The following is a 113342-nucleotide window of genomic DNA, read 5'->3' on the forward strand; positions in this document are numbered from 1 at the left end:
CACCGGGCGCCGCGCCCGCGATGGTGGCGACGTTGGGACCCTGTACGCCGAGCAGGATGTCGGCACCCGCGACGGTGGCGGTGCGATCGCCGACCTGCGCGCCGGCGGCGGCGTAATCGGCGTCGAAATAAGAGGCCCGGGCACCCGCCCCCGCCTCAACCGCGACCTCGGCCCCGAGCTGCGCGAACTTCTTCACCGTCTCCGGTGTCGCCGCCACGCGTCGCTCGCCGTCCGCCCCCTCTGCCAGGACAGCGATCTTCATCGCGTCAGGCGATCAGCCAGATGACGAAGAAAGCGATGATGGCGACCGCGACCGATCCCCACTTCATCATCGCGATCACGCGATCGTAGGTGGAGACGTGCGCCTTCAACTGCGATGGTTGGCCCTCCATGATGGTCCTCTCGTTTCGTCGTTTCGGGTGCGACCCTATGCACGCGTGGCCGCGCTGGCAACGGCCGATATGCGACGAACGGCATGTCCTTCGTTGGGACGGTTTAAGCTCGGCTTTACTCCATTACGCTATTTACAGGCCGGTGAATCGATGTGGGACGCCGGAATGACGCGCAACGGACAACGGTTGCTGATGCTGATCGACGAGGAACCGGCGCAGCGGCGGCTGGTGGCGGCGCTCGCCGCGCGCGGCGGGTGGCGCACGCTGTTCGCCAACGACGGCGAGATGGCGCTGGCGATGCTGGGCACGCACGAGGGGATGCAGCTAGACGCGATCCTGCTCGATCATTGGTCGGACCACGCCGCCGCGGCCAAGCTGATCGCCGAGCTGCGCGCCAATCGCCCGTCGCTGCCGATCCTGATGCTGACCGCGAACGGATCGGTCGCGCACGCGGTGTCGGCGATGCGCGCGGGCGCGACCGATTTCCTGGTCAAGCCGTTGGCACCCGAACGCTTGCTCCAGGCGCTGGAGGCGGCGGTGGCCGGCAGTGCGGCGGGCGAGTTGCGCCCGTTGACCGAGAAGATCCCGGCGCTGCTCGGCTTCGACGAGATCGTCGGCTCCGCGCCCGAGTTCCGCGCCGCGCTGGCGATCGCGGCCAAGGCCGCGCGCGCGCGCGTCTGCGTGCTGATCGAGGGCGAGCCGGGCGTCGGCAAGGAAGTGGTGGCGGAGGCGATCCACAATGCCTCCCCGCGCGCGCGCACGCAGATGGTGACGATCGACTGCGGCGCGCTGCCCGCCAACCAGATCGAGAGCGAGCTGTTCGGGCACGAGAAAGGCGCGTTCACCGGCGCGTTCGAGCGCAAGATCGGCCGCCTGGTCGAAGCAGACGGCGGCACCGTGTTCCTCGATCACGTCGATGCGATCCCGCTCGACGCGCAGGCGAAACTGCTGCGCGTGCTGGAAACCGGCGAGGTTCAGCCGATCGGCGCGCGCCACCCGCGCGACGTCGACGTGCGCGTCATCGCGGCGAGCGACAAGAATTTGGCCGAAGAGGTCGAAGGCGAACGGATGCGCGAGGACCTGTTCTACCGGTTGAACGCGGTGCAGGTGGCGATCCCGCCGTTGCGCGCGCGCGCCGGCGACATTCCGGCATTGTCGCGCCACCTGCTGGCGCGGATCGCGAGCCAGCCGGGATTGCGCGAACTGGGGATCACCGACGAGGCGCTGGCACTGCTGGTCGATTACAGCTGGCCGGGGAACGTCCGGCAGTTGCAGGACGCGTTGTTCCGCGCCGCGGTGCTGTGCGAGGGCGACGCGCTGACCCGCGCCGACTTCCCGCAGATCGCGCAGCAGCGCGGACGGCCGACGCGCGGCGCCGCGGCGCCGATGACGCAGTCGGGTGGGGTGACCTTGTTCCTGGCCGACGGCAATCTGCGCCCGTTGGAGCAGATCGAGGCCGACGTGATCCGGCTGGCGATCGGTCACTATCGCGGGCGAATGACCGAGGTCGCGCGGCGGTTGGGCATCGGGCGGTCGACCTTGTACCGCAAGCTGAGCGAATTGGGGATCGACAGCGCGGCTTGAGCCGCGGGCCGCGGCTGCTAGGCTGGCGGCATGGCGCGACATATCCTTATCACCGGCGCAGGCTCGGGCATCGGGCTCGCGTGCGCGCAGCATCTGGCGGTGCAGGGTGCGGAGCGGCTGGTGCTGGTCGACCGCGACGCCGATGCGCTGTCGCGGGTCGAACTGCCGGTCTCGGTCGACCGCGTGATCGGCGACGTGCGCGACGCGGCATTGTGGGACGATCTGGCACCGCTGCTCGCCGGGATCGACGCGGCGGTGGTGAATGCGGGCGTGGCAGGAGCGGGCGCGATCGCGGACATGTCGCTGTCCGAGTGGCAGCGTATCATCTCGATCAATCTCGACGGCGCGTTCCTGACCTTGCGCGCGGCGATGCGCGCGATGAAGGACACGGGCGGCGCGATCGTGGCGACGAGTTCGGCGGCGGGGATCAAGCCGGAGGTGGGCGTCGCCGCCTATGGAGCGTCAAAGGCGGCGCTGCTCCACCTGGTCAAGGTGGCGGCAAAGGAAGGCGCGGCGGATCGCATCCGCGTCAACGCGGTCGCGCCCGCAGGCGTCGAGACACCGGTGTGGGACACGGTGCCGATGTTCGCGAGCCGCGCCGCCGAGATCGGGCGCGATGCGGCGTTCGCGGAGCTGGCAGCGATGGCGACGCCGCTGGGGCGCTACGCCAAGCCGGAGGAGATTGCAGCGCAGGTGGCGTTCCTGCTGTCCGACGCCGCGGCGCTGATTACCGGCGCGACGTTGGTCTGCGACGGCGGCTACACGCTGTAGCCGCGGACACGTTCACCACAGCACGCCCTTGACCGGTTGCATCGGGTCGGGCGCCTTGTCGCCGATCGATTGCAGCAGGTCGATCTCGATCGTGCGGCACATGCCGGTCAGCGGCACGTCGTGGACGGTGTTGGCGAACGGATCGACCAGATCCTCACCGATCGCGAGCACCGCCAGGAACATGAGGCTGGCGACCGTGGAGCCGAGCGGGGTCGCGTAGCCGAGCGTTTCGACCAGGCCGATCGGCAACAGCACCGAGAATATATGCGTGAACAGCGTCGGCAGAAAGCGATATTGGTTGGGCAGCGGCGTGTTCTTGATCCGCTCCATGCCGCCCTGCGCGTTGGCGATGTCGACCAGCACCGCCTCCATCTGCGTCTGCTGGATGGTGTCGATCCAGCCGTTTCGGCGCGCAATCTCGATCCGGCGGCCGGTGCCGTCGAGCAGGCCGTTGGCGACGTTGGTGCGCTCCAGCGAGGGATGTGCTTCGTCGGCCGAGAGGTATTTCAGCACCTCGTCGTCGACCTTCTGCTTGCGGAGTTGGCAGCGCAGCGCGTTGACGTAGGCGATCTGGCGCAACACGATCGTGCGGACCATGTCGCGCGCTTCCGGCTCGGGCAGGAAGTTGCGCGCGGCGCGGGCGATGTTGCGCGACGCGTTGATCATTGCACCCCAGAGCGTCCGCGCTTCCCACCAGCGGTCGTAGGCCGAGTTGACGCGGAACCCGAGAAACAGCGCGAGCACCGAGCCGAACAGCGTCAACGGCAGCGACGGCGCGCGGAACGGAAAGCGCATGTAGATGATCGTGACGATCACGTCCCAGACGAACAGGACGGTGAGAGGCTTCCAGACCTCGAAGAAGATCTGCTTGGCGCGGGGTACGGAGGTGACGATCATGACGCGCCTGTAACCATCATCACGCCGAACGGATGCATGGTTCGTGCAACTTGGATCAAGCGGAAACGCATTGAAACGGCCTGAACGGCTCCGGTCAACGAAGCCGCAACGCCTGAGCCAAGTTCAGCCGACCAGTGCGCGGTCGCGCAGCCCGCGCCACACGCGCAGAGCCTGCACCGTCTCCACCACGTCGTGAACGCGCATTACTTGCACTCCCGCCTCGGCCCCCTTGAGCGCGAGCGCGACCGAGCCGCCGAGCCGTTCGGCGACCGGTGCCTCGTTCGACAGCGCGCCGATCAGCCGCTTGCGGCTGGCGCCGAGCATGATGGGACAGCCGAGGCCGTGGAAGATCGCGAGGTTGTTCAGGAGCGCGAGATTGTCGGTGAGCGATTTGCCGAAACCGATGCCGGGATCGACCATGATGCGCGCGCGGTCGACGCCGCCCGCAACCACCGCGTCGACGCGCGCTTCGAGCCAGTCGAACACCTCCGTCACGACGTTGGCATAGCCGGTGCCGCCGTGCGGGCCGCTCTTGGGATCAGGCGAGTGCATCAGGATGACGGGTGCGCCGCTACGTGCGACGACGGGCAGTGCGCGGTCGTCCCACAGCAGCGCGGCGACGTCGTTGACGATGCCTGCGCCGGCGGCGAGCGCGGCGTCCATGACGCCTGCCTTGCGCGTGTCGACCGAGACGAGAACGCCGGCGGCGAACAGGCGCTCGACCACCGGGGTTACGCGGCGGGCTTCGTCCTCTTCCCACACCAATGCAGCGCCGGGGCGGGTCGACTCGCCGCCGACATCGACCAGCGCGGCACCCGCGGCGGCCATGGCGACGCCGGCGGCGGCCGCCGCGGCTGGGTCGTCATGGGTCGCACGGCCGTCGGAGAAGCTGTCGGGCGTGACGTTGAGGATGCCGGCGACCTGGGGCTGATCGAAACGCAGCGTGCGGGGCCCGAGCTGCCACGCAGGGCGGGGTGCGGTGATGCGCGCGTGGAGCGTCGCGGCACGCGCGCCCAAGCCGGTAACCTCGGTGACAGGCACGGTGTAGCGGCGCCCGACGTCCAGCACCTCATAGGCGGCGAACCATTGCATCCCGCCCGCGAGCCGCGCCGCCGCGCCGTCGACGTGCGCGGCGGGGGTGTCGACGAACTGGACCGGCCGTAGGTGCATGAGTGCCCTCTTACGGCTGTGTCGCGAGCAGATAGGTTTGGCGCACGGCGTCGATCGGGCGCAGCGCGCCCTCGACCTCCTGATGCCAGAAGGTCCAGCCGTTGCAGGCGGGTGCGTTCTGCAAGGCGGAGCCGAGCTTGTGGATCGATCCGCTGGCGCCGCACGCCGACAACAGGCTGCCGTCGGCGCGGACGGTGGCGGTGAAGCGACGCTTCGCGTCGAAGAGCATTGTGCCGGGGGTGAGAAAGCCGTTCTCGACCAGCACGCCGAACGCGACCTTGGGTGCGCTGCGCGGGCTCTGCATCGTCGCGAGCGCGGATTCGTCGAGCGGCAGCGCGGCGGCGATCCGCTCCATCGCGGCATCGACGTAGCCGAGCTCGCGCTCGATCCCGATCCAGCGGCGGCCGAGCCGTTTCGCGACCGCGCCCGTCGTGCCGGTGCCGAAGAACGGGTCGAGCACGACGTCGCCGGGCTTCGTGCTGGCGAGCAGGATGCGGTAGAGCAATGCCTCGGGCTTCTGTGTTGGGTGGACCTTGACCCCGCCCTTCTTCAACCGTTCCTGCCCGCCGCAGATCGGGAACTCCCAGTCGGAGCGCATCTGGAGCTCGTCGTTCAGGGTCTTCATGCTGCGGTAGTTGAAGGTGTATTTCGCCTTCTCACCCTTCGACGCCCAGATCAGCGTCTCGTGCGCGTTGGTGAAGCGCGTGCCGCGGAAGTTGGGCATCGGATTGGCCTTGCGCCAGACGATGTCGTTGAGGATCCAATAGCCGAGATCCTGCACCGCCGCGCCGACGCGGAAGATGTTGTGGTAGCTGCCGATCACCCAGAGCGTGCCGTCGTCCTTGAGGATGCGGCGTGCCTCGGCCAGCCAGGCGCGGGTGAAGGCGTCGTAGGAGGCGAAGCTGTCGAACTTGTCCCACTCGTCGGTGACCGCGTCGACGTGGCTGCCGTCGGGACGGTTGAGGTCGCCGCCGAGCTGGAGGTTATAGGGCGGATCGGCGAAGATCATGTCGACCGATTTGGCGGGCAGCGCGCGCATCGCGGCGACGCAATCGCCCATCACGATCTGGCCGAGCGGGAGCGGCGACTCCTCCGTGGCGACCGCGCGCTTGGCCCGCGCGACCTTCGTTAACACACCCATCGAACAGCCCCCTTGAACGACCCCTACCGTGCGGGAAAGCGCGAGTCCGTCAAGCGTCGTTCGTCCACGATGCCGTGAGCCGAGTCCGCGCGGCGGCGGATCGAGCGGCACGCGCGGGCAGATGTTGAGTCAAGCCGGCGGCAGCGGACTCAACGCATTGTGGTGTGGCACGGAAGACTCACCCGAGGCGGCAAATGCGAACGGCAGCTCGGCCTGCGCGACGGGAGCGAAGCTGCGGCGGTGAATCGGCGCAGGGCCGTGTTCGCGCAGGGCACGCAAATGCTCGGGCGCGCCATAGCCCTTGTTCGCGTGCCAGCCATAATGCGGGTACGCTTCGGCATGCGCGATCATGATGCGGTCGCGGGTGTGCTTGGCAACGATCGAGGCGGCGGCGATCGAGCGGCTGACCGCGTCGCCGCCCACGATCGGGGTCGCGGCATAGACCCAGCGCGGCAGGCGGTTGCCGTCGACCAGCACGTGGCCGGGCGCGTGGCCGAGTTGTGCGGCGAGCCGGTCGACCGCGAGCGTCATCGCCTTCATGGTGGCCCAGTAGATGTTCAACCGGTCGATCTCGTCCGCCTCGACGATCCCGATGCCGACCACCGCGCAGGCGAGCAGGCGATCGTGGAGGCGCTGGCGCTCACACGCCGACAGTTTCTTTGAATCGTCGATGCCGCGCGGGCACCCCTTGGCTGGAAGGATAACCGCGGCGGCGACGACGGGTCCGGCGAGCGGTCCCCTGCCCGCCTCGTCGACGCCCGCGACCGGCGGCAGGCACAGCTTTTCGTGGCGGAGAGCGGGCTTGGCGCGGGGCATCAGAGCCGCCACGGCGGAAAGCGGCGCTGCTCGCCCGTGGTGTAGAGGCGCAGCGCGTTGCCGGCGGGATCGGTGAGCGCGGCCTCGCGCCAACCCCACGGCTGGTCGAGCGCGTCAGCGACCGCGATCCCGGCGGCGCGCGCGGCGGTGACCGCGGCGTTGACATCGGCGACCTCGAGATAGACGATTGCGCGGCCGTCGATCTCGCCCGCTGCCTCGACCGACAAGGTGGTGCCGCCGGCGGTTTCGAAGCGGGCGTAGCGGCCACCGCTGTCGACGATCGGCGTGAGGCCGAGCGCGCGGTAGAAGGCAACGCTCGCGGCATGGTCGGTCGCGGGCAGCGTCACCTGGTTGAGCGTCGCGCGGGCGCCCGGCACGTCGCGGACCTGCGCGTGCCCCATCGGTCCGTGGCCTGCGCCCAGCCCCGGCGCTTCGCGCAGGGCGAGGCGGACGAACAGGCGCGCGCGCTGGATCGCGTCGACCAGCGACAGCCCGCGACCCAGCCCCTCGGCAATCGCGCTCGCCAGCGTGCAGCCGGTGCCGTGGGAATGGGCCGTGTCGATGCGCGGCGCGGACCAGCGGGTGACCTGGCCGTCGGGGGCGATCAGGCGATCGACCACGATGTCGCCGGCGGCGTGGCCGCCCTTGACCAGCAAATGCGTGCCCGCTTGCGCGGCATAGTCGATCGCCGCAGCCTCGACCGCGTCGTCGGACAGGTCGAGCCGACCGCACAGCACGCGGAACTCGGGCAGGTTGGGCGTCACCAAGGTGGCGAGGCGAGCGAGACGCTGCATCGCCAGGATCGTGGCGTCGTCAGCCAGCACCGCGCCGCTGGTCGCGACCATGACGGGGTCCAGCACGATGCGGTCGCCGTAGCGGCCCGAGGCGAGTTCGTCGGTGACCGCGTGCGCGACCGCTGCACCGCCGAGCATCCCGATCTTGACCGCGTCGACACCGATGTCAGCGGCGACGCACGTCATCTGCTGCACCACGAAGGCGGGCGGAACGGGGTGGACGCCCTGTACCCCCAGCGTGTTCTGCGCGGTGAGCGCGGTGACGGCGGTCATCGCGTGGCCGCCGAGCATCGTCACCGTCTTAATGTCGGCCTGGATGCCCGCACCCCCACCGGAGTCAGAGCCGGCGACGATGAGAATGCGTGGGATGATCTGTGTCATTCTGGGACGAAGTGGAGGAAGTGGAGGTTCAAACGCATGTTTTCCACTTGAGCACGGGTCGGCGTAGCGCGGGCGCGCGTAGGGGCGAGAGGGGTCATCGCGGCATCATGCCAGCGTGGGCGTGGGTAGGACAGTCGTCGCAGGCATGAGCGGGCCGGTAGCAAGGCGGGGGCGAAGCAGCAGCTCCCGCCATCAATGCGGACGGTGGTGGCGGGTGGTCGAGGCAGGGTGCCGCGCCAGCGCATCGTCGACGCGCGCGGGGCGATCGAGCAGCTCGCCGCCGCAATCGGAGCAGCGCTCATCGAGCGCGTCGGCGCAATCGGCGCAGAAGGTGTTCTCCAGCGAACAGATAAACGCGCCGCCCTCGTCGGCGGGCAGATCAACGCCGCAGCGTTCGCAATCGGGGCGCATCTCGAGCATGGCGACGAGATAGCGACGCGGGGGTGCGGGGGGAAGTGGCGAGTGAGGCAACCCCTCGATCGTTGAGGCCAATGTCGCATTGTGGTGGAAAGCGGACGTGCGGACCGACGCGTTGTAGTAAGAGCAATCATTCCATTGAGCGTAGAGGCCCGTAGATGCGCTCCCATGCTCTCTGTTCACCACATCTGCCCTCCTGACACATCTGTGTTTTATCCAATATCCTGCGAACAGCCTCAAGCGGTTGGCATGGAGCCTGCGGGTTATGGCTCAAGATGATCGGCGGGGCAGGAATTAGTGATTCGTTGATCTGAACATACTTCTTCAAATCGGCCTGGCTGACGATTGCCTTATTGAAGCTGATAAGACCATCTTGAGTAACAAGGATGTTCGTCTGCACCGGGTCGATCCCTCTTGTGAGATATGAGCCGAGCGGCCAAGCTCGCTCCTTGCTCACGCATGCTGTCTTGTTTGAGACGCTGCAGGCGGACAGCAGAATAGCAACGGAGGCGATTGATAGGAGCGATTGTAGCATCACTCGAACATAGCCGACCGCTGAATGTCGGCAATTGGGCGAAAGCAGACATTGCTATTGCACGTTGGTGTCGGCCACGTCGATGCGCCCTTACCCCGCGCGCCTGACCGCGTCGCAGATCGCGTCGACGATCTGTTCGACCTGCGCGCGGTCGTCGGCTTCGGCCATCACCCGGATCACAGGTTCGGTGCCCGAGGGGCGGATGACGAGGCGGCCGGTGCCGTTCAGGGCGGCTTCGGCGCGGGCGATCTCGGCTTGGACGGCCTCGGTCTCCAAGGGCTTGCCGCCGGCGAAGCGGACGTTCTTCAAGAGTTGCGGGACGGCGTCGAAGCGGTGGAGCACCTGGCTGGCGGGCTGGCCGGCGCGCTTGACCTCGGCCAAGACTTGCAGCGCGGCGACGAGGCCGTCGCCGGTGGTGGCATAGTCGGACAGGATGATGTGCCCAGACTGCTCGCCGCCGACGTTGTAGCCGGCGCTGCGCATCTTCTCGAGCACGTGGCGGTCGCCGACCTTGGTGCGCACCAGGCCGAGGCCTTGCGCGGCGAGGTGGCGCTCTAAGCCAAGGTTCGACATGACGGTGGCGACGAGGCCGCCGCCCTTCAGCCGGCCGGCGCGTGCCCAGCCCTCCGCGATCGTTGCCATCAGCTGGTCGCCGTCGACCACGCGACCGCGCTCGTCGACCACGATCAGCCGGTCGGCGTCGCCGTCGAGCGCGATGCCGATGTCGGCGCGGGTTTCGAGCACCTTGGCCGAGAGCGGCTGGGGGTGGGTCGAGCCGATCTTGTCGTTGATGTTGAGGCCGTTCGGCGCATCGCCGATCGCGATCACCTCTGCGCCCAGCTCCCACAATGCCTCGGGCGCGACGTTGTAGGCCGCACCGTTGGCGCAATCGATCACCACGCGCATCCCGTCGAGGCGCAGATCGGCGGGAAAGGTCGTCTTGGCGAAGTGGATGTAGCGGCCGCGCGCGTCCTCGATCCGCTTGGCGCGGCCGATCTGCGCCGCGGGGGCGAGCGGCACGTCGTCACCGTCGATCAGCGCCTCGATCGCTTCCTCGTCCTCGTCGGACAGCTTGAACCCGTCGGGGCCGAACAGCTTAATGCCGTTGTCGGCGAAGGGGTTGTGGCTGGCGGAGATCATCACGCCCATGTCGGCGCGCATCGACGCGGTGAGCATCGCGACCGCGGGGGTGGGCATCGGGCCCACCAGGGTGACGTCCATGCCGACGCTGGTGAAGCCCGCCTGCAGCGCGCTCTCGATCATATAGCCCGACAGGCGCGTGTCCTTGCCGATCACGACGCGGTGACGGTGGTCGCCGCGCGCGAAGTGGCGGCCCGCCGCCATGCCGACGCGCATCGCCATCTGCGCGGTCATCGCGCCCGCGTTGGTAAGCCCGCGTATACCGTCGGTGCCGAAATACTTTCTTGCCATGACGCCTTCCATCCGCTTCGCGCTTTACGGCTCATAACCAGGTGCGGTGAAAAGGGCGATAATGTCGCAGGCGACCCGAATATTACTCTCGCTCGTCGTTGGGCTGTCGGCCGGGATCGCGCTGGCGGCCTATGCGCCGGGCGCGGTGCCGCAGGTGGCGAGCGTGGCGGAGCCGATCGGTTCGGCCTGGCTGCACGGGTTGCAGATGACGATCGTGCCGCTGGTCGTGTCGCTGCTGGTGACGGGCGTGGCGGCAACCGCGGAGGCCGCCAAGGCGGGGCGGCTGGCGGCGCGCGCGATTGCGCTCTACGTCGGCTTGCTGTTCTGTTCGGCGGCGGCGGCGGCGCTGCTGACGCCATTGTTCCTCCAACTGGTGCCATTGCCGGCGGAGTCGGCGGCGGCGCTGCGCGGGGCGCTGTCGGGCGCGCAGGCGATCCCGGAGGTGCCGCCGCTGGGCGAGTTCCTGGCAGGCGTGGTGCCGTCGAACGTCGTCAAGGCGGCGGGCGACAATGCGTTTCTGTCGCTGATCATCTTCACGTTGGTGTTCGCGTTCGCGCTGGGGCGGATCGAGCCCGAGTTGCGGGTACTGCTGACCAAGTTCTTCACCGCGCTGCGCGACACGATGCTGGTGGTGATCGACTGGGTGCTGTGGATCGCGCCGGTGGGCGTGTTCGCGCTCGCTTTGGTGGTCGGCGCGCGCGCTGGCACGGGCGCGTTCGGCGCGCTGGTGCATTACGTGCTGACGGTGATCGCGGTCGGGCTGGTGGTGTCGTCGTTCGCTTATCCGCTGGCGCTGCTGGGCGCGCGCTTGTCGCTTGGGCGCTTCGTCAAGGCCGCGTTGCCGGCGCAGGTGGTGGCGATCAGCACGCAATCCTCGCTCGCCTCGCTGCCGGCGATGCTGGAGGGGACGCGCGCGCTGGGCGTGCCGGTGCGCGTCGGCGGGGTGACGCTGCCGCTGGCGGTGGCGGTGTTCCGCGCGACGGGGCCGGCGATGAACCTGGCGGTGGCCATCTATGTCGCGCGCTGGTTCGGGGTCGAGTTGACCGCGGGCACGCTCGCGACCGCGACGGTGGTGGCGACGCTGACGTCGCTCGGATCGGTCAGCCTGCCGGGCACGGTCAGCTACGTCAGCGCGATCGCGCCGGTGGCGGCGACCCTGGGTGCGCCGGTCGCGCCGCTGGGATTGCTAGTGGCGGTCGAGACGATCCCCGACATCATCCGCACCGTGGGCAACGTGACGATGGACGTCGCCACCACCGCGCTCTTGGGACGCGGGGCGGAACCGGAGGTGGAGGACGACGGGCTGGTTGAGCTGCCCGCCTGATGGCGGGCGCCGGGGTGCCAATATGGAAGCGCCCCGACCGCCCGCTTAGCCGAGCAGTTGTTCGGCGAGCTTGGTGTGTTGCTCGTCGGCCTGTTTCGCCTCGTCGGCGGACGATTTCATGTCCTGCGCCACGTCGTCGAGCCCGAGCGTGCGGGTGTAGCTCGCCATCGTGCCGAACGCGGCGATCCAGTAATGCAGCGCGAGCTGTCCGCTGGCGATGATACCCAGGTCGCGCGACTGCTCGTCTGTCGCCTGCTGCCGTCTACGGCGGCTGACCGCGTAATGCGCTTCCAGGATCGGATTGTCCTGCTGGTCGCCGCCGGCCTGTTGCAGCGCGCGGTCGATCCGGTCGGCCCACTCTCTGGACGTGCGATTGCCCTCGTCCAGCGCAGCCTTCAGATCGGGGTGCGTCGCGTCCTGGGCGATCTCGTCGGTGGCGCGCGCGGCAACGTCACTGCCCGCCTTCATCGCCGCTAGTCCTTGCGACACGAGCGCCTTGAGATTGTCAGCCATGATCGATGCTCCATGCGGGCGGAGTGGCCCGGTGCACGTGGCGGGTAGCTCGCCGGCGGCGGGCTGGTTCCCAGGCGCAGGCGAACGGTGCGACGAAGCGGGCGCGGTGGCGGTTGTTGCGCGCGTGTCGCTGATCTCGGTCAGGTCGGTGGGGCAGTGAGAGCGCCCGCTTGACCGATTGCCTGCGACTCCTTACTGACAATCGTGTCAGTAAGGAGTCGATCACGTGGCTATCCTTCCTCCCTTTCCGGGCACCGACGGCAAGCGCGACTGGCGCACCGCGCTCGACGCGATTAAGAAGTTGATGAACAACGGCGACGACACGCAGCAGGTGTTCCGCATCATGCGCGCGCTGAACGTCGGCAACGCGCCGCAGAATTACGCGCGGCTGATCGCGACCGAGCGCGGCGGGCGGATTGCGCAGGACCATGTCGAACTGGCCGAGCGTTTCACCGATCCGGCGTTCGTCGCCAGCTTCGCACCCGGCACGGTCGGTGCCGCGTACCGGCATTTCCTGGAGACCACGGGCTATTCGGCCGACGGGCTGGTCGCGGTGAGCAAGCTCGCGCCCGACGAGGACGACATGGTTCACCCTTATGCGTGGATGGGGCGGCGCATCCGCGACACGCACGACATCTGGCACGTGCTGACCGGTTATCAGGCGGACGAGAGTTTGGGCGAGGCGGCGCTGGTCGCGTTCAGTTTCGCGCAGGTCGGCGGGCTCGGCTGGGCGTTCATCGCAGGCGCGGCATCGCTCAAGAGCCTGAGCGTGACCAAGGGTACCGCGTTCGCCAAAGCCGTGATCGAGGGTTATCGCCACGGCCGTGCGGCGAAGTGGATCTCGGGCGAGGATTACCTGGAGCTGCTGCACGAGCCGATCGACGAAGCGCGGCGGCGGCTGAACATCAAGGAACCGGTGGCGTACCGCCGCGCGCAACGCGAACTGGGGCCGGCGATGGCGTCGTACCTGAGCGCGCAAAAGGAGCGCGCGGGCGCGGCGGAGCCGGAGCGGCTGGCGGCGTAACGCTGGGTTGCGGAGGGGTGGCACGCCGGGCGGCGCTCGCGCTCGATTGTCGCGGGAGGCCGTACCCTTCCAAGGACAACGGTCGGTCGCGCGCGCGACGGCGTCACGCCGTGCGTGCGTGCGGCGCGGCTTTGCGGCGATGTGGGTAGCCCGATTGCGGCCATCCGATCGCGGCGGTTTAGCTTATTGCTCCGGCCTGCATGACTTCCGCAGCTTCGTCCGCGCGATGCCGTCGGACACTGTCGCGTGACCTGAGAAGCGGACCTCAGCCGACGGCCACGCCCTTCCAGAAGGCGACGCGACCGCGGATCGCCTCCGCTTCCTTCTTGGGGTCGGAATAATACCAGGCCGCGTCGGTGTTGACCGCGCCGTCGACGTGCAGGCTGTAATAATGCGCCGTGCCCTTCCACGGACAGACGCTGGTCGTATCGCTTGGACGGAGCAGCGATGCGTCGACGCTCTCGAGCGGGAAGTAGTGATTACCCTCGACCACCACCGTGTCGTCGCTGCTGGCGATGCGCGAACCGTTCCATTTTGCCTCAACCATCATGCACCTCTCTGAATGACGGGCAGGTCGGCATCCGCATTACGTGCGTCAAGTTCATCACCGCTCGCCCGACGTTCGTTTCCCGATCCCGCTTCGCGCGACACTGGATGGACGCTGGTCTGATCGAGTGCGACACGAATGGTCGTCCCCCTCGCCCGGCAACTCGGCTGCTGCATCGGCGCGCGGGCGCGTCGCCGCCGACCTAGCCGGAAGAGGCGGTTGTCGGGTGGCGGCAAAGCGCGCTATCGCCGGGCGCGATGCTGTCGCGGCTGGTGCTCACCGACTTTCGCAATCATGCGGACTTGGCACTGGCGCCTGACCAAGGCTTCGTGGTGCTCACCGGGCACAATGGCGCGGGCAAGACCAACGTGTTGGAAGCGGTGTCGCTGTTGGCGCCGGGGCGCGGGCTTCGCCGCGCGAGCCTGTCGCAGATGGCGCGCCATGATGGACCGGGCGGGTTCGGGGTCGCGGCGACGCTGGACGACGGGGTCGAGGTTGCGACGGGCACGCTGGCGGCTGCGCCCGAGCGGCGCGTGGTGCGCGTCAGCGGTGCGAACGCGAGCGCGGGCGCGCTGGCGGAGCGATTGTCGATCCTGTGGCTGACCCCGGCGATGGACCGGCTGTTCGTCGAGCCGGCAGGCGAGCGGCGGCGCTTTCTCGACCGGTTGACGCTGGCGCTGCTGCCCGGCCACGCGAGCGAGACGCAGCGCTACGAACGCGCGATGCGCGACCGCAACCGGTTGCTGGCCGAGGAGGCGGCGGAGCCGGTGTGGCTGGACGCGTTGGAAGCGCAGATGGTGCGCCACGGTGTCGCATTGGACGCCGCGCGGCGGACCACGGTCGCGGCGCTGGAAGAACGGTTGGCGGGTGCGAGCGCGGTCGATTTCCCGCGCGCGTCGATTGCGCTGGACGGGTGGTCCGACGAGCCGGCATCCTTCGCCGCGGCCTTGCGCCAGGGCCGCGCGCGCGACGCCGCTGCGGGCCGCGCGCTGGTCGGCCCGCACCGCGTCGATCTGGTCGTCACGCACGTCGACAAGGGCGCGCCGGCCGCGCTCGCCTCGACCGGCGAGCAGAAGGCGTTGCTGCTCGGCATGGTGCTGGCACACGGCGAGCTGGTCGCGGAGCGGCGCGGCAGCCCGCCGGTGCTGCTGCTCGACGAAGTGGCGGCGCACCTCGACCCTGCGCGGCGCGGCGCGCTGTTCGCGCGGCTGGCGGGACGCGGGCAGGTGTGGATGACGGGGACCGAGCGCGCGCTGTTCGACGCGGCGGATGGGGCGATGCACGTCGAGTTGTGAGGTGCGCTACGCGGCTGCCGGACGGGTTGGGGTGCGTGTGGCATGGCTGAGCGGTTTGGTGCGAGGAGGCAAGTAAGTGTTCGTGCCGGCCTGTCCGCCTCGCCTCACCGATTTAGAAATAGGCCGCGACGCACGACGGCTTAGTCTCAAGAACGCGGTTCAGCGTTGGTGCGAGCGCTGCACGAACCCTCTACCCACTCCCAGCCCCTCCCTTGCAGGGAGGGGAGCAGGTTGGTCGTCGCGGAAGTAATGGGCAGCAAGAATGCCGTTGCGATGGATGGTTGGGCTTCAAGCTTTCGGGAGGCGTCCACCGCATCGTTCGACGAGCGTGCGGTTCGCCCTGTCGGAGCCCGGCGGCGGATGCGCGGGACGGAACGGTTGCGGGGACGGCCGGTTAGGCGTTGACGAGGGCGGTGGCGGGTCTAGCCTCGCCGGGATGATCGAGGACAAGCGCGCATGAACGACAGGACGCTTCGCCCGCTCGGCGCGGTCATCGCGCGTTCGCGGCCGATAGCGGGACCGGCTCGTCATCGGCGCTGACCTGCCCCGTGCCCCGCGTGATGCATCCGGCGCCGGCTCCGAGTGGCGCGGCGGGTGGCGGGTGGTCGTCGCCGCGATCCTGGGCGCGGGGTTCGGGCCGGGATTGTACCAGAATCTGTCGAGCCTGTTCACGCCGGGGCTGGAAGCAGAGTTCGGTTGGACGCGCGGGCAGATCTCGACCGCCGCCGGCCTCGCGCTGATCGGCGCACTGATCGCGCCGCTGGTCGGGCGCGTTGCGGACCGCGTGGGCGTGCGGCCGGTGATCGTCGCGTCGTCGGCGGTGCTGGCGGCAGGCTATCTGCTGCTGGCGAACGTCGGCGGCGCGATCTGGCATTATCAGGCGTGCGTGCTGCTGCTGGTGCTGGCGGTGCCGGGGACGAGCAGCCTGGTGTACGGCAAGATGATCGCGCTGCGGTTTCGCCAGCATCGCGGCACCGCGCTGGCGATCGCGACCTCGGGATTGGCGGTGGCGACGATCGTGGTGGCGCCGGCGCTCGGCTGGGTGATCCAGCATGGGGGATGGCGGCGCGGCTTCGTTGCCCTCGCGCTGGCGAGCGCGGCGGCGCTGCCGTTCATTCTGCTGGTGATCCGGCCGAGTTCGACGCTGGCCAAGCCGACGATCGCCGACGACGGCACGCCGCCTGATCCCACCGTGCGCGGGCAATCGCCGTCGGTTGTCGAGGGCATGACCGCGGCGGAGGCACGGCGCGATCCGCGTTTCTGGCGCGTGGTGGCGGCGGCGATGCTGGTCAATCTGGCGACCACCGGTCTGGTCACGCAGATCGTGCCGCTGGGGCTCGAACTGGGGCTGGATAGCGCGGAAGCGGCGGTGCTGTTGACGAGTTTCGGGGTCAGCGCGATCGCGGGACGGTTGCTGATCGGGGCGCTGATCGACCGGTACCGGCCGCAACCCGCGGCGGCGGCATTCGCGCTCGTCTCCGCGCTGGCCTTCCTGGGGCTCGCCTGGGGATCGTCGCACGTCGCGGCCGTGCTGGCGCTGGTGTTCCTGGCGGGATTGATGAACGGGGCGGAGAACGACCTGTTGCCTTATCTGGCCGCGCGGTTGTTCGGGTTACGCGCTTACGGCGAGATCTATGGCAGCGCGATGCCGCTGACGCTGGTCGGCACCGCGATCGGGATCATCGGGTTCGGTCGGCTGCACGACATGTTCGGTGATTATGACGCGGCGTTGATCGCGGGCGCGGTGGCGCTGCTGGGCGCGGGCGGGTGCTTCCTGTCGCTGCGTGACCGCGATGGCGCGAACGGCATGAACGGCGACTGACGATCGCGTCCAACGCAGGTTAAACCAAGCGCCGACATACGCGTTCGCCTGCGGGGGTTTGCAGGAGTGAACGCGTGAAACATTGGACCATCTTAGCCGCCGGCCTCGCGACGCTGACCACCACCGCGTCGCCGGCGTTGGCGCAGGGACGCTGGGACTATCGCCCGGGCGACTATCGCCTGATCGGCGCGGGCGTCCGTTTGCTGGTGCCCGAGTTGCGCCGCAGCCCGCGCGGGCAGGCGTTCGTGATGCGGAACTTCGACCTCAATCGCGACGGGCGCGTCCAGCCGCGCGAGGCGCAGGCGGCGAACGAGGCGTTTCTGCGCGTGGCGGGTCCGAACCGCGCGCGCTATGCCTGGCCCGCGGCCGAGCGGGTCACCGTGATCGAGGAGACGCGCGTGGTGCCCGGCGGCGGCTGGGACCGGCGCGCGATGCGCGATTACGGGTTCCGCCAAACGCCGCGCGGCGCGACGCTGACGTTGCAGGAGGACGTGCTGTTCGCGACCGACAGCGATCGTTTGCGCCCCGGCGCGGTGGACAAGCTGCGCGCGCTGGCCAGTTACCTGCGCGACAATCCGGGCGTGCGCGTGGCGATCGACGGCTTCACCGACTCGCGCGGCAGCGATGCGCACAACCAGGACCTGTCGGAGCGGCGTGCCGCCAGCGTGCGCGCGGCGTTCGACCAGATGGGGGTGACGCGCGCGCGCTTCTCGGTCGTCGGGCACGGTGAGCGTGATCCGGTGGCGAGCAACGCGACTGCGGCTGGGATGCGGCAGAACCGCCGCGTCGAGGTGACGCTGCTGGGCCGGCGCGCGAGCGAGTTCGCGCGCTACTGAGCCAAGGGTGTGGAACGGGTGGAGGCACGGAAACTGTGCCTCCACCATTCGGTTGGGTTCACGCGCTGGTATCACCCCGAACGACCTGCGTTGCGGTTGAACCACCCGCCCCTGCCACGCACTGAACCACGGTGGTCGACGCCCGCGCCACGGCTGGCGGGCGCAAGGCGCAACATACCCATTTCGCTTCCGTTTCGGGCGCGGAATCCCTACATGCTGACCATGGCAGATACCCCTGAATCCGCGAACGCGAACGAATATGGCGCCTCCTCGATCAAGGTGCTCAAGGGCCTGGACGCGGTGCGCAAGCGGCCGGGGATGTATATCGGCGACACCGACGACGGATCGGGTCTGCACCACATGGTGTTCGAGGTGTCGGACAATGCGATCGACGAGGCGCTGGCCGGGCATTGCGACCGCATCGACATCCAGCTGAACGCCGACGGATCGGTCAGCGTGACCGACAACGGTCGTGGCATCCCGACCGGCATCCACCCGGAGGAAGGCGTGTCGGCGGCCGAGGTCATCATGACCCAGCTGCACGCGGGCGGTAAGTTCGAGAACACCAGCGACACCAACGCGTACAAGGTGTCGGGCGGGCTGCACGGCGTCGGCGTGTCGGTGGTCAACGCATTGTCCGAGTTCCTCGACCTCACGATCTGGCGCGACGGCGAGGAGCATTACATGCGCTTCGCGCACGGCGATGCGGTCGCGCCGTTGAAGGTCGTCGGCCCGGCCGCCGAGGGGCAGAAGGGGACGCGCGTCACCTTCCTGCCCTCGCCGTCCACCTTCAAGATCACCGAGTTCGATTTCGAGAAGCTTGAGCATCGCTATCGCGAGCTGGCGTTCCTCAATTCGGGCGTGCGGCTGTTCATCACCGACGCGCGGCATGAAGAGCCCAAGTCGGTCGAGCTCTATTACGAGGGCGGGATCGCCGCGTTCGTGAAGTATCTCGACCGCAACAAGGCGGCGCTGATGCCCGAGCCGATCGCGATCAATGGCCACCGCGACGACGTCGGCATCGACGTCGCGCTGGAGTGGAACGACAGTTACTACGAGAACGTGCTGGCGTTTACCAACAACATCCCGCAGCGCGACGGCGGCACGCATATCGCCGCCTTCCGCGCCGCCCTCACGCGCACGCTCAACAATTACGCCGACAAGACCGGGCTTCTCAAGAAGGAGAAGGTCACGCTGACCGGCGACGACATGCGCGAAGGGCTGACCGCGATCGTCTCGGTCAAGCTGCCCGACCCGAAGTTCTCGTCGCAGACCAAGGACAAATTGGTGTCGTCCGAGGTGCGCCAGCCGCTGGAAAGCCTGATGGCGGACAAGCTCGCCGAGTGGCTGGAGGAGAATCCGGCGCACGGTCGCGCGATCATCGGCAAGGTGATTGATGCCGCGGCGGCACGCGAGGCCGCGAAGAAGGCGCGCGAACTCACCCGGCGCAAGGGCGTGATGGACATCGCCAGCCTGCCCGGCAAGCTGGCCGACTGCCAGGAGCGCGATCCCGCCAAGTCCGAGCTGTTCCTGGTCGAGGGTGACTCCGCGGGCGGATCGGCCAAGCAGGGGCGCGACCGGCATTTCCAGGCGATCCTGCCGCTCCGCGGCAAGATCCTGAACGTCGAGCGCGCGCGCTTCGACCGGATGCTCGCCAGCCGTGAGATCGGCACGCTGATCCAGGCGATGGGTACGGGGATCGGGCGCGACGACTTCAACCTCGCCAAGCTGCGCTACCACAAGATCGTCATCATGACCGACGCCGACGTCGACGGCGCGCACATCCGCACGCTGTTGCTGACGTTTTTCTACCGCCAAATGCCCGAGATCATCGAGGGCGGTCACCTCTACATCGCGCAGCCGCCGCTCTACAAAGCGACCAAGGCGCGCAGCGAAGTGTATCTGAAGGACGATGCCGCGCTGGACGAATATCTGGTCGAGGCGGGCGTGGGCGCGACGATGCTGGAGACGGCGGGGGGCACGCGCTTCGACGCCGACCTTCGGCTGCTGGTCGATCACGCGCGGCGGATGCGGACGCTGATGCGCTACGTGCCCCGGCGCTACGACCCGGCGATTATCGAGACGCTGGCGCTGGGCGGCGCGCTCGATCCCGAGGCGTCGCGCGAGGCGCGGGTGACCGCGGTGGCCGAGGTGACGCGGCGGTTGGACCAGGGCGACACTGAGGCGACCTGGACCGCGCAGGTCACCGAAGAAGGCGGCATCCATTTCCAGCGGCTGTGGCGCGGGGTGACCGACCACCACATCGTCGAGGCGGCGTTCATCGCGTCTGCCGAGGCACGCAAGCTCCACACGCTCGCCGCCGAACAGGCCGATGCCTATGCGCAGGCGGCCAAGCTGGTGCGCTCGTCGCGCAGCGCGGCCGACGTGGTGGTCGAGGCGCCGGTCGATGCGGAGCAGACCGACGAGAATGGCGAGGAGACGGTGACGATCGCGAAAGGCGAGACGCTGGTTGCGCGGCCGTCGCAGTTGCTCGACGCGATCCTGCTGTCGGGGCGGCGCGGGCTGTCGATCCAGCGCTACAAGGGGCTGGGCGAGATGAACGCCGAGCAATTGTGGGAAACCACGCTCGACCCGTCCAACCGCACGATGCTGCGCGTCGAGATCGCGGCGGCGGACGCGGCGGACGACATTTTCACGCGCCTGATGGGCGACGTGGTGGAGCCACGGCGCGAGTTCATCCAGGACAATGCGCTGTCGGTGGCGAACCTAGACGTGTGAGCGCGGCGGGGAGCGGGTGTTTCTGCTCCCTGTTCCGGCGAGTTGAGGACCAACCCGAATGACGGATCGCCGAATATGCGGCGGTTGAGCGCGTATCAAGCATTCGGCGCGGCCGGTTCGTCTCGGCCCCGCGTGCGAACCTATTCGTGACTCCATTGGGCGGTGCTCGCAATGTGGCGGCCCGCGCCTCGGCACGAGCGCACGGCGGGAGATATTCGCTGCCAAGTGCGACCGGATGGGACCTTGTCGACTAACAGACGTTAAGCCGCTCGATCGTGCAAGACCGCGCGAGGAGTCGAACCATGGCCAGCCTCGCCCACGCTCCTGTTGATCGATCGCGCGAACGCGGGCCTGCGTCGAGCAGGCGCACGCTGGACGCGATGAACTTCTTCCTCGCCGACGTGCGCGACGGGCTGGGGCCGTACCTGGCGATCTACCTGGTCGCGGTGCGCGGGCCGGCGCACGGGTGGAACGAGCAGACGGTCGGGCTGGTGCTGACGATCGCGGGCATTGTGGGATTGCTGTCGCAGACGCCCGCGGGCGGGTTGATCGACCGCAGCCGCAACAAGCCGCGCGTGGTGATGGTCGCAGCGCTGCTGGTGACGCTGAGCAGCCTGTCGCTGCCGGTGGTGAGCGGCTTCACCGTGGTGACGATCACGCAGTCGATCGCGGCGGCGGCGGGCGCGGTGTTCGCGCCGGCGATCTCGGCGATTTCGCTGGGGATCGTCGGACCGAAGCTGTTCGCGAAGCGCGTCGGGCGCAACGAAGCGTTCAACCACGGCGGCAACGCGGTGTCGGCGGCGCTGGCGGGTGCGTTGGCATGGAAGTTCGGTCCCGTTGTCGTGTTCTGGATGATGGCGGTGCTGACTGCGCTGAGCATCGCGGCGACCGCGCGGTTGAACAATCGCGACATCGACAATGCGGTCGCGCGCGGGCTCGACTGCGAGCCCGACGAGGAATGCGAGACGCAGAGCGCGTGGCGCACGCTGCTGGAGAACAAGCCGCTGCGCACCTTTGCCGCGATCGCCTTTGCATTTCACCTCGCCAATGCGGCGATGCTGACGTCGGTCAGCCAGCAGCTCGCGCGGACGGTGGGGAAGGATTTGGCGACGTCGCTGACCGCAGCGTGCATCGTCGCGGCGCAATTGGTGATGGTGCCGGTCGCGCTGATCGCGGGGCGCAAGGCGGACACATGGGGGACCAAGCCGATCTTCCTCGTCGGTTTCGCGTTCTTGACGCTGCGCGGTGTGCTCTACACGCTGTCGAGCGATCCGTGGTGGCTGGTGGGAGTCCAAGCGCTCGATGGTGTCGGTGCGGGCATCTTCGGCGCGCTATTTCCGATCGTGATCGCCGATCTGACCAAGGGCACCGGGCGATTCAACGTCAGCCAGGGGGCGGTGGCGACCGCGCAGGGGCTGGGCGCGGCACTGTCCGCGTCGCTGGCGGGCGCGATCATCGTGCGGGCGGGCTATTCGGTCAGTTTCCTGACGCTGGCGGCGATCGCGGGGGCGGGGTTGCTGTTGTACCTGTTCGCGATGCCGGAGACGAAGAAGGGAGCCGCGGGGGACGGGCACGCTGCTGCGTGAGCAGAAGAAGCGCGATCCCGGCTCAGGGCCGGGATGACGGGTGAGGCAGGCAGCGGTTCTTGTTGGGCCTACCCACCCCCGGCCCCTCCCTTCAGGGCGGGGAGAGGTACGTCACATCGCCTTTAGCAGCTCCGCGATATCGACAAAGGCGAAGCCGACCGAGCTGTCGGCGATGCCGTAGGGCATGAACAATTTGTCGCCGTGGCGCATCGCGCCGCAGGTGTAGACGACGTTCGGGACATAGCCTTCGCGGTCCTGGTCGGCGGCGGCGAGGATCGGTTGCTGGGTGCGGCCGATCACCTTGGATGGGTCATCCTTGTCGAGCAGCGCGGCGCCGATCGAATATTTGCGCATCGCGCCGACGCCGTGGGTCAGCAGCAGCCAGCCCTCGTCGATCTCGATCGGCGGGCCGCAATTGCCGATCTGCACGAACTCCCACGGATATTCGGGCTTGAGGATCAATTGCCCGTCGTCCCAGTGCGTCAGGTCGTCGGTCGAGAGCAGGTAAAGGTTCTCGCCGTCCTGCCGTCCGATCGACAGATAACGGCCGCCGACCTTGCGCGGGAACAAGGCGATGCCCTTGTTGCGCGCGGCGGTGCCCGTCATCGGCACGAGGTCGAACTGGCGGAAGTCGCGCGTGCGCAGCAGCTCCGACTGGATCGTCGCGCCGTTATAGGCGGTGTAGGTGCCGAGCCATTCGACCTGGCCGTCGTCGTGCGTGAAGTGGACGAGGCGCAAATCCTCCAGCCCCTTCGACTGCGCGTCGGTGATCGGGAAGATGACGGTGCCAGAGAGCGTGCTGTCGCGGTGGCGATAGACGGTGACGGGACCGACCGGCGCTTCCTCCTCGTCGCTGCCGACCGCGTCGGCGGCGGTGGCGAACGGCGGCTCGGGCGCGAGTTTGAGCTCGTTATCCTCGCCGATGATGCCTTCGCGGAAGGCAACGGAGGAGATGTGCCCCTCCCCCACCGAGCGCAAGGACATGAGGATGCGCTGCGAGCCCGGCGACATGCCCGACTGGTCGGGGTGCGGCACCGCGCTGGGATTCATCAGCGCGGCGGCGGCGTAGCTATATTCGTGACAGAAGTAGGCGCCGATCAGCTGGCGCTTCTCGTCGTCGATCCGGCTGCCGTCGAGCCCATGCGCGGCGGCGATCTCGTCGTAGCGCGTCATGAACACGCGCCGCGTCTGCCAGTGGCGCGCCTCGAAGTCCTTGAGCACGAGCTCGAGCTGGTCGCGCGCCTGCTGCGCGTCCATCTCGAGCACTTCGTTGATCAAGCGCTGCGACCGGCTGATCCCGCTGCCGTTGGCGAGCCAGCCGATATGGAACGGGCGCACCACGACGCGCGACGGATCGGCGTGAAGCCGCAGCCGATGATTGAACAGGTTCAAGGGAATTACGCCTCGCGAAATCGTCTGTGCGTTGCGCGACGCGTCCGGTTACGCGGCGGCGCGCGCCTTCCCTGCCACGGCTCCGGCCCGCTTTGAAAGCCCCGAAATCGCGCAACTCGCCAATTGCAGCGCCAGGATGCTCTCCGCGCCCTGGTTGCGGTTCAGCCCCGCAGGCATCAGCCCGTCGAAACAACCGCCGTCACGCGCGGTGGCGAGCGGGAGGTCGAGGTCGTTCGCGCCAAGGAACCAGTTGTACGCGCGCGTCGCTTCCGCCAGCCAGTGGCGGTCGCCGGTTGCCTCGAACGCAGCGGCGCATGCCTCGACGGTGCCCTGCGCTTCGAGCGGCTGCTGATCGTAGGGCAAGGGTTCGGCATATTCGCGGCCGAAACTCTCCGACCCGACTGCGCGGAAGTGGCCCTCTGGCGAGGTCTGCTTCGCCATGATCCAGCGCAGCGTCTCGATCCCGCAATCGATCAGATCCTGCCGCCCGAGCGCGGTGCCGGCGCGGATCAGCCCTTCGGGCAAGCGCGCATTGTCATAGGCGAGTACGATCTCGAACCAGCCCCATTCGGGGCGCCGCGCATCGTCCAGCAGCGCGAGGTGCTGCGCGGGGAAGCGCTCCAGGATTTCGAGCGCCAGCGGGTGGTTGGGCGAAGCCTCCAGCATCGCCGCGGCGCCGAGCATCGCGAAGGATTGCGCGCGCGGGCTGCCGAGATCGAAGGCGAGGCTCGCGGTCATGTCGAACATCGCGGTCGCCCAGTCGCGGTGCTTCGCCTCCGCCGCGTCGCGCGCGGTGACGCCGAGCGCCCAGAGCGTGCGACCGTTCGAATCCTCCGACCCGACGTCCTCGCACCAAGTGCGATCGAAGTTCATGAAGTTGCGGAAGCGGCGACGGTCCGGGTTCCAGGCGTATTGCACGAACGACGCGTAGATCGTCATCCACTTGTCGCGGGTGACCGCGTCGACATCGGCCATCTGCGTCATCAGGATCAGCGCGCGCGCATTGTCGTCGATGCAATAGCCGTGGCGGCGATCGGGGATCGAGAAGATCGAATGCTGGAGCATGCCCGTAGAGTCGCTCATCCGCTCGACAGCGGCGAGGTCGGCGGGCAGTGCCTTGAGCGACGCCGCCGATCCGGCGGCGAGCCGTTTAGGGTGCGTGGTAATGCTGCGTGCGATTTCGTTCATGGCCTTCTCCGCCACGGCGGGCCAGATCATGGTGCGCCCCCGTGCATAGGCGCGCTGCGACAGCCGGCCCAGGTTGCGCTCGCTGCCGAGCAGGTCGTTGATCTCGCGCGCGAAGGCGGCGACATCCTTGAAATCGACGAGAACGCCGTGGCCGTCGGCCAGGATCTCTGTCGCGTGAACGTAGGGCGTGGAAATCACCGCCTTGCCGACGCCGACCGCGTAGGAGAGCGTGCCGCTCGTGATCTGCGCGGGGTTCAGGTACGGCGTCGCGTAAATGTCGGCGGCCTGGAGGTAGTCGATCAAATCGTCGTGATCGACGAAGGCGTCGATGAAGGCGACATTGTGGTCGACGCCCAAGCTGGCGGCGAGCGCCTTCAAGCGGTCGCGGTACGCCTCGCCCTCGTGCGCGACGAGGCTGGGGTGCGTCGCGCCGAGCACGACATAGGCGGCGTCGGGGTGGCGCGCGACGACCGCGGGCATCGCCTCAATCACCGTCTCGATCCCCTTGCCGGGGCTCAAGAGGCCGAAGGTGAAGATGATGCGCTTGCCCTGCCAGCCGAAGCGCGCCTTGAACGCGTCGGGCGACACGAAGGGGCGATCGGGCACGCCGTGCGGGATCACCGCGATCGAGGCGGGGTTGGCGCCGTAGACGCGCTGCAGGATCTCGCGACCGCGTTCGGCCATCACGATGACCTTGGCGGCGCGGCGCAGCAGCCCTTCGAGCACCGCGCGCTCCTGCGTGCCCGGCTTCTCCAGCACGGTGTGGAGCGTGACGATCAGCGGCACGGTGGTGCGATCGAGCAGTTCGAGGATGTGCGCACCCGCGTCGCCGCCGAAGATGCCATATTCGTGCTGGAGCCACAGCGCCTGCGCGCCGCTCGCCTCGATCGCGCGCGCGGTCGAGATATAGGCGGCACGGTCATGCTGCGCGATCGCGCCGGTCACCGCCTCCGGGTAGTCGTAGCGGCCGGGGTGGTCGTCCATTGCGTAGACGTCGACGCGGGTATCGGGAAAACGCTTTCGCAGAGCCTCGTAAGTGTCGGTCGTGAACGTGGCGATGCCGCACTTACGCGGCAGGAAATTCCCGATCAGGGCGATGTGCTTGACCGCGCCCGGCTCGACCGACTGCTTCATCCTTCTACCTTTGCTGGCTTGGCAAGCAGTCGTGACGGACCGCCGCTTGCCTACCCAACGGGTAGATGAAGGTTTAGTTGCACGCGTTCTTGCCGCAGCGCAGCATGGCTAGAGGCGCAGGTATGAATCAACCACGCCCGCGATATCCGGGCACGCCCTGATCGGGCAGCCACAGCCCCTCGGGCGGGGCACCCGATTGCCAGAACACGTCGATCGGCATGCCGCCGCGCGGATACCAGTAACCGCCGATACGCAGCCACCGCGGGCCCATCTCGCGGAACAGCCGCTCGCCGATGCCGACGGTGCAATCCTCGTGGAATGCATTGTGGTTGCGGAAGGAGCCGAGGAACAGCTTCAAGGACTTCGACTCGACGATCGTCTCGGCAGGCACATAGTCGATCACCAGATGCGCGAAGTCTGGCTGGCTCGTCACCGGGCAGAGCGAGGTGAACTCGGGCTGGGTGAAGCGGATCAGGTAGGTCTGGTTCGGGCGGGGATTGGGGACGTAGTCGAGTACGGCTTCCTCGGGCGAGGTGGGAAGCGGCACCGACTGGCCGAGATGGGTGGGGGCAAGGGTCATGCGCGGCGAGATAGGAGCGGCGATCGCTCGCGTCACCTGCCGGTTTGTTTCGCGCGCGCCCACGCGCTAAGGCGCCGAGCAATCATGGCCGACCAAACCGACACCAAGCGCGACTGGCGCGACACCGTCTTCCTGCCGAAGACCGACTTTCCGATGAAGGCGGGCCTCGCGCAGAAGGAGCCCGCGATCCTGGCGCGGTGGCAGCAGATGGGGCTGTACGACCGGCTGCGCGAGGCACGCGCGGGGCGGACACGCTGGATCCTGCACGACGGCCCCCCCTACGCCAACGGCGACATCCACATGGGCCATGCGATGAACAAGGTGCTGAAGGACGTGATCGTCCGCAGCCGATCGCTGATGGGATACGACGCGCCCTACGTGCCGGGTTGGGACTGCCACGGTTTGCCGATCGAGTGGAAGGTCGAGGAAGCCTATCGCGCCAAGAAGCTCGACAAGGACCAGGTGCCGGTCGACCAGTTCCGCGCCGAATGCCGCGCCTATGCCGACAAATGGGTCGCGGTGCAGGCGGACGAGTTCCAGCGGCTGGGCGTGATGGGCGACTGGGCCGACCCGTACCTCACCATGAAGTACGCGGCCGAGGCGACGATCGCGGGCGAGCTGTTGAAGTTCGCGGAGAGCGGGCAGCTTTATCGTGGTGCCAAGCCGGTGATGTGGAGCCCGGTCGAGAAGACCGCACTCGCCGAGGCCGAGGTCGAATATGAGGACGTCGTGTCGACGCAGATCGACGTCGCGTTCGAGATCACCGACGCGCCGAACGCGCCCGAGCTGGTCGGCGCGCACGCGGTGATCTGGACCACGACGCCGTGGACGATCCCGGTGAACCAGGCGTTGGCCTATGGGGAGGACGTTGAGTACGTCCGCATTTGCCCCAACTTCGACAAAAACCTTTCCGAAGACGCTTGGGTCAACGACTTTCAAGGCAAGACGCTACTCATCGCGGAGCCGCTCATAGAGGCGGTTCAGAAGCGATTAGGCTTCACGAGCTACCAGTCACTCGGCCCGACGACGGGCAAGGAACTAGCCGGCGCGCTCGCGCGTCACCCGATGCATCACCTCGGCGGGTTCTTCGCCAATCCGCGGCCGTTGCTGCCGGGTGACTTCGTGACCACCGACGCCGGCACGGGCCTCGTCCACATGTCGCCCGACCACGGCGAGGACGACTTCTTGCTCTGCAAGCAGTACGGGATCGAGCCGGTGTTCGCCGTCGATGGCGCGGGCTTCTACCGCGCGGACTGGGCCTGGCTGGGTGGCCAGGGCAGCGTCATCAATAAGAAGTTCGTGTCGGCCGAGGGGCCGATCTGCGCCGATTTGCGCGAGGCGGGGGCGCTGATGGCAGCGTCGGACGACTTCAAGCACTCTTATCCGCACTCGTGGCGGTCGAAGGCGAAGGTGATCCAGCGCGCCACCCCGCAATGGTTCATCCCGATGGATGTGCCTGCGGGTCAGGCGCGCGCGGCGGGGATCGCTGATAAGCCCTCTCCCCTCTGGGGAGAGGGTTTGGGTGAGGGGCAGCCCAGCAATGCTGCGCTCGGTGAGACTTCGGCCCCTCACCCCAACCCTCTCCCCCACGGGGAGAGGGAGCAGGGGAACGCCCCCACGCTGCGCAACCTCGCACTCGATGCGATCGCGCGGACGCGGTGGGTGCCGGCGCGCGCCGAGAACCGGATCACTGCGATGGTGGAGGGGCGGCCCGACTGGGTGATCTCGCGCCAGCGCGCCTGGGGCGTGCCGATCGCGCTCTACGTCCAACGCGCGAGCGGCCAGTATCTCGCCGACCCCGCGGTCAACGCGCGCATCCTCGACGCGTTCAAGGCGGGCGGCGCCGACGCCTGGTTCACCGCTGACCATCAGCAGTTGCTCGGCGACCGATATGATCTGGCCGAGTACGAGCCGGTCAACGACATCCTCGACGTGTGGTTCGATTCAGGCTCGACCCACGCCTTCGTGGTCGAAGCGCGTTATGGCGAGGGCACGCGCGCGAACCTGTACGTTGAGGGGTCGGACCAGCATCGCGGCTGGTTCCAGTCGTCGTTGCTGGAAAGCTGCGGCACGCGCGGGCGTGCGCCGTACGACGCGGTGCTGACGCACGGCTTCGCGCTCGACGGCAAGGGGCGCAAGATGTCCAAGTCGCTCGGCAACGTCGTCGATCCGCTCAAGATCATCGGCGAGAGCGGCGCGGACATCCTGCGTTTGTGGGCGGTGTCGACCGACTATTTCGACGATATCCGGATTGGCAAGGAAGTGCTGGCGACCGCGTCGGATGCGTATCGCAAGCTGCGCAACACGTTCCGCTACCTGCTGGGCGCACTCGACGGGTTCGGCGAGGACGAGCGCGTTGCGGTTGAGGACATGCCCGAGTTGGAGCGTTACGTGCTCCACCTGCTGCACAAGCTCGACCTGGAACTGCGTAGCGCGGCGGAGGCGTTCGAGTTCAACCGCTACACCCGCGCGCTGACCGACTTCTGCAACGAGGATCTGTCGGCGTTCTTCTTCGACGTGCGCAAGGACTCGCTCTACTGCGACGCGGCGGGCGATCTGAAGCGCCGCGCGTACCGGACCGTGCTCGACACGTTGTTCCATGCGCTGGTGCGCTACGCCGCCCCGGTGCTGGTGTTCACCGCCGAGGAGGTGTGGCAGGCGCGCTTCCCCGACGCAGAGGCGTCGGTCCACCTGCTCGAATGGCCCGAGCTGCCCGAGCAGGCGGCGGAGGACATCGCGCAGCGCTGGCACAAGGTCCGTGCACTTCGCGAGCGCGTTACCGAGGCAATCGAGCCGCTGCGCCGAGAGAAGACGGTGCGATCGAGCCTGGAGGCCGAGGTGACGGTGCCCGAGGCGCCGCTGCCTGCCGATGCTTTGGCCGAGGTGTTCATCGTCGCGAAGGTGAGCGAGGCCGGCACGGTCGACGTCGCGCGGACCGATTACCACAAGTGCGGGCGTTGCTGGCGGCATCTGCCCGAGGTGCACGAGGATGGTGACCTGTGCGCGCGGTGCGACAATGTCGTCGCCGAGGTGGCGGCGTGACGCGCGTGACTCCGCGCGCCGGGCTGGCGCTCGCCGCGATCGTGCTGGTGATCGATCAGCTCGTGAAGTGGCTCGTCACCGGGCCGCTGGGCATCGACTTCCTCGGTGCGTCGCGCACCATCCTGCCGATCTTCGACCTGCGGTTCGTGCAGAACAACGGCGTGTCGCTCGGCATGTTGCGCGCAGAGACGGCGACGATGCGCTGGCTGCTGGTCGCGTTCACGGGCGCGATCGCGGTGGCGGTGGCGGTGTGGATGTGGCGCGAGCCCAAGCGCGGTGACCAACTGGCGCTCGGGCTGGTACTGGGCGGCGCGATCGGCAACATCCTCGATCGCGTGCGGCTGGGCTACGTGGTCGATTTCGCCGACCTGCACTTCGGCGAGTGGCGGCCGTTCCTCGTCTTCAACATCGCCGACGCGGCGATTACGATCGGCGTGCTGATTCTGCTGGTGCGCGCGCTTCTGATCCGCGACAAGCCGGACGAGATTTCGAAGAATTCCTCGGAGAACGTACATGCGTAAGTTGGTGGTCACGGGCGCGGCGCTCGCCGCGGTGGCGTCGCTGTCGGCGTGCGGCAAGAGCGGTTATGACCGCGCGCGGCCCGACGAGTTCGCGGTGGCGCGCCAGGCGCCGCTGGTGATCCCGCCCGACTTCTCGCTGGTCCCGCCGCAGCCGGGTGCCGCGCGGACGCAAGGCACGAACACGCAGGGCCAGACGCTGGAGGCGCTGTTCGGCACCCCCGCACCGCGCAGCCAGGCCGAGGCCGGTGTCGTCGACCAGGCCGGCGGCGACGTGGCGCAGCCCGGCATCCGCAGCGCGGTCGGCGATCCGCAGACCAACGTGATCGACAAGGGCCAGACGACGCGCGACATCATCGCAGCACCTCAGGGCGACGGTCAGGGCGCGCGCGCGGTCGCAGGTGGTGCGAATGCGGGCGCGACGCAGGCGACCGCTCCCTCGCCCGCCGCAACGCCGACGCCCGAGCCGCAGCCGTAAGCGAGGCGGCTCGCCTTTACCTTCGTCGATCGTCACCCCGGACTTGATCCGGGGTCCCGCTTCTCGGGCAAGCGGGTGAGAGGAAGCGGGAGCCCGGCTGGCAGCCGGGATGACGGAAAGCGCTGAGTGGGGGTCACGCGCCCTCGTGCGGCGTCGGTGACACGGCGGCTTCACCAGCAGCGGGAGGCGTGCTGCCGTAGCTGGCCTTACGCGCCGATGGCCCGGCTTACCCCTGCGTCGCGCGGAACACCGCGAGGCCGCGTTCGAGGTCGGCGATGAGGTCGGCCGGGTCCTCCAGCCCGATCTGCAGCCGCACCAGCGATCCAGCGAAGTCGGGCCTGGTCGCGGTGCGATAGCGCGCGGGGTCGATCGGGAGCGCGAGGCTCTCATAGCCGCCCCAGCTGTAGCCGATGCCGAAATGGTCGAGCGTGTCGATCAGCGCGGCGCGCGCGCGCTCGTCGCCGCCGTTCAGCGCGAACGAGAATAGCCCCGACGAGCCGAGGAAGTCGCGCGCGAAGATGCCGTGCCCTGGACAGGACGGCAGCGCAGGGTGGAGGACGCGCGATACTTCGGGGCGCGCATCGAGCCAGTGGGCAATCTCGAGCGCGCTCGCCTGGTGCTGGCGCAGGCGGACCGACATGGTGCGCAGACCCCGACTGCCGAGCCAGGCGTCGTCGGGGCTGGTGACCTGTCCGAGCTGGAAGCTGGTGTCGCGCAGGGCGGCGAAACGGCCCGGGCCGGCCGTGACCGAGCCGAGCATGACGTCCGAATGGCCGACGACATATTTGGTGCAGGCGAGGATCGAATAATCGACACACTTAGCGATCGCGGGGAAGAACAGCGGCGTCGCCCAAGTGTTGTCGAGAATCGTCGCGATCCCGCGCGCCTTGGCGACGGCGACGATCGCGGGCACGTCCTGCACCTCGAACGTCAGGCTGCCGGGCGATTCCATGAAGATCGCGCGCGTGGTGGGGCCGATCAACTCGGCAATGCCTGCGCCCACCAGCGGATCGTAGAAGCGCGCAGCGATGCCGAAGCGTTTGAGCAACCCGGTCGCCATCGAGCGCGTCGGGTCATAGGCGCTGTCCGGCACGAGCAGCTCGTCGCCGGGTGACAGCACCGCCATCAGGCAGGCGGCGATCGCCGCGACGCCCGAGGGGTAGAGGAAGGTACCTTCCGCACCAGGCTCCAGCGACGTCAGCGCGTCGGCGAGGCTCCACTGCGTCGGCGTGCCGCGGCGGCCGTAGAACGGGCGGTGATGCGTGTCGGCCGCGCCGCTCGCGCGCAGGTGCGCGACATCGTCGTAGAGGATGGTCGAGGCGCGCCACACCGGCGTGTTGACGACACCCGCGGTCCATTCGGGCCGGCGGCCGGCGGTGACAACGCGCGTGTCGGGGCGGAGATCTTCGTGGTCGCTCATGCTTCGCCCGTCGCTTTGGGGGTGGCGGGGTCGGCGCCCCATTCGGTCCAGCTGCCGTCGTAGACCGCGGCCTCTTGCCCCAGCAGATGCGCGGCAAAGGCGAGGATGCTGGCGGTGATGCCCGAACCGCAGGTCATCAGCATCGGGCGGTCAGGATCGACGCCGGCGGCGGCGAAGGCGGCGCGCAGGTCCTGCCCGCGCTTCCACGTGCCATCGGGGTTGAAGACCTGCTTATACGGTAGGTTGCGCGCGCCGGGGATGTGGCCGGGCGCGACGCCCGCGCGCGGGTCGGCCTCCGCGCCGGTGAAGCGCGCCGCGCCGCGGGCGTCGACGATCTGCGTGTCGCTATTCAGCGCAGCGCGTACCTGCGCCATGTCGGCGATGTTGCTGCCCTGCGCGCGCGGGGTCGCGTGGCGCGGACGGATGGTGTGCGCGCCGAGGTCGAGCGGTCGTTCTTCCGCGCGCCACTTGGTCAGACCGCCGTCGAGGATCGCGACATCGCTGAAGCCGAACGCGCGCAGCATCACCCAGGCGCGCGCGGCGGTGATGTGCGAGGCGTCGTCGTAGAGGACGATCCGCAACCCGTCGCCGAGCCCGAGCTTCGCCATTCGGCTGGCGAAACGCGCCGCGTTCGGCATGGTCGAGGGGAGCGGGCTGTCCGGGTCGGAGAAGCCGGCGAGGTCCATGAATACTGCGCCCGGCACGTGCCCGGCGGCGAACTCGGCCGCGGCGTCGCGCTTCGGCTCGCCGGGGAGATCGATGTGATAGGTCGCGTCGGCAACGCGTAGGTCACGGTCGCTCAGGTGATCGGCGAGCCACTGGGTGGAGACGAGCGGGTCCATGCCGGCAGCATAGCGGGGTGTGGAGATGGCGCCAGTGTGGGTTGGGCCGGGATCGGCTCTACCTCGTCACCCCGGACTTGATCCGGGGTCTCGCTTCTGCGGCGCTCGGGTGAAGGTAAGCGGGATCCCGGATCAAGTCCGGGATGACGGTGGAGTGCTGCACCGGTCGGACCTGATCTGAACGGCAATCATCAGGGTTCCATGCGCAACCTACCCACCCCCGACGCCTCACTTCCAGGGAGGGGAGTGCTGAACTCAGTAAGGCGGGCCGCTCGCGTCGAGTTGGTCGAGGAACGCCGCCGCCTGCGCGCGGGTCTCGCTGCGGGTCTCGGGCTTCATCCGGTCCCAGGTGCGGTAAGGCATCGCCATGCGGCGATTGGGGCGCAACTTGTCCTCGTTGCGCGCGAGGAAGTCCCAGTAGAGCGCGTTGAACGGGCAGGCGTCCTCGCCGACGCGCTTGGTCACGTCGTAGCGGCAGTGCGCACAATAATCGGACATGCGGTTGATGTACGCGCCCGAGCCCGCGTAGGGTTTCGAGCCGAGCAGCCCGCCGTCGCCGAACTGGCTCATGCCGAGCGTGTTGGGCAGCTCGACCCACTCGTAGGCGTCGATATAGACTTCGAGATACCAGAGGTGGACCTGCTTAGGGTCGGCCCCGATCAGCAGCGCGAAATTGCCGGTGACCATCAGCCGCTGGATATGGTGCGCGTGCGCGGTGGCGAGCGTCTGGCCGAGCGCTTCGCGGAGACAATGCATGTCGGTCTCGCCGGTCCAATACCAATCGGGCAGTGCGCGCGTGTTCCCGAAGTAATTGCGCTCGACATAGTCCGGCCCCTCGCGCCAGTAGATGCCGCGCATATACTCGCGCCAGCCGAGGATCTGGCGGACGTAGCCCTCGACCGAGTTGATCGGCGCCTTGCCCGCGCGGTACGCCGCCTCGGCACGGCGGCACAGGTCGAGCGGATCGAGCAGCCCGGCGTTGAGGTAAGGCGAGAGGATCGAGTGCCACAAATGGCGCTCGCCGGTCAGCATTGCGTCCTCGTAATCGCCGAACTTCTCCAGCGCGTGCGCGAAGAAGGTGTCGGCCTGACGCGCGGCATCCTCGGCGGTGACGGCATAGTCGAAGCCGTCGAGCGTGCCTGGATGATCGGCGAAGCGCGCGGCGACGAGGTCGAGCACGTCCTGCGTCACCGCGTCGGGCCGGAACGCGAGCGGTTGCGGCATGAACAGGTCCTTGTTCGCCGGCTTGCGATTCTCCTTGTCGAAGTTCCACTGCCCGCCGACCGGGTCCTTGCCGTCCATCAGCACGCCGGTGCGCTGACGCATCGCGCGATAGAAATATTCCATGGTCAGGATTTTGCGCGACGCGGCCCAGGCCTCGAAGTCGGCGTGGGTGACGATGAAGCGGTCGTCGGTCAGGATGTCGACGGGCACGCCGAACAACGTCTCCCACGCGTCGAGCATCGCGCGCACGCGCCACTCGCCCGCCTCGGTCACGATGATGCGATCGGGCGCGTGACGCGCGACCGCGCGCGCGACCTCGCCGGTGAAGCTGCCGCTGTTGTCTGGGTCGTCGAACCGGACGTAGTCGACCTGCCAGCCTGCGTCGCGCAGCGTCTGAGCATGATGGCGCATTGCAGACAGGATGAAGGCGATCTTCTGCTTGTGATGGCGGACGTAGGTCGTCTCGTCGGCGACCTCCATCATCTGCACGACCGTGTCCGCCTTATCCGCGGCGGCGAGCGACGATAGCGTCAAGGTGAGTTGATCGCCGAGGACGGGGACGAGCGTGGTCATGCGCGCCCAAACGCATGTTGGGGCGTCAGCGCTCCAGGATCGCGCGGGCGCGCGCGCAATCGGCGTCCATCTGCGCCATCAATGCGTCGAGACTGTCGAACTTCGCCTCAGGGCGGAGAAATTCGATCAGCTCGACCTCGATGCACTGGCCGTACAAATCGCCGGAGAAGTCGAAGAAAAAGGGTTCGAGCAATTCCTTCGGCGGCTCGAACTGGGGGCGGATGCCGAGATTGGCAGCGCCGTTCAGCACGCGCCCGTCCGGCAGGTGCCCACGCACCGCGTAGATCCCGTAGGCGGGTCGCAGATACTTGCCCATGTCGAGGTTGGCGGTCGGATAGCCGATGGTGCGGCCGACCTTGTCACCGTGCTGCACCACGCCCTCGATTGCAAAGGGTCGCGTGAGCAGCCGCGCCGCGCCCGCGGGGTCGCCGGCGCGCAGCAGCTCGCGGATGCGAGTGGAGGACACCGTCTCACCGTGGAGCGCGACCGCACCGACCGTCTCGGCGGTGAAGCCGAGTGCGTTGCCGAACGCCGCGAGACCCGCCGCATCGCCGACCTTGCCCTTGCCAAAGGTGAAATCCTCCCCGGTGACGACGCCCGCGACCTGCAGCCGATCGACCAGCCGCTCGACCACGAACTGCTCGGCGGTCAGCGCGGCAAAGGCGGCGTCGAAAGAGAAGACGACGGTCGCATCGGCGCCCGCGGCGGCGAATAACCGCTCGCGCTGGTCGAGCGTGGAGAGACGGAACGGCGCGGTGTCGGGGCGGAAGAAGCGCACCGGGTGGGGATCGAAGGTGGCGACGAGGGCGGGCCGCCCTTCGGCCCGCGCGCGCTCGACCGCGCGCGCGACGACCGCCTGGTGGCCGAGGTGAAATCCGTCGAAATTACCGAGCGCGACGACGCCGCCGGCGAGATGCGGCGGGACCGGGGCGCTGCCGTCGAGGCGCTCCATGCCGGGCGCTCTAGGGTGCGCGGTGGCGGGCGGCAAGTCCGCGGGCGCTCACCGCTCCAGCCGGACGAAGCTGTAGGCGGGGCGCGTGCCCTCCGCCGGGTGATCAACGCGCGATACCTCGCGCCAGCCGGTGAACGCGGGCACGATCGCGTCGCCCTCGGGTGTCGCGTGAACCTCGGTCAGCTCGATCGCGTCGGCGCGGGGCAGATAGAGCGCGAAGATCTCCGCGCCGCCGATCACCGCGACGTGTGCGCCCGCGATGCGGAGCGCGGCGGCGGAATCGTGGACCACCTCCGCGCCCGGTGCCTTCCAGCTACGGTCGCGCGTCAGCACGACGTGGCGGCGGCCGGGCAGCGGGGCCGGAAAGCTCTCGAACGTCTTGCGTCCCATCACCATCGCGCGGCCGGTAGTCAGCGCCTTGAAATGGCGCAAGTCGGCGGGGAGGTGCCACGGCAGCTTGCCATCAACGCCGATCACGCCGTTCTTCGCGCGAGCGAGGACGAAGATGACGCTCACCTCGTGCGGCTCATAACGACTGTCCGTCGTCGACGTCGATCACACTGCCGGTGACGTGCGCCGAGGCGTCGGAGGCGAAGAAGGTCAGCATGTCGTCGAGCGCGTCGATCGGCAGCAGGCGGCGGCGGTGCCATCCGGCGATCTGCGCGCGGCCGCCCTCGGTCGCGAACCAGTCGCCGTTGATCTCGGTCTGGATGTAGCCGGGCTGGATCGTGTTGACGTTGATGCCGGCGCGCACCCACTCGCGCGCGAAATTGCGCCCGAGATGCGCGACCGCGGCCTTGCTCGCAGCATAAGCAGCGTCACCGGTCGCGGTCTGGTGCGACGTCATCGATCCGATCAGCACGACCCGGCCGTGCCCGCGCTCGCGCGCACCGGCGGCGATCAGGCGACGCGCGCCCTCGCGGACGGTCAGGAACACGCCGGTGAAGTTCGTGTCGATCGTTGAGCGGATGAGGTCGGCGGACAGGTCGGTCGAGCGGCCGGGATTGGCTTGGCCCGCGTTGGCGACGATCGTGTCGACGGTGCCGAAATGCGCCTCGGCGGCGTCATAGGCGCCAGCGATCGACGCCTCGTCGGTGACGTCGAGCTCAAGCGGCAGTGCGGCGTCACCGAGCCGGTCGGCGAGCGCCTGGACCCGCTCGACGCGCCGCGCGCCGATTGCGACCCGTGCGCCGCTGGCAACGAACAGCTCAGCGAAATGCGCGCCCAGCCCTGACGACGCTCCGGTGATAAGCGCGACGCGCCCGGTCAGGTCGAATGCCATCTGCCCTCCCCTTATACCGCGACCGGCGCGGCGATGTGCGGGTGCGGATCGTAGTCGACGACGCGGAAATCGTCGATCGTGTAGTCGAAGATCGAGGGCGGGCGGCGCAGCAGTTCGAGCCGCGGATGCCCGCGCGGCTCGCGCGCCAGTTGCTCGCGCACCAGATGTTCGTGGTTCAGGTAGACGTGCGCATCGCCCCCGCTCCACACCAGTTCGCCGGGCAGCAGATCGCACTGCTGCGCCAGCATGTGAACGAGCATCGCGGCGGAGAAAGCATTGAACGCGAAACCGAGCCCGAGATCGCACGAGCGCTGCCACAACAGCCCCGACAGTCGGCCGTTGCTCACGAAGAACTGATAGGTCATGTGGCACGGCGGCAGCGCCATGCGGTTCACCTCGGCAACGTTCCAGCCGGTGAACAGCAGCCGGCGCGAGGTGGGATTGGTACGGATCGCCTCGACCAACTCGGCGATCTGGTTGATGCCGGTACCCCGACGATAGAGATCGTCACCGGCGGGTTCGTAGGTCGGCCAGTCGACCCATTGCTTGCCGTAGACGGGACCGAGGTCGCCCCACTCGGCGGCGAAATCGTCATCGGAAAGGATGCGGGCCTCGAACGCATCGCGGGTCACCTCGTCGCCGGTCGCGCGGCGGTAGCGGTCGAGCGGCCAGTCGGTCCAAATGTGAACCTTCTGTTCGACCAGCGCGCGGATGTTGGTGTCGCCGGTCAGGAACCACAGCATCTCGCGCACCGCTGTCTTCCATGCGACGCGCTTGGTGGTGAGGAGCGGTATCGCGCCGTCCGCGAGCGAGAAGCGCAGCTGCGGGCCGAAGATCGCGCGGGTGCCGACGCCGGTGCGGTCGCGGCGCTCGTCGCCCTCCTCCCACACGCGGCGCAGGAGATCGAGATACTGGTGTTCGTAGTGCGATTCGGTCACGGTGCCGGTGCTACCGCCAATCGCCCGCGCTCGCCATCCACACCGCGATCGCGGCAGCCGCGGCGGTGTCAGCGCGCAGGATGCGGGGGCCGAGCGCGATGGGAACCGCTTGCGGCAGTGCGCGGATCGCGGCACGCTCGTCGTCGTCGAAGCCGCCTTCGGGGCCGATCAGGATCGCGGCCGAGCCGGGCGCGCCGCGCATCGCCTCGGCTGCCGGCGTACCGCCCAGTTCGTCGGCGAAGAACAGGTGGCGTGTCGTGGGCCAGTCGCGCAGCAGCGCGGTGAGCTTCACCGGCTCGGCGACCGCGGGTACGGCGGTGCGGCCGCATTGCTCGGCCGCCTCGACCATATGCGCCGCGAGCCGTTCGGTGTTGGGTTTGTCGACTACGGTACGCCTGGTGACGACGGGGACGAGCCGCGCGACGCCCAGTTCGCACGCCTTCTCCGCCATCCAGTCGACGCGGCCCTTCTTCAACGGCGCGGCGCAGAGCCACAGGTCGGGGACGTGTTCGAGCGGGGCGAGCTGCTGCTGCACGTCGAGCGTCACGTCGCGGCGCGCCAGGTGCGAGGCGACCGCCAGCCACTCGCCGCTCGCGCCGTCGAACAGCTTGACCGGATCGCCCGCCTTCATCCGCATGACCGAGACGAGGTAATGCGCCTGCGGACCCGACAGCGTCAGCGCGCCGGGGGCGAGCGGCGCGTCGACGAACAGCCGGGGGGTCGAGCGCGGCGGCCAGGCAGGGGTCGCTCCCATTATTTCCTCCGTCCGCGCACGATCAGCCAGCGCGCGCCGAGAAACAGGATCGCGCCCGACAGCGCAACCCCTAGCACCACGCCGGTCACGACTCCCGCGACGCGCACGATCGCGAAGAACAACGCCTCGAAGAAACGGCCGATCGCGACCGAGATGTGGACCATCTAGCGGGTGGCCCCATGCGTCACTGAACGCCGCGGCGACGGAGGTGCGGAACGGTGCGGCATTAGCAACGCCGCATACCGCAATCCGCCCTCGTGGTCACCCGGCGCGCGGGCGCGTCACTTGGCGGCGACGCGGGTCCAAGTCTGCGACTTGCACAGGCCCGGCAGGACGCATCCGGTGCCGACCAGCGTGTTCGCGCCTTGCAGCGCCAGCGTGCCATCGAACTCCTGCCCGTGATCGGGGACGAACACCGTGCCCTGCCACGCACCACCCGGGCCGCGGCGGAAATCACGGAACAATTGCGTGCCGATCAGCCGATCGGTGCCGCCCGCCGCCGCATCGTCGCGCGCGCGCTGGTCGGCCGCGACGACGGTGCCGCATAGTCCGGCGCCGCACGGTGCGACGCGGATGCGGACGCTGTCGCGCGCGTTGCGCCACGTGCCGGCGGGGGTGGCGACGGGTGCGGCGATCGCGGGCGAAGCCATAGCGACGGCAAGGGCGGCGAGGATCATACGCTTCATGACGAGGAAGATAGGGGCGCGATCGGCACGATATAAGGCAGTCATTCCAGACCAGACGTACCATCACAGCCAAGCTGCCGGTGTCGGCTGTTGGCGGTGCAGCGTGATTGGCGATAGGACGGTTTCGTGACGTCCGCCCCCACCCCGAATATCGACCCGCCTCGAGCCGGCGGGAACGCCACCGCCCAGACTAAGTCCGCTCAGGTTACCCCTGACAGCCAGCATCGCGGGCTGGTCGCGCTGCTGCCGCGCAGCCTTCGCGGCTTCGCGCTGCTGGCGCGGTTCGATCGGCCGATCGGCTGGTGGCTGCTGTTCTGGCCGGGCGCCTGGGCGGTTGCACTGGCGGGCGGTGCCGTGGAGCGCTGGGATCTAATCCTGTGGCTGCTCGTCGGCGCGATTGCGATGCGCGGCGCGGGCTGTGTCTACAACGACATAATCGACCGCGATCTGGACGCGAGCGTCGCGCGGACGCGCAACCGCCCGCTCGCGAGCGGCGCGGTGTCGATGCGCGCGGCCTGGGTGTGGCTGCTGCTGCTGTGCCTGATTGGGCTGGTCGTGCTGGTACAGTTGCACCTGCCCGCCGCGATCGTGTCGGTCGCGGCGATCCTTCCGGTCGCGGCGTACCCGTTCATGAAGCGGATCACGTGGTGGCCGCAGGTGTGGCTGGGGCTGGTGTTCTCCTGGGCGGCGCTGGTCGGGTGGACCGAGACGTGGGGGTGGCTGAGCGTGGGCGGCGTGCTGCTGTATGCGGGCAGCATCTTCTGGGTGGTTGGTTACGACACGATCTACGCATTGCAGGACCGCGAGGACGACGCGCTGGTCGGGATAAGGTCGTCGGCGCTACGCATGGGGCGGCACGTGCGTGGCGGCGTGGGCGTCTGCTACGCGCTCGCGGTTGCGCTCTGGGCGGCGGCCTTGTGGCAGGTGCGCGCCGATTCGCTGGCGCTCGCGGCATTGCTGCCGGTGGCGGGGCATCTAGCGTGGCAGGTCGCGACGCTCACGCCCGACGATGGCGCGGGGGCGCTGGCGCGGTTTCGGTCGAACCGGTTCGCGGGGGTGTTGATGTTCCTCGCCTGTGTGGTGGTGGGGACGCCGTTGTAGGGGCGGAAGGTCGCAAAGGTCACGCGCCAACGCAGGTGCGCGCGCGGGGTGATGTTCGGTGCTGAGAAAGAGCGGGGCGAATTAGGCTGGGTGGCCGCGTGTAGGACAGGGCAAACTCCCCTCCTTGCAAGGAAGGGGTTGGGGGTGGGTCGAGGCGCGCGCCACCGCTTCTAGGATCGCTGCCATGACTCCGTCCGCGTTCCCGAGCACATCGTTGTTCCAGAAACGGAGCACCGTCCAACCCTGCGCGTCGAGATAGCGGGTTCGCTCCAAGTCAGTGGCGAGCGTGGCGTGTTGGCCGCCGTCTAGTTCGATGATGAGCTTCAGCGAGCGACAGGCGAAATCGACGATGTAGTGGCCGATAACGAGCTGGCGTGTGAAACGTGGACGCACGGTGTGTAGGTGCTGCCAGAGGTTGTGCTCGGCGCGCGTGGGCTCTTGACGCATTCGGCGCGCGTTGGTGGTCAGCTCGGGTGGGATCCGTTGCACGTAGGGGAGTTTAGGATAGGGCAGCGCGAGCGGCTACCCACCCCCGGCCCCTCCCTTGCAGGGAGGGGAGATCAAGGGATCGCATCCAGCTTATCCGTTTAGCCTCTAACCCTAGTATCCCGTGCGCCCGCCCCCTAAGTCGCTGCCCATGCTTACCCCCGATCAGGCGCAGGAGCGCGCCCAGGATATCGTCCGCCGTGCCAGCGCCGCGGGTGCCGATGCGGCCGATGCGGTGTTCGCCGCCGACGCATCGAGCGAGGTGTCGGTGCGGCTCGGCAAGCTGGAGGATGTGGGCCGCTCGGAGGCGGAGGAGTTGGGGCTGCGGGTGTTCGTCGGGCAGCGTTCGGCGAGCGTGTCGACCTCCGACCTGTCGTCGGCGGCGATGGATGCGCTGGTCGAGCGCGCGGTGGCGATGGCGCGCGAGGCGCCCGAGGATCAATGGGCAGGCCTCGCGCCGACCGAGCGGTTGATGCATGGCGCGGCGCCGCTGCTCGACCTTGCTGATGATGGCGCCGTCACACCCGCCGAACTGCGTGAACTGGCGTCGCAGGCAGAGGAAGCCGCGCGCAGTGTGCCGGGTGTGACCAACAGCGAGGGCGGTGGCGCGGGCGCGTCGTCGGTTGTGTGGGCGCTCGCGACCAGCCATGGCTTCGCGGGCGCGTATACGACGACCGGCTACAGCGTGTCGGCGAGCGTCATCGCCGGACAGGGCGGCGGGATGCAGCGCGATTACGCCTTCCACTCGGCGCGGCACCGCGCACGGCTCGACGCGCCGCACGAGATCGGACGCCGCGCGGGCGAGCGCGCGGTGGCGCGGCTCGATCCGGGCAAGGTGGCGAGCGGCGCGATGCCGGTGGTGTTCGACCCGCGTGTGGGCTCGAGCCTGCTCGGCCACCTGATCGGCGCGATCTCGGGCACGGCGATCACGCGCAAGACGAGCTTCCTGCTGGATGCGCTGGGCACCGAGGTGTTCGCGCCCGGTGTGAGCGTGTGCGACGATCCGCACCGCCCGCACGGCCTGCGCTCGCGTCCGTTCGACGGCGAAGGGCTGCCAGTGTCGCCGTGCTCGATCATCGAGAACGGGATGCTGGAGACGTGGCTGCTCGACAGCGCGTCGGCGCGGCAGCTCGGGCTGGCGCCGACCGGTCATGCCGCGCGCGGTGTCGGTGGCTCGCCGGGTGTGACGACGAGCAACCTGTTCATGCAGGCGGGGCACGTGCCGGTCGCGACGTTGATCGAGGATATCACGACTGGCGTGTACGTCACCGAGCTGATCGGACAGGGCGTCAACGGCGTGACCGGCGATTACAGTCGTGGGGCGGCGGGGTTCCTGATCGAGGATGGCCAGATCACGCGACCGATCGCCGAGTTCACGATCGCGGGCAATTTGCGCGACATGTTCCGCGCGCTGGTGCCGGCGAACGACCTCGAGTTCCGCCAGGGGATCAACGTGCCGACGCTGCGGATCGACGGCATGACGGTGGCGGGTGGCTGAGGCGCCCACTGACATAAGCGCCGCCGATCGGAACCTGCTGGCCGATGCGGTCGCCGGTGTCGTGCGCGAGGCGGCGGCGATGGCGATGGCGCGCTGGCGGACCGATTTCGCGCGCACGGAAAAGAGCGACGGCAGCCCGGTGTGCGAGGTCGATCTGGACGTCGACCGGATGCTCCACGCGCGGTTGAACGCGTTGCTAGCCGATGCCGGATGGCTGTCGGAGGAGACGGCGGACAGCGCCGATCGTCTGGCGGCCAGCCGGGTGTGGGTGGTCGACCCGATCGACGGCACGCGCGACTATATCCGCGGACGTGCCGGCTGGTGCGTATCAGTGGCGCTGGTCGAGGACGGACGCGTGGTGATCGCTTTGCTCGACGCGCCCGCGCGCGGCGAGGTGTGGCGCGCAGTCGCGGGCGGTGGCGCGACGCTGAACGGCGCGGTGCTGCGCGCAGGCGGACGTTGCGAGATCACCGGCGCGCGGGTGCCGGCGGACGCGCTGCCCAAGGTCGACCGCGACCTGGTGGCGGTGGAGAAGCCGAACTCGATCGCGCTGCGCATGGCGATGGTCGCGGCTGACCGTGCCGACCTGGTCGCGACGATGCGCTGGGGCAACGAATGGGACATCGCCGCCGCCGCGCTGGTGGCGGAGGAAGCGGGCGCGAGCGTGACGGACGCACTTGGCGCGCCGCTGGCGTTCAACAAGCCCGATCCGCATGCGTTCGGGGTGCTGACCAGCACGCGCGGCATCCACGCGGCAGCGGTGGCGCGGTTGGCGGGACGCGCGCGGGCGGTGATCCGGTAGTTCACGCAGCATGGCATTGGGTGAACTGACGCGCCGTTCAGGATTGTTTGCCTGTCGCCCAGCAGCGATCGCATAGACGCAACAAGTCGATCCGCTGTATGCCCGTGCGTGTCCCACATCAGTTCGGGCCACATTCTCCCGTCATCTCGGACTTGATCCGGGGTCCCGCTTCTTTGACAGGGCGGGAGAAGGTAGCGGGATCCCGGATCAAGTCCGGGATGACGATGAGTTGAAGCGCTCGGAAACTAATCTTGCGTCACGGATAACGTTGGTGACGCGCCGGCGAGAAGGTAGCTTGCCGGAAGTTTGGCGACCTTAGCCGACGATGATCGGTGGGTGGTCGCGTTCGGGTAGCGGCTGGGGCGCGGTGCTGTGACCCGCCACGTCGCGCGCGACCATGGGGCGCAGGCGCACCGCCAGGCAGATCACGACCGGCCAGAACAGCGTGTTGGCAATGTCGCCGAGCGTGTCGGACCAGCGCCATGAGCCGTAGTGCATCCGATCGAGTATCTCATTCCCCGCCTCCGCCGCGACGACGACGGAGAGCGGGATCAGCGTGCCGAGCGAGCGGCCGGTGACCAGCCGCGCGATGAGCAGTACGGCCAGCCCTGCGTGAACGTGGAGGATCGTGTCGGGCAGACCCGTGCCATCCCCGACCCAGACGGTAAAGTCGGTCCACAGTTTCGCGATGTCCACGCAGGCGCTCGGGCTTATTTCTGGCAGGCGACGATCGTCGCGATCACCGAAAGCGTATCGTGCGGATCGCGGACGCGGACGGTGTCGAGCCCGAGCTCCTTGGCCGGATAATCGTTACCGCCGGGGAAGATCGCGTCGCCGATGAACATCATCTTGTCGAGCGCGATACCGCTCTCGTCACGCAGGCGCTTGAGGCCATACGCCTTATCGACACCCTTCTGCGTGATGTCGATCGAGGTCGCGCCGCCCATGTTGATCGACAGCTCGGGCAGGCGCTTCTTGAGGTCGGCCTGGATCACCTTGCGCTTGGCGAAATCAGGGTCCCACTTCTCCTTCGCCTCGACCGGCGCCTGCTGGCCGAGCGCGGAGAAGGTGATCTGCGAGCCGCGATCCTCGATCCGCTCGCCCCAGGTCTCCTCAGGCACGAAGCCGGTCGCCTCTAGCGAGGCGTCGAACGCTTCGATAATGTTCTTTTTCGTCTCGTCGTCGAACAGTTCGGCGTAGACGGTGGTCCACTCGCCCGACTGGTGGGTGTAGAGCTTGGTGCCGGTGGTCGGCATCAGCCACAGGCGCGACAGGTCGGCGCGCGCGGGCAGGCGGCTCGCCACCTGCTTGTCGAACTGCGGCCAGTCGCCGCCCGAGATCACCGCGACATGCGCGACCTGGAGCAGATCGGCCAGCGCCTCGCCCATGTCCTCCTTGATCGCCTGCTTGCTCTCGGCGAGCGTTCCGTCGAGGTCGAAGGCGACGAGTTCTTTCACGTGGTGGTCTCCAAAGTAGGAAGGATGATCGTTTCGATGGCGTGCGCTACGCCATCCTCGTCGTTGGCGCGAGTGACATTCCTCGCAACCGCCTTCACGTCGTCGGGCGCGTTGCCCATCGCGATCGCGAGGCCGGCGCGGGTGAGCATCGGCAGGTCGTTGCGCTGGTCGCCGATCACCGCGGTGTCGGCGAGGTCGACGCCGTTCGATTTGGCAAGTGCTGCGACGCCGTCGCCCTTGTTCGCCTCCAATGCAGTCACGTCGAGATAGTAGGTCTGCGACTGTGCGATCGTCGCCTGCTCGCCGTAGCGGCCGTGTGTCTGGTCGTAGAGCGCGCGCAGGTGATCCTCGTCGTCGCTGACGAAGGTGATCTTGTCCGCGCGCGCCAGCAGGTCGTCGAAGTCGGGTCGGACGACGGGTTCCTGGTTCGAGCTGACGCGCTCGCTCGCGGTGTGCGGGCCGTCGCCGTCGGTCGCGAACCACTGGTCGTCGGCGAAGACCCAGGTGTCGACCTGCGCGCCCGCGGCCATGTCGATCACCCCGCGCGCAACATGCTCGGCGATCGTGTGCCGGCTGACGATCGTGCCGTCGCGGCGAAACACGATGCCGCCGTTGAAGGCGCCGACGTCCTCGTCGAGTTCGAGCGGTTCGAGCAGCGGCTGGATGCCCGACATCGGCCGCGCGCTGATGACGGTGAAGGCGATGCCGGCATCGCGCAATTGCTTCACCGCCGCGATCGTCGCGGGTGTGAGTTGCTTGTCCTGGTCGACGAGCGTGCCGTCAACATCGGACACCATGAGGCGAATGGTCATTATTGCGGGATCTCGACATGGCCGCCGAAGCCGAAGCGCATGGCCGATAGCACCTTGTCGCCGAACGTGTGGTCGACGCGGCTGCGATAGCGCGCGAACAAGGCGGCGCTGAGCACGTTCAACGGCACTGCTTCCTCCATCGCGGCGTCGATCGTCCAGCGGCCCTCACCCGAATCGGCGACATGGCCTGAGAAGCCGTCGAGCTTGCCGTCCTTGGCGAGTGCGAGCGCGGTCAGGTCGAGCAACCACGACGAGATCACGCTGCCGCGGCGCCACACCTCGGCAATGTCGGTGAGGTTAAGGTCGTAGCGCTGGTCCTCGGGCAGCTTGTCCGACGCCTTGCCCTTGAGCACGTCGAAGCCCTCGGCATAGGCCTGCATCAGCCCGTATTCGATGCCGTTGTGGACCATCTTCACGAAATGGCCCGCGCCCGCGGGGCCGGCGTGGATGTAGCCGTTCTCCGCGCGCGGATCGGTCGCGTCGCCCAAGCGGCCCTTGGTGCGCTCGATCGAGCCCATGCCCGGCGCGAGGGTCGAGAAGATCGGGTCGAGCTGCTGGACGATGTCCGCCGGCCCGCCGATCATCATGCAATAACCGCGCTCGCGGCCCCAAACGCCGCCCGAGGTGCCGACGTCGACGTAGTGGACGCCCTTTTCCGCCAGCGCCTTGGCGCGGCGGATGTCGTCCTTGTAGAAGGAATTGCCGCCGTCGATGACGATCTCGCCCTCGGCCGCATTCTCGCAGATGCTGTCGATCACGCCTTCGGTGATCTCGCCCGCGGGGACCATGACCCACCAGATGACGGGCGAGCCCGCCTTGGCGCGCGCGTCGTCGACCGAGGTCGCGGCCTCCGCGCCCGCCTCGACCAGCTTGGCGACTGCATCGGCGTCGCGGTCGAAGGCGACGATCTCATGTCCCTTGTCCATCAAGCGGCGGGCCATGTTGCCGCCCATCCGGCCGAGGCCGATCATCACCATCTTCATACAGCACTCCTGACGTTGCTGCGCGTAAAGCGGGAGGCCGGGCAAGGTTCCGCGCGCGGGCGGACCGGCGGGGCGAAGGGTGGTGCGGCGTCGGCCACGCGAAAGGTCACGCGAAGGTCACACCAATGCGCGCCCGCACGGGTGGGGCTGTCAGCGGACGGCCAGGCCAGAACGGTGTGCGACCGGATAGAGCCGCGTCAAGCTGGTCGGAAGGTCACGCTAAGGTCACGCCAATGCGCGTCGTTGCGGGGGCGGCGGCGATGCGGTGCGTGGCGGGTCGACGGTGTGAAAGAGCGGACGCCGAGGCGCGTGGTGGGGTCTAACGAGCGACGGCGGTGTAGGACAGCTTGGGGTGAGTTCGGGCCGGCTTGGACGATCAAGGCAGGATGGATGCTGAAACGAGTTCAGCATGACGGCGCGTGGTGGAGGGTAAGTCCTCCCTCTCCTACGTCGCCCCGGACTTGATCCGGGGTCCCGCTTTCTGGCGAGTTGGGAGAAGGTAGCGGGATCCCGGGTCGAGCCTGGGATGACGAGTGAGGCGGGTGCGTCAGCGTTTTACCGAGGCGGAGAAGGGGCGCGCGCGTTTGTCGGTGGCCCATTTGTAGTTGGGCTCGGCCGCCATCGCGAAGCGGAGTTCGCCGCCCGCCATGATCTCGTCGTGGGTCAGGTAGCTGCGCTCGAGCGGGCGACCGTTGAGCACCACCGCGCCGATATACGGGCGCGACTGGCCGAAATTGTCGGCGACGACCGTGAAGCGCTTGCCGTTGGGCAGCGTGAGCGCGGCGCGGCGGACGAACGGTCGGCCGATCGCATATTCGAGGCTGCCGGGGGTCACGGGATAGAAGCCGAGTGCGGTGAAGACGAGCCAGGCGGACATCTGCCCCAAATCGTCGTTGCCGGCGAGGCCGTCGGGCGTCGGTTTGTACTGCGAATTGACGATTTGCGTCAGCCGATACTGCGTCCGCCACGGTTGCCCGGCGTGGTCGTAGAGATAGGCGACGTGGTGGCTCGGCTCGTTGCCGTGGATATACTGGCCGATCAGCCCGGCGATGTCCTCCGCGTGGCTATAGTCGAGCTTGGAATTGTCGTAGTCGAACATCTGGTCGAGCTTGGTCACCGCGGCCTGGTCACCGCCCATTGCCTCGAACAAGGCGGCCTGATCCTGCGGCACGAACCAGGAATATTGCCACGCATTCCCTTCGGTATAGTCCGACCCGTAGTTGATCGCGGTGGGGTCGAACGGTTCGCGGAATGTGCTATCGGCCTTCCGCGCGCGGACGAAGCCCGTCTTGGGGTCGAAGGTGTTGCGCCAGTAGGCCGACCGCGCGTCGAACCAGGTGGCGACGTCGTCGCGCTTCATCGCGCGCGCCATCTGCGCGATCGTCCAATCGTCATAGGCGTATTCGACCGTCTTCGATGCCGCCTCTGGCTCGCGGTCGATCGGCACGTAGTGGAGCACCGGCAAGTCGGCGAGTCCGCCATAGGGGGCGTAGGTCGCGCTGCGGATCATCGCCGCGAGCGCCTGCGTTTCGTCGAAGCCGCGGATGCCTTTCAGATAGGCGTCGGCGATGACCGGGACCGAATGGTAGCCGATCATCGTCCACGTCTCCCGTCCCTGGAACTGCCAGACGGGAAGGATGCCGTCGGGCGAATATTGCTGGCTGGCGAGCAGCGAGCGGATGATCTGCGAATTGACCTCGGCGGGCTGAACGAGGGTGAGCAGCGGATGCTCGGCGCGGAACGTATCCCATAGCGAGAAGGTCGAGCGCTGCGTGTAGCCTTCCGCTCGGTGGACCTGATTGTCGGGGCCGCGCCAGCGCCCGTCGACGTCGCTGGTGACCGAGGGTGCGATCAGGCTGTGGTAGAGCGCGGTCATCACGTTCTTGCGCATCGACGTGTCGCCGTCCACGTCGAGCACGCCGAGCGCCTGTTTCCACGCCGCGGTCGTGCCCTTGCGCACCGCGTCGAAGCCGCCGCTCTCTGCCTGGAGGTTGGCGATTGCGCCGTCCTCGTCGACGCTCGAGATCGCGACGGTCACCTCCAGCGGGTCGCCGAGTTTGCCGAAGTCGAACCGCGCGACGAGCGCGCGGCCGGCGCGCTCCATCACGCGGTCGCTGCCGCGGCCGGGGCCCTGAAACCCCCTGTAGGTCACGTCGGCCTCGGTGCTGACGAAGGCGTGGTTGGTGACGGGCTTCGAGAAACGCATCGCGAAGAACATCTGCCGGTCGGGTGCCCAGCCACGCGTCTGGCGGCTGCCGGTGATCGTGCCGTCGGGACGCAGGCGGATCGAAGACCAGAGTGTCTTACCGGGGTAATTGTAGAGCCCGGAGCGCAGGTCGAGGATCAGGTGCGCCTCGTCGCTTGAGCGAAAGGTATAGCGGTGGACGCCGACGCGCGTGCCCGCGGTCAACTCGGCCCGGACGCGCGCGTCGTCGAGCTGGACCGAATAATAGCCGGGCGTCGCCTGCTCGTTGCGGTGGCTGAAGCGCGAGCGATAGCCGGAGCCGGGCTGCTTCGGGTCGCCGGGCTCCAGCTTGACTGCGTCGGTCGCGCCGGTCGCGGGCATCAGCAGGAAGTCGCCCAGATCGCTGTGCCCCGCGCCCGAGAAGTGCGTGTGCGAGAAACCCTGGATCGTCGCGTCCTCGTAGCGGTAGCCCGCGGCGTGCGGGTAGCAGTCGCGCAGGACGCAATTGGTGTCGGTGTCGGGCGAGAGCTGCACCATGCCGAACGGCGCGACCGCGCCGGGAAAGGTGTGCCCCTGCCCGCCGGTGCCGATGAACGGGTCGACAGCGCTGAGCGGATCGGGCTCGCGCTGTGCCGCGACCGGCGTGGCGAGCGGCATCGTCAGCGAGAGGGTGAGGATGGCGGACAGGCAGCGGCGGGCGAGCGTCATGGCGAACCTTGTGCCGCGGTCGGCGCGTGGGGGGAAGACGGCGCGAGGTCTTAGCCCAGCACGGGCGCGCAACATGCGGGCGTGGTGGGGCGTTGGGTGGATCAATCAGCACGAGTGGAACCACGATGACCGACCCCAGTCGCCCGATGCGCCTAGGCTTTCCCGTCAAGGAGATGGGCAAGCCCGGCTTCAAGAGCAACGACACGCGGCGGTGGCAGAAGGACCCGCATCTCAAATGCTCGCTCGAAGAGGTGTCGAAGATCCTCGACTATCTCGCGAAAGAGAATCTCGACATGTACCGCATGTCGTCAGACCTCGCGCCGTACGCGACGCACCCCGACATGCCACAATTCCACAACATGGTGGCGGAGAGCGACGCGGAGCTGGCGGCATTCGGGAAGAAGGCGCGCGAACTCGACATCCGGCTGTCGTTCCACCCGTCGCAGTACGTGCTGCTCAACAGCCCCAACGAGGCGTTGACCGAGAAGAGCATCTGGGACCTGTCGAGCCAGGCGGAGATGCTCGACCGGATGGGGCTGGACGACGAGGCGGTGATGATCACCCACGTCGGCGGCGTGTACGACGACCATGACGCGAGCCGCGCGCGCTGGATCGAGGGATGGGAGAAATGCCCCGAGCATGTCCAGCGGCGGCTGGTGCTGGAGAATGACGACATCCGCTTCTCGGCCGCCGATGCGCTGTGGATTCAAGAGCGGACGGGCGTGCGGCTCGTGTTCGACTATCAGCATTTCTGGTGCCTGAACCCCGAGCGGCTCGACATGCGGGCGACGTTCGAGAAGTTCCTGGCGACCTGGCCGGAGGGGGTAAGGCCAAAGATGCATTTCTCGTCCCCGCGCACCGAGATGCGCGAGATCAAGCAGAAGATCACCGCGAAACAGCGCGCGAGCGGCAAGACGACCAGAAAGGGCGAGCTGACCAAGGCACCGGTCAAGGCGAACGCGCGCGTGAAGACGGTGTTGCGCCCGCCGATCTGGACCGGTCACGCCGATTTCACCAACCCGTTCGAGTTCGCGACCTTCATGCGGATGGCTGAGGGACTCGTCTTCGACGTGATGATGGAGGGCAAGTCGAAGGACGTCAGCCTGCTGAAACTGCGCCCCGATCTGCTGCGCTTCGCCCCCGACGTGGCGGCGCGGTTCGGCATCTATCCCGAGGATGCCGAGGCATTCGCGGCGGACGAGGCGGCGCTGGAGAAGGGCGTCGACACCGAGGACACGCCCGACGTGGATGAGGGCGACGGCGAAGGTGGGGCGATGCTGGAGGCGGCGGAGTAAATGGCACGTCCGGTCGCGCACGCGCGCGACCGGATCGGCTGATGCGTTACGAGCGGTGCTTGGCGAGGAATTGCTCGGTGACGGTTGGGATGATCTGCTCGACCTTCTTCGCCGCGGCCTTTTCGTCCTCGACGAACGACTTGATCCAGCCGGTGTGCTGGCCGTAGCCCGCCTGCTCCGCGATCACCGCGAGCGAGGTGTAGGCGGCGATCTGTTCGCCCTGAAAGGCGTAGCCGGCGTAGAGGTTCTTGAGCGTGGTGTCGGGGGTGACCGCGTGCACCGCGGTGCCGACCAGGCCGACCGCGCTGGTCACCGCTTCTCGCAGTGCGGGCTTGCTCGCGCCGACGTCCGACAGCGCCTGCTCGATCTGCGTCAACTGCGCTTCGGTGGTGGACACGTGGCCGCGCAGCAGCGCCTGATATTCGGGATAGTCATCCAGCTGCGGGATCTGCGCGTTCATTTGCTGCAGGCCCTGCGTCTCGGCGGCGTGCGTGTTCTCGAGCGACTGGGTGTAGATATGCTTGATGTCCGGCACGGGTAACCCTCGCGAATTGGTGGGGAGGCGCGCGCCAGAGCGGCGTGCTGTTGGGACAATCCCTCCCCTCCCCCGTGGGTTCCGTGGCGCGACTATTCCGCGGCTTCGCGTAGGCTGACCTCGGCGCCGACTTCTTCCGCGAACCATTCCGCTGTCATCGGCAGACCCTCGCTAAGCGACACGCGCGGCGACCAGCCGAGCACGTCGCGTGCGCGCGTGATGTCGGGGCGGCGGCGGCGCGGGTCGTCCTGCGGTAGCGGGGCGTTGACGACCTTGCCGGTGGTGGGGACGAGTTCGAGCACCATGTCGAGCAGTTCGTTGATGGTGAATTCGTCGGGGTTGCCGATGTTGACCGGCTCCAGCCCGTCGATGTCGCTTTCCATCAGCGCGATCAGCCCGCGCACCATGTCGGACACGTAGCAGAAGCTGCGCGTCTGCGTGCCGTCGCCGTAGATCGTGATGTCGCGCCCCGTGAGTGCCTGGCAGATCAGGTTGGAGACGACGCGGCCGTCGTCGGGGTGCATGTGCGGGCCGTAGGTGTTGAAGATGCGTGCGACGCGTACCTGAGCGCGGTTCATCCGCGCGAAGTCGAACGTCATCGCCTCGGCCGCGCGCTTGCCCTCGTCGTAGCAGGCGCGCGGTCCCGTGCAGCTGACCCAGCCGCGATAGCCCTCGACCTGCGGGTGAACTTCGGGATCGCCGTAGACCTCGCTGGTGGAGGTGAGCAGGAAGCGCGCGCCGGTCCGCTCGGCGAGCCGCAGAAGGTGGTTGGTGCCGACGACGTTGGTCAGCATCGTGTGCTCGGGGTCGGCCTGATATTGCGGCGGCGAGGCGGCGCAGGCGCAATTGTAGATGCGCGTGAGGTTGGCGGCCTCGGTGACCGCGGCGGGCAGCGCGTTGACGATATCGCCCTCGACGAAGGTGAAGTTCGGCAGGTCCTCCAGCAGCTTCAGGTTCGACGGCCGCGCGGTTTGCAGATTGTCGAGGCAGATGACGCGGTGGCCGGCGTCGCTCAGCGCGCGGCACAGATGCGATCCGATGAAGCCCGCGCCGCCGGCGACCAGGATGGTGTCCATGTTCTTCTCCCTCATGCCGAGACGCGCTTTCTGTCGCGCGCGTGCTCGGCGGCTTCTTCCAAGTGGCGCTCGAGCTCTTCGGCCCGGTGCGCGGCGGTGTGTTCGGCGAGCACGCGTTGGCGCCCCGCCTGCCCGATCTGCTCCAGGTCGCGGCGCGCGAGCGCGGCGAGCATGTCGGCGCAGGTGTCGACCAGCAATATCTCGCGCCCGTCGCCCAGGATCTCGTTCAGTCCGTCCCAGCGGTCGGAGATGATCGGCGTGCCGCACGCTGCGGCCTCGAAGATGCGGACCGAGGGCGACCAGCCCGCGGCGATCATGTCGGCGCGCGTCACATTCAGCGTCGCGCGGCTCGCGCTGTAGAAAGCGGCGTGCTCGGCGGGCGGCAGATGCTCGATCCGCTCGACGTTGTCGGGCCAGATGATCGTGTCGGGATATTGCGGCCCCGCGACCGCGAAGCGGCGCTGTGGTGCGGCGCGCGCGACGTAGAGCAGCAGGCGTTCGAGCGTCGGCTGGCGATCGTCGCTATAGGTGCCGAGATAGGTCAGGTCCCACTTCTTCGGCACGTCGAGCGGCACGTACGCCTCCGCGTCGACCGAGCAGTAGAGCGCGCGTGCCATCGGCGAGCCGTAATGCTGCTCTAGGTGGCGAAGCGTCGGGCCGCCGGTGAACGACAGATAGACGTCGTAACCGGGGATCACCGCGGGCGAGAGATATTCGAAGTCACCGCGCTCGAGCTTGGCGAGCGTGACTGGCGTGTCGATGTCGTAGAAGCCGACGACGCCTTGCCCGCCCTCGGCGACCCAATCCTGCACGAGCTGGCCGACAGCGACGCCGTCGGGGACGTAGCTGCCGACGATCACCGCGTCGGCGCTCGCGATCTCGCCGCGCCATTCGGCCAAGTGATCGAGGTCTGAATAGTAATCGAGCCGGCACCAGTCGGGGTCGACCAGGTCGCGGTGCGCGCCCGCATACCATGGCACTTCGCGTTCGAGGAACACGACCTCATGCCCGCGCGCGGCGAATGCCTTCAGCAGCGCGCGGAAGGTGGTGGCGTGGCCGTTGCCCCAGGACGAGCCGAGGCTGAGGCCGAGGACGACGAGCTTCATGCCGCGGTCACCTCGCGCGCGGCGTGGACCTTGAACAGCGCGTCGACCTGTTCGCCGCGTAGATCATAGGTGTGTTCGGCGAGCACGCGTTTCAGCGCCGCCTGCCCGATCGCCGCCGCGCGCTCGGTGGTGAGTGCGGAGAGGTGGTCGGCGACGTCCTGCCCGTCGCGCGCGACCAGCACTTCCTCGTCGGGCTTGAGGAACAGCTCGATCCCCTCCCACGCGTCGGTGATGAGGCAGGCGGCGGCGCCCGCGGCCTCGAACACGCGGGTGGCGGGGGAGAAGCCGATATGCGCCATCGAATCGCGCGCGACGTTCAGGACCGCGCGCGGCGTGCAGTTGAACGCATTGTGCTCGGCGGTGAAGACGTGGCCGCGGTGGCGGACGTTGCCGGGCATCGCCTTCGTCTCCCAGCCATTGCCGCCGATCAGGAATTGCTGCTCGGGCAGGAGCGATGCGGGGCGGAGGAAGAACTCCTCCACGCGCGCCTCGCGGTCGGGCAGGCGATTGCCCAGAAACGCGAGATCGCAGGCGAAGCGAGGGTCCGCGTCGACCGGATGATGCGTCTGCGGGTCGAGCGCGTTGTAGACGGGCACGCAATCCTTCGCGCCGAAGCCGGTGTACGCGTCGACAACGGGCGCGCCGCCGCCGTAGGTCAGCACCATGTCGAGCCCGGGCAGCGCGGCGCGGACCGGGTGGCTAGCGTCGGCGCGCATCTCGTCGAGCGTCGCGGCCGCGTCGACGTCCCAGAAGATCTTGAGCGCTCGCGGGTTCGCGTGGGCGATGACGCCTTCGAGCAGCTCGCGGTCGAACACGCCGACGCCGTTTGCCTTGACGACGATGTCGGCGGCGGTGGCTTCGCTCAGCACATTGCGCATCGCGTCTTCGGTCGCGGGGTAGACGACGACCTTGGCATATTCGGGCGGATCGATGTCGCGGTGCTGCTGACGGTCGAACGCGTCGGGTTCGTAGAAGGTGATGTCGTAGCCGCGCTCGCCCAGCGCGCGCAGGATGCCGCGATAATAAGTGGCCGCGCCGTTCCAATAGGACGACAACAGGCTCGATCCGTAGAAAGCGATCTTCATGCGGCAACTCCCACGCCAGGGTTGGTGCCCAGCGTGTCCAGGATGGTCATCAATTCGTCGACGCGGTGCGCGCAGGTGTGGCGCTCGGCGATCGTCTCCAGCCCGGAGGCGATCAGCGAGGCGCGCAGATCGGCGTCGTCGCGGATGCGGGCGAGCACGTCCGCCATCTGCTCGCCGTCACTCGCGTAAAGGAAGTCCTGTCCAGGGCGGAACAGTCCCTCGCTATCTTCCCACGGCGCACTGGCGAGCGGGATGCCGCAGGCGAGCGCCTCGAACACGCGGATCGTCGGGATGCCGGGCAGGATCGTGCGGTAGTAATTGCGCGGCACGTGGACGGTTGCGAGCGCCTGCGCGAAGATCTCGGGCGCGCGGGCGTTGGGTGCCCAACCGTGATAGTGCGCGCCGTAGCGCGCGAGCATGGCACGCGCCTCGTCGGGGTAGCGTACGCCGTAGATGTCGAGCGGCAGCGAGGCGGCTTGCGCGGGGCGGAGGAGGTAGTCCTCGATCTCGCGGGTGCGTTCACCGTCGCCCCAATTGCCGATCCAGACGACGCCTTCGTGGGTGTCGCTGTCGAGTGGGCGGAAGCGACGCGTATCGGCGGCCTCGTGCCAGGTCCAGACGCGCTTGCCCCAGCCACGCGCGCGATATTGCTCGGACAGTGTTTCGCCGAATGCGAGGACGCCGTCATAGCCCGACAGGTCGTAGGCATCCATCTCGTGCGGCAGGCTGACGATACGGTGGTGGGTGTCGTGGAACAGGAGCGTCCACGGCGCGCCGGCCTTGCGCAACGCGCCGAGCGCGGCGACGAGGTCGTGCGCGTTCCATTCGTGGACGATCACGAGGTCGGCGCCGTCGACCATCGCGGCGACGTCGTCGCCGGCGGCGTAGGTGTCAGACGACAATTCGGGATAGGACGCGCGGTAGGGCGCGAGCGCGTCTTCGCCGCCGTCGGCGAGCAGGTTCTGGAGGCTCCAGCTATCGACCGGTTCGTAGGCTCGCACGTCGTGGCCGCGTGCGATCAGCTCGGACAGCACGCCGCGGACGAAATGCGCGTTGCCGTGATTCCAGCACGAGGAAAGGCTGTGGGTGAAATAGACGATCTTCATGCCGCAACCCGCTCCCGCGGCGCGACTGCGCGCGCGTAGATGTCCGCCATGCCGCGCGCGTTGGCGGCGGGAGTGTAGCGCGCGGCGCGTGCCCGCGCGCGCTCGCCCGCCTCGATCCGCGCGGTGGCGTCGCTCGCCAGCGCCTCAATCGCGCGAGCGAACGCTTCGTCGTCGCCGGGCGTGACGAAGGTGGCGGCGCCGTCCCATAGTTCGCGGAAGGTCGGAATGTCGGACAGCACCAGCGCGCAGCCCGCCGATGCCGCCTCCAGCACCGCGAGCCCGAACGGCTCGTAGCGCGTGGCGGAGGCGAAGATCGGGCCTGCCGACAGGTGATCGGCGACGGCCGCGTCCGACAGCGAACCGAGCGTGTCGAGGTAGGCGAAGGCGACCTGCTCGCCGTGCGGCCCGGCGAGCGGGCCGGCGGCCTTGATCGGCATGCTCACGCGCGCGGCGGCGCGGTCGAGCGTCGCGGCGTCCTTGCCGCGATCCCACAGCCGACCGGCGGTGAATACGTGATCGGCGAGCGCACCGGTGCTGGGGATCGCGGTGCGGCCGTTGTGGACGACCTGCGGGCGGCGCGGCAGCGCATAGAGCCGCTGCATGGTGCCCGCGAGCGCGGCGGAAGGGCAGACGCTCACGTCGGCGCGCGCGAGGCCGTCGCCGGTGAGCGCGGCCTGCCACGCGAGATCGGTGGGCAGCGGCCCCCGCTCGACCGCGTCCCACCACGACGCGACGCAGCTGTGCGCGACCGCGACGATCGGCATCGCATAATCGGCGAGCGCGAAGGCAGGCTGGTTGAGCTGCACCACGTCCGCACCGTGGAGCGCGGCTGCCATCGCAACCGCGTCGGCGGTGCGGCGTACTTCCGCGGCATCCTGTGCGAGCCAGTCGAGCGGCAGGCCCGTCTCGGTGTACGTCACGCCCAGCGCGGCGGCGCGGTCGCGCTGCGCCGACGACGGCGCCGGGCCGATCAGTGCCAGGTGCGCGTCGACGCCGAGGGGCGCGAGCGCGGCGGCGAGTTCGAGCGCATACTGCCACACGCCGCCGACCGCGTCCGCCGTCATCAGCAGGCGCAAGCTCACGCAGCGACCTCGAGCGCGGCATGCTCTGCCTTCAACCAGTCGGCGAGGCGCGCGACGCCGTCGCGCCAGTCGGTCCGACGCGCGAGGCCGAGCGCCGCTTCCGCGGCGCGCGTATCGGCGACGAAGTAGCGCTGGTCGCCCGCGCGCCAATCGTCGTGGCGCACGTCAACCGCGCGGCCGGTCACGTCGGCAATATGGTCGAGCAGCACGCGCAGGCTAACTGCATTGTCGGGCCCGCCACCCAGATTGAACGCGCGACCCGATACCGCGTCGATCCGCGACCAGGCGGCAAGATAGGCGTCGACCGCGTCGGACACGTCGAGGATGTCACGCACCTGGCAGCCGTCGCCGTAGAGCGTGATCGGGCGGCCTTTCAATGCGCTGATAAGGAAGTGCGCGACCCAGCCCTGGTCCTCGGTCCCCATCTGCCGCTGCCCGTAGATGCAGCTCATCCGCATGACAGCGGTCTTGAGCCCGTAGCTGCGCGCGTAATCGAGGACGTACTGGTCGGCCGCACCCTTCGACACGCCGTAGGGGGTGTGGAAGTCGAGCGGGCGGCTTTCCCCGATACCGTGCGCGCGCACTTCCGCGTCGACGGGTACGTAGCGGTCAGCCTCCAACGCAAAGTCGAGGTCGGTCAGGTCGCCGTAGACCTTATTGGTGGAGGCGAAGATCACCGGCGCCTCAGGCGCGTGATGGCGCACCGCCTCCAGCACGTTGAGCGTGCCCGCGATATTGGTCGCGAAATCGTCCATCGGGTCGGCGAGGCTGGTGGTCACCGCCACCTGCGCGGCGAAGTGGAACACCGCCGACGCGCCTTTCACCGACTCCGCCACGCGATCGGCATCGCGCACGTCGGCCTCGACGAAGCGGACGCGGTTGCCGTGGCGGCTGCGCAGCCAGTCGAGGTTGCGCCGCACGCCCACGCGCGCGAGCGCGTCGTAGACGATGACGTCATGGCCGGTGTCGGCGAGGCGATAGGCGAGGTTCGCGCCGATGAAGCCCGCGCCGCCCGTGACGAGGACCGGCCCCGAAGGCGCTTCACTCACGCGACCAGCCCGCGCTTGTCGAGCTCGGCGCGCATCGTCTCGACCTTGTCCTCGGCGGTCTGCTGCGCGACCCATTCCGCGAGCACGGCGAGACCGGCCTGGAAGTCCTGCGCCGCCTCGAAACCGAGTTGTTCCTTAGCGAGATTGGTGTCGCAGAAACAGTGGCGGATGTCGCCGATCCGCGCCTTGCCGACGACCTGCGGCGAGATGTCGTTCTTGCCCATTGCCTGCGCCAGCTCGGTCGCGACCTCGCGCACCGAGCGATGGTGGCCCGAGCCGATGTTGAACGTGCCGCCCGCCGCCTGCGGCAGCGTGAGCGAGTCGGCGAAGGCGCGCGCGACGTCGGAGACGTGGACGAAATCGCGGCGCTGCTCGCCGTCCTCGAAGATCATCGGCTGCTGGCCGTTCAACAGCCGCGAGGCGAAGATCGCGAGCACGCCGGTATACGGGTTCGACAGCGCCTGGCCGGGGCCATAGACGTTGAACAACCGCAGGCAGACGCCCTCCATGCCATAGGGTGCGGCCATGATATGCGTGGTGCGCTCCTGCACGTATTTGTTGAGCGCGTAGATCGAGGACAGGTTCGGGCGCTTCCACTCCGGGGTCGCGATCGCCTCCAGCGGGCGGCCTTGCGCGTCGACCGGCTCCCAGTTGGTCAGCCCATCGCGCAGACCCTTACGCTCCGCATCCTGCACGAGGTTGCCGTCGGCGTCGCGGTACAGCCCTTCGCCGTAGATCGACATCGACGAGGCGGTGACGACGCGGCGCACCGGCTGGTCGATCAGCTTCTCGAACAGCACGGCGGTGCCGACGTCGTTGGTCGAGGTGTAGCGCTCGACCTCGTACATCGACTGCCCGACGCCAACCTCGGCGGCGAGGTGAACGACGCTGTCGATACCCTTGAGCGCTTTGGCGACCACGTCGCCGTTGCGCACGTCGCCGCGGATCAGCTCGACCTCGTCGTTGAGGAGCGGTGGGCGATCGACGTCGCCGTGGACCTGCTCGATCAAACTGTCGAGCACGCGCACCTTGTTGCCGCGCGCGAGCAGTTCGTCGGCGACGAAGCGCCCGATGAAGCCCGCGCCGCCCGTAATCAGAACCGTTTCCATGCTTCCCACCCCGCATACGGTCGATGGGTGTAGCGGCATTGATCTGGATCAATGACAAAGCACGGCCATCGACGCCATGACAAGGTAAGAACATCTTCTACTTAGCTTTGTTCCGCAAGTCGTTCCGGGGTCGTAATTTTCTTGAGCTCAGTTGCCGCGGCGGCGGCGGCGTGGTTGAGCGGACACCATGACCCGCACCATCCTGCTCGCGCGCCATGGCATCCACGCCGAGGTCGGCCACATCCTGAGCGGCCGGTCGGAGATCGCGCTCGCCGACGAGGGTCGCGCGCAGGCCGAGCGGCTGGCGTGGTGGCTCAGTCGCATGCCACTATCGTCGATCCACACCAGTCCGCGCGCGCGGACGCAGCAAACCGCGGCGCCCGCCGCCGCGCGCGCCGGGCTGGTGCCGGTGGTCGCGCCCGCGCTGGACGAGATCGATTTCGGCGCGTTCACCGGGCGCGACTTCGCGTCACTCGACGCGGACGCGGACTGGCAGCGCTGGAACGCGGAGCGCGACACCGCGCGCTGCCCGAACGGCGAGACGATGGCGGAGGCGGTGGAGCGCGCGTGGCGCTACATCCACGCTATTCCCACCGATAAGGCGCCCGCGCTGTGCGTGACGCACTGCGACGTGATCCGCGGACTGGTGGCGCGGCACTTGGGCGTGTCGTTCACGCGCATCTACGGGTTCGACTGCGATCCCGGATCGGTGACGACGCTCCAGTTAAGCAACGCGGGCACGCGGCTGGTCGCGCTCAACGAGCGGCCATGAGCCCTGCCCCGCCCGCACGCGCCGAGGTGTGGACCGGCACCTGCCGCATGTCGGCGTAGCTCTTTTCTTCGATCAGATCGGAGCCCATCGTCTCGTTGATCGCGCGCTTGATCGCGGCGCGCTCGTCGTTGCGGTGGTACACCGCGCGCGCGAGGCTGATGAATTCGGCGCCGAACGTGCCCGCCGCTTCCTGTTCGCGGATCGCGTCCTCGATCTCCCACAGATCCTCGTTGACTGCCTTGAGCGTGGCGTAGAGCGGAGCCACCCCGTCGCTGCGCAGCGCCATGTCGCCGAATTCGCTCAGCAGCCGGTGCTCGTTCATCACATTGGCGCGCGCGTCGGCGCGCACGATCCGCTCGCGCTTGATCTCGAGGATGCTGATCTTGTCGAGCAGTTCGCCCCAGGACACGGGAACATTTGGGCTAATTCTGGAGGCCATGCGCTGCTTTCCTGTGCGGGGCTTGGAAGTCGGATAGGTCGCGCGCGATGGTGTCGACCACGCTCGCCCAGTCGCCCGCGCGCGGTTGCGCGTAGAGGCGCATCGTCGGGTACCAGGGCGTGTCGGGCGCGCCAGGCGTCCAGCGCCAGTCGGGCTCGGCCTTGAGCATCAGCCACGTCGGCCGCCCGAGCGCACCGGCCAGATGCGCGATCATCGTGTCGACGGTGACGACCAGCGCGCAGGCGGCAACCAGCGAGGCGGTGGCGTCGATGTCGAACGGGCACCCGGCGGGGTTGAGGACGGCGAGCTCGGACGGCTCGGCGACGAGCGACAGGCAGCGATTGCCTTCGCACAAGGGCGCGAGCAGCGCGGCGGGCACGCGGCGGTCGTGGTCCCAGTCGCCCGAGGAATAGCATAGCCCAATCGTTTCCGCGGGCAGTGCGGCGGGGCTGGCGCGCAGGTAGGGTGCGCTGGCGTCCGCGGGCGTCGCGCGCAATGCCTGCGGCAGTTCGGTGATCTCGATGTCGCAGGCGAACGGCTTGGCAGGTGCCGCGTGGTCGAAGGGGAGCAGGCGATCAACGCCGGGGATCGTCGCCAGCAGATTGTGCAGCCGCGCGGGAGCCTCGACCGCTACCGAGCGTGCCCGGCGTGCGAGCAAAGGCAGGAAGCGCGCGAACTGGATCGTGTCGCCGAGCCCGTGGTAGCAGCGCACCAGCACGTCCTCGCCGTCGAACGCGCGGCCGTCCCACAACCAGCGGCGGTGATAATCGACGCGCGGGTCGTCGCGCTCCGCTGGATCACGTGCAGCGATCGTCGCGTCGCCGATCGCGAAGGCGGCTGCGTAGTCGCCGCGGCGCATCGCGGCGGTCCACCCGTCGGTAGCATGGGGGTCGGCAGCATCTACCATCCCTGCCTAAATCCTTGAGGAAGCGACGCGGTTCCATCGTTGCGGATGCGTAATGCAGCTTTGTTGCTGGCTCACCGGAACGGCACTGTGGCAGGATCGTTGGCGTAACGATTGCGAAGGGGGACGAATGAGCGACACTGGGGAACGCGCGGACACGCGTGACGCATTGCGTGAGGAGGTGCGCGCGCTCGCGCCGTGGTTCCACAACATCGATCTGGGCGGCGGGCTCCACACCGCGCCCGATCATTTCCTGGGCGACTATCCCAACTTCAAGTTCGCGATGTTCCGCGACTGCGTGCCCGCCGACCTGACCGGCAAGACCGTGCTCGACATCGGCTGCAACGCGGGCTTCTATTCGATGGAGATGAAGCGGCGTGGCGCTGCGCGCGTCGTCGGCATCGATTCGGACGAGCGTTACTTGGCGCAGGCACGGGTCGCAGCGCGGGCGCTGGGCTTCCAGGACTCGGTCGAGTTCCGCAACCTGTCGGTCTACGACGTCGCGAAGCTCGGCGAGCGCTTCGACGTCGTGATCTTCATGGGCGTGCTCTACCACCTGCGCCACCCGCTGCTCGCGCTCGACCTGATCCGCGAGCATGTCGCGCGCGACCTGATGCTGTTCCAGACGATGCAGCAGGGATCAACCGAGGTATCGGACGTGCCGGAGGACCACCCCTTCTTCCTGCCCGACAGCTACACGCCGCCGCCGTATTTCGACGAGCCGGGCTATCCCAAGATGCACTTCATCGAGCGGAAGTTCGCGGGCGACTGGACAAACTGGTGGGCACCCAACCGGGCGGGGTCGATGGCGATGTTGCGCGCCGCGGGGTTCGCGGTGGTCGAGAGCCCGCAGGACGACGTCTTCCTTTGCCGCGTCACCGACGTGCCCTATGCGCAATTTGGTCCGGCCGCGGTGTACCCGGCCAAGAACGATATGGGGGTAAACGCGTGATCGAAGCGGCGATGATCTGGAACGAGCCGAACAACAAGTCGCACTGGGATCCCGAGGTCGACCCCGACTGGTCGAAGTTCGCCGACACGGTCAGCCGCACCGGAGCCGCGATCAAGGCAGTCAACCCGAACGTGACGCGCGTGCTGGGCGGCATGTCGCCGATCGACCCGATGTGGGTGAAGCGTCTGGAGGGCCACGGCTGCTTGGACGCGGTCGACGTGCTGGCGGTGCACGGCTTTCCGCTCGACTGGAATTTGTGGTCGATCCACGAATGGCCCAACAAGATCGCCGAGATCGAGGCGGTTACGACCAAGCCCGTCTGGGTGACCGAGGTCGGCGTCGGCTCGTTCGGCGCGGAGGAAGTGCAGGTGTTCGGGGTCGAGAAGACCGCCGAGCTGCTGATCGGCCGCGTGCCGCGCATCTACTGGTATTCTTTGTTCGACCTGCCACAGGAATGGGGTGCGACGACGCGCCACCGCGAGGCGGAAGGCTCGAGCTATTATCGCCATTTCTACATGGGGCTGATCCGCGCCGACGGGACGCCCAAGCCGTCGCTAGACTCTTACGCTAAGGTCGCGTCGGAGATGGGGCTGATGCAGTGGTTCCACTACCACGACCCCCGGCTGGACGACGCGGTCGAGTGGATGAAGCGGCTGGGCACGAAGAAGCTGCGCACCGGACTGTCCTGGGCCGACAGCTTTCGCCCCGACGCGATCGGCTGGTTCGACCGGCAGATGGAGGCGCTGCAGGATTTCGACACCACCGTCACCTTCTGCTTCACGCCCGAGCATCTCGGCATCCAGCCGCACCACACCAGCGCGGCGCGCGAGCCGCAGGCGTTCGCCGATTTCTGCGCGCAGATGATCGAGCGCTATGCGCCCAAGGTAGCGGCGCCGAAGGCGGAGGTGGTCGCGGCTTGATTGCATATTCGTCGTCCCGGACTTGATCCGGGACCCCGCTTCTTCTGCGACCGGGCAAAAGCAGCGGGACCCCGGATCAAGTCCGGGGTGACGAGGGTGATTAGTTTGCGGGGGGCGGCACGACGCCGTCGCCCAGCTCCTCCGCGCGACGCACCGTCACCATCACGCCCAGGTCCGCGTAACCCACGCGCCGCTTCGGATCGGCGGCGTCGTCGGGCGCGACCGCGAGGCGGCGGTTGACCTTGCTGCGGTGGTGCATCCGCGCGGTGTTTTCCTGCCCGACGTAGCAGCCCTTGGTGAAGCTGACGCCGTTCAGCTCGCGCGCGTTCGCCTCCAGCCACAAGGTCTCGCCCGAGCCGAGTTCGGCCAGCCCTTCCGTGACGCCGAGCGACAGGCGGTGCGCGTGCCAGCCCTTAGCCGGCGCGCCCGGCGGCGCGATCCAGCGGTAGCCGAGCGCGGGAAGCCGCGGATCGGGCACCGCACCCTCAACGGGCTCACGCGACCAATGCACCGCCAGCCCGTCGTCGCGCGCGATCGTGATGGCGCGGCGCAGGCGGTAGATCGACAGCCGACGCGCGAGCGCATCGGCCTGGGTCGCCTCGACATCCAGCAGCACGTCGTCGCCGTCCGCCCACATGATGAAGTCGAACAACGCCTTGCCCTGCGGCGTCAGCAGCGCAGCATAGGCGGGCAGCCGGCCCGTGTCGTTGGTGACGAGCCCTTGGAGGAACCCCGCCGCATCCTCGCCCGAGACGCGCAGGATCGCGCGATCGGTCAATGTCGTGCCGGGTTCGAGGGCGGTCGGGGTGGCATCGCTCATGCCCCCGAGTTAGGGAGGCGCATCACGCGACGAAAGGGCTGGCGATGGCGACCTGTGACCTGAAACTGACGGGCGGCACCGTCCACACGCCGGGCGGGCCCGTGCAGGCCGACATCGCGGTGAGCGGCGGGCGCATCGTCGCGATCGGCAAGACGGGCGACGCAGGACGGACGATCGACTGCACCGGACTCGACATATTGCCGGGCGTCATCGACACGCAGGTCCACTTCCGCGAGCCCGGCCTCGTCCACAAGGAGGATCTGGAGAGCGGCAGCATCGCGGCCGTCATGGGCGGCGTGACGGGCGTGTTCGAGATGCCCAACACCAAGCCCAACACCGACAGCGCGGAGGCGATCGCGGACAAGCTCGCGCGCGCCAAGGACCGAATGTGGTGCGACCACGCTTTCTACGTCGGCGCCACGCACCACAACCCCGCCGCGCTCGCCGAGCTGGAGCGGATGCCGGGCACCGCGGGGGTCAAGATCTTCATGGGCGCGTCGACCGGCGACCTGCTGGTCAGCGACGACGCGACGCTGGCGCAGGTACTCGCCCACGGCACGCGCCGCGTCGCGATCCATGCCGAGGACGAGGACCGGATGAACGCGCGTGAGGGCGAGCGCGTGACCGGCGACGCCTCGTCGCACCCCGTATGGCGCGACGACGAGAGCGCGATCCTCGCCACGCGCCGCATCTTGGGGTTGGCGCGCGCGGCCGGGCGGCGCATCCACGTGCTTCACGTGACTACGCCCGCCGAACTCGAATTGCTCGGCCAGAACAAGGACATCGCCACCTGCGAGGTGACGCCGCAGCACCTGACGCTGGCGGGCGAGGAAGCCTATCCGCGGCTCGGCACGCTGGCGCAGATGAACCCGCCGATCCGTTCGGGCGCGCACCGCGACGGGCTTTGGCACTGGCTCAACCAGGGCGTGCCCGACGTGATCGGCTCGGACCACGCGCCGCACACGCTTGAGGAGAAGTCGAAGCCCTACCCTGCCAGCCCCAGCGGGATGCCCGGCGTGCAGACGCTGCTGCCGCTGCTGCTCGACCATGCGGCCAGCGGTCGCCTGACGCTGCAACGCGTCATCGAGCTGACCAGCGCGGGCGCGCAACGCATCTTCGGCATCGTCGGCAAGGGCCGGATCGTCGCGGGATACGACGCCGACTTCACGGTGGTGGACCTGAAGAAGCGCTGGGTGATCGAGGAGCGCTGGCTCGCCTCGCGCAGTGGCTGGTCGCCGTTCACGGGGATGGAGCTGACCGGCAAGCCGATCGGGACGATCGTGCGCGGGCAGGTCGCCATGTGGGAGGACCAGCTCGGCGACCGGGCGCAGGGCGCACCGATCCGCTTCGAGGCAACCGCGATCGGGCGATAACGGGAACACTGGTGGGTCCGCCGGGGCTCGAACCCGGGACCTCTCGATTAAAAGTCGCTTGCTCTACCGACTGAGCTACGGACCCCAACAGTGTTCGCGCGACCTAGGGGCGGGGCGGCGCGCGGTCAACCGGGTGTGAAGCTGGCGGACGCTGCGACCCGTCACGGGATCGCGCCACGCGGGCGCAATCGCCAGCGCGGGCGCCAGCACGAAGCTGCGCGTGCGAAAAGCGCGGTGCGGGACGGTGAGCGTCGGCGTGGCGATGCGCCCGCCCGACCACAGGATGATGTCGAGGTCGATCACCCGCGCCCCCCAGCGGCGACCGGTGCGGCGACCAAACGCCCGCTCGATCCGCTTCAACCGTTTGAGCAATTCGGCGGGCGCTTCGTCACTCTCGATCAGCACCGCGGCATTGGCGAAGGTGCGCGTCGAGGGGCCGAGCGGTGCACTGGCGATGATCGGGGATGCTCGCCCACCCAGCAGCCGCAGCGCGGCGGCGACCTCACCCCGCGGACGGCCGTGGCGACCGACGCGGTTCGATCCGACCGCGACGAGGTAGGTTGAGCGACGCATGGAGATGCGCCTATCGCAGCGCCATGTATTTCGCACCCTCCCCTATTCCCGAGACCGAACCGCCGCGCGATTGCCCGCGCTGCCCGCGGCTGGTTGCGTTCCGCGAAGCCTTGCGCGTCGAATATCCCGACTGGTGGAACGCGCCCGTCAACGCCTTCGGTGATCCGAACGCGTGGCTCGCGATCATCGGCCTCGCCCCCGGCAAGCACGGCGCCAACCGCACCGGTCGGCCCTTCACCGGCGATTATGCGGGCGAGTTACTGTTCAACACGCTCGGCAAATACGGGCTCGCGCACGGCACGTTCGAGGCGCGCGCGGACGATACGCTCGCGCTCGACGGCGCCATCATCATCAACGCGGTGAAATGCCTGCCGCCCGAGAACAAGCCGACGCCCGAGGAGATCCGCACCTGCCGCACCTTCCTGGAGGAGCAGGCAGCGGTGCTGCCCAACGTCCGCGTCTTCGTGGCGCTGGGTCAGATCGCGCACCAGTCGGCGGTGAAGATGCTCGGCGGGCGCTTGCCCAAGGCGAAGTTCGGGCATCTGGCCGAGCACGAGATGCCGGACGGGCGCATCCTGCTCGATAGCTATCACTGCTCGCGCTACAATCAGAACACCGGGCGGTTGACGACGGAGATGTTTGAGGCGGTGTTCGCGCGGGCGCTGGAGCTACGCGAGCGCGCGAAGGCGTGATAGGCTCAGGCCATCACTGACCGGAGATTTCGACCATGTCACTTCTTCTGCTCGTCGCGCTCGCAGCGGCCGCGCCCACCAAGGCGCCCGATGCCAAGCCCTTGTGCCAGGATAGGCAGGCACGGCTGATCGCGGCAGAGCGCAAGGGCGGCGTCCACCCGCTCGGTCAGGAGCCCAATGCCGATGCGGTGCTGACCGTGCTGCGCAGCGAGAACGGCTGCTCGCGCCCAATGAAGGTGCGCGAGGACATCGGCGCGCGGCGACGCTGACGCTCAAATATCCGCGACCAGTCGGCCGTAGAGTTCGGGTCGGCGATCGCGGAAGAAGCCGAAGGCGGCGCGGTGGCGCTTGACGCGCGCGAGGTCGAGCGTCGCGGTGATCACCCCCTCCTCCTCGCGGTCAAGCTCGGCCAGGATGTCGCCGCGCTCGTCGGTGATGAAGCTGGTGCCGTAAAAGGTCTGACCGTGCTCGGTGCCGACGCGGTTGGCGGCGATCACGGGGACGACGTTCGACACCGCGTGGCCGACCATCGCGCGCCGCCACAGCCGCGCGGTGTCGAGACTGGTGTCGTGCGGCTCGCTGCCGATCGCGGTCGGATAGAACAATAGCTCCGCCCCCATCAGCATCATCGCGCGCGCGGTCTCGGGATACCATTGGTCCCAGCAGACGCCGACGCCCAGCGTGGTGCGGTTCGGGCCCGGCCACACCTTGAACCCGGTGTTGCCGGGGCGGAAGTAGAACTTCTCCTCGTACCCCGGACCATCGGGGATGTGGCTCTTGCGATAGACGCCCTGCACCTCGCCGTCGGGGCCGATCATCGCCAGGCTGTTGTAATGGTGCGGGCCGTCCGCCTCGAAGAAGCTGGTCGGGATCCACACGCCGAGCGCCTCGGCCAGCGCCTGCATCGCGAGCACCGCCTTGTGCTCGCCCACTGGTGCGGCGTTGGCGAACAGGCCCTCGTCCTCGACGCGGCAGAAATATTCGCCCTCGAACAATTCGGGCGGCAGGATCACCTGCGCACCGCGGCCATGCGCCTCGCGGACGGCCTCGGACACCTTGGCGATGTTAGCGTCAATATCGGCGGAGAAAGCGAGCTGGAGCGCGGCGACGGTGATCTCGGTCATGGTGCGGGAGATAGGGGCGGCAGGCGACGGGTCCAAGCGGATTGTGCGGGACCGTGGACGCGGAAGGTCACACGAAGGAGAGGCCAACGCGCGGTGCTGCGGGTGGTGAAGGGGCGGGTAAAATGCCGCGTGCTAGGTCGCGCGCAGACGCCTGTTTGAGCGGGACTGAGAAAGAGCGAACACGCTTGTGGCGTGCGCTGACAGTGTAGGACAGGGCTCCTGCGAAATGCCTGCTTTGATGCAAGGTGATCATTTCGCTTACGGCGACGCCGATCTGCATGATCGATGTTGTGCCCTGCCGCTCTCCCTGCAAACGATGGTGAAATGGGAAAGGTACGCTGGGCCTCAGGTGCTCAACTGGCTGGCGTAGTCAGGCAATTCGAGCTGGTTGGAGTTTTGGCCAAACGCGCTCGAAGATGCATTTTCGATCTGGGCGTAATGTCGAGGCGCGCCGGTTGACGCGCCTCGAGCTGAATTATCGTACCGCGTCTTGCTTGCCGAACGCGCGATCCAGAATGTCGACGGATTTGCGAACCACCCCGGCCACTGCGCCGTCGATCGACGCCGCCTGGTCGGTCACGGCGATCGGCTGCCCACCGGCGGGGCGCGCTTCCAGCGTCGCTTCGATGCCCTGGCCGCCGTTGCGGTCGCCGTCGACGTCGCGAAGATGCACCTCGACCCGGGTCAACCGGTCGGCGAAACGCGCGAGCCGCTCGCGCACCCGCTCCTTGATGGCCGCAGCGGTCGCGGTCGTGCCTTCGAGGCGATTGTCAGTATTGATCTGTACCAGCATCAGCGCACCTTCCGACTACGTTCAAGGACCGGGCGATGCCCCTCGGCATCGAAGGCTCCCGACGGCGCCTGATCCTCAAAGGGCGTCGACGTCACACCCTCGTGCGCGTGATCGTCGTTATCAGGACGGTTAACCGTGACGTCTTGCTCGGCTTTCAGGCGTGCGGCCTTCTGCGCGAGTTCCTGTTGATTGGCCTGTTCGGCCATTGCACCACCTCCATGCATCTGTCTTCGTTCGCGGGCCGATCAGGTCTGCCTGCGCCCATGAAACAGGAACACGCGGTCGGGTGCGAATATCCCTACGAAGTGTTGCTAGCCTACCGAGAACGGCCTGTCCGAGTTCCTACAAACGACCGCACCTTGGAACTGCAGCAGCGACAACCCGCCGAGTATTTGTGGTGGATGTTTGATAATCGCTGAATCCGCTCTACGTTGTGGGTTTGCCGGCGTGGTGCGGTCAACAGGTGCGTCGTTCAATGGAATGAGCGTGCGGGGCTGGGCGAGAGCGCCCGCGCTCCCTACCCGATCAGCAACCCCGCCAGCGCCGCGCTCATCAGGTTGGCGAGGCTGCCCGCGACCAGCGCGCGTAAGCCCAGCTTGGCGATCGTCGGGCGCTGATTGGGGGCCAGGCCGCCGGTCACCGCCATCTGGATCGCGATGGAGGAGAAATTGGCGAAACCGCACAGCGCGAAGGTGATCACCGCGACGGTGCGCGGCGACAGCGCCGCCGACTGCTTGCCGAGGTCGATATAGGCGACGAATTCGTTCAACACGATCTTCTCGCCGAACAGTCCGCCGGCGATCCCCGCCTCGTTCCAGGGAATGTTGAGCAGGAACATGACCGGCTGGAACAGGTAACCGAGCAGACCCTGGAAGCTCAGCCCCGGCAGCCCGAACAGATTGCCGATCCCGCCCAGGATGCCGTTGGCGAGCGCGACCAGCGCGACGAACGCGAGCACCATCGCGCCGACAGCGACCGCGAGCTTGACGCCGGTCTGCGCCCCCTGCGCGGCGGCCATGATGAGGTTGGCGGGCTTTTCTTCGTCGTGCGTCGCGTCCGGCAGCGGCTCGCCCGGCGTCTCGGAGGGGAGCACCGCGGGGCCGCGTGCGTCGAGGCGGCCTTCGGCGATTGCGATCTGCCGACCCTCGATGCTCAGTGGGTCGTTGGGATCGTCGAGCGGCAGCTCGCCGGGCCGCGGCGCGAGCCGGTCGGGCATGATGATCTTGGCCATCAGGATGCCGCCGGGCGCCGCCATGAAGCTCGCCGCGAGCAGATAGTCGATGCTGATCCCCATCGAGGCGTAAGCGGCGAGGATGGTCCCTGCGACGCCCGCCATTCCGCTGGTCATCACGGTGAACACCTGCGGCGGGGTGAGCCCGGCGAGATAGGGGCGGATGACGAGCGGCGATTCGCTCTGCCCGACGAAGATGTTGGCGGCGGCGCACAGGCTCTCGACCTTGCTGACGCCGATCACGCGCTCGATCGCGCCGCCGAGCCAGCGCACCACCAATTGCATGATGCCGAGATGGTAGAGGATCGAAACGAGGGCGGCGAAGAAGATGATGACGGGCAGCGCCGCGATGGCGAAGCTCGTCCCGCCGATCTCGGGCCGGGCGAGCGGGCCGAACAGGAACTCGACCCCCGCGTGCGCGTAGCCGAGCAGCGCGGCGACTCCGCCCGACGCCCCTGCCAGCGCCGCGCGGCCAGGCGACCAGTAGAGCACGATCACCGCGATCGCGGCTTGCAGCGCGAAGGCGGAGCCGACCACGCGCAGCCGGATCGCGCGGCGATCGGTGGACAAGAGCAGCGCGATACCGAGGATCACCGCGACGCCGGCTAGGCCGATGAGGATACGCTGCATGACACTTCCGCGTGAATGGTGGATCGAACGACGCGGCCCCCCGCGCGGGCACCCATCATACACATGGCACCGTTGCGCGCCATACACGCGTGCCGGACGGATGCGAAAGCCTGGTTGATCCAGGCTGTTGCGCCGCGCTCGCCCCTTTGCCGACCGGCGCGCGAACGGGTAAGCGCCGCTGTCGGACTGGTGGCGTCATACCCTGTCGCGGTTGGTCAAGCGGATAAGGAGCTGGTGCACCGTGAACGACCAATATCGGACGAATGGCTACACCCACCTGCCGCAGCTATTTCCGCCCGAGGTGCTGCTGACCCTTTACGGACGCATGCAAGCCGACCTGAACGCAGCGGGGCGCCCGCTCAGCAGCTTTGCCGCGCAGGGGCCGTTGCTCAAGCGCCCGGCGCTGGAGGTGTATGCGTATCAGTATACGCCGCTGCTCGGCTTTTTATGGGGACTGACCCCGCGGATCGCGGCGGAGGTGGGGTGCGACCTACTGCCAACCTACGCCTACTTCCGCGCTTATCAGCAAGGCGACGTGTGCCGCATCCATCATGACCGTCCGGCGTGCGAGCACAGCGTGTCGCTGACGATCGCTTACGGCGACAACAAGCCTTGGGCACTCAGTGTGCAGACAACGCCGACGGATATGCCGCGGCCCGAGGTGAGCGACGATTTTGGCGACGCGCCTTATGCATCGGTCGCGATGGAGCCCGGCGATGGCGTGTTGTACCAGGGCACGCACCACCGTCACGGCCGGCTCGACGCCAATCCGAATAGCTGGTCGGCGCACCTCTTTCTGCACTGGGTAGAGAAAAACGGTCGCTATGCCGAGCAGGCCTTTGACCGGCCGGCGATGGAGCGCGCCGCACAGCGTCGTTGAGCCACGCGATACACGGGCGCTTGCGCACCGATCGACCCCAATCGTTTGACGCGCCGGCGTTTCGCGCTAGCAGTCGGCGATGCCGATCCCGCCCACACCGATCCATCAAGCGCCCGCGATCTCGCGGTCGTTGTTCGTGTTCTCGATCTTTTACGGGGGCATGACGTGCATCGCGGGCGTGCTGGGCAACAAGCAGGTGTCGCTCGGGCCTTTGTCCGCGCTGGGGCCGGTGGTCGGCCTGCCGCCGCTGGCGATCGAGGCGGGGATCTTCGCGTTCCTGTTGCTGGTGGTCACCAGCAGCGCGGTGGCGGAGCTGCACGGCCGCGCGACCGCCAACAAGCTGGTGCTGTTCGGCTTTATTCCGCTGCTCGTCTCGATCCTGCTGACGCTGATCGTGCTGGCGCTGCCCGCCGCCGGAGAGATGGGGGCCGATCGGCTAACGGCGTTCAACACGATGATGGGGGCGACGCCGTGGATCTGGTTGGGCGGGATCATCGCCTACGGCGTGTCGCAGACGCTGAACGTCACGATCTTCTCGTGGCTGAAAGGGCGCGAGGGCCATTCGTTGCTGTGGTTCCGCGCCGCGGCCGCCAGCGCGCTGAGCCAGATCATCGACACGATCCTGTTCATCACCATCGCCTTCGGCACCTCGGCGATCGGGTGGCTGATGGCGGGGCAGATGCTGACCAAGGTGGTCTTGTCGGCCGTGCTGGTGCCGCCGCTCATCTACCTGGCGGTCGCGATCGGGCGGCGGTTGGACGCGGGCGGCGGAGCGCGGCCGAGCGCCTGAGCGCGACGCATAGCTTAGCGCGGCGGGATAGCTGGGCGCACGAGGCGCCGGACGAACGATGGCGCGCCCGGCGACGCCCCCTTGTTCTGCGGACGCGATCCGTTAAGGCGCGCCATGTGGGGACGTGGCGGCGACGCCGTTTCCTCGCGATGATCGCGCCGGTGCCCGAGAGGGCTTCAAAGGGAATGCGGTGAGAGGGGCTCTCCCTTCAAATCCGCGGCTGTCCCTGCAACTGTAAGCGGCGAGCGCGGTGCACAAGGCGGGCGGTTCTTGCCGTTCGCAGCCACTGGGGAAACCTGGGAAGGCCGTGCACCGGGCCGTGACCCGTGAGCCAGGAGACCTGCCGGCGCGTGTCGCTCATGGCTTTGGTCCAGGGGATGGCCGAGGCACGGGAAGATTTCTCGTCGAGCGACGAAGCCGCGCGGTTTTTGGGGCCGCGACGGTGCACGAACCGGGTGGCGCGCGTCTGCCGCCGGGCTCGCGCGCCGACAGGTTTCGTGGCGCTTCGGCTCACGCGAACGGCCCCTGCCCGTGCGTCCGTCACGACGCCAAAGGGGTTACACATCATGAAGTTCGTTTCACTGGCACTCGCCACTACCGCTGCGCTGTTGCCGCTGTCGGCGCACGCGCAACTCGCGCAGGCCGACCAGCCGGCCGACACCGACGCACCCGTCACCGACACCGTCGTCGTCACCGCCAACCGCGGCGCGGGCGGCATCTCCACCGCGACGCTGGGATCGTCGGCGACGGTCATCAAGGCGGTCGACCTGTCCGACCGGCAGACGCGCGTCGTGTCCGACGTGCTGCGCGACGTGCCCGGCGTGTCGGTCAACCGCACGGGTCCCGTCGGCGGGCTGACGCAGGTGCGCATCCGCGGGGCGGAAGGGAACCACACATTGGTCCTGATCGACGGGATCGAGGCGGCGGACCCTTATTCGGGCGAATATGACTTCGCCTCGCTCGTCGCCGATCCGGGCGCGCGGATCGAGGTGCTGCGCGGCGAGCAAAGCGCGCTCTACGGGTCGGACGCGATCGGCGGCGTGATCAACTACATCACCGCGAGCGGGCGCGAGATGCCAGGCTTCGCAGGGCGGATCGAGGCGGGCTCGTTCAACACGGTGAACGGCGCGGCGCGCGGTGCCGGGACGCTCGCGGGCGTCGATTTCGCGGTCGGCGGATCGTATCTGGGCACCGGCGGCTTCGTGGTGGCGCCGGGGGGCACGCGCGACATCGGGTCGCGGATCGGGACGCTGAACGGCAAGCTCGGCTACGAGGTCGCGGGTGTCAGCTTGCGCGGTGTGGTGCGCTATACCCACAGCGAGGCGGAGCTGAACGACCAGGATTATGCGGTCACCGGCGACGCGATCGACGCGGGTGGGACGTATCGCAACGACGCCTTCTACTCGCTGCTCGGCGCCCGCTTCGGCACCGCCGATGGCCGCTGGAGCAATGACGTGTCGGCGCAATATGCCAACACCGACCGCGCGCTGTTCGACGACACGGGTAACGAGACGTCGGGTAACACCGGGCGGCGGATCAAGGGATCGTACGTGTCGTCGCTCAAGCTCGGCGACGAGCGTGTTTCGCACCAGATCACCGGCGCGGTCGATTACGAGCGCGAGGAGTTCCGCGGCACGTCCGCGTTCATCACCGGCGCTAACCCGTTCCGCGACACGACCAACTGGGGCTTCGTCGGCCAGTACCAGTTGACGGTCGGCGAGCGGCTGGGGCTGGGCGCGTCGGTGCGCCACGACGATAACAACCGGTTCCGCAACGCGACCACGTGGCGCGCGCAGGGAAGCTACCGCTTCGATTTCGGTACGCGCCTGCACGCAGCGGGCGGCGAAGGCGTCAAGGCGCCCAACTTCTCCGAATTGTTCGGCTTCTCGCCGACTAGCGGTTTCGTCGGCAACCCGAACCTGAAGCCCGAGCGCTCCTACGGCTGGGAAGCGGGCGCGGAGCAATCGTTTCTAGACGGGCGCGGGCGGATCGACGTGACCTATTTCCACTCGGTGCTGCGCGACAAGATCGTGTCGGTGTTCGCGCCGACCTATACGGTGGTGAACGCCGCCGGGCGCTCGCCGCACGAGGGCGTCGAGGTGTCGGCGAACCTGGCGCTGCCCGCGGGCTTCCGCTTCGACGGGTCGTACACCTATCTCGACGCGGAGGATGAGGCGGACGCGACGCTGATCCGCCGGCCCAAGCATATCGGCAGCGCGAACCTGGCGTGGCGCGCGCAGGGCGACCGCTTCGGCGCGAACGTCACGGTGCGGTATAACGGGCGCGCGCTCGACACCAATTTCGCGACCTACGTGACCGAGCGGCTGGACGATTACACGCTGGTCAACCTGAACGGCGACATACAGTTGACGCCGGGGCTGTCGCTCTACGGCCGGGTCGAAAATCTGTTCGACGAGAATTACCGCGAGGTAGTGGGCTTCCGCACCGCGGGCCGCGCCGCCTACGCCGGTATCCGGGCGCGGCTGTAAGGCGGATGCGCTGGCCGGTGCTCCTCGCGCTCACGCTCGCCGCGTGCGGCGCGGGGACGCCGGTGCCGCGTGTGGCGCCCGCGCGGCCGGTCAGGGTGATGAGCCTCAACCAATGTACCGACCAGCTGGTGCTCGCGCTGCTGCCGCCCGCTCGAATCGCGTCGGTGACGTGGCTGTCGCGCGATCCACGCTATTCCGACGCGGTGGCGGCGGCGCGGGCGGTAGCGACCAACCGCGGCGGGGTGGAGGAAGTGGTGACGACCAAGCCCGACCTGATCGTCACCGACACCTTCTCCAACGCGGGCGGTCGCGCGATCCTGCACCGGTTGGGGTACCCGATGGTCGAGCTGCCCGACGCGAGCGACGCGGGCGCGATCGCGGCCAACATCCGCACGCTGGCGGCCGCGGTGGGTGAGCGCGCGCGTGGCGAAGCGATGATCGCCGCGATGACGCGCGATCTGTTCCCCTTCCCGCCCCGGCGCGAGCGCGTGGCGGTGTGGACGCGTGACGGGTTGAGCGAGACGCCGCTGCTCGCGCTCGCGATCCGTGCGGCCGGCTATACCGATGTGACGCCGGCGGGGGCACCCGCGGATGTCGAGACACTGCTGGCGCTCGCCCCCAATCGCTTGGTCACGATGAGCGCGGGCGAGCGCGACGCGAGCGCTGCCGACAGCCGGCGCGAGCACCCGGCGGTGCGCGCGCGCTGGCCGCGCGCGAAGCGGATCGACGTGCCGCTGTCGCGGGTGATCTGCGGCACGCCCGCTGTGGGCCGCGCGGCAGTGGCGTTGCGGGCGGCGGCGTGATGATGGGTGCGAACCATACGGTGTCCGGCGATCGCCACGCGCGCCTTCCCCTCCCTGACAAGGAAGGGGTCAGGGGTAGGCTGGCCTGCGGCGAAGCGTGGCGATCGGCGTCGACCAACCCACCCCCGGCCCCTCCCTTGTCAGGGAGGGGTGAAGAACGATGGTGGAGCATTGTGTGGGGGTCCGCTGCATGACCCGTGCGCTCGTGCCCGCACTGACGCTGCTGGTGGCATTGCTGTTCTGCGCGTCGCTCGCCGCCGGGACGATCTGGTTCGCGCCGGCCACGCTCGCGCGCGCGCTGCTTGGCGGCGGCGTGCCGCTGGCGCACGAGATCGTGGTCGAGATCCGACTGCCGCGTGCGATCCTGGCGCTGCTCGTGGGCGCGATCACCGGATTGTCGGGCGCGGTGTTGCAGGGGTTGCTGCGCAATCCGCTGGCCGAGCCGGGACTGCTGGGCGTGTCGGCGGGGGCGTCGCTCGGCGCGGTGATCGCGATCTATTACGGGTTCGCGGCGAGCTTCGCGCTGGCGACGCCGTTGTTCGCGCTTGCCGGCGCAATGGCGGTGATCGCGGTAGCGCTGGCCTTGTCTAGGCGCGGGGGTACGCTGGCGCTGATCTTGGCGGGCGTGGCGGTGTCGACGATCGCGGGGGCGGGCGTCAGCCTGGCGCTCAACCTCGCGCCCAGCCCTTATGCCGCGTACGAGATCATGACGTGGCTGATGGGGTCGCTCGCCGATCGCAACTGGGACCATGTCGTGCTCGCCGGGCCGTTCGTCCTGATCGGCGCGGCGATGCTGTTCGCGACCGCGCGCGCGCTCGATGCGCTGGCGCTGGGCGAGGCGCAGGCGGAGAGTCTCGGGGTCAACGTGCGGCGTGCGCGACTGCTCGCGCTGATCGGCACCGCGATGGGGATCGGCGCGGCGACCGCAGTGGCGGGGACGATCGGATTCGTCGGGCTGATCGCGCCGCATGTGGTGCGCCCGCTGGTCGCGCATCGGCCGGGCGCGACGTTGCTGCCCGCCGCACTCGCCGGCGCGGCGATCGTGCTGGCCGCCGATCTGGCGGTGCGCACCTTGCCGTTCGCCGCCGACATCAAGCTGGGCGTGTTCATCGCCGCGGTTGGCGCGCCGTTCTTCCTGTGGCTGGTGCTGCATTTGAGGCGAGTGAGCCCGTGAGCGCGCTGTCGCTCGACACCGTCACCGTGCGGCGCGGCGCGCGCGCCGTGTTGCACGAGGCGAGCGTGCGCTTCGCAGCGGGTAAGCTGACCGCGGTGGTGGGGCCGAACGGCGCGGGCAAGTCGACGTTGCTGGCGGTCGCCGCCGGGCTGATCGCGCCGGACGCGGGCGCGGTGCGGCTGGGCGAGGTGCCGCTTGGAAAGGTCGGACGGCAGACGCTGGCGCGGCGGCGGGCCTATCTGCCGCAGGCACCGCGCGTCGATTGGCCGATCAGCGTCGAACGCGTCGTGGCACTTGGGCTCACCGCGCATTTGCCGGCGTTCGGCGGACTGTCGCCCGACTTGCGCGCGCGGATCGGCGAGACGTTGGAGCAGTTTGACCTTACCGACCTACGCGATCGTGCCGCGACCGAGTTGTCGGGCGGCGAGCTGGCGCGCGTCATGCTGGCGCGCGCGGTGGTGGGGACGCCTGAGGTGCTGATCGTCGACGAGCCGACCGCTGGGCTCGACCCGCGCCACGCGCTCGATGCGGGGCGGCGGTTGCGCGCGCTGGCGGAGGCGGGTTGCGCGGTGTTGGTGGCGCTGCACGACCTCGACCTCGCGCTTCGCATCGCCGACGATGCGGTGGCGCTGCGCGACGGCGTGGTGGTGGAGCACGGTGCGGCCGACACGGTGCTCACCGCCGAGGTGCTGAGCGCGCTCTACGACGTCGAGATGCGCGTGGTGCGCGACGCGCACGGCGCGAGCGTGCGCGTATGGTGAGCGCCTGAGGTCTCCTTGGACCTGATCCGGGGTCCCGCCACTCCTAGTCGCTGCGAGAAGAAGCGGGATCCCGGGTCAAGCCCGGGATGACGGGAGGCTTAGCGGCCGACCGCGGTATACTCGAACCCGGCCTGCTCGACCTGTTCGCGGTGGTAGATGTTGCGCAGGTCGACGATCACCGGTGCACTCAGCAGCGACTTGACGCGCTTGAAGTCGAGCGCGCGGAACGCGTTCCACTCGGTCAGGATGACCAGCGCGTCGGCGCCCTCCATCGTCTGGTACGCGCCGTCGCAGTAATGGACGTTCTCCAGCACCTTCTTGGCCTGCTCGTGACCCTCGGGATCGTAGGCGCGGACGGTCGCGCCGGCGTCCTGCAACGCCTGGATCACCGCGATCGCGGGGCTATCGCGCATGTCGTCGGTGTTGGGCTTGAAGGTGAGCCCCAGGATCGCGACGCACTTGCCGCGCACGTCGCCGCCCATCGCCGCGATCACCTTGCGCCCCATCGCGCGCTTGCGGTTGTCGTTGACGGCGACCACCGCCTCGACGATCCGCTGCGGCGCCTCGTAATCCTGCGCAGTCTTGAGCAGCGCGAGCGTGTCCTTGGGAAAGCACGATCCGCCGTAGCCGGGGCCGGCGTGGAGGAACTTGTCGCCGATGCGGCCGTCGAGCCCGATGCCGCGCGCGACGTCCTGGACGTTCGCACCGACCTTCTCGCACAGATCGGCGATCTCGTTGATGAAGGTGATCTTGGTCGCGAGGAACGCGTTGCCGGCGTATTTCGTCAGCTCGGCGGCACGCCTGCTCATCTCCACGATCGGCGACTTGTTGAGGTAGAGCGGGCGATAGACGTTGCGCAGCACGGCGAGCGCGCGGGCGTCGTCGGAACCGATGACGATACGATCGGGACGCTTGAAGTCGTCGATCGCCGCGCCCTCGCGCAGGAACTCGGGGTTGCTGGCGACCGCAAAGTCCGCGTCTAAGTTCGCCTCGCGAATGATCCGCTCGACCTCGTCGCCGGTGCCGACCGGCACGGTGGACTTGTCGACGATCACGGTGAAGCCGGTCAGTGCGCGGCCGATCTCCTCGGCGGCGGCATAGACGTACGACAGATCGGCGTGGCCGTCGCCGCGGCGCGACGGCGTGCCGACCGCGATGAACACCGCGTCGGCCTCACGCACGCCCTCTGGCAGGTCGGTGGTGAAGCGCAGCCGCCCCGCCTCGACGTTGCGCGCGACCAACTCGTCGAGCCCCGGCTCGAAGATCGGCATCACACCCGCGAGCAATTTGTCGATCTTGCCCTGATCCTTGTCGACGCAGACCACGTCGTGGCCGAAATCGGCGAAGCAGGCGCCCGAGACGAGGCCGACATAGCCCGAGCCGATCATGGTGACGCGCATGATGCTGATATTACCCCCGATAGACGCAGTGCCGCCGCGTCGGCGCGGCGATTGTTGGCGGCTTAGCTTCGCGGCCGGCGGAGCGCCAGCCACGAACCCTTACTACCGCGCAAGAACCAAGGAGGGGTAAACGCCGGGCGGCTGGGCACCGCCCGGCGGGCCGTGGTCAGGCGAGCATGCGGACGTTCGGCTCGCGGTCGTAGAAGCGGTGCTTGGCCGCGTCGATGAACGCCGCGCCCGTATCGGTGACGCCCGCGTCGGGCTCGACCCCGGCCTTGTCGAGCAGCGGCTTGGCCGTGGCGCTCGCGCCGATCGCCTTCAGGTGGCCGAATGCGTCCATCGCGAACTGCACCGCCGCGCCTTCCTTGAGCAGCGCCCGTGTGCCCTCGTCCGACAAGACGATTGCAACCGCGTCGAAGATCTGGCTCGGCGAGCCGGCGAGTTGGCCGTCGGCCTTGCGCGTCGAGCCGTCCGACAGCTTCGCGCCGCCGACCTTGGGCGCGACGATCACCGCCTTGCCCTGCTCGGCCTCAACCGCGGCGATCAGTGCGTCGAGTTCGGCAGCATCGGTGCCGTCGTGGATCAGGATGCCGACCGCGCGACCCTCCAGCGTCGGCTTCATGTTCTTGTGGATCGACAAAGCATCGGACGGCGACATGTCGACCGGCTCCTTTGCCGCCGTCGCCTTGTCGGGCAGCGGAATGCCGAGGCCGTCGGCGACGCGCTGGGCCAGATCCTCGTCGACGTTGCGCAGATTGGCGACCATCCGCGGCGGCACCTTGTCGAGCACGCCGACCTTGGACAGTTCGAACACGAACGACGAGGCGATATGCGCCTGCTCGTGCGCGTCCTGCGAGCGGTAGAACAGCCGCGCCTGGCTGTAGTGATCGGCAAAGGTTTCCGAGCGGACGCGCAGCTTGTCGCCCTGCTCGTCCGCGCCGGTTGCGGCATTAACGGTCGCGAAGCCGCGCCTGCTCTCGCGCGCGCCGCCGTCCTCGCCGTGCTCGGCGAGGCTGTTGGGCTCGTAGTTCGCGCGGCCCTTGGGTACGTGAACCTGCATTTTCCCGTCACGCTGGAAATTGTGCATCGGGCAGCGGGCTGCGTTGATCGGGATCTGGTGGAAGTTGGTCGTCCCCAGTCGCGAATTCTGTGTATCGAGGTAGCTGAACAGCCGCCCTTGCAGCAGCGGATCGTTCGAGAAGTCGATGCCGGGCACGATGTTGGTGGGCAGGAACGCGACCTGCTCGGTCTCGGCAAAAAAATTGTCGGGATTGCGGTTGAGCGTCAGCGTGCCGATCACGCGGACGGGCACGTCGTCCTCCGGGATCAGCTTGGTCGCATCCAGCACGTCGTACGGCTGCGCGTCGGCGAACGCCTGGTCGAACACCTGGATGCCGAGGTCCCATTGCGGGAACGCACCGGTGTCGATCGCCTCCCACAGGTCGCGACGGTGGTAATCGTTGTCGGCGGCCTGGAGTTTCAACGCCTCGTCCCAGATCGTCGATTGCAGGCCCAGTCGCGGCTTCCAGTGGAACTTGACGAAGCTGGCGTGGCCTTCCTCGTTCACCAGCTTGAACGTGTGAACGCCGAAGCCTTCCATCATGCGCAGGCTACGCGGCAGCGTGCGGTCGGACATCGCCCACATCAGCATGTGCGTCGACTCGGGCATGAGGCTCGCCCAGTCCCAGAAGGTGTCGTGCGCGCTGCCCGCCTGCGGATAAGCGCGGTCGGCCTCCATCTTCACCGCGTGGACGAGATCGGGAAACTTGATCGCGTCCTGGATGAAGAACACCGGGATGTTGTTGCCGACGAGGTCCCAATTGCCCTCGCTGGTGTAGAATTTCACCGCGAAGCCGCGCACGTCGCGCGGCGTGTCGACCGAGCCGGCACCACCCGCGACGGTCGAGAAGCGCACGAATACCTCGGTCTGCGTGCCCTGCTTGAACACCGCTGCCTTCGACAGATCTGAGATGTCGGCGGTCGCCTCGAACACGCCGTGCGCGCCCGATCCGCGCGCGTGGACGATCCGCTCCGGGATACGCTCATGGTCGAAGTGGAAGATCTTCTCGCGCAGCACGAAATCCTCGAGCAGCGTCGGCCCGCGCTTGCCCGATTTGAGACTGTTCTGATTGTCGCTGATCGGCACACCGTGGTTGGTGGTGAGGACGGGCGCGTCGCCCGACGCCTGCTGATGCGTCTCGCCGCCGTTGCCGCGCGAGGTGGTGAAATCGGTCATGTTCGGTGTGCACTCCAGTAAGCCGTCTTAACTCGCATCAAGGTCGCTTCGTTGCGGCAGCAACGACGAAAGGCTGGCGCGAGGTGGCGGGTCGCGGCAGGAGGCGGGCCAAGATCAGGAGAGCATGCGATGGGTTTGTGGTTCGAGGCGTTCACGGTCGGTCAGACCTTCACCCACCCGCTGCGCCGGACGGTGACCGAATATGACAACATGAGCTTCAGCCTGCTGACGATGAACCCGCAGCCGCTCCACATCGATTTCGACTTCGCCGAGAAGAACGAGTGGGGGAAGCCGCTGGTCAACAGCCTGTTCACGCTGGGGCTGATGATCGGCATGTCGGTGCAGGACACGACGCTGGGGACGACCGTCGGCAATCTGGGCATGAGCGACACGCGCTTTCCCAAGCCCGTGTTCCACGGCGACACGCTGCAGGCATCGAGCGAAGTCGTGTCGATCCGCGAGAGCAAGTCGAACCCCGCGGTCGGGATCGTCGAGTTCGAGCATCGCATGACCAACCAGCGCGGCGAGCTGGTCGCGATCTGCCGCCGCGCGGCGATGATGAAGCGGCGGCCGGCGGGCGACTGAACCAAGCGGGCTAGCTCGATCAGCCGCGCGCCGTGCCGGCGGTGAAGCGCGCGTAGACGTCGAGCACCGGTGCGGCGAGTTCGGGGCGGCAGATCAGCAGGTCGGGCAGATAGGTGTTCGCGCGATTGTAGACGAGCGGCGTGCCGTCGGCGCGGCTGACGTGAAGCCCGGCGGCGCGCGCCACCGCGGCGGGGGCGCAATTGTCCCACTCATATTGCCCGCCGGTGTGGAGGTAGATGTCGGCCTCGCCGCGCACCACCGCCATCGCCTTCGCGCCCGCCGACCCCATCGGGATTAGCTCGGCATCCAGCGCATCGGCAACCGCGAGCGCCTCAGGCGCAGGGCGTGAGCGGCTGACCAGCATCCTCGATCGCGCCGGCGCGTCGCACAGCGCGCGGGGGCGCGCCGAACACAGCGTCAGCGACACCGCGGGCAGCGCCACCGCGCCGACCTGCGGCTCACCGTCGATCGCGAGCGCGACGTGCACCGCCCAGTCATCGCGCCCCTCGCCATATTCGCGCGTGCCGTCGAGCGGGTCGACGATCCACACGCGCCGCGCCGACAGCCGCGCATCACTGTCGCGCTCCTCCTCCGACAGGATCGCGTCGTCCGGGCGATTGTGGCGCAGCGCCTCCATGATGAAGGTGTTGGCGACGCGGTCGCCCGCGCGGCCGAGCGCGGCGCCGGTGAACAGGCTCGAGACGCGCGCGGCGACCAGGATCGCGCCGGCGTGCTCGGCGATGTGGCGCGCGAGCGCGGCATCGTCCTCCAGCCCCGGCGGTGGTGCGATCGCTGCGAGCGCGAGCGGCGTGTCGCTCATGGTATCAGTCTGGCGACGATCGCGTCGGCAGCCTCGTCGGGCGTCAGGGCCCGCGTGTCGATGCGGATCTCGGGGGTTTCGGGCGGCTCGTACGGGCTGTCGATGCCGGTGAAGTTCTTGAGCTGGCCCGATCGCGCCTTGGCGTAGAGCCCTTTCACGTCGCGCGCTTCCGCGTCCGCGAGCGGCGTGTCGATATGGACCTCGATGAACTCGCCCGGCTTCATCATGGCGCGCACCATGTCACGTTCGGAGCGAAACGGCGAGATGAACGCGGTGATGACGATCAGCCCGGCGTCGGTCATCAGCTTCGCCACTTCGCCGACGCGGCGGATGTTCTCGACCCGGTCGGCGTCGGTGAAGCCGAGATCGCGGTTCAATCCGTGGCGCACGTTGTCGCCGTCGAGCAGAAAGGTGTGGCGGTTCATGCGCGCGAGCTTCTTCTCAACCAAATTGGCGATCGTCGACTTGCCCGCCCCCGACAGCCCGGTGAACCACAGCACGGCGGGCTGCTGGTTCTTGAGGCTCGCGTGATGCTCGCGCGAGGTATCGGTCGCCTGCCAGTGCACGTTCTGCGCGCGCCTGAGCGCGAAGTGGATCATGCCGGCGGCGACGGTCGCGTTGGTAAACTTGTCGATCAGCACGAAGCCGCCGAGCGTCTTGTTCGTGGTGCCATTTTCGCCAGCGTACGGCTCGAACACCAAAGGCCGGTCGGTGGAGAGGTTGGCGACGCCGATCGCGTTCAGCTCGAGCGTCTTGGCGGCGAGCCGCTCCATCGTGTTGACGTTGACCTGGTATTTCGGCGGCTGGATGCTCGCGGTGACGGTCTGGGTGCCAAGTTTCAGCCAGTAACCGCGGCCGGGCAGCAGCGCGTCGTCTGCCATCCAGACGATCGTCGCCTCGAACTGGTCGGCAGCCTCGGGCGGGGCGTCGGCGGCGGCGATCACGTCGCCGCGCGAGCAATCGATCTCATCGGCGAGCGTCAGCGTGACCGACTGGCCCGCGACCGCTTGGTCTTGGTCGCCGCCCTGCGTGACGATCCGCGCGATCGTGCTGGTGCGCCCTGAGGGCAGCACGCGCACCGCGTCGCCGGGCCGGACGGTACCCGCGGCGATCAGCCCGGAGAAGCCACGGAAGTCGAGGTTGGGGCGGTTGACCCATTGCACCGGCATCCGAAACGCCCGCGCGGCGTCGGCGTGCTGGTCGACCTCGACGCGGTCGAGATGCGCGATCAGCGTCGGCCCGGCGTACCAGGGCGTGTTCGCCGACGCGGCGGTCACGTTGTCGCCGCGGAAACCCGAGATCGGGATGGCGGTGAACTCCTTGATCCCGATCGAGGTGGCGAAGGCGCGGTAATCGGCGACGATCTCGGCGAAGCGCTGCTCGCTGTAATCGACCAGATCCATCTTGTTGACCGCGAGCACGACGTGACGGATGCCGACGAGGTGCGCGAGGTACGAGTGCCGCCGCGTCTGCGTCAGCACGCCCTTCCTCGCGTCGACCAGGATCACCGCCAGGTCGGCGGTCGACGCGCCGGTCACCATGTTGCGCGTGTACTGCTCGTGCCCCGGCGTGTCGGCGACGATGTACTTGCGCGCTTCCGTCGAGAAGAAGCGATAGGCGACGTCGATCGTGATCCCCTGCTCGCGCTCCGCCGCGAGGCCATCGACCAAGAGCGCGAAATCGATCTCCTGCCCTTGCGTGCCGACGCGCCTCGAATCCGCTTCGAGTGCGGCGAGCTGGTCCTCAAAGATCGTCCTGGAGTCGTACAGCAATCGCCCGATCAGCGTCGATTTGCCGTCGTCAACCGACCCGCAGGTGATGAAGCGCAGCAATGTCTTGTTCTGATGCCGGTCGAGATAGGCGTGGATGTCGTCGGCGATCAGCGCGTCGGGGGTGTAGGTAGCGCCGGCCCCTGCGCCGGCCCCGGTTTCGGTCATGGTCTCGGGCGGCATCAGAAATACCCCTCCTGCTTCTTCTTCTCCATGCTGGCGTCGCCTGCGTCGCGGTCGATCGCGCGGCCCTGCCGCTCGGAGGTGGTGGTGAGCAGCATCTCGCGGATCACGTCTGGCAAGGTCGCGGCCTCGCTCTCGACCGCGCCGGTCAGGGGGTAGCAGCCCAAGGTGCGGAACCGGATCGAGCGGGTGACCGGCTGCTCGCCGGGCAGAAGCCGGAAGCGATCGTCGTCGACCATCAAGAGCGTGCCGTCACGCTCGACGGTGGGGCGCGGCGCGGCGAAGTAGAGCGGGACGATCGGAATGTCCTCGGCGGCGATGTATTGCCAGATGTCGAGCTCGGTCCAGTTCGAGATCGGGAACACGCGGATGCTTTCGCCCTTGGCCTTCCGCGCATTGTAGAGGTTCCACAATTCGGGCCGTTGGTTCTTCGGGTCCCAACGGTGATTGGCGGAGCGGAACGAGAACACGCGTTCCTTCGCGCGGCTCTTCTCCTCGTCGCGGCGCGCGCCGCCGAACGCGGCGTCGAAGCCGTGGAGGTCGAGTGCCTGCTTGAGCCCTTCGGTTTTCCACAGATCGGTGTGGAGCGCGCCGTGGTCGAACGGGTTGATACCGCGCGCTTCCGCGTCGGGGTTGCGATGGACGAGCAATTCCATCCCGCTCTCGCGCGCCATGCGGTCGCGCATCGCGTACATGTCGCGAAACTTCCACGTCGTGTCGACGTGGAGCAGCGGGAACGGCGGCGGCGAGGGATAGAAGGCCTTGCGCGCGAGATGCAGCATGACGGCCGAATCCTTGCCGACCGAGTAGAGCATCACCGGGCGCTCACACTCCGCTACTACCTCGCGCATGATGTGGATCGCCTCTGCCTCGAGCCGGTCGAGATGGGTCAGTGTGCGCTGGTCGGGCGCCATTTGGTGTCCTCGTCTTGGGCACGGAAACCTGCGCGCCTCACGGGCGGTATATGCGGACGCGGCCGCGCGCTCGCGACAATGATCTGCTCGCGGGGTTGATAGCGCTGGTTTGGCGGCGGTAACTAACGCGACCTCGCGCGTTGGCGCATAGGAGGAGACGCGAGCATGTTCGTCGACAATCGCAACTGGCCCCCGCCTCCGCCGTGGCAGCCCGAGCGTCCAGTGCGGCGGCTGACCCCACGTCAGGCCCGAGTGATGCGCAACGTGGTCGTGTTCAACCTGCTCATGCTGATCTTCGGGCCGCTCGCGGGGGTGACGCTGCTCGACGCGGTTGCGGCGGCGCTGCGATGAGTTGGGCGATAAATGAGGCGGTGAACGTCCAGCCAGAGGACGTGCTCGACTTCTGGTTCAAGGAGGTCACGCCGGAGCAGCGTTTCGCAAAGGACGACGCGCTCGACCGTCGAATCGCCGAGCGGTTCGGCGACGCGCGCGTCGCGGTGCTGGCGAGCGGGGCGCAAGGGTGGCGCGACACGCCTGAGGCGCTGCTCGCCGCCATCATCCTGCTCGATCAGTTCTCGCGCAACATCCATCGTGGGAAAGCAGAGGCGTTCGCCGCCGACGACCTTGCGCGCGACCTGACGCTTGCGGCGATCGCGCGTGGGTGGGAGCCGCGCTACACACCCGAAGAGCGGCAGTTCCTCTACATGCCGCTGATGCACGCGGAGGACGCCGCGCTACAGGCGCTGTCGGTCGAGAAGTTCGAGGAACTGGGCGACGAGAAGGCGCTCGCCTTCGCGCGCGACCACCGCGACGTGCAGGCGCGCTACGGCCGCTTTCCGTCGCGCAACGCGGCGCTCGGGCGCGCGTCGTCGCCCGAGGAACAGGCCTATCTCAGCCAGCCAGACGCGGGATGGTGATGTGAAAGTGGCGGGGTGGTGGAGCTGAGGGGAATCGAACCCCTGACCTCTGCAGTGCGATTGCAGCGCTCTCCCATCTGAGCTACAGCCCCGCCCGGCCCGGCCACGAAGGACCGAGTGCTGCCACTAGCGGCGTTGCTCGCGCGGCGCAACAGGCTTTCGCATCCTGAACCTCTCACCAGCCGTCATCCCGGACTTGATCTGGGATCCCGCTGTTCCTTCGACGGTGCAAGAAAAGCGGGACTCCGGATCAGGTCCGGGGTGACGAGGTTACGAGCGTCCCAGCAGCACGCGCGCCTGCCCAGCGATCTGCGCGAGCATCGCGGCATTGGGTGCGGGCGCGTGGCGCGCGCGGTCGACCACCGCCTTGAACTGCCCGACGCGGGTCGCGTTCGCAGCGAGCCAGCGCTCCACTGCATCCTCGGGCGCACCGTTGGCGGTGCGGCCGAGGAAGTCGAGCCGGAGCTGCTGGAAATCGCGCGCGAGGCCCGCGATCAGCAACCGCTCCCACGGATCGCTCGACGTGATCCGCGCCGCGGTCGATTGCGCCCAGTCGAGCCCGAGCGCCTGCCCCAGATGCGTGAACGCGCGCGCGATCCGCGTCTCGTCGATCCCCGAGCGGCCGCCCAGGTCGGCGAGCCCGACCACACCGTCCAGCTCGAACAGGCGGACGACGCGGGTGACCAGATCGGCCGGCGCGCCCGCCGCCTCCAGCGTTGCGGCGATACGCCGGCTCTGCGCCTGCGCCTCGTCGAGCAGCAGGTCACGCGCCGCGGCGTCGAGGCGCGCGATCCCCTGCCCCAGCCGCTCGACCACCGCCGAGGGCATCGTGCCCGGCGCCTCGACGCGCAGCAGGTCGGCGACGTGCGAGCGCGTCGCGACCGCCACCTCGTCGAACAAGGCGTAGCGCGCCGCCTCGGGCATCGCGGTCTGCTCGATCTCGCGCCACAACTCGGCGAGGCCGAACTGGCGCTCGGCCACCACGAACATCGCCGCGATGTCGGACAACGCCGCGCCTTCTTCCTCCGCGACCTCGAACGGGTGGAGGATGCCGATCCGGTTGACGATACGGTTGGCGAGCTTGGTCGCGACGATCTCACCGCGGAGACGATGCTGGTCGATCGCGGCCGCGAACCGCTCCTGCATCGCGTGCGGGAAGGCGGCGTGGAGGTCGGGCAGCAGCGCGGGATCGTTGCCAAGTGCGCTTCCCTCGATCGCGTCCTGCAACGCGAGCTTGGCGGTGGCGAGCAGCACCGCGAGCTCGGGTCGCGTCAGCCCGCGCCCATCGACGCCGCGGCGCAGGAAGTCGACGTTGGAGGCGAGCCCCTCGACCTTGCGGTCGAGCCGCCCGGCTTCTTCGAACACTTCCATCACGCGGACGTAGCTCGGCACCGCCTGCGCGGCGTCGTTGCCCGATCCTTCGGCGATCGACAGTGCCAGCGTCTGGAGGCGATTATCCTCCAGCACCAAATGCGCGACGTCGTTGGTCATGCTGGCGAGCAGCGCGTTACGGTCCTCGTAGCCGAGCCGCCCCTCGGTCATCTCGCGGTTCAGCGCGATCTTGATGTTGACCTCATTGTCCGAGCAATCGACGCCGGCCGAATTGTCGATAAAGTCGGTATTGATGCGGCCCCCGCGCGCGGCAAAGGCGATGCGCGCCGCCTGCGTCACGCCCAGGTTCGCGCCCTCGCCGATCGCGATCGCGCGCAGTTCCTCGGCGTCGACGCGCTGGCGGTCGTTGGCGGGATCGCCGACGGTGGCGTTATTCTCCGCTGCGGCCTTTACGTAGGTGCCGATGCCGCCGAACCAGATCAGGTCGACCGGCGATTTGAGGATCGCGGCGATCAAGAGCGACGGCTCCATTTCGCCTGCGGGGATGTCGAGCGCGGCGGCGACTTGCGGCGTGATCGTGATCGACTTGGCCGCGCGGCTGTGGACGCCGCCGCCCGCCGACACGGGTGCGGAATAATCCGCCCATGACGAGCGCGGCAGCGCGAACATCCGCGCGCGCTCGTTCCAGCTCGTCTCTGGATCGGGGTCGGGATCGAGGAAGATGTGGCGGTGGTCGAACGCGGCGACGAGCTTGATCGCCTTGGACAAGAGCATGCCGTTGCCGAACACGTCGCCCGACATGTCGCCGCAGCCCACGACGCGGATGGGTTGGGTCTGCACATCCACCCCGCGCTCGGCAAAGTGGCGCTGGACCGATACCCACGCACCCTTGGCGGTAATGCCCATCGCCTTGTGGTCGTAGCCGACGCTGCCGCCACTGGCGAAGGCGTCGCCCAGCCAGAAGTCACGCTCGAGTGCCAGCGCGTTGGCGACGTCGCTGAACGTCGCAGTGCCCTTGTCGGCGGCGACGACGAAATACGGGTCCTCGTCGTCGCGGATCACGACGCCGTCAGGGTGGACAACGCCCGTGCCGACGATGTTGTCGGTGATCGACAGAAGCGTGCGGATGAAGATGCGATACGCCTCGGTCCCCTCCGCCAGCCACGCGTCGCGGTTCGACGGGGCGGGAAGCTGCTTGGCGTAGAAGCCGCCCTTCGCGCCCGTCGGCACGATCACCGCGTTCTTGACGCGCTGCGCCTTCATCAGCCCGAGGATCTCGGTGCGGAAATCGTCGCGGCGGTCCGACCAGCGCAGGCCGCCGCGTGCAACGGGGCCGGCGCGCAGGTGGATGCCCTCGACGCGCGGGGAATAGACCCACACCTCGCGCCACGGCAGCGGCTTGGGCAGGCCCGGCACGAGCGCGCTGTCGAGCTTGAACGCCAGCGCCTCATTGGCGGCGGGTGTGAAGGCGTTGGTGCGCAGCGTCGCGTCGATCACCGCGCGGAAGGCGCGCAGGATTCGGTCGTCGTCGATTCCCGTTACCGCGTCGAGCGCGCGCGCGATCTCGCCGTCGCTCTCGCCCGCGTCGCCGCTGAACGACGGATCGTGCAGCGCGTGGAACCGCGCGATCAGCGCGCGCGCGAGCCCGGCGTTGCGCGCCAGCGTCTCGACTACGGTCGACATCGTGTAGGTGAGCCCGGCCTGGCGCAGATACCGGTACCAGGCGCGGAACAGCACGGTTGCCTGCGGGGACAGCCCGGCGGCGACGACCAGGCTGTTGAACGCGTCATTCTCCGCGTGGCCGCGCAGCGCTGCGGCGATCGCGGTTTCGAGCACCTGCGGTTGGTGGTCGAACGCCGCGTCGGGCGCTTCTACGACGAAATCGTGGACGAAGGCATTGTCGACCTCACGCAACCGCGTCGGCAATTCACCCACCACGCGGAAGCCGAAATTCTCCAGCACCGGCACCGCGTCGGACAGCGCGAGCGCGCCGTTCAGCTTGTAGATCTTGAGCCGGTGATCCTCACCCGCGACCGTCGGGTAGAGGTGGACCTGGCGGTCGCCCTCACCGTCCAATTGCGACAAGCGCACGATGTCCTGCGCCGCCTCGTCGGCAGTAGACACGTTGCGGTAATTGGGCGGGAAGGCCGCCGCCCAGCGGAGTGCGAGGCGCGCGGCGCGCGGCGGCGGCATCCGCTCGGCCAGCGCCGCCTCGACATCGGGCACCCAGCCGCGCACCATGCGCGCCAGCCGCTGGTCGAGCGGATCGGCGTCGGGCACGCGCCCGCCCTCGCGCAGGTCGAGCGTGAAACGCAGCAGTGCGATCACCTGATCCTCCAGGCTGATCGACCAGTTGATGACGCGCCCGCCCGCCGCCTCGGCCAGCATGTCGCCGATCGCGACACGACGCGCGGTGGTCACGTCGTCGCGCGGCAGCCACACGAACGCGAACAGGTGACGCGCGAGCGGCGAGCGCACCAGCACCAGCTTGGGCCGCGGCCGATCGGCGAGGCTCATCGCGGTGAGCGCGAGCTGTTCCACCGCCGCCGGTTCGACCGCGGTGAGCAGATCGTGCGGCAAGGAGGCGAGCGCGTGCATCAACGCCTTGCCGGTGTGGCCCGCGGGATCGAAGCCGAACTTGCTCTCGAACTCCGCCAACCGCTGGCGCAGCACCGGCACGCTGCGCGGCGGTGCGTTGAGCGCGGCCGAAGTCCATAGCCCGGCGGTGATCGACAAGCCGGTGACGCGTCCGGCCTGCATAACGGGCACGACCAGCAGGTCGAGCGGCACGCGGCGATGGACAGGCGAGATCAGGCTCGATTTCAGCAGCAGCGGCGCCTTGTTGCCCGCCTGGAACCACTCCACCGCCAAATGGCGCGAGCGATCGGCGAGGAACGGCACGCCGTGCTCGTTACGCATGATGCCGAGCGCGCCGGCAAGATCGTCACCGTTCGCGACGCTCCAGCGCTGATGGCCCAGCAGCGTGAAGTGACGATCGAGGAACCAGCGCAGCAGGCTCGCACCCTCCGCGTCGCCGCCGGTGTCGTCGAGCGTGCCGGCGTCGTGGGCGAGCGCGGCCTGCATCGCGCGCCAGTCGCGCGTCGCCGCGCGCACGTCGGACAGGACCGAGGCGAGTTCCTCGACCAACTCGCGCCGGTCGCGCGCGTCGGCGCGGTCCATCTCGATGTAGATCATCGACTCGCGTGCACCGTCGGCGGCGTCGATCGCGGTCAGCGTGCCGTCCGCGTCGCGCGCGACCTGGACGACGGGGTGGATGATCCGCTCGATCGCGATATCGCGCGCGCCGATCGTGCCGGCGATCGAATCGACCAGGAACGGCATGTCGTCGTTGACGATCGCGACGCGCATCTGGCGCGGGCCGCCGTCGCCGGGCAGCGGCTCAAGCGCGATCGCAGGGCTGCCGGGCGCGCGCGTCGCGCCGGTTGCGATCAGGAATTCGGCGGCGCTCGCCTGCTCTTGCTGCGAGAAATCATGCAGCTCATCGGGCAGTGCGCCCTGCGTGAGACGCGCCGCCAACGTGTCCGACAGTATCATCTGAAACTTCCTCGCCATGACCGCGGCTATGCGCCCGTCGGGGTCCTAGCTCAACCCCCGCGGCGTTGCCGTGACAGGAGCGCGGCGGGCTTGAGGATGGTTGCGTGACGGGCAGCTGCAGTGGCTGCACCCGTCATTCTCGGCCTTGTTGCGGGAGAAGAAAGAGGGATCATGCCGCTCTACAGACTCCCTCGATCCTGCAATGCGCATCAACGGTATGCGTGCGCGATGCAGCCTAAGCGCCGCGCCGCCACGCCGAGCCTGGCCAGTACGATGCTTTGTTCGGAGGAGTTGAGCCAGCGGCGGCCGAACTCGCGTCGCCTTGAGGAGACGCACACCTCGATCGCTGCTCGCGCAACGCGGCTACGCTCCCCTAAGCTAGTCGCGCCAGCACGCGCCGTGACAAGGCAGGATCGGCGGTCGCACCGACGATGTCGATCTTCCCCGTCGCGGTCGCGCGGCCGAGCAGGACCACGGGCTCGCCCGCATCAACCTCGACCATGTCAACCGTCACCTGCGCAACCGCGCTGCGATCGGCGAGCGGCACACCCGTACGGCGCGACGCGGCGCGGCGGCGCATCGCGCGCTCCTCCGCCATCATGCCGCGGATGCCGCCGGGCATCGCCTCGATCAATCGCGCCAGTCCGCCTTCGGGCACGTCGCGGCGGCGCGCGTAGGACAGGATCGCGCTGGCCTCCGCCACCTCGCCCGCGTGGCGCGGCGCTTGGTCGTCGGCGGTGCCGAACACGAGTTTGGCGATCGCACCCAGCGGCGCGCGCGCGCGCGCGGTGACGCCCGCGGCGGCAAGCAGCTCGGCATATTCCTGCGGGGCGCGTTCGGCCGCGCGGGCGAAATCGTGCGCGCGCCCGAGCGCGCGATAGTGCGCGGCGCGGCTGCGCGCGTCGGCGGTGCGGGCGGCGGCCGCGCTCTCCCGCGCGAGCGCCAGCCGCTCGGGCAGGTCAGTTTCATCACCGGCGAGCAGCGCGGGCGCCGCGCTCGGACCGTCTGCCCATACCGGCGACAGATCGGCGGCGCGCGGGGCTGCGCGCACCGCGCCCGCCAGTTCGGCGTCAAGCCGCGCCTGCGCCTCGCTGCTGACCATCTCCTTCCAATTGATGACGCCGTAGATGAAGTCGATCGCCTCGCCGTCGGAGGAGAAGGGCATCAGGATGCCGCGATAAAAGGTGTTGTGCCCGCGGATGCCGACGAACTCGGCCTCGAACCCGACCGGCGCGCGATTGGCGATGATCTGCAGGTAATGATCGGTCAGGCGCGACAGGAGCGAGCGCGGCGGCACCTGCGCGATGTTGGTGATCGACTGGTCGACGCCGCATTCGGCGCGCAGCGCGACGCCCAGGAACTGGATCGACGGATCCTCCAGCCCGTTGCCGAAATCGAGCAGCACGCTGTGCGGGCCGAAATCGGCGATCCGCGCGGGATCGATGTCGGCGATCGTCGGGAACGGTCGATCGCGCAGCAGCGACACCCAGTGATTATAGGCGCGCACGTGCATGCGCCGCTCGTCGCTGCCGATCTTGATCTGCGGCTCGCCGACGCCGCTCTCGGTCGGATCATTGTCCTGCCGGAAGCCCTCCGAACCATCATTGCCGCGCACGCTGTCCATAACCCGTTCTTTCCCGACGCAATCGCGAACAACCGTTGCGACCCGTTCGCCCACGCACATGCACCGCGCGGCGTAAACGCGGCGTAAACCCTGGCGCGACCGGCCGTGCGATCCGCCCTTCTTCTCGCAACGATCCCGCTTGCCACCCCCGCCCCCGCCTGCTAAGCGCCTCGCCTCGCCTCGAAGTGGGCGCACCAGGCCGCCTTAGCTCAGCTGGTAGAGCATCGCATTCGTAATGCGGGGGTCACAGGTTCGAGTCCTGTAGGCGGCACCATCCTTCTTAGGCGCTTTCACAAGGAAAGCGGCGTCGCCCGAGGCTAGCGGCCTTTGGCTTGGAAACTCGGGTCGGTCTTAGCTGGTACGGGCAACCAAGGAGTTGCCGCGCTACGCCGAGCCGACGGCGATGCAGATAGCAGAAACCAAGCTGCACCAGCGGTTGTACAGCACGACCGAGCCGATGTTTGGAACCACAACGCGCCCTTTTGTGGCAGTACGCGCCTCATGCTCGCGCGTTGTCATCAAAGGCGGTCGACAACGCGCGGCAGCGCTACTTCACGGTGAACGAGGCGGCTCGGCTGGTCGCGGCGGTATCGCGAAAGGGGAAGCTGTTGGCAATCCTGCAGCGGCTGCTCGCCGATATGCAGATATCGGAGTTGCTGGCTGCGCGGCAGGCGAACGTTGAGTTCGACTTCCCGTGCGCTGTTCGTGCCGACCTTGAGGCGGAGCATAACGCTACGTGCCTCTAGCATAGGCGACTTTGGACGTGCTCTCGGCGCTGCAGCTAGGCGAGTTCCTGTTCCTCCAACCCGAGAGCCTCATCAAGGCACCTGACCACGATCAAGCACGGCCAGTACACGGTCCGGGACGCCGGTCTGCCCGATGTGCGCATACACAACGAGCGCCACTCCGCGGTGTCGTTCAAGGCAAACTCGAGCGCCGATCTGTTAGCAATCGGCAAGGTGCTAAGGCACGGAAACGTTGCAAGCACCGCGCTACAGCCACCTCGCCAACGGCACGCTGCTCGCCGCCGTCCAGGCGGATGCGGCGAAGCAGGACGCAGCCTTCACCGCCTCTCCGCCCCGCGCGTCCGCCTCACGGCTGGTTTGCGGGGCGGAGGTCACCCTACGAGGTTCTTCAACCAGCAACGTACATGAGTGCCGACGTGCGGCGCCAAGTCGCGTGCCCGAACGAACATCATCGCACGGGCACGCGCTTGATTAGGAAAGACCGACGCGCAAGGTCGCGTTCGGATTGTTGGTGCCGTTCGGGAAGAAGCCGCCGCCGGTCCGGTTGGCGCCAGTGGCGTTCAGGTACACGATGTTATGCACCTGCTGACTGTTGCGGCTGTAGGCGAGACCGTTGACGTTGGCGGGAACAAGGTTGGCGGCGTTGCCGGAGCCGACGAGGCCCTGATCGTCGTCCGAGCCGATACCGCGCACGTCGTCGTTGGCCGGAGTGCCGTCTAGCAAGTCACGTGCGTCCGAGATCTTGGTTGTCGCAGTGATGAGCGACGAGGCTGCCATGCCCTTCGCGTAGAGCACCGTGCGCACGATGCCGGCGTGGTACGCCTCAGCAGCAAGGATGCCGGCGGCTGCTTCGAGGTAGGTCTTGTTGGTCAGCAGCGGCGCCGCGCCCTTGTACGCGGTTACGCCCACGTCCTCGAAGATGAAGGCTCCCAGCAGGAAGTTCTCCGGCGAGGAGTAGGGATTGAACGTCTCGTTCCCGCCGATCACCCCGGCCGCGCGTGCCGCGGCAGTGAACGCACCATTCGCGCCACCATCGATGTTGATGTTCGGCATCGCGACGGCGGCGGAGCCGAGTGCGGCGCGTAGGAACGCGACGTGCGCAGCCTCGTCAGCGGCGATCTCTCGCGCGTAAGCACCGACCACCGGATCGCCGGTGAAATCGACCCGAGCGCCGCCGGTGACCGTGCCACCTGCCGCGCCCGATCCGCTCGCGATCATCGCCTCAGACAGACCGGTTCCGTTGACGGCGTAAAGGTAGAACTGTGCTTCGAGGTATTCCAGGTTGAGCGCGAGGTTGAGCACGTCGTTGTCCGTGACGGCGGCAGACGTGGGCGTAGGTGTCGGGCTAGGTGCCGGTGCCGGTGCCGGTGCCGGCGTGAAGTCGTTGTCTTCGCCGCATGCAGAGAGCAGTGACGCGCCGCCCAGCAGCACGACACCGCCGCCGGCCGCTTTCAGGAAGCCGCGGCGTGCGGCGCGGCGAGCATCGGCGGCCGCGAGGATTTCGATGGCTTTACGGGGATCGATCATCGGTAAAGGTCCTTGGTAGCGTCAAACAGGATCAGCGGGGACACACCGGTCAGGTGGTCGACCTGATGTTTCCGGTGACGCCATTGGGGAAGAAGCCGCCCATCGTGGCGGTGCCCGCGTTCAGGTAGACGATGTTGAGCACCTGACCGGGCGTGCGGCTGAAGGCGAGACCGTTGCTGTTGAGCGGCGACAGATTGGCGGTCAGCGTGCTGCCGCTCCCGCTTGGTGCAATCCCCTGATCGTCCTTGGGCCCGATGCCGCGCACCTGATCCTCGGTCGGGTTGCCGTCGAGCATGTCGCGTGCGGCGGATATCTTCTCAGTTGCGTCGATCAGCCCCTGCACGCCCTTGCTGTACAGCGTCGTGCGCACGATTGCGGCGTGATAGGCTTCAACGGCCAGGATGCCGGCGGCGGCCTCCAGGAACGTCTTGTTGCTGAGCAGCGGCGCGGCACCCTTGTAAGCGGTGACGCCAACGTCCTCGAAGATGAATGCGCCCAGCAGAAAGTCCGTCGGCGAGGCGTAAGGGTTGAACACGCCGTTCGAGCCGACAACGCCTGCCGCACGTGCCGCGGCGGTAAACGCGCCGTTCGCATCCCCGCTGATGTTGATGTTCGGCATCGCCACCGCGGCGGAGCCCAGCGCGGTGCGCAGAAATGCCACATGTGCCTGCTCGTCCGCGGCGATCTCGCGCGCGTAGGCGCCAACCAGCGGATCACCCGAGAAATCCACCCTCGCGCCGCCAGTGACGGTGCCACCGGCCGTTCCACTGCCGCTGGACGTCAGGTTGGCTGCGAGGCCGCTGCCGTTGACGGCATAAAGATAGAACTGCGCTTCAAGGTACTCGAGATTAAGCGCGAAGTTGAGCACGTCGCTGTCGGTCACGCTGGTCTGCGCGAGCGCGGGATCGGCGTAGGCGAACGCGCCACCGGCGGCAGCGACGCCGAGTGCCGCGGTGAAGAAGGCGCGGCGGTCCGAGCGGCGCCGTGCGCGGCCGTCGAATGTCTCGATCAGTTGATCCTGTTCGGCTCGATCGTCTTGCATCGTCACTCGGCACCTCCCAGCCCCGCGGCAAGGCAGCACGAAATGCCTTTCATCGCGCGGGCATTCGGAGCTACGGAGTAACCTGGAGCAAGGATGCAGGCGCGATCACAAAAAGTGCCACATGACAAACCAGAAGCTATGCGCCGTCGCCTGGCATTGACCGCTGCCCTGACGCAGAGCGGGAACGGTGATCGGCAGGCATTTCGTCTCGTCTACGACATGACCGCGGCGAAGCTTTTCGGCGTCTGCCTTCGTATCTGTGGTGAGCGACAGGCGGCCGAGGACGTGTTGCAGGAAGTCTACCTGATCATTTGGAAGCGCGCTTCGGCCTACGAGCCGGCACGAGGTAATCCGATTACCTGGTTGTGCACCATCGCCCGCAACCGCGCGCTCGATTCGCACCGGTCGTCCCCGCCGCGTGGCGGGAATGCGGATGGGGAGAGCGACGGTGCAGCCGCAGCCGCCGTAAGCGACGACCGGCCGCTCGCCGATTACCTGCTGCTGGCCGAGGAGGAGCACGGCAAGCTCCGGCACTGCCTCGACGATCTCGACGATCGCCCACGTGCCGCGATACATGCCGCTTTTACCGACGGTCTGACTTACGCCGACGTGGCCGCACGATCCGCGGTTCCATTACCGACAATGAAGAGCCTGATTCGTCGCGCGTTGCTCCGGTTGCGGGAGTGCATGCGCGATGACGGATGAGGATCGCATGATCGCCGCCGAGTTGGCGATCGGTCTACTCGCTGGCGAAGAGCAAGCGCAGGCGCGTAACCGTGCCGCCTCTGAGCCAGCGTTCGCACGTGAGGTTGAATGGTGGCAGGAGCGCCTGGCTCCGCTGCTGGCACAGACCCGCGACGTGCCACCACCATCCTACTTGCGCGAGCGCATCATCGCACGATTGGACGTGCCGATGGTGGAACCGCGACGTTCTTCTCACAGGTGGCGGTGGGCAGGACTGGGCGGCGCGATCGGTGCGTTGGCGGCATCGATCGCTACGTTCCTGCTGACTCCCGGCATGCAGATACCGGGGTCCGAGCAGCCCGTGCCCGTGACGCGACCTAGCAAGGTACTTGTCGCCTCGCTGACGTGGTCGAAGGGAGCCGCGAGGCAGAACCCTATCGCCGTTCTCGATCCCGTTGACGGTACGCTCCGATTATCCTCTGCCGTCGACGTGGCAAAGGACAAGGTGGGTCAACTCTGGCGCATCCCGGTGGGCGGGAAACCCGTATCACTTGGGCTGGTCCCGACCGTTGTGGGCCGTCGTTTGCTACTCACGCCGGCAGTGACGCCTGTTCAAGGCGAGACACTAGCGGTCTCGGTTGAACCTGTTGGTGGGTCACCGACTGGGCAACCGACAGGTCCGGTGATCCTCACCGGCACGTTGAGCACCGTATAGCATGTGACGAGCTCACTGCTTGAAGGGTGAGCCAAGGTCGGTAGCTCCGCCACAGGCACGGTGCTCGGTTACGCCAACGTCGCCCGCACGGCTCGTTAACGACACGCTGCTCGCCGCCATTGAGGCAGGTGCGAAGAAGCAGGCGGCCGCCTGCCCCTCCCCCGGCTCCACGCGCTGAACCCACGGCTGGTTCGCGAGGTGGAAAACACCTTAATTATCTCCGGCGGAGCTGTGTGTTCTGGCAGAAAGCGGATGTTACGGGTCTGAAGGGAGCGCCTCTGCAAGCGCGCTGTTCAGCCCCCTCCCAGCAACGCCTACGCAGAACCTGGCAAGGTCATTGCACCCTGGTTGCACCTGCCGTTTTGTGAAAGTGTCAGGCTCGCCTTGCAGTAAAGCTCGCACCAACATCACCAGCCGCAATCCGTGACATCATTCACGATCCAGCCCCAGCGCCGTTCGATCCGCGGTTGCGGCGGCCAATTCGGCTCGGGCGGCTGCAATGCGGGCTTGTGCGTCGACCAGCCGCACGCGCGCGTCGGTTGCCGTTTCCTCACGCTGGTTGACGAGAAAAAAGTCGCTTGAACCCAGCTCGAAGCGCCGCCGCTCGGCAGCGGCGAGACGTTCCGCCAATTGCCGCTCCTGCTCGGCGATCGTTGCAAGGCGCTCTGCGGCACCCACGCCGATGTTGATCCCCTCGACCTCGGTCGCGATTTGATCTTGCAGGTAACGGTTGCGGGCCTCCAAGGCGCTGATCTCCGCCTGCGCTTCGGCGACGCGCCCGCGCGCGGCACGATTTTGCAGCGGGACCGAGAAGCGAACCCCGGCGACTCCTTCGAGCGGCGTCCGCGAAGGACCGCCCAGCCCTTCCTCGCCCACGTCCTTTCCCAACTCGCCACGCACGTCGAGCCGCGGGCGAAGCTCGTTGCGGGCGAGCGCGAGACGCGCGACGCCTTGATCGATCCGCGATAGAAGCACCTGCAAGTCGGGCCGACGTTGCGCAAAGCCGGCGCGTGCCGCGGTTGTCACACCGGCGAGCACACCCGCGTCGGTGGGCAAGCGCTCGGGCCCGACCCGCACGGGAACACCCTGAGCGTCACGATAGTAGAAGGACAGCGCGTTCGTTGCTGCCTGGTAATCCCCTTCCGCTCGGGCAACGAGTGCCTGGCGGCGCACGAGATTTTGATCGTTCTCGGCGAGCAGGATATCGGGCCGGGCACCCAATTGGACGAGACGCGCCAGACCTCCGCGTCGGTTCTCCGATAGGGTGAGCAGATCACGATAGGCGCGCAGCCGCAGGCCTGCGGCGACCCAGGTCTGATAAGCGTCGATCGCGCGCCGCTGTACGCCGATCGCCACGGCTTCGCGCTCGAACCTGGCGATATCGATGTCGCCCGCCGCGAGGGAGCGCCTGGTTCGACGCTCGTCAACCAATCGGTCGCGCAGCAGCGAGAACAATCCGCCGACTTTGAACTCGCCGAGGCGGTTGGTGTAATTCTCGTCTTCGTAGATCGGGAAGCTTCCGCGACTGACGCGGTAACCACCGTATAGATAACCGCCATTGCCCCCCAGCGGCCGCGTCGCTCGGCCGGCAACGATGGTGCCGTCATAGTAACCAAGGGTGCGACTGCGTCCGTCGACCTCGAACACCGTGTCGAATGCTCCCGCGGCGGTCAGGGCGCGCCCTTCCGCCGCACGTTCGCGCGCCAGCGCCTCGATGATCTGCGGCGCGGTGCGCGCGGACGAGCGCAAGACCTCGGCGAGGGTCAACATTCCTTCGGTCGGCTGACTCGGCGTGACGACGGTGTTTTGCTGATCAGGCGATGCGGCGACGCGCTCGGGCGCGGCCAGCAGCAGGGTAAAGATCAGGGCGCCGATCATTTGGGCTTGCCCGCCTTTGCCGCGATCTTGTTGTCGTCCTCTGCTTTCCCGCCTGTTTTATCCACTGATCCGGCAGGCTGACCGAATTCGAGCGGGAAGTCGTTCAACTGGCGCCAAAGCTCATAGCCGACCGAGACCGTCTGCCCTTGCACCCATCCGCGCACCTTGCCGCCGAGCCGAACGAAGCTGCGGGCCGGCCACGCGGGCTTCCCCGGTGCGGGTTCGACGAGAACGCGGAACAGACCCTGCGCGTTGGCGGTCGCGTCAATCGTCCTGATGCGACCGTCGAAGAAACCGTAAGCGACCGACGGCCAGCCGCTGAACTGGATCGCGGGCCAACCCTCGAACTCGAGCCGCACTGGCCCACCAGGGCGTAGCAGCGGCACGTCGCGACCATCGATCATCAATTCCACCGCCCGCTCGATCCGTTCGGGCGCGATCGTGGCCAGCGGCGTGCCGGCCGTGACCAAGGCACCACCGGCCGCAGCATTGAGGTTCTGGATCCGCCCATCGCGCGGCGCTCGCACCAATTGCGCGGATTGCCGCTTCACTTGAACATCGATCCGGTTCAGCTTCGCTCGCGACTCAGCGAGCTTGGCTGCTGCATCAGCGACCTTGATCTGCGACTGCTCGTAATCGCGCCGCGACGCGAGACCTTCGGCGAACAACTGTCGATTACGATCGACGTCGATCCCGGCGACGCGTTGTGACTGCGTGACCGCAGCGATCTCCGCCTCGATCTGGCCGCGTTCGGCCGCCAGGCGGGTCAGCAGATCAGGGTCGAGATCGACGACACGCGCGATCGGCGCACCGCGTTCGACGTGCTGGCCGTCATGAACGAACCAGCGTTCGACCCGCCCCGGAACCAGCGCCGTTACATCCTGCGCGCGATCCTCCGGATCGAGTGCCACAACTTGGCCTTGGCCCTGTGCCGTCTGCAACCAGGGCACGAGAAACAGCACGGCGAGGGCGGCGCCGATGCCGATCGTCACCAGCCACGCGACCGCCACGCCGACGCGCGGAGGACGAAGGGAGGCAAGCGTGCGGAAATGGGCGCTAGGTTCACGCTGCTTGGACATCGCCGAGCCCCTGCTTCATCGCCTGTTGGAGATCGGCAAGCGTGCCAAATCGATGCTGGCTGGTCATCCCGAGGTAGAGATATCCGTCGAGTTGCACGTCCTGCGGACGCCCAGTGCTCAACAGCACTGTTGTACCCAGTTGTTTGAACGATCCGAGCGTGCTGACCAGTCGGTCGGATGGCAATAGATCGAATAGCTGACCAAGGATCAGCACGCGGGGGCGAATCAGCATCGCGTTGGCGAGCTTGAGCGCCATGATCTCGCCGACGCTCAGCGGATAGCCCGACGAGGCCAACAACGTGTCCAGACCTTGAGGCAGGCGGGCGATCGTGCGCTCCAAGCCGACGGCGGCAAGTGCTTCCATCGCCGCTCCAGCGCTGTCGCCAGAGGCGAGCCGCAGATAGTCGCGGATCGTCACCTCAACGATCGTCGGGCGATCGACCACCAAAACGTCGGAGCGCAGATGATACATGTCGAGCGCCCCCAAATCGGCACCCCCGATCCTGATCAGGCCGCGCTCGGGCGGAGAATGGCGTTTCAGGAGCAGCGCCAGGCGGTGTTCGACGCCAGGTTCGGCGACGGTAACCAACTGCTCGCCCGCGGCGATGGACAAATCGAAGCGCGCGTCTTCTGCAACGACGCCGGTCAGGGTCACCGCCCCATCGCGCGGCCCGCCGTCACCTGTTACCCGTGGCTCCTGCGGGATGGCGAACAGCAGCGACAGTTCCTCGGCGCTCGCCACGAGATCGTAGAAGGTGTCGAGATACCAGCCGAGCTGCGAGATGCCGTAGAAGACCCCCGACAGGATCAGTTCGGCGGCGACGAGCTGCCCGAGCGACAGCTGGCCGCGAAGGATCAAGGTGCCGCCGAGCAGGAGGAGTGCAGCCCCCGCGAATGCGTAGATCAGCAGAAAGGCGATCGTCTGCGCGAATTGATAGCGGAAATATTGCCGGTGGGAGCGCACGTAGGAGGCCGTCATCTCCTCCGACCGATCCATCGCGAAATCAACGTGTCGCGCGGATTTGTAGAAGCCGTTCGAGCCACCGACGCTCTCGAGCCAGCCTGCGGCATTATGCTTGGCATGGCTGAGCGCGACCGCGCCAGTGATCGCCCCGCGTCGCCATACCAGCCATACGAGCAGCACCGCGCCCACCAGCACGATGTTGAAGGCGAGAAAGAATGGGTGGTAGAAGCTGGTGATCACCAGACCGACGGCCGCTTGCAGAACGATCGTGAACCCGCCGATGACCAGGCTTGGCACCGCTTTCTGCACCACGACCAGATCGAAATACCGATTAAACAAGTCGCTGCGGTTTGCGTCACCGAAGAAGGGATTTTGCGCGTGAACGGCCCGAATGGTCACCTCGGCCACCACGCGTGCGAACACGCGGCGCTCGAAGGCTGCCATGATCCAAACGCGCAACGCGCTCAACGCAGCGACCATGAGCAGCAGCAGCAGCAGCACGCCCGACAACGCCCATAGCGGGGCTGGCATCGCCGTGTTTGCCACGCTGTTGATCAGTAGCTGGACCGAGATAGGCGTCGCCAGCGCCAAGAGGCTGATCGCCGCCGTATATACCATGCCCAGCCGGATATAGGCGGCGTCGGGCCCGATGATCTGCATCAGCCATGCTGCCGCGTGACGAAACCCCGACCGCTGCGTAGTCACCAGTTCCCCCGTTCCAATGCTGGCGCGCCGTTACTCAACTGCACCCGCATGGTGCAACAGGTACACACAACATCACATTGCAGCCAATTAGAAGCGTGTCAGGAAATTTGCCGGTACCGAACGACTAGTGTTCGCACCGCATCAGAAAGCGTAAGTGCTTATGTCGCAACGTGACAGATCGGGCCAGTCGTATCCGGGTTAAGCGCCAACAATGCTGTCCTTATCGTATTACAACGGTTCCAAGCGGTAATGGCGTTCAGCTGAACCATCCTCTCGGCTTCATGTGCAGCCTGTTTATTTTCGCACCTAGTCAGATTCGACTTGCACTCAAATGTTCGCAAATAGGTGAAAACAGACGGTAGTTGAGCCTCGTGAGTTGTTGGAAAGCGCCCTGACCGGCTTAAAGAATAAGCACTTCAAATCTGCCCCCAACTGCATAGAAGTTGGCGCATGGAACTGATCTTCGTGAAGCGCAGCGGTAAGATCGACGATCTCACCATCGTCCGCGAGGCTGGCGGGCGGGAAACCATTTCTTGCCCGAAGCAGGGCATCATACCGCATGAGATGGTGCATTACGCCGTAGAGAGCGTGCTCGCGCACCGAGGGTTCTTGTCGCTCGTCAAAGACGGCAAGCCGGCAGAGTTCGGGACTGAAGGCGGGGACAGCGAAGAGGCAATCGAGCGACTGGTGGAGGTGTTTCAAGCCGAACTTTGGGGTGGTCGTGTTCCAGCCGCGGACTTGGTCGCCACTTACGAGCATGCCTGCGAAGCTCGCGGGCACAGCGTTGCCGCGATCTCGCACGCGGATGTCGGGACAATCCGGCACCGCTTGAATGAGCTTAGCCGCCAGTGGTCGGCTGTCGCCGTCAACGAAGATTTGAAGCTCCGCTTCTGAACCGCACTCATAGGCGCAATGTCTTGAGTTGTTGGCAAGCCAGCATATCGTGTTTTGGTAGGAGCGGACGTTGCGGCAAGCCTTTTGCTTCGCCATCATGTAGCCGTGTCGCGCACCTCTCTAACTTGGGCTCTCCCGCTGGTGGCGATCTTTTCGGGTGCAATCAAGCTTCTCGTACCTACAATGCCGCTTGCGCGACGCCGTTGCCGAATTGGAAGACGGACCTGCGTGCCGCGTAGCACAGTTAACACTGACGCCGCCCGCAGCGCCGGTGAGGACGGCTGCGGACGGCTGTGCGACTTAGTACGTGGACGCGCGTGCCTGTGAGGCGTTGTGTCCGCCATTGCGGTAGAGGATGTCCTGCGCACTCTGACCGTTGATGTCGCCACCGCCAACAGTGACGACCACGCCACCATCCTTCATGCGGCCGCTGTAGTAGCTGGCGTCTTCGTCACCGACGCCGTGCTTCGTCAGCACTTCGTTGAACGTGCCGGTCAACGCACCCAGGCCAGCGCCGATCGCCATGGCTTCAGGAACGGCCGATGCAGCAATGGCACCAGCAGCAGCAAGAGGGCCGACCCCCGGGATCGCAAGGGCCGCAACACCCAAGCCGGCACCCAGTGCGCCGCCTCCAAGAATGCCCCGTAGGACATTGCGATGATGCTCGTCGGTGATCTCGCCCTCGCCGGAGGTAGCCGTCGTGGTGCCGCCATGATGAGCAATGATCGAGAGGTCGGTGTCCCGTACACCCGAGGATCGAAGTTCCGAGACCGCGCGCTCTGCTTCTGCGTGGGTGTCGAAAATAGCCGATGCATGAACCATGATTTTCCCTCTCTCAAACACACCGCTTTCAAACGGCTGCGATGAAACAGGTAAATACGCTGCTCGTTCCCGCCACTCCAATAACAAGAGTTGCGCCATGTTAAGACTAAAGGGCGCTTTAAACCCGTTATGAGCTATTCTAATCTAGAGTGATAACCGAGGTAAAAGTGAGATAACTGCCGGTCACCTAAGTTAGCCGACCCACCAATAAGCCGAATCAAGAGCTGGGATGATCAGCGATACCCTCTGAGCTGTCTGCCGGTTTCCAGATCGTCGCAACACCTGCCTACGTACTCGCGGCAACTCGTGAGGATATCCACTGGTCAGCGGAGTGTGGCTGATCACTAAGATTGGAAGAACAAAGGCTGGAAAGCCAGCTGGCGCCCGAGCTGCCCCATTCGCTTGCAAGAAGAGTAGCGCCTCGCTTACGCGTGCTTACGCCCTCCTATCGCCCGTAACGAGCATCAACGCTCTTAGCGAGGTCTTCAAGGTCTCGCGCAAGGTCAAGCATGGCCGAGGAAGTGGCCAAGCGCGCTTGGTCAGCGGGCGACACCTCGGCCGGCTTGCCGATCCGAGAGCGTACCATCTTCGCCACGTGGCGCAGCGTGACGGGATCGCCGACCGGTGGAGCTACGGGCTGCGGGGAAGGAGCCTTGTGCCGCAGCTCCCCTCGCCCTTTCGAGAACCCACGTAGCCACGCGGTGCGGCAGGCAAATTGAAGTTCGCTGTTGTGGACGTAGGGGCAATCGACTGCAGACGCTTCGCAGTCGTGACCAGCACGCCGCCCCTCTTCCCGCGCAGCGCGCACAGCAAGCTCACGATCCTCGTTGGCGTGCGGGGCATCAGCGGGGACATGTGGCAACATGTGCGATCTCGGAAACCTAAGCGTTTTGTCCTACCGAACCTGCAATGCCGCGAGGTGATCGCACATTCAATCGCGCTTGAAGCGCGCGTACCGCGCATGAACTAGGCGCAGGTCTCGTTTCTCGGTTCACAGCGACAGCTCGCGCCAAGCTGCCCGTTCGTTCAGTGTCAGAGCGCCTGAATTGGGTACGCACTTCGCAAGCCCATGCCACGAGGTGTCACCACCGCTGACGAGCTGTTGAAGCGCTTCAAGAATGTACTGGCCTGGAGAAAGCATCGGCGGTTGACGGAGTCCCTTAGACGAGACAATTACCGCAGCACCTTACCTCAGTTCCGAATGCCCACACAACCTGCCGGTAACCTTGGCGAGGCACTCGCCATCGGCAGCGGTTGGCCAGAGGATTGTGATTGAGCGCATCACGCGGCCACGGTCGGCATCACGCGGCCTTCGTCAGAAATCGAGATTGCGGCGCGCCACCTGGGTGGCGAGCGCATCAGCGTCGCCTTCGACTCCCATCCCGTCACTTCATTGTCGCACTCCAGGACCTGCGCACGGGAAAGCAAACGCAGATTACTCGGTTGCCGAAGCTGGCAAAGCATTGCAGCGATCCGCAATTAAGGGCGGCACTCGAAACACAGGTGGTCCTCGTCACCACACAGGCGGCACGCATCGCTGCCGCGATCAACGTAACTGGCCCTGAGAACCTCTGGATAAGCGGCATATTGAACGATGCCGAGCGGGACATGCGTCAGCCCCAATTCGGCCGGTTGTTCGCCATCGCGTTGATCGGCGCGATCCGGAAAGCGAAGGCTGCCGAGATCGTGTCCTCCGAAACGGTGATCGGCTTGGCTCGTGGCCTTGGCAACAGCGCCTTGCTGAACCTGGCTGCCGCCGACCATGCAGAAGAGATCGCAACCGACCGCGTTTCGAAAGCGCGACCGACAGGCTTGGTGTTAAGCTCCGGATCGATGCAGCCGGCCTGCTAACTTCTTGATCTCGAGCAATATCGGGAACGTTTGCTGTCCGATCAGCTTACTCGTTCAACGGCAAGAGAATTGGAGCGGCACCATGCTGGCGATGAACTACCGCGGACCCTACCGGGTTCGTGCCGACGAGAAGCCGATGCCGGTAATCGAGCATCCCGAAGACGCGATCGTGAAAGTGACTCGTTCGTGCATCTGCGGATCGGATCTTCACCTCTACCACGGCATGGTTCCCGATACCCGCGTGGGCCAGACATTCGGGCACGAATTCTGCGGCATCGTCGAGCAGGTCGGGCCCGAGGTTCGCAACCTGAAGGTGGGCGATCACGTCCTCGTGCCGTTCAACATCGCGTGCGGCAAATGCCACTTCTGCCAGCAAGGGCTGTTCGGCAATTGTCACGAGTCCAATGCGCAGGCGACCGCGGTGGGCGGCATCTACGGTTACTCGCACACCGCCGGCGGCTATGACGGCGGCCAGGCGCAGTTCGTGCGCGTGCCCTACGCTGATGTCGGTCCGGTGGTGATCCCCGACTGGATGGACCCGGACGACGCCGTGCTGCTGACCGACGTGGTGCCGACCGGCTATCAGGCGGCCGAGATGGGCGGCATTCAACGCGGCGACACGGTGGTGGTGTTCGGCGCCGGACCGGTCGGCCTGATGGCGGCACGTTCCGCCTGGCTGTTCGGCGCCGGGCGGGTGATCGTGATCGATCACCTCGACTACCGGCTCGAGTTTGCGCGCACGTTTGCGCCGGCCGAAGTCTATAATTTTCGCGAGATCGACGACATGGCGGTCTTCATCAAGAAGCAGACCGACTCATTGGGTGCGGATGTCTGCATCGACGCGGTCGGCGGCGATGCTGCGGGTAACAAGCTGCAGCGGCTGCTCGGCGTTTATCTGAAATGGGAAGCCGGCAACGCGATCGCGCTTCACTGGGCGATCAACTCGGTCAAGAAGGGTGGAATCGTCTCGATCGTCGGGGTTTACGGCCCGACCGGCAACATCGTGCCGATGGGCAATGTCGTGAACAAAGGCATCACCGTGCGCGCCAATCAGGCGTCGGTGAAGCGGCTGCTTCCTCGGCTGATCGAGCATATTCGCGTGGGCCACATCAACCCCAAGGCGATGATCACGCACCGCGTACCCTTGGAAGACATTGCCGACGCATACCACATGTTCGCGGCAAAACTCGACGGCTGCATCAAGCCCGTGCTGCTGCCCCATGGCCTTTGAGGAACACGCGATGAGCAGAATCGATACCGCCACGATCCCCGGCTGGGGCGTCGATGCCGACCCCGAGAACGATCCGGCCTATCCGATGCGTCATACCGAGGAGATGGAGACGCGCGGGCTGGATTGGCAGCGACCTGCTATCCAGCACTCAGGGGTGGAGGTGCTGCAATCCATCGAGCACAACCGCCGTCCTTCGGTGACGGGCACGTCAGCGCCGCCCCAGGGCTTGTCGGGCATGGTTCGGCGCGCCGCGTTCAAGCGCAGCGAGTCCGACTGGTTCCACTGGCTGATGCTGATGAGCGCCGACCGGCTGAGCGTGGCCGAGGGGATAATCGACGATGCACGGCGGGGCCGCGTACCCAACATCCCAGCCGAGATGGGCGTGCGCGCGGAATGGCGCCACAACAAGAAGGGGTTTGCGATCAAGACCATCGCGATCCTGGGGCTTAGCGCAACGCTCGTCACGGCGTTGCGTCGGCCCAACAAAGCCGTGAACCGCGACACTGCGACAGCCGACGCGATCGCCCCGGTCGCCTCGACACACGTTTCGTAGTGGTGACCGCCAGGAAGGCAGAACCTTGCGTCACCGCGACGCTGATCGCGGTGATCAACACATCGTTTGCTGAATAACTCCGATTGCGCCTTGAACATCTTGCCACGGCTCATCGTGACCTGCGCGGCAAGAGCCTGAGCAACGTACGACCCGTCCATTCAGTAAACTTGCCTCATGTGAGTGACCAAGGCGGATAGCCGCACCAGAGCTGCACACCATGCACTTCCCGCAACCCACGCCCCAGCCCACTTCGATTCCCGAACCGCATGATGTTCCTTATGACGGCGTGCTCCGCTTGTGGGTCGATGCCCGCGACGTAGCGCGCGGCATCTATCGCGTTCGTGAAGTGATACCGGTTTCCGGAGCCGGACGGATCGTGCTTCTTTATCCCAAATGGCTGCCGGGCTTTCACGCGCCGCAAGCGCCGATCGAGTTGTTCGCCGGACTGACGGTGGCGGCCGACGGTCACGACCTCACGTGGGAGCGTCATCCCGTAACCGTGAACGCCTTCTACGTCGACGTGCCCGACGGCGCGGCAGCGATCGAGGCCGAGTTCCAGTTCCTTTCACCGACTGATCCGTCCCAAGGTCGCGTCATCGCCACGTCTGAAATGCTGGCGCTGCAATGGAATACGGTCGTGCTGTATCCGGCCGGTCATTACGCGCGTCAGATCACCGTCGAGGCGAGCCTGCGATTGCCGGAGGGCTGGCAGGCGGCCTGCGTTCTCGATCGAAGCGCGAGCGACGGCGCCACATTGCATTTCGCGCCGACACCGCTCGACGTGCTGGTCGACTCGCCGGTGTTGGCGGGCCGCCATTTTCGCCGGATCCCGCTCGACGATCGGGGCACGGTTCACCTCAATCTCGCCGGCGATCGACCGGACTTGATCGACCCCACCGAGCCGCAGATCGCCGCGCATCGCGCCGTGGTGACGCAGTGCGACCGCTTGTTTGGCGGACGTCACTTCGATCGCTACGAGATGCTGCTGGCGGTCAGTGACGAGATGACGGCCATCGGCGTCGAGCATCACCGCTCGTTCGATGCCGTCACCGGCCCCGATTACTTCACCGGATGGGACGAGGCGCTGGCGCGACGGGACACGGTGCCGCACGAGTTCGTGCACAGCTGGAACGGCAAGCATCGGCGTGGTGAGGACTCCTGGTCGCCGTGCTTCGAACTGCCGATCCGCAACAGTTTGATGTGGGTCTACGAAGGACAGACGCAATATTGGAGCAAGGTGCTCGCCGCGCGTTCGGGGCTGTGGACGCGCGAGCAGGCGCTCGGCTCGCTGGCGCTGACCGCCGCCACGTTCGCGGCGCGGCCGGGCAGTCGCTGGCGACCGATGATCGACACCACGCGCGACCCGATCATCGCCGCGCGTGCACCGCTGCCGTGGACGAGCTGGCAGCGCAGCGAGGATTATTACAGCGAAGGCGCGCTGATCTGGCTCGACGTCGACACCCGTCTGCGTGCGCTGACGGAGGACCGGCACTCGCTCGACGATTTCGCGCGCGCCTTCTTCGGGCGCAACGACGGTGAGTGGCGCGTGACCGACACATATGCTTTCGACGATGTGGCCGATGCGCTCAACGCGATCGCCGCTTACGACTGGCGCGGCTTCTTCACCAATCAGCTCGAAGGCACGTTCGACGGAACTGACGATGATGGCATAAGACGTGGCGGCTATCGCCTCGTCTTCCGAGACGAGCCCAACGCGTACGCGGTTAGCAAGGACGCCGTGTTCGGGACGACGACGCTCACCTTCTCCATCGGGGTGACGGTGAGCAGCGACGGCGCGCTCAGCGACGTGCTGTGGGACAGCCCGGCCTTTGCGGCGGGCCTCACGACCGGCACCAGGCTGCTGGCGGTCAATGGTGCGTCCTACACGGCTGAAATTCTTAGGCAGGCGGTGGCGGCCAGTGCATCGGGCGCGCCGATCGAGCTGATCGTCCAGACAGGCAAGCACGTCCGCGCGGTGTCGATCGCCTACACCGGCGGACACCGCCACCCGCATCTGGAACGCGTCGAAGGACGCCGAGCCCGGCTTGACGAGATCTACGCGCCCCTGTGATGCCGCGGAAGAGTGTAGCAATGATCCTCGATCAACGCTCGACGACTTCGCGGTGCATAGGCGCGAGCTTGGCGAGTAAATGGTTCTGCGCTGCAAAAGGCACGCGTTCCACACGCATCGCCGCCTGCAGATTCTCGACCAACGCGGCCATGTCTGCGCGCTGGATGCCCATGTCCTTATGCGCTGCACGCATGTCACGGCCGGTGTAGCTGCACCCGCCGCCCAGAATGTAGCAGAACTGCTCCTTGAGCACCCGCCTGAGCCTGACTAGGTCCTGGTTCTTGAAGATGTCGCTGATCCGCGGATCGTTCTGGTTGCGCGCGACCAGATCCTCGACGATCCGCGACACGCCTGCCTCTCCGTGAAACGCGCGCCACAGACGATCATTGGTGAATGGCGTTGCGCCGGCATTGGCGTCGGACTGCGTGTAGGGCGCGACCGGCTGCTCGGCCGCGGGCACGACAACGCTCGCTTGGACCAGCAGGATAACGGCGATCAGCATGTCAGAACGATCCTTGCAGGGACAGGAACGCGCCGCGTTGGCGGCGGACGGTGGCGATATCGCCCAGGTCGACATAGGCGGCGGTCAGCGACACATTGCGGGCGACCGCCCAGGCCGCGAACGCGTCCACCGCTTTCTGCTCGCGCGCGAAGCCGAGGTTGCTCGGCTTGCTGCGCCCCTCAACCCCGACGACGAGCCTTCGCGAGAGCATCATCCCGGCGGAACCCTCGACCTGCGGACGATAATGGTCATGCCGATCGCCACCGAACCCGAGCAGACCAAATTGGTTCGCCTTGGTCGCGCGCATCGTGGCGTTCAAAACCAGGCTGCGTGACAGCACCACCTTGGTGGCGGCGAGATAGAAGTCGGTGCCGCGGTCGTGGCGTCCGCCGATCGCACGGATGACCGCACCGCGGTTCGCCCGCTTGTGCTGCACGCCGATCGCAATCTGCGGCAGCCAGCTGTCCTGATCCCACACCGCATCGCCGACCATGCGCAGCTTGGCGCCGAACACGTCTTGCCCGAACGTGAAGCCGCGCCCCAGCCCCAGCGTCGCGCCCGCGGAACGTGTATCGAAACGCTGCCGCGTGTACGACAGTTCGAGCCGATCGTTGACGCCGATCGCCGCACCGAAGCTCGTCAGGTCGAAATCGGGCAGCGCCACCAACGTCGCATGCGCCTTGCCACCGATGCCGTCGCGCGTTTCGTTGCCGACGATCACCGCCCACGTAGCGAGGCCACCGCCCGCGGCACCTTCCACGCTGGTGACGCCGGTGGTGAGCAGCAGCTTGCCGCCCGCGCGGCGATCACCGGCGAAGGCAGGCTGTGCAACGGTCAACAAGGTCAGCACGGCGGTCACGAACGGTCGAATCATGCTGCGCATTTCGCGCAGAACCTTCCAAACTTGGGTTAACGATGCAGTTTACCGTGTCGCAACCTTCCTCCGGTAGGTCCGCCGTCATGCGTATTTCCTGTATCGTGGCACTCACATTGGCAGCATTGCCGATCGCCACCGCCGTGCACGCGGCACCCGTGGCGATCCAGGTGATCGGCGTCGACGGACGGCCGCTGCCGGGCGCGGTAGTGACGGTGACGATGCCGGGTACGGCTACACCGGGGCCGCGCGGCCCCTACGTGGTTGCACAGCGCAACATCCAGTTCGATCCGCACGTCCTGATCGTGCCTGTCGGTGCCACGGTGAGCTTCCCCAATTTCGACAAGGTGCGGCACCACGTCTATTCCTTCTCCAAGCCCAAGAAGTTCGAGCTGAAGCTGTTCGGCCTGGACGAGAGCCGAAACGTCGTTTTCGACAAGCCCGGCGCCGTCGCGCTGGGATGCAACATTCACGATCCCATGAACGGCGTCGTGTACGTCACTGCCAGCCCTTTCACGGCGCTGACCGACGCAGCCGGACGCGTGCGCCTGAACGTGGCGCCAGGCGCGGGGCGCATCTCCGTGTGGCACCCGGCGATCCGTGCAGCGGCCAACACACTGGAACAGCCCGCCTCCATCGCAGCGACGGGGCTCACCACGACGCTTCAGTTGCGCCGATGAGACTGGCGCTGCCACCGTTCCGGACGCTGCGAACGCGGTTGACGGTCCTGTACGCCGGGCTGTTCACGGTCGGGCTGGTGGTGCTGGCCGTGCTGGCACAAGTGATGATCGAACGCAGCGCGCGCAGCGCGGCGACCGACGAGCTTTCCACCAGCGCCTCGGTCTACGATCGGCTATGGCAGGAGCGCGAGCGGGCTTTGACGGGGGCCGCCGACGTCGTTGCGCGCGACTTCGGCTTTCGCAGCGCGGTTGCCAGCAACGATGTCGCGACAATCGTATCCGCACTCGACAGCCTACGCGCGCGCGCCGATGTGCCGCACGTCGTCCTCGTGACCGATGCAGGTCAGGTGATCGGCGATGCAGGCGAACTCGGCGGCGACGTTGCGGGGTTCGTCGGCACGATCGAGAGCGATCGCCGCGACGCGGTTGTCGCGACCGCACGCCACGTCAGCCGCATCGTCACAGCGCCGATCATGGCGCCGAACGAGATCGGCCGCATCGCCTTCGTCATTCCGCTGGGCGCAAGCGAGATGCGCGGCCTGGAAAAGCTGTTCGCGATGCCGCTCACCGCGCAGATGCTGACACGCACGCGCGGGGGCGCGTGGACCGACGGCCATCTGACGCTACCCGCCGACACCGGACGCGCGGTTACCAGCGTGATGGCGCGAGGCGGGCGCAGTTTCGCGATCCTCCGCCCGCTCGCTGCCCCCAACGGTCGCGCCCAGGCCGCGCTGCTGCTCAGCTATCCGATAACGCGTGCGATGCAGTCGTATCGTTCGATCCAATTGGGCCTCATCGCTGCCGGATTGGCATGGCTCCTCATGATCGTCCTCGGCACCGGCCGACTGGCACGCGGTATCGCGCAGCCGATCGTGGCACTCGATGCGGCGGCAAGGCGGCTCGAGAACGGCGAGCGCGCCGAAGTCGCCGTCGACAGCGACGACGAAGTTGGTCGGTTGGCGCGATCGTTCAATCGCATGTCGCTCGGCATCAAGGAACGTGAGCAGCGCATCACTCACCTGGCGTTTCACGACGGGCTGACCGAACTGCCCAACCGCGTGTTGTTTCAGCAATCGCTCGAACAGGCGGTCGCGCGTGCTGCGCGCATGAATGAACAGGTAGGCGTGCTGTGCCTTGACCTGGACGGGTTCAAGAGCATCAACGACACGCTGGGACACCCGGTCGGCGATGCCCTGCTGCGCCAGGTCGCCGAGCGCCTGCTCCTGGTGGCGGACGGAGCGATGGTGGCGCGGCTCGGTGGGGACGAGTTCGCGATCGTGGTGCAAGAGGCGGAGGACATCGGCCGCTCGCGCCGGCTGGGTCGGACGATCCTTGACCAGTTCTCAGAACCGCTGGAGGTTGCAGATCACACCATTGTGACGGGCAGCAGCATCGGCATCGCCATGTTCCCCGCCGACGGCGAGGACGCAGCGGCACTGCTGAAGAACGCCGATCTCGCGCTTTACCGTGCCAAACACGACGGCCGGGGTGAGCTCCGCTTCTTTGACCAATCGCTTGACGAGGCGGCACGGCGCCGGCGTCGGATCGAAACCGATCTGCGCGTCGCGATCAGGACTGGGCAGTTCAAGCTCAATTTCCAGCCGATCGTCGCGAGCGATGGCGAAGTGATCAAAGGGTTTGAGGCGCTGCTGCGCTGGCCCCATCCTGATCACGGGCTGATCCCGCCGGTGGAATTCATCCCGATCGCCGAAGAAACCGGCTTGATCACGCAAATCGGTGAATGGGTGTTGCACGAAGCATGTCGTGTCGCCGCCGGGTGGCCCGAGCACGTGCGCGTCGCCGTCAACGTGTCTCCGCTACAATTCCGTTCGCCGGGGTTCGGATCGATCGTGCTGCAAGCGCTGGCAATCAGCGGGCTGGCGCCCAACCGGCTCGAGATCGAGATCACCGAATCCGTGTTTCTCGACGGCGAAACCGGCGTGCTGCAGATCCTTCACATGTTGCGTGCATTGGGCGTGCGCGTCGCCTTGGATGATTTCGGCACCGGCTATTCATCGCTCAGCTATCTGCGATCTTTCCCGTTCGACAAAATCAAGATCGACCGATCGTTCATCACGAATATCGCCCACGATGCGAGCGCCGCCGCAATCGTGAAGGCAATAGTCGACCTCGCAACTGCGCTGCACATGGAAACCACCGCGGAGGGCGTCGAAAATGCCGGGCAGCATGCCGAGCTTCAAGCTCAGGGTTGCAGCACGTTGCAAGGGTTCTTGTTCAGCAAGCCGTTGGACGAGATGAGCACACGAAAGATAATCGATACGCCGAGGAGCGCCCGAGCCGCCTAACCTTTCCTCCGCTCCGCACGCTGGCCTCACGGCTGACCTGCGAGACGGGCGTAGGTTGTATCTTCCACCGGTTTTCCTCGCCGCTGGATGGTTGCTCGGATGCATGGCAAGGTCCTCGCGCTCCGGTGCGGACGATCAGGCACCCCCAGCAAACGCATCGCGGTGATCGCGCAGGAAAGCCGCGAAATCGCGCGGCGGCTGGCCGGTCAGGCGTTCGACCTCGCTTGTTGGATCGATGTCATGGTGGCCCGCCACCATGTCGCTGAACTG

105 protein-coding genes, 3 tRNA genes, 1 pseudogene and 1 riboswitch (2 of these 110 only partly in view) are annotated in these 113342 nt (G+C 67.5%); of the genes and pseudogenes, 42 read left to right on the top strand and 67 right to left on the bottom strand.

Annotated features, from left to right (window positions below; all coding sequences use genetic code 11):
* Positions 1-262 carry the beginning of an NAD(P) transhydrogenase subunit alpha gene (locus tag HRV97_RS13675; protein ID WP_174194843.1) on the bottom strand. Its footprint begins 860 nt before the window's first position, so only the first 262 of its 1122 coding nucleotides appear in the window; the start codon lies at positions 260-262; its stop codon lies off the left edge, out of view.
* A gap of 4 nt (positions 263-266) precedes the next feature.
* Entirely contained in the window at positions 267-392 is a 126-nt protein-coding gene (locus tag HRV97_RS13680) for an aa3-type cytochrome c oxidase subunit IV (protein WP_246248741.1), read from the bottom strand.
* A gap of 165 nt (positions 393-557) precedes the next feature.
* Here HRV97_RS13680 and HRV97_RS13685 point away from each other — a divergent pair, with 165 nt between their 5' ends.
* Positions 558-1976 carry a sigma-54-dependent transcriptional regulator gene (locus HRV97_RS13685; protein ID WP_174194844.1) on the top strand — a complete coding sequence of 473 codons (1419 nt, stop codon included), beginning with the start codon at positions 558-560 and terminating at the stop codon, positions 1974-1976.
* Between the two features lie 30 nt (positions 1977-2006).
* Complete coding sequence (locus tag HRV97_RS13690) at positions 2007-2747, top strand: SDR family NAD(P)-dependent oxidoreductase (RefSeq protein ID WP_174194845.1); 741 nt, start codon at positions 2007-2009, stop codon at positions 2745-2747.
* 12 nt (positions 2748-2759) lie between these two features.
* Here the strand turns inward: HRV97_RS13690 and HRV97_RS13695 are convergent, their stop codons facing one another.
* The 8 genes from HRV97_RS13695 to glmM all read right to left on the bottom strand — a co-directional run bounded on the left by HRV97_RS13695 (position 2760) and on the right by glmM (position 10329).
* Positions 2760-3644, bottom strand: a complete 885-nt coding sequence (locus HRV97_RS13695) for a bestrophin family protein (RefSeq protein WP_174194846.1) — start codon at positions 3642-3644, stop codon at positions 2760-2762.
* 123 nt (positions 3645-3767) lie between these two features.
* Entirely contained in the window at positions 3768-4814 is a 1047-nt protein-coding gene (gene folP, locus HRV97_RS13700; RefSeq protein ID WP_174194847.1) for a dihydropteroate synthase, read from the bottom strand.
* 10 nt (positions 4815-4824) lie between these two features.
* The gene (locus HRV97_RS13705) at positions 4825-5955 is read right to left on the bottom strand and encodes a site-specific DNA-methyltransferase (protein WP_281356822.1); all 1131 of its coding nucleotides are present in this window, start codon (positions 5953-5955) and stop codon (positions 4825-4827) included.
* A gap of 129 nt (positions 5956-6084) precedes the next feature.
* The gene (locus HRV97_RS13710; RefSeq protein ID WP_246248742.1) at positions 6085-6771 is read right to left on the bottom strand and encodes a ribonuclease HII; all 687 of its coding nucleotides are present in this window, start codon (positions 6769-6771) and stop codon (positions 6085-6087) included.
* On the bottom strand, positions 6771-7946 hold the full coding sequence (thiD, locus tag HRV97_RS13715) for a bifunctional hydroxymethylpyrimidine kinase/phosphomethylpyrimidine kinase (protein ID WP_174194848.1): 1176 nt from the start codon (positions 7944-7946) through the stop codon (positions 6771-6773). The genes HRV97_RS13710 and thiD overlap by 1 nt, the downstream gene beginning before the upstream one ends.
* Positions 7947-8138: 192 nt before the next feature.
* The gene (locus tag HRV97_RS13720; RefSeq protein ID WP_174194849.1) at positions 8139-8366 is read right to left on the bottom strand and encodes a DUF1272 domain-containing protein; all 228 of its coding nucleotides are present in this window, start codon (positions 8364-8366) and stop codon (positions 8139-8141) included.
* A gap of 127 nt (positions 8367-8493) precedes the next feature.
* Positions 8494-8763: a hypothetical protein gene (locus HRV97_RS13725; RefSeq protein WP_174194850.1), complete on the bottom strand. Its 270-nt coding sequence runs from the start codon at positions 8761-8763 to the stop codon at positions 8494-8496.
* A 225-nt stretch (positions 8764-8988) separates the two neighbouring features.
* Entirely contained in the window at positions 8989-10329 is a 1341-nt protein-coding gene (gene glmM, locus HRV97_RS13730) for a phosphoglucosamine mutase (protein ID WP_174194851.1), read from the bottom strand.
* A gap of 61 nt (positions 10330-10390) precedes the next feature.
* Here glmM and HRV97_RS13735 point away from each other — a divergent pair, with 61 nt between their 5' ends.
* Entirely contained in the window at positions 10391-11653 is a 1263-nt protein-coding gene (locus HRV97_RS13735) for a dicarboxylate/amino acid:cation symporter (protein WP_174194852.1), read from the top strand.
* A gap of 45 nt (positions 11654-11698) precedes the next feature.
* Here the strand turns inward: HRV97_RS13735 and HRV97_RS13740 are convergent, their stop codons facing one another.
* Positions 11699-12166: a DUF892 family protein gene (locus HRV97_RS13740; protein ID WP_174194853.1), complete on the bottom strand. Its 468-nt coding sequence runs from the start codon at positions 12164-12166 to the stop codon at positions 11699-11701.
* Positions 12167-12392: 226 nt separating this feature from the next.
* On the opposite strand from HRV97_RS13740, the gene HRV97_RS13745 reads away from it, so the two are divergent.
* The gene (locus HRV97_RS13745) at positions 12393-13190 is read left to right on the top strand and encodes a Coq4 family protein (protein ID WP_174194854.1); all 798 of its coding nucleotides are present in this window, start codon (positions 12393-12395) and stop codon (positions 13188-13190) included.
* Between the two features lie 265 nt (positions 13191-13455).
* On the opposite strand, the gene HRV97_RS13750 is transcribed toward HRV97_RS13745, so the two are convergent.
* Entirely contained in the window at positions 13456-13737 is a 282-nt protein-coding gene (locus tag HRV97_RS13750) for a DUF427 domain-containing protein (protein WP_174194983.1), read from the bottom strand.
* Between the two features lie 257 nt (positions 13738-13994).
* Between HRV97_RS13750 and recF the strand changes: the two genes are divergently transcribed.
* The 5 genes from recF to HRV97_RS13775 all read left to right on the top strand — a co-directional run bounded on the left by recF (position 13995) and on the right by HRV97_RS13775 (position 22015).
* Positions 13995-15032 carry a DNA replication/repair protein RecF gene (gene recF / locus HRV97_RS13755; RefSeq protein ID WP_174194855.1) on the top strand — a complete coding sequence of 346 codons (1038 nt, stop codon included), beginning with the start codon at positions 13995-13997 and terminating at the stop codon, positions 15030-15032.
* 601 nt (positions 15033-15633) lie between these two features.
* A complete protein-coding gene (locus tag HRV97_RS13760) occupies positions 15634-16854 on the top strand; it encodes an MFS transporter (RefSeq protein WP_174194856.1) in 1221 nt (406 codons plus the stop codon).
* 74 nt (positions 16855-16928) lie between these two features.
* The gene (locus HRV97_RS13765; protein WP_174194857.1) at positions 16929-17690 is read left to right on the top strand and encodes an OmpA family protein; all 762 of its coding nucleotides are present in this window, start codon (positions 16929-16931) and stop codon (positions 17688-17690) included.
* Positions 17691-17903: 213 nt separating this feature from the next.
* A complete protein-coding gene (gene gyrB, locus HRV97_RS13770) occupies positions 17904-20429 on the top strand; it encodes a DNA topoisomerase (ATP-hydrolyzing) subunit B (RefSeq protein WP_425505782.1) in 2526 nt (841 codons plus the stop codon).
* Between the two features lie 302 nt (positions 20430-20731).
* Complete coding sequence (locus tag HRV97_RS13775) at positions 20732-22015, top strand: MFS transporter (protein WP_174194859.1); 1284 nt, start codon at positions 20732-20734, stop codon at positions 22013-22015.
* Positions 22016-22126: 111 nt separating this feature from the next.
* Here HRV97_RS13775 and HRV97_RS13780 read toward each other — a convergent pair whose 3' ends face one another.
* The 3 genes from HRV97_RS13780 to queF form a co-directional block, all read right to left on the bottom strand.
* Positions 22127-23407, bottom strand: coding sequence for a glycoside hydrolase family 130 protein (locus tag HRV97_RS13780; RefSeq protein ID WP_174194860.1), 1281 nt, complete (start codon positions 23405-23407; stop codon positions 22127-22129).
* Between the two features lie 48 nt (positions 23408-23455).
* The gene (locus HRV97_RS13785; RefSeq protein WP_174194861.1) at positions 23456-25729 is read right to left on the bottom strand and encodes a glycosyltransferase family 4 protein; all 2274 of its coding nucleotides are present in this window, start codon (positions 25727-25729) and stop codon (positions 23456-23458) included.
* Between the two features lie 127 nt (positions 25730-25856).
* Complete coding sequence (gene queF, locus HRV97_RS13790; RefSeq protein ID WP_174194862.1) at positions 25857-26309, bottom strand: preQ(1) synthase; 453 nt, start codon at positions 26307-26309, stop codon at positions 25857-25859.
* A gap of 84 nt (positions 26310-26393) precedes the next feature.
* Between queF and ileS the strand changes: the two genes are divergently transcribed.
* From ileS to HRV97_RS13805, 3 genes are read left to right on the top strand one after another with little or no spacing between them, the layout of a single operon-like run.
* Positions 26394-29351, top strand: a complete 2958-nt coding sequence (gene ileS, locus HRV97_RS13795; RefSeq protein WP_174194863.1) for an isoleucine--tRNA ligase — start codon at positions 26394-26396, stop codon at positions 29349-29351.
* Entirely contained in the window at positions 29348-29872 is a 525-nt protein-coding gene (lspA, locus tag HRV97_RS13800) for a signal peptidase II (protein ID WP_174194864.1), read from the top strand. The genes ileS and lspA overlap by 4 nt, the downstream gene beginning before the upstream one ends.
* Positions 29865-30347, top strand: a complete 483-nt coding sequence (locus HRV97_RS13805; protein ID WP_174194865.1) for a DUF3035 domain-containing protein — start codon at positions 29865-29867, stop codon at positions 30345-30347. Before lspA ends, HRV97_RS13805 begins: the two co-directional genes overlap by 8 nt.
* 226 nt (positions 30348-30573) lie before the next feature.
* Here HRV97_RS13805 and metC read toward each other — a convergent pair whose 3' ends face one another.
* The 10 genes from metC to HRV97_RS13855 form a co-directional block, all read right to left on the bottom strand.
* Entirely contained in the window at positions 30574-31767 is a 1194-nt protein-coding gene (gene metC, locus HRV97_RS13810) for a cystathionine beta-lyase (protein ID WP_174194866.1), read from the bottom strand.
* Positions 31764-32609, bottom strand: coding sequence for a sulfurtransferase (locus tag HRV97_RS13815; RefSeq protein WP_174194867.1), 846 nt, complete (start codon positions 32607-32609; stop codon positions 31764-31766). Before HRV97_RS13815 ends, metC begins: the two co-directional genes overlap by 4 nt.
* Before the next feature lie 255 nt (positions 32610-32864).
* A complete protein-coding gene (locus HRV97_RS13820) occupies positions 32865-34406 on the bottom strand; it encodes a cryptochrome/photolyase family protein (RefSeq protein WP_174194868.1) in 1542 nt (513 codons plus the stop codon).
* Between the two features lie 25 nt (positions 34407-34431).
* Positions 34432-35358 (bottom strand): bifunctional riboflavin kinase/FAD synthetase, encoded by a 927-nt coding sequence (locus HRV97_RS13825; RefSeq protein WP_174194869.1) that lies wholly within the window; start codon positions 35356-35358, stop codon positions 34432-34434.
* 48 nt (positions 35359-35406) lie between these two features.
* Complete coding sequence (locus HRV97_RS13830) at positions 35407-35874, bottom strand: dihydrofolate reductase (RefSeq protein WP_174194870.1); 468 nt, start codon at positions 35872-35874, stop codon at positions 35407-35409.
* 10 nt (positions 35875-35884) lie between these two features.
* On the bottom strand, positions 35885-36640 hold the full coding sequence (locus HRV97_RS13835) for an SDR family NAD(P)-dependent oxidoreductase (RefSeq protein WP_174194871.1): 756 nt from the start codon (positions 36638-36640) through the stop codon (positions 35885-35887).
* A gap of 11 nt (positions 36641-36651) precedes the next feature.
* A complete protein-coding gene (gene thyA / locus HRV97_RS13840) occupies positions 36652-37578 on the bottom strand; it encodes a thymidylate synthase (RefSeq protein WP_343044516.1) in 927 nt (308 codons plus the stop codon).
* A gap of 10 nt (positions 37579-37588) precedes the next feature.
* Positions 37589-38332: a 16S rRNA (uracil(1498)-N(3))-methyltransferase gene (locus HRV97_RS13845; protein ID WP_174194872.1), complete on the bottom strand. Its 744-nt coding sequence runs from the start codon at positions 38330-38332 to the stop codon at positions 37589-37591.
* A complete protein-coding gene (locus HRV97_RS13850; protein ID WP_174194873.1) occupies positions 38332-38496 on the bottom strand; it encodes a hypothetical protein in 165 nt (54 codons plus the stop codon). The genes HRV97_RS13845 and HRV97_RS13850 overlap by 1 nt, the downstream gene beginning before the upstream one ends.
* A gap of 117 nt (positions 38497-38613) precedes the next feature.
* Complete coding sequence (locus tag HRV97_RS13855) at positions 38614-39018, bottom strand: DUF2147 domain-containing protein (RefSeq protein WP_223176857.1); 405 nt, start codon at positions 39016-39018, stop codon at positions 38614-38616.
* Between the two features lie 240 nt (positions 39019-39258).
* On the opposite strand from HRV97_RS13855, the gene ubiA reads away from it, so the two are divergent.
* The gene (gene ubiA, locus HRV97_RS13860) at positions 39259-40119 is read left to right on the top strand and encodes a 4-hydroxybenzoate octaprenyltransferase (protein WP_223176881.1); all 861 of its coding nucleotides are present in this window, start codon (positions 39259-39261) and stop codon (positions 40117-40119) included.
* Positions 40120-40200: 81 nt separating this feature from the next.
* On the opposite strand, the gene HRV97_RS13865 is transcribed toward ubiA, so the two are convergent.
* Entirely contained in the window at positions 40201-40608 is a 408-nt protein-coding gene (locus HRV97_RS13865; protein WP_174194874.1) for a DUF559 domain-containing protein, read from the bottom strand.
* A gap of 148 nt (positions 40609-40756) precedes the next feature.
* On the opposite strand from HRV97_RS13865, the gene HRV97_RS13870 reads away from it, so the two are divergent.
* Together HRV97_RS13870 and HRV97_RS13875 are read left to right on the top strand one after the other, a co-directional pair.
* Complete coding sequence (locus tag HRV97_RS13870; RefSeq protein ID WP_174194875.1) at positions 40757-42103, top strand: TldD/PmbA family protein; 1347 nt, start codon at positions 40757-40759, stop codon at positions 42101-42103.
* Complete coding sequence (locus tag HRV97_RS13875) at positions 42096-42905, top strand: inositol monophosphatase family protein (RefSeq protein ID WP_343044517.1); 810 nt, start codon at positions 42096-42098, stop codon at positions 42903-42905. Before HRV97_RS13870 ends, HRV97_RS13875 begins: the two co-directional genes overlap by 8 nt.
* 315 nt (positions 42906-43220) lie before the next feature.
* Here the strand turns inward: HRV97_RS13875 and HRV97_RS13880 are convergent, their stop codons facing one another.
* The 5 genes from HRV97_RS13880 to HRV97_RS13900 all read right to left on the bottom strand — a co-directional run bounded on the left by HRV97_RS13880 (position 43221) and on the right by HRV97_RS13900 (position 49050).
* Entirely contained in the window at positions 43221-43601 is a 381-nt protein-coding gene (locus HRV97_RS13880; protein ID WP_343044518.1) for a hypothetical protein, read from the bottom strand.
* 14 nt (positions 43602-43615) lie between these two features.
* Positions 43616-44362: an HAD-IIB family hydrolase gene (locus HRV97_RS13885; protein WP_174194876.1), complete on the bottom strand. Its 747-nt coding sequence runs from the start codon at positions 44360-44362 to the stop codon at positions 43616-43618.
* Positions 44359-45174 (bottom strand): Cof-type HAD-IIB family hydrolase, encoded by an 816-nt coding sequence (locus HRV97_RS13890; RefSeq protein WP_174194877.1) that lies wholly within the window; start codon positions 45172-45174, stop codon positions 44359-44361. The genes HRV97_RS13885 and HRV97_RS13890 overlap by 4 nt, the downstream gene beginning before the upstream one ends.
* Positions 45174-46157, bottom strand: coding sequence for a phosphogluconate dehydrogenase (NAD(+)-dependent, decarboxylating) (gene gnd / locus HRV97_RS13895; protein WP_174194878.1), 984 nt, complete (start codon positions 46155-46157; stop codon positions 45174-45176). Before gnd ends, HRV97_RS13890 begins: the two co-directional genes overlap by 1 nt.
* A 547-nt stretch (positions 46158-46704) precedes the next feature.
* On the bottom strand, positions 46705-49050 hold the full coding sequence (locus tag HRV97_RS13900) for a GH92 family glycosyl hydrolase (protein WP_174194879.1): 2346 nt from the start codon (positions 49048-49050) through the stop codon (positions 46705-46707).
* Positions 49051-49175: 125 nt separating this feature from the next.
* Here HRV97_RS13900 and uvsE point away from each other — a divergent pair, with 125 nt between their 5' ends.
* The gene (gene uvsE, locus HRV97_RS13905) at positions 49176-50345 is read left to right on the top strand and encodes a UV DNA damage repair endonuclease UvsE (RefSeq protein ID WP_246248743.1); all 1170 of its coding nucleotides are present in this window, start codon (positions 49176-49178) and stop codon (positions 50343-50345) included.
* 46 nt (positions 50346-50391) lie between these two features.
* On the opposite strand, the gene HRV97_RS13910 is transcribed toward uvsE, so the two are convergent.
* From HRV97_RS13910 to HRV97_RS13945, 8 genes are all read right to left on the bottom strand, one after another.
* A complete protein-coding gene (locus HRV97_RS13910; RefSeq protein WP_223176859.1) occupies positions 50392-50880 on the bottom strand; it encodes a DUF892 family protein in 489 nt (162 codons plus the stop codon).
* Positions 50881-50972: 92 nt separating this feature from the next.
* Entirely contained in the window at positions 50973-51956 is a 984-nt protein-coding gene (locus HRV97_RS13915) for a UDP-glucuronic acid decarboxylase family protein (RefSeq protein WP_174194881.1), read from the bottom strand.
* An 11-nt stretch (positions 51957-51967) separates the two neighbouring features.
* Positions 51968-53062: a CgeB family protein gene (locus HRV97_RS13920; protein WP_174194882.1), complete on the bottom strand. Its 1095-nt coding sequence runs from the start codon at positions 53060-53062 to the stop codon at positions 51968-51970.
* A complete protein-coding gene (locus HRV97_RS13925) occupies positions 53059-54147 on the bottom strand; it encodes a CgeB family protein (RefSeq protein WP_174194883.1) in 1089 nt (362 codons plus the stop codon). Before HRV97_RS13925 ends, HRV97_RS13920 begins: the two co-directional genes overlap by 4 nt.
* Positions 54144-55253, bottom strand: coding sequence for a CgeB family protein (locus tag HRV97_RS13930; protein WP_174194884.1), 1110 nt, complete (start codon positions 55251-55253; stop codon positions 54144-54146). The genes HRV97_RS13925 and HRV97_RS13930 overlap by 4 nt, the downstream gene beginning before the upstream one ends.
* Positions 55250-56335, bottom strand: coding sequence for a glycosyltransferase family 4 protein (locus HRV97_RS13935; protein WP_343044519.1), 1086 nt, complete (start codon positions 56333-56335; stop codon positions 55250-55252). The genes HRV97_RS13930 and HRV97_RS13935 overlap by 4 nt, the downstream gene beginning before the upstream one ends.
* Positions 56332-57384 carry an SDR family NAD(P)-dependent oxidoreductase gene (locus HRV97_RS13940; protein ID WP_174194885.1) on the bottom strand — a complete coding sequence of 351 codons (1053 nt, stop codon included), beginning with the start codon at positions 57382-57384 and terminating at the stop codon, positions 56332-56334. The genes HRV97_RS13935 and HRV97_RS13940 overlap by 4 nt, the downstream gene beginning before the upstream one ends.
* The gene (locus HRV97_RS13945) at positions 57381-58493 is read right to left on the bottom strand and encodes an NAD-dependent epimerase/dehydratase family protein (RefSeq protein WP_174194886.1); all 1113 of its coding nucleotides are present in this window, start codon (positions 58491-58493) and stop codon (positions 57381-57383) included. The genes HRV97_RS13940 and HRV97_RS13945 overlap by 4 nt, the downstream gene beginning before the upstream one ends.
* Positions 58494-58680: 187 nt before the next feature.
* Here HRV97_RS13945 and HRV97_RS13950 point away from each other — a divergent pair, with 187 nt between their 5' ends.
* A complete protein-coding gene (locus HRV97_RS13950; RefSeq protein ID WP_174194887.1) occupies positions 58681-59265 on the top strand; it encodes a histidine phosphatase family protein in 585 nt (194 codons plus the stop codon).
* Here the strand turns inward: HRV97_RS13950 and HRV97_RS13955 are convergent.
* Both HRV97_RS13955 and HRV97_RS13960 read right to left on the bottom strand, forming a co-directional pair.
* Positions 59249-59704, bottom strand: a complete 456-nt coding sequence (locus tag HRV97_RS13955) for a DUF6165 family protein (protein WP_174194888.1) — start codon at positions 59702-59704, stop codon at positions 59249-59251. The two genes, HRV97_RS13950 and HRV97_RS13955, sit on opposite strands and share 17 nt — an antisense overlap.
* Positions 59688-60611, bottom strand: coding sequence for a glycosyltransferase family 9 protein (locus HRV97_RS13960; protein ID WP_246248745.1), 924 nt, complete (start codon positions 60609-60611; stop codon positions 59688-59690). The genes HRV97_RS13955 and HRV97_RS13960 overlap by 17 nt, the downstream gene beginning before the upstream one ends.
* A 127-nt stretch (positions 60612-60738) precedes the next feature.
* On the opposite strand from HRV97_RS13960, the gene HRV97_RS13965 reads away from it, so the two are divergent.
* Both HRV97_RS13965 and HRV97_RS13970 read left to right on the top strand, forming a co-directional pair.
* Positions 60739-61560, top strand: coding sequence for a TIGR04290 family methyltransferase (locus tag HRV97_RS13965; RefSeq protein ID WP_174194889.1), 822 nt, complete (start codon positions 60739-60741; stop codon positions 61558-61560).
* Complete coding sequence (locus HRV97_RS13970) at positions 61557-62480, top strand: glycosyl hydrolase (protein ID WP_174194890.1); 924 nt, start codon at positions 61557-61559, stop codon at positions 62478-62480. Before HRV97_RS13965 ends, HRV97_RS13970 begins: the two co-directional genes overlap by 4 nt.
* A gap of 100 nt (positions 62481-62580) precedes the next feature.
* Here HRV97_RS13970 and ygfZ read toward each other — a convergent pair whose 3' ends face one another.
* On the bottom strand, positions 62581-63300 hold the full coding sequence (ygfZ, locus tag HRV97_RS13975; protein WP_174194891.1) for a CAF17-like 4Fe-4S cluster assembly/insertion protein YgfZ: 720 nt from the start codon (positions 63298-63300) through the stop codon (positions 62581-62583).
* A 44-nt stretch (positions 63301-63344) separates the two neighbouring features.
* Between ygfZ and HRV97_RS13980 the strand changes: the two genes are divergently transcribed.
* Positions 63345-64673 (top strand): dihydroorotase, encoded by a 1329-nt coding sequence (locus HRV97_RS13980; RefSeq protein WP_174194892.1) that lies wholly within the window; start codon positions 63345-63347, stop codon positions 64671-64673.
* 9 nt (positions 64674-64682) lie between these two features.
* Here the strand turns inward: HRV97_RS13980 and HRV97_RS13985 are convergent.
* Together HRV97_RS13985 and folK are read right to left on the bottom strand one after the other, a co-directional pair.
* A tRNA-Lys gene (locus HRV97_RS13985) sits at positions 64683-64758 on the bottom strand.
* Positions 64749-65246, bottom strand: coding sequence for a 2-amino-4-hydroxy-6-hydroxymethyldihydropteridine diphosphokinase (gene folK, locus HRV97_RS13990; protein ID WP_174194893.1), 498 nt, complete (start codon positions 65244-65246; stop codon positions 64749-64751). The genes HRV97_RS13985 and folK overlap by 10 nt, the downstream gene beginning before the upstream one ends.
* A 23-nt stretch (positions 65247-65269) precedes the next feature.
* Here folK and HRV97_RS13995 point away from each other — a divergent pair, with 23 nt between their 5' ends.
* Together HRV97_RS13995 and HRV97_RS14000 are read left to right on the top strand one after the other, a co-directional pair.
* Complete coding sequence (locus HRV97_RS13995) at positions 65270-65938, top strand: uracil-DNA glycosylase (RefSeq protein ID WP_174194991.1); 669 nt, start codon at positions 65270-65272, stop codon at positions 65936-65938.
* A gap of 35 nt (positions 65939-65973) precedes the next feature.
* Positions 65974-66207, top strand: a complete 234-nt coding sequence (locus HRV97_RS14000) for a hypothetical protein (RefSeq protein WP_174194894.1) — start codon at positions 65974-65976, stop codon at positions 66205-66207.
* Positions 66208-66210: 3 nt separating this feature from the next.
* Here the strand turns inward: HRV97_RS14000 and aguB are convergent, their stop codons facing one another.
* From aguB to HRV97_RS14020, 4 genes are all read right to left on the bottom strand, one after another.
* On the bottom strand, positions 66211-67062 hold the full coding sequence (gene aguB / locus HRV97_RS14005) for an N-carbamoylputrescine amidase (protein WP_174194895.1): 852 nt from the start codon (positions 67060-67062) through the stop codon (positions 66211-66213).
* Between the two features lie 475 nt (positions 67063-67537).
* Positions 67538-67855 (bottom strand): HPF/RaiA family ribosome-associated protein, encoded by a 318-nt coding sequence (locus HRV97_RS14010; protein WP_174194896.1) that lies wholly within the window; start codon positions 67853-67855, stop codon positions 67538-67540.
* Positions 67855-68061, bottom strand: a complete 207-nt coding sequence (locus HRV97_RS14015; protein ID WP_174194897.1) for a hypothetical protein — start codon at positions 68059-68061, stop codon at positions 67855-67857. Before HRV97_RS14015 ends, HRV97_RS14010 begins: the two co-directional genes overlap by 1 nt.
* A gap of 311 nt (positions 68062-68372) precedes the next feature.
* Positions 68373-69716, bottom strand: coding sequence for a NupC/NupG family nucleoside CNT transporter (locus HRV97_RS14020; protein ID WP_174194898.1), 1344 nt, complete (start codon positions 69714-69716; stop codon positions 68373-68375).
* Between the two features lie 241 nt (positions 69717-69957).
* On the opposite strand from HRV97_RS14020, the gene HRV97_RS14025 reads away from it, so the two are divergent.
* From HRV97_RS14025 to HRV97_RS14050, 6 genes are all read left to right on the top strand, one after another.
* The gene (locus HRV97_RS14025; RefSeq protein ID WP_174194899.1) at positions 69958-70596 is read left to right on the top strand and encodes a hypothetical protein; all 639 of its coding nucleotides are present in this window, start codon (positions 69958-69960) and stop codon (positions 70594-70596) included.
* Positions 70597-70675: 79 nt separating this feature from the next.
* On the top strand, positions 70676-71386 hold the full coding sequence (locus HRV97_RS14030; protein ID WP_174194900.1) for a queuosine precursor transporter: 711 nt from the start codon (positions 70676-70678) through the stop codon (positions 71384-71386).
* A 142-nt stretch (positions 71387-71528) separates the two neighbouring features.
* A riboswitch (cobalamin riboswitch) is annotated at positions 71529-71748 on the top strand.
* A 204-nt stretch (positions 71749-71952) separates the two neighbouring features.
* Positions 71953-73875, top strand: coding sequence for a TonB-dependent receptor plug domain-containing protein (locus tag HRV97_RS14035; RefSeq protein WP_174194901.1), 1923 nt, complete (start codon positions 71953-71955; stop codon positions 73873-73875).
* Positions 73876-73892: 17 nt separating this feature from the next.
* Positions 73893-74678, top strand: a complete 786-nt coding sequence (locus tag HRV97_RS14040) for an ABC transporter substrate-binding protein (protein ID WP_174194902.1) — start codon at positions 73893-73895, stop codon at positions 74676-74678.
* A 190-nt stretch (positions 74679-74868) separates the two neighbouring features.
* On the top strand, positions 74869-75852 hold the full coding sequence (locus HRV97_RS14045) for a FecCD family ABC transporter permease (RefSeq protein ID WP_174194903.1): 984 nt from the start codon (positions 74869-74871) through the stop codon (positions 75850-75852).
* The gene (locus HRV97_RS14050) at positions 75849-76613 is read left to right on the top strand and encodes an ATP-binding cassette domain-containing protein (RefSeq protein WP_174194904.1); all 765 of its coding nucleotides are present in this window, start codon (positions 75849-75851) and stop codon (positions 76611-76613) included. Before HRV97_RS14045 ends, HRV97_RS14050 begins: the two co-directional genes overlap by 4 nt.
* A gap of 98 nt (positions 76614-76711) precedes the next feature.
* Here the strand turns inward: HRV97_RS14050 and HRV97_RS14055 are convergent, their stop codons facing one another.
* Together HRV97_RS14055 and HRV97_RS14060 are read right to left on the bottom strand one after the other, a co-directional pair.
* On the bottom strand, positions 76712-78013 hold the full coding sequence (locus HRV97_RS14055; protein WP_174194905.1) for a UDP-glucose dehydrogenase family protein: 1302 nt from the start codon (positions 78011-78013) through the stop codon (positions 76712-76714).
* A gap of 166 nt (positions 78014-78179) precedes the next feature.
* The gene (locus tag HRV97_RS14060) at positions 78180-80249 is read right to left on the bottom strand and encodes a catalase (RefSeq protein WP_174194906.1); all 2070 of its coding nucleotides are present in this window, start codon (positions 80247-80249) and stop codon (positions 78180-78182) included.
* 129 nt (positions 80250-80378) lie between these two features.
* Between HRV97_RS14060 and HRV97_RS14065 the strand changes: the two genes are divergently transcribed.
* On the top strand, positions 80379-80834 hold the full coding sequence (locus tag HRV97_RS14065) for a MaoC family dehydratase (protein ID WP_174194907.1): 456 nt from the start codon (positions 80379-80381) through the stop codon (positions 80832-80834).
* A 19-nt stretch (positions 80835-80853) separates the two neighbouring features.
* Here HRV97_RS14065 and HRV97_RS14070 read toward each other — a convergent pair whose 3' ends face one another.
* From HRV97_RS14070 to cysD, 3 genes are read right to left on the bottom strand one after another with little or no spacing between them, the layout of a single operon-like run.
* On the bottom strand, positions 80854-81654 hold the full coding sequence (locus HRV97_RS14070) for a 3'(2'),5'-bisphosphate nucleotidase CysQ (RefSeq protein WP_174194908.1): 801 nt from the start codon (positions 81652-81654) through the stop codon (positions 80854-80856).
* Positions 81651-83606 carry a sulfate adenylyltransferase subunit CysN gene (cysN, locus tag HRV97_RS14075; protein WP_425505783.1) on the bottom strand — a complete coding sequence of 652 codons (1956 nt, stop codon included), beginning with the start codon at positions 83604-83606 and terminating at the stop codon, positions 81651-81653. Before cysN ends, HRV97_RS14070 begins: the two co-directional genes overlap by 4 nt.
* Positions 83606-84520 (bottom strand): sulfate adenylyltransferase subunit CysD, encoded by a 915-nt coding sequence (gene cysD / locus HRV97_RS14080; protein ID WP_174194909.1) that lies wholly within the window; start codon positions 84518-84520, stop codon positions 83606-83608. The genes cysN and cysD overlap by 1 nt, the downstream gene beginning before the upstream one ends.
* A gap of 165 nt (positions 84521-84685) precedes the next feature.
* Here cysD and HRV97_RS14085 point away from each other — a divergent pair, with 165 nt between their 5' ends.
* Positions 84686-84871, top strand: coding sequence for a hypothetical protein (locus HRV97_RS14085; protein WP_174194910.1), 186 nt, complete (start codon positions 84686-84688; stop codon positions 84869-84871).
* Positions 84868-85437, top strand: a complete 570-nt coding sequence (locus HRV97_RS14090) for a DUF924 family protein (RefSeq protein ID WP_174194911.1) — start codon at positions 84868-84870, stop codon at positions 85435-85437. The genes HRV97_RS14085 and HRV97_RS14090 overlap by 4 nt, the downstream gene beginning before the upstream one ends.
* 16 nt (positions 85438-85453) lie before the next feature.
* On the opposite strand, the gene HRV97_RS14095 is transcribed toward HRV97_RS14090, so the two are convergent.
* The 3 genes from HRV97_RS14095 to HRV97_RS14105 form a co-directional block, all read right to left on the bottom strand.
* Positions 85454-85529 (bottom strand) — tRNA-Ala (locus HRV97_RS14095).
* A 178-nt stretch (positions 85530-85707) separates the two neighbouring features.
* The gene (locus HRV97_RS14100) at positions 85708-90342 is read right to left on the bottom strand and encodes an NAD-glutamate dehydrogenase (RefSeq protein ID WP_174194912.1); all 4635 of its coding nucleotides are present in this window, start codon (positions 90340-90342) and stop codon (positions 85708-85710) included.
* Positions 90343-90697: 355 nt separating this feature from the next.
* Entirely contained in the window at positions 90698-91948 is a 1251-nt protein-coding gene (locus HRV97_RS14105; RefSeq protein ID WP_174194913.1) for a PAS domain-containing protein, read from the bottom strand.
* 198 nt (positions 91949-92146) lie between these two features.
* Here HRV97_RS14105 and HRV97_RS14110 point away from each other — a divergent pair.
* A tRNA-Thr gene (locus tag HRV97_RS14110) sits at positions 92147-92222 on the top strand.
* A gap of 244 nt (positions 92223-92466) precedes the next feature.
* On the opposite strand, the gene HRV97_RS14115 is transcribed toward HRV97_RS14110, so the two are convergent.
* The 3 genes from HRV97_RS14115 to HRV97_RS14125 all read right to left on the bottom strand — a co-directional run bounded on the left by HRV97_RS14115 (position 92467) and on the right by HRV97_RS14125 (position 95263).
* A complete protein-coding gene (locus tag HRV97_RS14115) occupies positions 92467-92676 on the bottom strand; it encodes a hypothetical protein (protein WP_174194914.1) in 210 nt (69 codons plus the stop codon).
* A 489-nt stretch (positions 92677-93165) separates the two neighbouring features.
* Entirely contained in the window at positions 93166-94221 is a 1056-nt protein-coding gene (locus HRV97_RS14120; RefSeq protein ID WP_174194915.1) for a ferritin-like domain-containing protein, read from the bottom strand.
* A 49-nt stretch (positions 94222-94270) separates the two neighbouring features.
* On the bottom strand, positions 94271-95263 hold the full coding sequence (locus tag HRV97_RS14125) for a ferritin-like domain-containing protein (protein ID WP_174194916.1): 993 nt from the start codon (positions 95261-95263) through the stop codon (positions 94271-94273).
* Between the two features lie 138 nt (positions 95264-95401).
* Here HRV97_RS14125 and HRV97_RS14130 point away from each other — a divergent pair, with 138 nt between their 5' ends.
* On the top strand, positions 95402-95968 hold the full coding sequence (locus HRV97_RS14130; RefSeq protein WP_246248746.1) for a sigma-70 family RNA polymerase sigma factor: 567 nt from the start codon (positions 95402-95404) through the stop codon (positions 95966-95968).
* Between the two features lie 7 nt (positions 95969-95975).
* A complete protein-coding gene (locus HRV97_RS14135) occupies positions 95976-96662 on the top strand; it encodes an anti-sigma factor (RefSeq protein WP_174194918.1) in 687 nt (228 codons plus the stop codon).
* A 429-nt stretch (positions 96663-97091) separates the two neighbouring features.
* Here the strand turns inward: HRV97_RS14135 and HRV97_RS14140 are convergent, their stop codons facing one another.
* Genes HRV97_RS14140 through HRV97_RS14150 form a run of 3 tightly spaced genes read right to left on the bottom strand, consistent with a single transcriptional unit; the run spans position 97092 to position 101243 of the window.
* Positions 97092-98540 carry a TolC family protein gene (locus tag HRV97_RS14140; RefSeq protein ID WP_174194919.1) on the bottom strand — a complete coding sequence of 483 codons (1449 nt, stop codon included), beginning with the start codon at positions 98538-98540 and terminating at the stop codon, positions 97092-97094.
* The gene (locus HRV97_RS14145; RefSeq protein ID WP_174194920.1) at positions 98537-99619 is read right to left on the bottom strand and encodes an efflux RND transporter periplasmic adaptor subunit; all 1083 of its coding nucleotides are present in this window, start codon (positions 99617-99619) and stop codon (positions 98537-98539) included. The genes HRV97_RS14140 and HRV97_RS14145 overlap by 4 nt, the downstream gene beginning before the upstream one ends.
* Entirely contained in the window at positions 99603-101243 is a 1641-nt protein-coding gene (locus HRV97_RS14150; protein ID WP_223176862.1) for an ATP-binding cassette domain-containing protein, read from the bottom strand. Before HRV97_RS14150 ends, HRV97_RS14145 begins: the two co-directional genes overlap by 17 nt.
* Positions 101244-101738: 495 nt before the next feature.
* Here HRV97_RS14150 and HRV97_RS14155 point away from each other — a divergent pair, with 495 nt between their 5' ends.
* A complete protein-coding gene (locus HRV97_RS14155; RefSeq protein ID WP_174194922.1) occupies positions 101739-102182 on the top strand; it encodes a hypothetical protein in 444 nt (147 codons plus the stop codon).
* Positions 102183-102482: 300 nt separating this feature from the next.
* On the opposite strand, the gene HRV97_RS14160 is transcribed toward HRV97_RS14155, so the two are convergent.
* Entirely contained in the window at positions 102483-103103 is a 621-nt protein-coding gene (locus tag HRV97_RS14160) for a hypothetical protein (RefSeq protein WP_174194923.1), read from the bottom strand.
* 346 nt (positions 103104-103449) lie between these two features.
* Positions 103450-103869: an Rmf/CrpP family protein gene (locus HRV97_RS17865; protein ID WP_425505785.1), complete on the bottom strand. Its 420-nt coding sequence runs from the start codon at positions 103867-103869 to the stop codon at positions 103450-103452.
* A gap of 407 nt (positions 103870-104276) precedes the next feature.
* Here HRV97_RS17865 and HRV97_RS14165 point away from each other — a divergent pair, with 407 nt between their 5' ends.
* From HRV97_RS14165 to HRV97_RS14180, 4 genes are all read left to right on the top strand, one after another.
* Positions 104277-104855 carry a DUF892 family protein gene (locus HRV97_RS14165; RefSeq protein ID WP_174194924.1) on the top strand — a complete coding sequence of 193 codons (579 nt, stop codon included), beginning with the start codon at positions 104277-104279 and terminating at the stop codon, positions 104853-104855.
* An 82-nt stretch (positions 104856-104937) separates the two neighbouring features.
* Entirely contained in the window at positions 104938-106086 is a 1149-nt protein-coding gene (locus HRV97_RS14170; protein ID WP_174194925.1) for a zinc-dependent alcohol dehydrogenase, read from the top strand.
* 10 nt (positions 106087-106096) lie between these two features.
* Positions 106097-106639 (top strand): hypothetical protein, encoded by a 543-nt coding sequence (locus tag HRV97_RS14175; RefSeq protein ID WP_174194926.1) that lies wholly within the window; start codon positions 106097-106099, stop codon positions 106637-106639.
* Positions 106640-106856: 217 nt separating this feature from the next.
* Positions 106857-108710, top strand: coding sequence for a M61 family metallopeptidase (locus HRV97_RS14180; RefSeq protein ID WP_246248748.1), 1854 nt, complete (start codon positions 106857-106859; stop codon positions 108708-108710).
* Between the two features lie 31 nt (positions 108711-108741).
* On the opposite strand, the gene HRV97_RS14185 is transcribed toward HRV97_RS14180, so the two are convergent.
* Both HRV97_RS14185 and HRV97_RS14190 read right to left on the bottom strand, forming a co-directional pair.
* The gene (locus HRV97_RS14185) at positions 108742-109212 is read right to left on the bottom strand and encodes a group I truncated hemoglobin (RefSeq protein WP_174194928.1); all 471 of its coding nucleotides are present in this window, start codon (positions 109210-109212) and stop codon (positions 108742-108744) included.
* A gap of 1 nt (position 109213) precedes the next feature.
* Positions 109214-110095, bottom strand: coding sequence for a DUF3034 family protein (locus HRV97_RS14190; RefSeq protein ID WP_174194929.1), 882 nt, complete (start codon positions 110093-110095; stop codon positions 109214-109216).
* A gap of 77 nt (positions 110096-110172) precedes the next feature.
* On the opposite strand from HRV97_RS14190, the gene HRV97_RS14195 reads away from it, so the two are divergent.
* From HRV97_RS14195 to HRV97_RS14200, 3 genes and pseudogenes are all read left to right on the top strand, one after another.
* Positions 110173-110766, top strand: a complete 594-nt coding sequence (locus HRV97_RS14195) for a cupredoxin domain-containing protein (RefSeq protein ID WP_174194930.1) — start codon at positions 110173-110175, stop codon at positions 110764-110766.
* 104 nt (positions 110767-110870) lie between these two features.
* Positions 110871-111308 (top strand): annotated as a pseudogene (locus HRV97_RS17870) (cache domain-containing protein); the annotation flags it as partial.
* Between the two features lie 15 nt (positions 111309-111323).
* The gene (locus tag HRV97_RS14200; RefSeq protein ID WP_425505787.1) at positions 111324-113072 is read left to right on the top strand and encodes a putative bifunctional diguanylate cyclase/phosphodiesterase; all 1749 of its coding nucleotides are present in this window, start codon (positions 111324-111326) and stop codon (positions 113070-113072) included.
* Between the two features lie 135 nt (positions 113073-113207).
* Here the strand turns inward: HRV97_RS14200 and HRV97_RS14205 are convergent, their stop codons facing one another.
* Positions 113208-113342, bottom strand: partial view of an SDR family oxidoreductase gene (locus tag HRV97_RS14205; RefSeq protein WP_174194932.1) — the end only. 729 nt of this gene lie beyond the right edge of the window; 135 of the gene's 864 nt are visible here — the last part of the coding sequence; its start codon lies beyond the right edge, outside the window; its stop codon occupies positions 113208-113210.

Source organism: Sphingomonas hominis (assembly GCF_013328205.1).
Taxonomy (GTDB): Bacteria; Pseudomonadota; Alphaproteobacteria; order Sphingomonadales; family Sphingomonadaceae; genus Sphingomonas; species Sphingomonas hominis.

Coding starts and splice junctions, on each gene's coding strand:
- HRV97_RS13680 (WP_246248741.1), bottom strand. CDS start 392: ATGGAGGGCCAACCATCGCAGTTGAAGGCGCACGTCTCCACCTACGAT.
- HRV97_RS13685 (WP_174194844.1), top strand. CDS start 558: ATGACGCGCAACGGACAACGGTTGCTGATGCTGATCGACGAGGAACCG.
- HRV97_RS13690 (WP_174194845.1), top strand. CDS start 2,007: ATGGCGCGACATATCCTTATCACCGGCGCAGGCTCGGGCATCGGGCTC.
- HRV97_RS13695 (WP_174194846.1), bottom strand. CDS start 3,644: ATGATCGTCACCTCCGTACCCCGCGCCAAGCAGATCTTCTTCGAGGTC.
- folP (WP_174194847.1), bottom strand. CDS start 4,814: ATGCACCTACGGCCGGTCCAGTTCGTCGACACCCCCGCCGCGCACGTC.
- HRV97_RS13705 (WP_281356822.1), bottom strand. CDS start 5,955: ATGGGTGTGTTAACGAAGGTCGCGCGGGCCAAGCGCGCGGTCGCCACG.
- HRV97_RS13710 (WP_246248742.1), bottom strand. CDS start 6,771: ATGCCCCGCGCCAAGCCCGCTCTCCGCCACGAAAAGCTGTGCCTGCCG.
- thiD (WP_174194848.1), bottom strand. CDS start 7,946: ATGACACAGATCATCCCACGCATTCTCATCGTCGCCGGCTCTGACTCC.
- HRV97_RS13720 (WP_174194849.1), bottom strand. CDS start 8,366: ATGCTCGAGATGCGCCCCGATTGCGAACGCTGCGGCGTTGATCTGCCC.
- glmM (WP_174194851.1), bottom strand. CDS start 10,329: ATGGCAAGAAAGTATTTCGGCACCGACGGTATACGCGGGCTTACCAAC.
- HRV97_RS13735 (WP_174194852.1), top strand. CDS start 10,391: ATGTCGCAGGCGACCCGAATATTACTCTCGCTCGTCGTTGGGCTGTCG.
- HRV97_RS13740 (WP_174194853.1), bottom strand. CDS start 12,166: ATGGCTGACAATCTCAAGGCGCTCGTGTCGCAAGGACTAGCGGCGATG.
- HRV97_RS13750 (WP_174194983.1), bottom strand. CDS start 13,737: ATGGTTGAGGCAAAATGGAACGGTTCGCGCATCGCCAGCAGCGACGAC.
- recF (WP_174194855.1), top strand. CDS start 13,995: ATGCTGTCGCGGCTGGTGCTCACCGACTTTCGCAATCATGCGGACTTG.
- gyrB (WP_425505782.1), top strand. CDS start 17,904: ATGCTGACCATGGCAGATACCCCTGAATCCGCGAACGCGAACGAATAT.
- HRV97_RS13775 (WP_174194859.1), top strand. CDS start 20,732: ATGGCCAGCCTCGCCCACGCTCCTGTTGATCGATCGCGCGAACGCGGG.
- HRV97_RS13785 (WP_174194861.1), bottom strand. CDS start 25,729: ATGAAGCAGTCGGTCGAGCCGGGCGCGGTCAAGCACATCGCCCTGATC.
- queF (WP_174194862.1), bottom strand. CDS start 26,309: ATGACCCTTGCCCCCACCCATCTCGGCCAGTCGGTGCCGCTTCCCACC.
- ileS (WP_174194863.1), top strand. CDS start 26,394: ATGGCCGACCAAACCGACACCAAGCGCGACTGGCGCGACACCGTCTTC.
- HRV97_RS13805 (WP_174194865.1), top strand. CDS start 29,865: ATGCGTAAGTTGGTGGTCACGGGCGCGGCGCTCGCCGCGGTGGCGTCG.
- metC (WP_174194866.1), bottom strand. CDS start 31,767: ATGAGCGACCACGAAGATCTCCGCCCCGACACGCGCGTTGTCACCGCC.
- HRV97_RS13815 (WP_174194867.1), bottom strand. CDS start 32,609: ATGGACCCGCTCGTCTCCACCCAGTGGCTCGCCGATCACCTGAGCGAC.
- HRV97_RS13820 (WP_174194868.1), bottom strand. CDS start 34,406: ATGACCACGCTCGTCCCCGTCCTCGGCGATCAACTCACCTTGACGCTA.
- HRV97_RS13825 (WP_174194869.1), bottom strand. CDS start 35,358: ATGGAGCGCCTCGACGGCAGCGCCCCGGTCCCGCCGCATCTCGCCGGC.
- HRV97_RS13835 (WP_174194871.1), bottom strand. CDS start 36,640: ATGGCATTCGACCTGACCGGGCGCGTCGCGCTTATCACCGGAGCGTCG.
- HRV97_RS13845 (WP_174194872.1), bottom strand. CDS start 38,332: ATGGGAGCGACCCCTGCCTGGCCGCCGCGCTCGACCCCCCGGCTGTTC.
- HRV97_RS13850 (WP_174194873.1), bottom strand. CDS start 38,496: ATGGTCCACATCTCGGTCGCGATCGGCCGTTTCTTCGAGGCGTTGTTC.
- HRV97_RS13855 (WP_223176857.1), bottom strand. CDS start 39,018: ATGAAGCGTATGATCCTCGCCGCCCTTGCCGTCGCTATGGCTTCGCCC.
- HRV97_RS13870 (WP_174194875.1), top strand. CDS start 40,757: ATGCTTACCCCCGATCAGGCGCAGGAGCGCGCCCAGGATATCGTCCGC.
- HRV97_RS13890 (WP_174194877.1), bottom strand. CDS start 45,174: ATGACCATTCGCCTCATGGTGTCCGATGTTGACGGCACGCTCGTCGAC.
- gnd (WP_174194878.1), bottom strand. CDS start 46,157: ATGAAGATGGTGATGATCGGCCTCGGCCGGATGGGCGGCAACATGGCC.
- HRV97_RS13900 (WP_174194879.1), bottom strand. CDS start 49,050: ATGACGCTCGCCCGCCGCTGCCTGTCCGCCATCCTCACCCTCTCGCTG.
- uvsE (WP_246248743.1), top strand. CDS start 49,176: ATGACCGACCCCAGTCGCCCGATGCGCCTAGGCTTTCCCGTCAAGGAG.
- HRV97_RS13915 (WP_174194881.1), bottom strand. CDS start 51,956: ATGGACACCATCCTGGTCGCCGGCGGCGCGGGCTTCATCGGATCGCAT.
- HRV97_RS13920 (WP_174194882.1), bottom strand. CDS start 53,062: ATGAAGCTCGTCGTCCTCGGCCTCAGCCTCGGCTCGTCCTGGGGCAAC.
- HRV97_RS13925 (WP_174194883.1), bottom strand. CDS start 54,147: ATGAAGATCGCTTTCTACGGATCGAGCCTGTTGTCGTCCTATTGGAAC.
- HRV97_RS13930 (WP_174194884.1), bottom strand. CDS start 55,253: ATGAAGATCGTCTATTTCACCCACAGCCTTTCCTCGTGCTGGAATCAC.
- HRV97_RS13945 (WP_174194886.1), bottom strand. CDS start 58,493: ATGGAAACGGTTCTGATTACGGGCGGCGCGGGCTTCATCGGGCGCTTC.
- HRV97_RS13950 (WP_174194887.1), top strand. CDS start 58,681: ATGACCCGCACCATCCTGCTCGCGCGCCATGGCATCCACGCCGAGGTC.
- HRV97_RS13955 (WP_174194888.1), bottom strand. CDS start 59,704: ATGGCCTCCAGAATTAGCCCAAATGTTCCCGTGTCCTGGGGCGAACTG.
- HRV97_RS13960 (WP_246248745.1), bottom strand. CDS start 60,611: ATGGTAGATGCTGCCGACCCCCATGCTACCGACGGGTGGACCGCCGCG.
- HRV97_RS13965 (WP_174194889.1), top strand. CDS start 60,739: ATGAGCGACACTGGGGAACGCGCGGACACGCGTGACGCATTGCGTGAG.
- ygfZ (WP_174194891.1), bottom strand. CDS start 63,300: ATGAGCGATGCCACCCCGACCGCCCTCGAACCCGGCACGACATTGACC.
- HRV97_RS13980 (WP_174194892.1), top strand. CDS start 63,345: ATGGCGACCTGTGACCTGAAACTGACGGGCGGCACCGTCCACACGCCG.
- folK (WP_174194893.1), bottom strand. CDS start 65,246: ATGCGTCGCTCAACCTACCTCGTCGCGGTCGGATCGAACCGCGTCGGT.
- HRV97_RS13995 (WP_174194991.1), top strand. CDS start 65,270: ATGTATTTCGCACCCTCCCCTATTCCCGAGACCGAACCGCCGCGCGAT.
- HRV97_RS14000 (WP_174194894.1), top strand. CDS start 65,974: ATGTCACTTCTTCTGCTCGTCGCGCTCGCAGCGGCCGCGCCCACCAAG.
- aguB (WP_174194895.1), bottom strand. CDS start 67,062: ATGACCGAGATCACCGTCGCCGCGCTCCAGCTCGCTTTCTCCGCCGAT.
- HRV97_RS14010 (WP_174194896.1), bottom strand. CDS start 67,855: ATGCTGGTACAGATCAATACTGACAATCGCCTCGAAGGCACGACCGCG.
- HRV97_RS14015 (WP_174194897.1), bottom strand. CDS start 68,061: ATGGCCGAACAGGCCAATCAACAGGAACTCGCGCAGAAGGCCGCACGC.
- HRV97_RS14020 (WP_174194898.1), bottom strand. CDS start 69,716: ATGCAGCGTATCCTCATCGGCCTAGCCGGCGTCGCGGTGATCCTCGGT.
- HRV97_RS14030 (WP_174194900.1), top strand. CDS start 70,676: ATGCCGATCCCGCCCACACCGATCCATCAAGCGCCCGCGATCTCGCGG.
- HRV97_RS14035 (WP_174194901.1), top strand. CDS start 71,953: ATGAAGTTCGTTTCACTGGCACTCGCCACTACCGCTGCGCTGTTGCCG.
- HRV97_RS14045 (WP_174194903.1), top strand. CDS start 74,869: ATGACCCGTGCGCTCGTGCCCGCACTGACGCTGCTGGTGGCATTGCTG.
- HRV97_RS14055 (WP_174194905.1), bottom strand. CDS start 78,013: ATGCGCGTCACCATGATCGGCTCGGGCTATGTCGGCCTCGTCTCGGGC.
- HRV97_RS14060 (WP_174194906.1), bottom strand. CDS start 80,249: ATGACCGATTTCACCACCTCGCGCGGCAACGGCGGCGAGACGCATCAG.
- HRV97_RS14065 (WP_174194907.1), top strand. CDS start 80,379: ATGGGTTTGTGGTTCGAGGCGTTCACGGTCGGTCAGACCTTCACCCAC.
- HRV97_RS14070 (WP_174194908.1), bottom strand. CDS start 81,654: ATGAGCGACACGCCGCTCGCGCTCGCAGCGATCGCACCACCGCCGGGG.
- cysN (WP_425505783.1), bottom strand. CDS start 83,606: ATGCCGCCCGAGACCATGACCGAAACCGGGGCCGGCGCAGGGGCCGGC.
- cysD (WP_174194909.1), bottom strand. CDS start 84,520: ATGGCGCCCGACCAGCGCACACTGACCCATCTCGACCGGCTCGAGGCA.
- HRV97_RS14085 (WP_174194910.1), top strand. CDS start 84,686: ATGTTCGTCGACAATCGCAACTGGCCCCCGCCTCCGCCGTGGCAGCCC.
- HRV97_RS14090 (WP_174194911.1), top strand. CDS start 84,868: ATGAGTTGGGCGATAAATGAGGCGGTGAACGTCCAGCCAGAGGACGTG.
- HRV97_RS14100 (WP_174194912.1), bottom strand. CDS start 90,342: ATGGCGAGGAAGTTTCAGATGATACTGTCGGACACGTTGGCGGCGCGT.
- HRV97_RS14105 (WP_174194913.1), bottom strand. CDS start 91,948: ATGGACAGCGTGCGCGGCAATGATGGTTCGGAGGGCTTCCGGCAGGAC.
- HRV97_RS14115 (WP_174194914.1), bottom strand. CDS start 92,676: ATGCTCCGCCTCAAGGTCGGCACGAACAGCGCACGGGAAGTCGAACTC.
- HRV97_RS14120 (WP_174194915.1), bottom strand. CDS start 94,221: ATGATCGATCCCCGTAAAGCCATCGAAATCCTCGCGGCCGCCGATGCT.
- HRV97_RS14125 (WP_174194916.1), bottom strand. CDS start 95,263: ATGCAAGACGATCGAGCCGAACAGGATCAACTGATCGAGACATTCGAC.
- HRV97_RS14130 (WP_246248746.1), top strand. CDS start 95,402: ATGCGCCGTCGCCTGGCATTGACCGCTGCCCTGACGCAGAGCGGGAAC.
- HRV97_RS14135 (WP_174194918.1), top strand. CDS start 95,976: ATGATCGCCGCCGAGTTGGCGATCGGTCTACTCGCTGGCGAAGAGCAA.
- HRV97_RS14140 (WP_174194919.1), bottom strand. CDS start 98,540: ATGATCGGCGCCCTGATCTTTACCCTGCTGCTGGCCGCGCCCGAGCGC.
- HRV97_RS14145 (WP_174194920.1), bottom strand. CDS start 99,619: ATGTCCAAGCAGCGTGAACCTAGCGCCCATTTCCGCACGCTTGCCTCC.
- HRV97_RS14150 (WP_223176862.1), bottom strand. CDS start 101,243: ATGCAGATCATCGGGCCCGACGCCGCCTATATCCGGCTGGGCATGGTA.
- HRV97_RS14155 (WP_174194922.1), top strand. CDS start 101,739: ATGGAACTGATCTTCGTGAAGCGCAGCGGTAAGATCGACGATCTCACC.
- HRV97_RS14160 (WP_174194923.1), bottom strand. CDS start 103,103: ATGGCGCAACTCTTGTTATTGGAGTGGCGGGAACGAGCAGCGTATTTA.
- HRV97_RS17865 (WP_425505785.1), bottom strand. CDS start 103,869: ATGTTGCCACATGTCCCCGCTGATGCCCCGCACGCCAACGAGGATCGT.
- HRV97_RS14170 (WP_174194925.1), top strand. CDS start 104,938: ATGCTGGCGATGAACTACCGCGGACCCTACCGGGTTCGTGCCGACGAG.
- HRV97_RS14175 (WP_174194926.1), top strand. CDS start 106,097: ATGAGCAGAATCGATACCGCCACGATCCCCGGCTGGGGCGTCGATGCC.
- HRV97_RS14180 (WP_246248748.1), top strand. CDS start 106,857: ATGCACTTCCCGCAACCCACGCCCCAGCCCACTTCGATTCCCGAACCG.
- HRV97_RS14185 (WP_174194928.1), bottom strand. CDS start 109,212: ATGCTGATCGCCGTTATCCTGCTGGTCCAAGCGAGCGTTGTCGTGCCC.
- HRV97_RS14190 (WP_174194929.1), bottom strand. CDS start 110,095: ATGCGCAGCATGATTCGACCGTTCGTGACCGCCGTGCTGACCTTGTTG.
- HRV97_RS14195 (WP_174194930.1), top strand. CDS start 110,173: ATGCGTATTTCCTGTATCGTGGCACTCACATTGGCAGCATTGCCGATC.
- HRV97_RS14200 (WP_425505787.1), top strand. CDS start 111,324: ATGCCGCTCACCGCGCAGATGCTGACACGCACGCGCGGGGGCGCGTGG.